This is a genomic window from Rufibacter sp. JT20002 (assembly GCF_056491185.1).
In genome coordinates, this window is record NZ_JBSZJY010000001.1 from 576,715 (window position 1) to 692,057 (window position 115,343).

At 51.1% G+C, this 115,343-nt stretch carries 84 protein-coding genes, 1 tRNA gene and 1 pseudogene (2 of these 86 only partly in view); 46 read left to right on the top strand and 40 right to left on the bottom strand.

What is annotated here, in order from left to right; genetic code table 11:
- The 13 genes from ACW9SV_RS02345 to ACW9SV_RS02405 all read left to right on the top strand — a co-directional run.
- Positions 1–214, top strand: partial view of an NAD-dependent epimerase/dehydratase family protein gene (locus ACW9SV_RS02345; RefSeq protein ID WP_479555129.1) — the 3' end only. It extends 905 nt beyond the left edge of the window; only the last 214 of its 1,119 coding nucleotides appear in the window; the start codon falls outside the window, past its left edge; it ends in the stop codon at positions 212–214.
- A gap of 46 nt (positions 215–260) precedes the next feature.
- Positions 261–2,318, top strand: coding sequence for an SDR family NAD(P)-dependent oxidoreductase (locus ACW9SV_RS02350; protein ID WP_479555130.1), 2,058 nt, complete (start codon positions 261–263; stop codon positions 2,316–2,318).
- 6 nt (positions 2,319–2,324) lie between these two features.
- Positions 2,325–3,329: an MDR/zinc-dependent alcohol dehydrogenase-like family protein gene (locus ACW9SV_RS02355; protein ID WP_479555131.1), complete on the top strand. Its 1,005-nt coding sequence runs from the start codon at positions 2,325–2,327 to the stop codon at positions 3,327–3,329.
- A 230-nt stretch (positions 3,330–3,559) separates the two neighbouring features.
- Positions 3,560–4,597 (top strand): Gfo/Idh/MocA family protein, encoded by a 1,038-nt coding sequence (locus ACW9SV_RS02360; RefSeq protein ID WP_479555132.1) that lies wholly within the window; start codon positions 3,560–3,562, stop codon positions 4,595–4,597.
- A complete protein-coding gene (locus ACW9SV_RS02365; protein ID WP_479555133.1) occupies positions 4,587–5,711 on the top strand; it encodes a glycosyltransferase family 4 protein in 1,125 nt (374 codons plus the stop codon). Before ACW9SV_RS02360 ends, ACW9SV_RS02365 begins: the two co-directional genes overlap by 11 nt.
- 240 nt (positions 5,712–5,951) lie before the next feature.
- Positions 5,952–7,091, top strand: a complete 1,140-nt coding sequence (locus tag ACW9SV_RS02370) for a CgeB family protein (protein ID WP_479555134.1) — start codon at positions 5,952–5,954, stop codon at positions 7,089–7,091.
- Positions 7,081–8,211, top strand: a complete 1,131-nt coding sequence (locus ACW9SV_RS02375; protein ID WP_479555135.1) for a CgeB family protein — start codon at positions 7,081–7,083, stop codon at positions 8,209–8,211. The genes ACW9SV_RS02370 and ACW9SV_RS02375 overlap by 11 nt, the downstream gene beginning before the upstream one ends.
- Positions 8,212–8,418: 207 nt before the next feature.
- On the top strand, positions 8,419–9,546 hold the full coding sequence (locus ACW9SV_RS02380; protein ID WP_479555136.1) for a CgeB family protein: 1,128 nt from the start codon (positions 8,419–8,421) through the stop codon (positions 9,544–9,546).
- 166 nt (positions 9,547–9,712) lie between these two features.
- The gene (locus tag ACW9SV_RS02385; protein WP_479555137.1) at positions 9,713–10,396 is read left to right on the top strand and encodes a dioxygenase family protein; all 684 of its coding nucleotides are present in this window, start codon (positions 9,713–9,715) and stop codon (positions 10,394–10,396) included.
- Positions 10,397–10,701: 305 nt separating this feature from the next.
- On the top strand, positions 10,702–11,625 hold the full coding sequence (locus tag ACW9SV_RS02390; protein ID WP_479555138.1) for a glycerophosphodiester phosphodiesterase family protein: 924 nt from the start codon (positions 10,702–10,704) through the stop codon (positions 11,623–11,625).
- Between the two features lie 124 nt (positions 11,626–11,749).
- Positions 11,750–13,405, top strand: a complete 1,656-nt coding sequence (locus ACW9SV_RS02395) for a carboxylesterase/lipase family protein (protein ID WP_479555139.1) — start codon at positions 11,750–11,752, stop codon at positions 13,403–13,405.
- 126 nt (positions 13,406–13,531) lie between these two features.
- Positions 13,532–14,410, top strand: coding sequence for a 3-keto-disaccharide hydrolase (locus tag ACW9SV_RS02400; RefSeq protein ID WP_479555140.1), 879 nt, complete (start codon positions 13,532–13,534; stop codon positions 14,408–14,410).
- 26 nt (positions 14,411–14,436) lie between these two features.
- Positions 14,437–14,706 (top strand): transposase, encoded by a 270-nt coding sequence (locus ACW9SV_RS02405; protein WP_479555141.1) that lies wholly within the window; start codon positions 14,437–14,439, stop codon positions 14,704–14,706.
- Positions 14,707–14,791: 85 nt separating this feature from the next.
- Here ACW9SV_RS02405 and ACW9SV_RS02410 read toward each other — a convergent pair whose 3' ends face one another.
- Positions 14,792–15,586 carry a polysaccharide deacetylase family protein gene (locus tag ACW9SV_RS02410; RefSeq protein WP_479555142.1) on the bottom strand — a complete coding sequence of 265 codons (795 nt, stop codon included), beginning with the start codon at positions 15,584–15,586 and terminating at the stop codon, positions 14,792–14,794.
- Positions 15,587–15,839: 253 nt separating this feature from the next.
- On the opposite strand from ACW9SV_RS02410, the gene ACW9SV_RS02415 reads away from it, so the two are divergent.
- From ACW9SV_RS02415 to ACW9SV_RS02430, 4 genes are all read left to right on the top strand, one after another.
- Positions 15,840–16,655: a TIGR04290 family methyltransferase gene (locus tag ACW9SV_RS02415; RefSeq protein ID WP_479555143.1), complete on the top strand. Its 816-nt coding sequence runs from the start codon at positions 15,840–15,842 to the stop codon at positions 16,653–16,655.
- 89 nt (positions 16,656–16,744) lie between these two features.
- Positions 16,745–17,302 (top strand): NUDIX hydrolase, encoded by a 558-nt coding sequence (locus tag ACW9SV_RS02420; protein ID WP_479555144.1) that lies wholly within the window; start codon positions 16,745–16,747, stop codon positions 17,300–17,302.
- Between the two features lie 174 nt (positions 17,303–17,476).
- Complete coding sequence (locus ACW9SV_RS02425) at positions 17,477–18,061, top strand: Pycsar system effector family protein (protein WP_479555145.1); 585 nt, start codon at positions 17,477–17,479, stop codon at positions 18,059–18,061.
- Positions 18,062–18,238: 177 nt separating this feature from the next.
- Positions 18,239–19,708 (top strand): glycoside hydrolase 5 family protein, encoded by a 1,470-nt coding sequence (locus tag ACW9SV_RS02430; RefSeq protein WP_479555146.1) that lies wholly within the window; start codon positions 18,239–18,241, stop codon positions 19,706–19,708.
- Positions 19,709–19,935: 227 nt separating this feature from the next.
- Here the strand turns inward: ACW9SV_RS02430 and ACW9SV_RS02435 are convergent, their stop codons facing one another.
- The 3 genes from ACW9SV_RS02435 to ACW9SV_RS02445 form a co-directional block, all read right to left on the bottom strand.
- On the bottom strand, positions 19,936–20,220 hold the full coding sequence (locus ACW9SV_RS02435) for a hypothetical protein (RefSeq protein ID WP_479555147.1): 285 nt from the start codon (positions 20,218–20,220) through the stop codon (positions 19,936–19,938).
- Between the two features lie 147 nt (positions 20,221–20,367).
- A complete protein-coding gene (locus tag ACW9SV_RS02440) occupies positions 20,368–21,693 on the bottom strand; it encodes an inositol-3-phosphate synthase (protein ID WP_479555148.1) in 1,326 nt (441 codons plus the stop codon).
- Between the two features lie 252 nt (positions 21,694–21,945).
- Positions 21,946–22,548 (bottom strand): histidine phosphatase family protein, encoded by a 603-nt coding sequence (locus ACW9SV_RS02445; protein ID WP_479555149.1) that lies wholly within the window; start codon positions 22,546–22,548, stop codon positions 21,946–21,948.
- A 317-nt stretch (positions 22,549–22,865) separates the two neighbouring features.
- Between ACW9SV_RS02445 and ACW9SV_RS02450 the strand changes: the two genes are divergently transcribed.
- Positions 22,866–23,978, top strand: a complete 1,113-nt coding sequence (locus ACW9SV_RS02450; protein ID WP_479555150.1) for a polysaccharide pyruvyl transferase family protein — start codon at positions 22,866–22,868, stop codon at positions 23,976–23,978.
- Positions 23,975–25,360, top strand: coding sequence for a Coenzyme F420 hydrogenase/dehydrogenase, beta subunit C-terminal domain (locus ACW9SV_RS02455; protein ID WP_479555151.1), 1,386 nt, complete (start codon positions 23,975–23,977; stop codon positions 25,358–25,360). The genes ACW9SV_RS02450 and ACW9SV_RS02455 overlap by 4 nt, the downstream gene beginning before the upstream one ends.
- A gap of 267 nt (positions 25,361–25,627) precedes the next feature.
- On the opposite strand, the gene ACW9SV_RS02460 is transcribed toward ACW9SV_RS02455, so the two are convergent.
- The 11 genes from ACW9SV_RS02460 to ACW9SV_RS02510 all read right to left on the bottom strand — a co-directional run bounded on the left by ACW9SV_RS02460 (position 25,628) and on the right by ACW9SV_RS02510 (position 39,991).
- On the bottom strand, positions 25,628–26,563 hold the full coding sequence (locus ACW9SV_RS02460) for a glycosyltransferase family 9 protein (RefSeq protein WP_479555152.1): 936 nt from the start codon (positions 26,561–26,563) through the stop codon (positions 25,628–25,630).
- 103 nt (positions 26,564–26,666) lie between these two features.
- Positions 26,667–27,551, bottom strand: a complete 885-nt coding sequence (locus ACW9SV_RS02465) for a glycosyl hydrolase (protein WP_479555153.1) — start codon at positions 27,549–27,551, stop codon at positions 26,667–26,669.
- A 238-nt stretch (positions 27,552–27,789) separates the two neighbouring features.
- Positions 27,790–28,587 (bottom strand): alpha/beta hydrolase, encoded by a 798-nt coding sequence (locus tag ACW9SV_RS02470; RefSeq protein WP_479555154.1) that lies wholly within the window; start codon positions 28,585–28,587, stop codon positions 27,790–27,792.
- A gap of 83 nt (positions 28,588–28,670) precedes the next feature.
- A complete protein-coding gene (locus tag ACW9SV_RS02475; protein ID WP_479555155.1) occupies positions 28,671–29,399 on the bottom strand; it encodes a carbon-nitrogen hydrolase family protein in 729 nt (242 codons plus the stop codon).
- Positions 29,400–30,066: 667 nt separating this feature from the next.
- Positions 30,067–30,867, bottom strand: a complete 801-nt coding sequence (locus ACW9SV_RS02480) for a hypothetical protein (protein WP_479555156.1) — start codon at positions 30,865–30,867, stop codon at positions 30,067–30,069.
- Between the two features lie 124 nt (positions 30,868–30,991).
- Positions 30,992–31,522, bottom strand: coding sequence for a gamma carbonic anhydrase family protein (locus ACW9SV_RS02485; protein ID WP_479555157.1), 531 nt, complete (start codon positions 31,520–31,522; stop codon positions 30,992–30,994).
- A gap of 60 nt (positions 31,523–31,582) precedes the next feature.
- Positions 31,583–33,928: a hypothetical protein gene (locus ACW9SV_RS02490; RefSeq protein WP_479555158.1), complete on the bottom strand. Its 2,346-nt coding sequence runs from the start codon at positions 33,926–33,928 to the stop codon at positions 31,583–31,585.
- Positions 33,929–33,952: 24 nt separating this feature from the next.
- Positions 33,953–35,035: a DUF4249 domain-containing protein gene (locus tag ACW9SV_RS02495; RefSeq protein WP_479555159.1), complete on the bottom strand. Its 1,083-nt coding sequence runs from the start codon at positions 35,033–35,035 to the stop codon at positions 33,953–33,955.
- 7 nt (positions 35,036–35,042) lie between these two features.
- Positions 35,043–37,745: a TonB-dependent receptor gene (locus ACW9SV_RS02500; protein WP_479555160.1), complete on the bottom strand. Its 2,703-nt coding sequence runs from the start codon at positions 37,743–37,745 to the stop codon at positions 35,043–35,045.
- Positions 37,746–38,119: 374 nt separating this feature from the next.
- Complete coding sequence (locus tag ACW9SV_RS02505; protein WP_479555161.1) at positions 38,120–39,100, bottom strand: radical SAM protein; 981 nt, start codon at positions 39,098–39,100, stop codon at positions 38,120–38,122.
- Positions 39,101–39,394: 294 nt separating this feature from the next.
- The gene (locus tag ACW9SV_RS02510; protein WP_479555162.1) at positions 39,395–39,991 is read right to left on the bottom strand and encodes an endonuclease III domain-containing protein; all 597 of its coding nucleotides are present in this window, start codon (positions 39,989–39,991) and stop codon (positions 39,395–39,397) included.
- 207 nt (positions 39,992–40,198) lie between these two features.
- On the opposite strand from ACW9SV_RS02510, the gene ACW9SV_RS02515 reads away from it, so the two are divergent.
- Both ACW9SV_RS02515 and ACW9SV_RS02520 read left to right on the top strand, forming a co-directional pair.
- The gene (locus ACW9SV_RS02515; protein WP_479555163.1) at positions 40,199–40,918 is read left to right on the top strand and encodes an MBL fold metallo-hydrolase; all 720 of its coding nucleotides are present in this window, start codon (positions 40,199–40,201) and stop codon (positions 40,916–40,918) included.
- Between the two features lie 112 nt (positions 40,919–41,030).
- Positions 41,031–41,669: a DUF2238 domain-containing protein gene (locus tag ACW9SV_RS02520; RefSeq protein WP_479555164.1), complete on the top strand. Its 639-nt coding sequence runs from the start codon at positions 41,031–41,033 to the stop codon at positions 41,667–41,669.
- Between the two features lie 80 nt (positions 41,670–41,749).
- Here the strand turns inward: ACW9SV_RS02520 and ACW9SV_RS02525 are convergent, their stop codons facing one another.
- The 3 genes from ACW9SV_RS02525 to accD all read right to left on the bottom strand — a co-directional run bounded on the left by ACW9SV_RS02525 (position 41,750) and on the right by accD (position 44,367).
- Entirely contained in the window at positions 41,750–42,409 is a 660-nt protein-coding gene (locus tag ACW9SV_RS02525; protein WP_479555165.1) for a hypothetical protein, read from the bottom strand.
- A gap of 148 nt (positions 42,410–42,557) precedes the next feature.
- Entirely contained in the window at positions 42,558–43,274 is a 717-nt protein-coding gene (locus ACW9SV_RS02530; RefSeq protein WP_479555166.1) for a YiaD family glycine zipper/OmpA-like lipoprotein, read from the bottom strand.
- A 196-nt stretch (positions 43,275–43,470) separates the two neighbouring features.
- Entirely contained in the window at positions 43,471–44,367 is an 897-nt protein-coding gene (accD, locus tag ACW9SV_RS02535) for an acetyl-CoA carboxylase, carboxyltransferase subunit beta (protein ID WP_479555167.1), read from the bottom strand.
- Positions 44,368–44,974: 607 nt separating this feature from the next.
- Here accD and ACW9SV_RS02540 point away from each other — a divergent pair.
- The 4 genes from ACW9SV_RS02540 to namA all read left to right on the top strand — a co-directional run bounded on the left by ACW9SV_RS02540 (position 44,975) and on the right by namA (position 48,933).
- Complete coding sequence (locus ACW9SV_RS02540; protein WP_479555168.1) at positions 44,975–45,685, top strand: OmpA/MotB family protein; 711 nt, start codon at positions 44,975–44,977, stop codon at positions 45,683–45,685.
- Between the two features lie 266 nt (positions 45,686–45,951).
- Positions 45,952–46,947, top strand: a complete 996-nt coding sequence (locus tag ACW9SV_RS02545; protein WP_479555169.1) for an OmpA family protein — start codon at positions 45,952–45,954, stop codon at positions 46,945–46,947.
- Between the two features lie 236 nt (positions 46,948–47,183).
- Positions 47,184–47,648, top strand: a complete 465-nt coding sequence (locus tag ACW9SV_RS02550) for a MaoC family dehydratase (RefSeq protein ID WP_479555170.1) — start codon at positions 47,184–47,186, stop codon at positions 47,646–47,648.
- 217 nt (positions 47,649–47,865) lie between these two features.
- On the top strand, positions 47,866–48,933 hold the full coding sequence (gene namA, locus ACW9SV_RS02555; protein ID WP_479555171.1) for an NADPH dehydrogenase NamA: 1,068 nt from the start codon (positions 47,866–47,868) through the stop codon (positions 48,931–48,933).
- 89 nt (positions 48,934–49,022) lie between these two features.
- Here the strand turns inward: namA and ACW9SV_RS02560 are convergent, their stop codons facing one another.
- The gene (locus tag ACW9SV_RS02560) at positions 49,023–51,914 is read right to left on the bottom strand and encodes a ligand-binding sensor domain-containing protein (RefSeq protein WP_479555172.1); all 2,892 of its coding nucleotides are present in this window, start codon (positions 51,912–51,914) and stop codon (positions 49,023–49,025) included.
- 254 nt (positions 51,915–52,168) lie between these two features.
- On the opposite strand from ACW9SV_RS02560, the gene ACW9SV_RS02565 reads away from it, so the two are divergent.
- The 5 genes from ACW9SV_RS02565 to bglX all read left to right on the top strand — a co-directional run bounded on the left by ACW9SV_RS02565 (position 52,169) and on the right by bglX (position 62,805).
- Positions 52,169–55,252 (top strand): SusC/RagA family TonB-linked outer membrane protein, encoded by a 3,084-nt coding sequence (locus tag ACW9SV_RS02565; protein ID WP_479555173.1) that lies wholly within the window; start codon positions 52,169–52,171, stop codon positions 55,250–55,252.
- A gap of 11 nt (positions 55,253–55,263) precedes the next feature.
- Positions 55,264–56,847 carry a RagB/SusD family nutrient uptake outer membrane protein gene (locus tag ACW9SV_RS02570; protein ID WP_479555174.1) on the top strand — a complete coding sequence of 528 codons (1,584 nt, stop codon included), beginning with the start codon at positions 55,264–55,266 and terminating at the stop codon, positions 56,845–56,847.
- 24 nt (positions 56,848–56,871) lie between these two features.
- Complete coding sequence (locus ACW9SV_RS02575) at positions 56,872–58,293, top strand: PKD domain-containing protein (RefSeq protein WP_479555175.1); 1,422 nt, start codon at positions 56,872–56,874, stop codon at positions 58,291–58,293.
- Between the two features lie 66 nt (positions 58,294–58,359).
- Positions 58,360–60,471, top strand: a complete 2,112-nt coding sequence (locus tag ACW9SV_RS02580) for a family 16 glycosylhydrolase (RefSeq protein ID WP_479555176.1) — start codon at positions 58,360–58,362, stop codon at positions 60,469–60,471.
- A 72-nt stretch (positions 60,472–60,543) separates the two neighbouring features.
- Positions 60,544–62,805: a beta-glucosidase BglX gene (gene bglX / locus ACW9SV_RS02585; protein ID WP_479555177.1), complete on the top strand. Its 2,262-nt coding sequence runs from the start codon at positions 60,544–60,546 to the stop codon at positions 62,803–62,805.
- Between the two features lie 96 nt (positions 62,806–62,901).
- On the opposite strand, the gene ACW9SV_RS02590 is transcribed toward bglX, so the two are convergent.
- The 3 genes from ACW9SV_RS02590 to ACW9SV_RS02600 all read right to left on the bottom strand — a co-directional run bounded on the left by ACW9SV_RS02590 (position 62,902) and on the right by ACW9SV_RS02600 (position 65,713).
- Complete coding sequence (locus ACW9SV_RS02590) at positions 62,902–63,333, bottom strand: nuclear transport factor 2 family protein (RefSeq protein ID WP_479555178.1); 432 nt, start codon at positions 63,331–63,333, stop codon at positions 62,902–62,904.
- A gap of 166 nt (positions 63,334–63,499) precedes the next feature.
- Positions 63,500–64,183, bottom strand: a complete 684-nt coding sequence (locus ACW9SV_RS02595; protein ID WP_479555179.1) for a hypothetical protein — start codon at positions 64,181–64,183, stop codon at positions 63,500–63,502.
- 390 nt (positions 64,184–64,573) lie between these two features.
- The gene (locus ACW9SV_RS02600) at positions 64,574–65,713 is read right to left on the bottom strand and encodes a cystathionine gamma-synthase (protein ID WP_479555180.1); all 1,140 of its coding nucleotides are present in this window, start codon (positions 65,711–65,713) and stop codon (positions 64,574–64,576) included.
- Positions 65,714–65,840: 127 nt separating this feature from the next.
- Between ACW9SV_RS02600 and ACW9SV_RS02605 the strand changes: the two genes are divergently transcribed.
- Together ACW9SV_RS02605 and ACW9SV_RS02610 are read left to right on the top strand one after the other, a co-directional pair.
- A complete protein-coding gene (locus ACW9SV_RS02605; RefSeq protein ID WP_479555181.1) occupies positions 65,841–66,536 on the top strand; it encodes a TVP38/TMEM64 family protein in 696 nt (231 codons plus the stop codon).
- A 77-nt stretch (positions 66,537–66,613) separates the two neighbouring features.
- Positions 66,614–66,687, top strand: a tRNA-Arg gene (locus ACW9SV_RS02610).
- Positions 66,688–67,340: 653 nt separating this feature from the next.
- Here ACW9SV_RS02610 and ACW9SV_RS02615 read toward each other — a convergent pair.
- Complete coding sequence (locus tag ACW9SV_RS02615) at positions 67,341–67,691, bottom strand: winged helix-turn-helix transcriptional regulator (RefSeq protein ID WP_479555182.1); 351 nt, start codon at positions 67,689–67,691, stop codon at positions 67,341–67,343.
- 206 nt (positions 67,692–67,897) lie between these two features.
- Between ACW9SV_RS02615 and ACW9SV_RS02620 the strand changes: the two genes are divergently transcribed.
- The 4 genes from ACW9SV_RS02620 to ACW9SV_RS02635 all read left to right on the top strand — a co-directional run bounded on the left by ACW9SV_RS02620 (position 67,898) and on the right by ACW9SV_RS02635 (position 72,708).
- Positions 67,898–69,043: an NtaA/DmoA family FMN-dependent monooxygenase gene (locus ACW9SV_RS02620; protein ID WP_479555183.1), complete on the top strand. Its 1,146-nt coding sequence runs from the start codon at positions 67,898–67,900 to the stop codon at positions 69,041–69,043.
- Positions 69,044–69,059: 16 nt separating this feature from the next.
- Complete coding sequence (locus tag ACW9SV_RS02625; protein ID WP_479555184.1) at positions 69,060–70,148, top strand: LLM class flavin-dependent oxidoreductase; 1,089 nt, start codon at positions 69,060–69,062, stop codon at positions 70,146–70,148.
- A gap of 75 nt (positions 70,149–70,223) precedes the next feature.
- Positions 70,224–71,549, top strand: a complete 1,326-nt coding sequence (locus ACW9SV_RS02630) for an NtaA/DmoA family FMN-dependent monooxygenase (protein ID WP_479555185.1) — start codon at positions 70,224–70,226, stop codon at positions 71,547–71,549.
- A 145-nt stretch (positions 71,550–71,694) separates the two neighbouring features.
- Entirely contained in the window at positions 71,695–72,708 is a 1,014-nt protein-coding gene (locus ACW9SV_RS02635; RefSeq protein ID WP_479555186.1) for an LLM class flavin-dependent oxidoreductase, read from the top strand.
- Positions 72,709–72,835: 127 nt separating this feature from the next.
- Here the strand turns inward: ACW9SV_RS02635 and ACW9SV_RS02640 are convergent, their stop codons facing one another.
- Positions 72,836–73,450: an NAD(P)-dependent alcohol dehydrogenase gene (locus ACW9SV_RS02640; RefSeq protein ID WP_479556505.1), complete on the bottom strand. Its 615-nt coding sequence runs from the start codon at positions 73,448–73,450 to the stop codon at positions 72,836–72,838.
- Between the two features lie 15 nt (positions 73,451–73,465).
- A pseudogene (locus ACW9SV_RS02645) lies at positions 73,466–73,903 on the bottom strand (alcohol dehydrogenase catalytic domain-containing protein); the annotation flags it as partial.
- 311 nt (positions 73,904–74,214) lie between these two features.
- Here ACW9SV_RS02645 and ACW9SV_RS02650 point away from each other — a divergent pair.
- The 9 genes from ACW9SV_RS02650 to ACW9SV_RS02690 all read left to right on the top strand — a co-directional run bounded on the left by ACW9SV_RS02650 (position 74,215) and on the right by ACW9SV_RS02690 (position 86,763).
- The gene (locus ACW9SV_RS02650; protein WP_479555187.1) at positions 74,215–75,111 is read left to right on the top strand and encodes a helix-turn-helix domain-containing protein; all 897 of its coding nucleotides are present in this window, start codon (positions 74,215–74,217) and stop codon (positions 75,109–75,111) included.
- Between the two features lie 603 nt (positions 75,112–75,714).
- Positions 75,715–77,196 (top strand): carbohydrate-binding protein, encoded by a 1,482-nt coding sequence (locus ACW9SV_RS02655; RefSeq protein ID WP_479555188.1) that lies wholly within the window; start codon positions 75,715–75,717, stop codon positions 77,194–77,196.
- A 139-nt stretch (positions 77,197–77,335) separates the two neighbouring features.
- On the top strand, positions 77,336–77,884 hold the full coding sequence (locus tag ACW9SV_RS02660; protein WP_479555189.1) for a Riean_0653 family protein: 549 nt from the start codon (positions 77,336–77,338) through the stop codon (positions 77,882–77,884).
- Positions 77,885–78,249: 365 nt separating this feature from the next.
- Positions 78,250–81,282 carry a choice-of-anchor I family protein gene (locus ACW9SV_RS02665; protein ID WP_479555190.1) on the top strand — a complete coding sequence of 1,011 codons (3,033 nt, stop codon included), beginning with the start codon at positions 78,250–78,252 and terminating at the stop codon, positions 81,280–81,282.
- 438 nt (positions 81,283–81,720) lie between these two features.
- Positions 81,721–82,584: a UDP-2,3-diacylglucosamine diphosphatase gene (locus tag ACW9SV_RS02670; protein WP_479555191.1), complete on the top strand. Its 864-nt coding sequence runs from the start codon at positions 81,721–81,723 to the stop codon at positions 82,582–82,584.
- Positions 82,581–83,654, top strand: coding sequence for a glycosyltransferase family protein (locus tag ACW9SV_RS02675; protein ID WP_479555192.1), 1,074 nt, complete (start codon positions 82,581–82,583; stop codon positions 83,652–83,654). The genes ACW9SV_RS02670 and ACW9SV_RS02675 overlap by 4 nt, the downstream gene beginning before the upstream one ends.
- A gap of 64 nt (positions 83,655–83,718) precedes the next feature.
- Entirely contained in the window at positions 83,719–85,095 is a 1,377-nt protein-coding gene (locus ACW9SV_RS02680) for a GH1 family beta-glucosidase (protein WP_479555193.1), read from the top strand.
- 511 nt (positions 85,096–85,606) lie between these two features.
- Positions 85,607–85,957 carry a DUF7677 family protein gene (locus ACW9SV_RS02685; protein WP_479555194.1) on the top strand — a complete coding sequence of 117 codons (351 nt, stop codon included), beginning with the start codon at positions 85,607–85,609 and terminating at the stop codon, positions 85,955–85,957.
- Between the two features lie 107 nt (positions 85,958–86,064).
- On the top strand, positions 86,065–86,763 hold the full coding sequence (locus tag ACW9SV_RS02690) for a hypothetical protein (RefSeq protein ID WP_479555195.1): 699 nt from the start codon (positions 86,065–86,067) through the stop codon (positions 86,761–86,763).
- Between the two features lie 175 nt (positions 86,764–86,938).
- Here the strand turns inward: ACW9SV_RS02690 and ACW9SV_RS02695 are convergent, their stop codons facing one another.
- From ACW9SV_RS02695 to ACW9SV_RS02765, 15 genes are all read right to left on the bottom strand, one after another.
- Positions 86,939–87,307 (bottom strand): hypothetical protein, encoded by a 369-nt coding sequence (locus tag ACW9SV_RS02695; RefSeq protein WP_479555196.1) that lies wholly within the window; start codon positions 87,305–87,307, stop codon positions 86,939–86,941.
- Positions 87,308–87,674: 367 nt separating this feature from the next.
- Positions 87,675–88,847, bottom strand: a complete 1,173-nt coding sequence (locus ACW9SV_RS02700) for a Gfo/Idh/MocA family protein (RefSeq protein WP_479555197.1) — start codon at positions 88,845–88,847, stop codon at positions 87,675–87,677.
- A gap of 327 nt (positions 88,848–89,174) precedes the next feature.
- On the bottom strand, positions 89,175–90,593 hold the full coding sequence (locus ACW9SV_RS02705; protein WP_479555198.1) for a glycoside hydrolase family 125 protein: 1,419 nt from the start codon (positions 90,591–90,593) through the stop codon (positions 89,175–89,177).
- Positions 90,594–90,648: 55 nt separating this feature from the next.
- Positions 90,649–91,683: a glycoside hydrolase family 43 protein gene (locus ACW9SV_RS02710; RefSeq protein WP_479555199.1), complete on the bottom strand. Its 1,035-nt coding sequence runs from the start codon at positions 91,681–91,683 to the stop codon at positions 90,649–90,651.
- Between the two features lie 123 nt (positions 91,684–91,806).
- Entirely contained in the window at positions 91,807–94,299 is a 2,493-nt protein-coding gene (locus tag ACW9SV_RS02715) for a glutaminase family protein (RefSeq protein ID WP_479555200.1), read from the bottom strand.
- A 115-nt stretch (positions 94,300–94,414) separates the two neighbouring features.
- On the bottom strand, positions 94,415–96,601 hold the full coding sequence (locus ACW9SV_RS02720) for a hypothetical protein (protein ID WP_479555201.1): 2,187 nt from the start codon (positions 96,599–96,601) through the stop codon (positions 94,415–94,417).
- Positions 96,602–96,637: 36 nt separating this feature from the next.
- On the bottom strand, positions 96,638–97,759 hold the full coding sequence (locus ACW9SV_RS02725) for a glycoside hydrolase family 76 protein (RefSeq protein ID WP_479555202.1): 1,122 nt from the start codon (positions 97,757–97,759) through the stop codon (positions 96,638–96,640).
- 74 nt (positions 97,760–97,833) lie between these two features.
- Positions 97,834–100,137: a GH92 family glycosyl hydrolase gene (locus ACW9SV_RS02730; RefSeq protein ID WP_479555203.1), complete on the bottom strand. Its 2,304-nt coding sequence runs from the start codon at positions 100,135–100,137 to the stop codon at positions 97,834–97,836.
- 161 nt (positions 100,138–100,298) lie between these two features.
- Complete coding sequence (locus ACW9SV_RS02735) at positions 100,299–101,039, bottom strand: basic secretory protein-like protein (RefSeq protein WP_479555204.1); 741 nt, start codon at positions 101,037–101,039, stop codon at positions 100,299–100,301.
- 51 nt (positions 101,040–101,090) lie between these two features.
- On the bottom strand, positions 101,091–101,999 hold the full coding sequence (locus tag ACW9SV_RS02740; RefSeq protein WP_479555205.1) for an ROK family protein: 909 nt from the start codon (positions 101,997–101,999) through the stop codon (positions 101,091–101,093).
- A gap of 182 nt (positions 102,000–102,181) precedes the next feature.
- The gene (locus tag ACW9SV_RS02745) at positions 102,182–104,494 is read right to left on the bottom strand and encodes a GH92 family glycosyl hydrolase (protein WP_479555206.1); all 2,313 of its coding nucleotides are present in this window, start codon (positions 104,492–104,494) and stop codon (positions 102,182–102,184) included.
- 165 nt (positions 104,495–104,659) lie between these two features.
- Positions 104,660–105,580, bottom strand: a complete 921-nt coding sequence (locus tag ACW9SV_RS02750; protein ID WP_479555207.1) for a PorP/SprF family type IX secretion system membrane protein — start codon at positions 105,578–105,580, stop codon at positions 104,660–104,662.
- A 14-nt stretch (positions 105,581–105,594) separates the two neighbouring features.
- Entirely contained in the window at positions 105,595–108,681 is a 3,087-nt protein-coding gene (locus ACW9SV_RS02755; RefSeq protein ID WP_479555208.1) for a T9SS type B sorting domain-containing protein, read from the bottom strand.
- Between the two features lie 110 nt (positions 108,682–108,791).
- Positions 108,792–110,615, bottom strand: coding sequence for a RagB/SusD family nutrient uptake outer membrane protein (locus tag ACW9SV_RS02760; RefSeq protein ID WP_479555209.1), 1,824 nt, complete (start codon positions 110,613–110,615; stop codon positions 108,792–108,794).
- Positions 110,616–110,626: 11 nt separating this feature from the next.
- On the bottom strand, positions 110,627–113,866 hold the full coding sequence (locus ACW9SV_RS02765; RefSeq protein ID WP_479555210.1) for a SusC/RagA family TonB-linked outer membrane protein: 3,240 nt from the start codon (positions 113,864–113,866) through the stop codon (positions 110,627–110,629).
- Positions 113,867–115,088: 1,222 nt separating this feature from the next.
- Between ACW9SV_RS02765 and ACW9SV_RS02770 the strand changes: the two genes are divergently transcribed.
- Positions 115,089–115,343 carry the start of a LacI family DNA-binding transcriptional regulator gene (locus tag ACW9SV_RS02770; protein ID WP_479555211.1) on the top strand. Its footprint extends 780 nt past the window's final position, so 255 of the gene's 1,035 nt are visible here — the first part of the coding sequence; it begins with the start codon at positions 115,089–115,091; its stop codon lies off the right edge, out of view.

A 115,343-nucleotide genomic window follows, 5' to 3' on the forward strand; every position in this document is an offset into this window, starting at 1 on the left:
ATTAACTCCCGAGATTACCGGCAAGTACCGCGTGGGCGACATCCGCCACTGCTACGCCGACATCAGCCTGGCCAAAGAGGTGCTGGGCTTTTATCCACAGGTAGAATTCAACAGCGGTTTAACGGAGCTAGCCGATTGGCTGGAAGGACAGATTGCGTACGACCGTGTCAATGAGGCGAGCGCCGAGTTAGCAGCCCGGGGCTTAACCGTGTAGGCCCTGCGTTTCTGACCTGTTTTCCTAAAAAGAAGCTTAAAACCGTATGACAAGAATCGCCGAAACACATCCTAAACATACTCCCTTGGCCGCCCTCACCATCGGCTTATTGCAATGGTTCCAGCCTGGTGAGCACGCCCGCGTAGAAACTGTTCTGGCGGAAGTAAAGGAGTTGGGCGTCACCGAACTGCGCACCGGCATCTCCTGGGCCGCTTATACCACCCAAGAAGGAAAGGCTTGGTACAACTGGCTTATCCCTACTTTAGCCAAACAAGTACAAGTACTGCCTTGCTTTAAAGACACCCCGGCTTCTTTGGCGGTGGCTCCTAAGACATCGGCTCCGCCGCAAGATCCTAACGCCTTTGCAGAGTTCCTGGACAGCGTGTTAACTGACCTAGGCACCCACTTTGAGTGGGTTGAACTCTGGAACGAGCCCAACAACAAAACCCACTACGATTACACCTTAGACCAGAACTGGAACACGTTTTCCCAGATGATAGCCGTAGCGGCCCAAGTGGCCAAGCAACACGGGAAGAAAACCGTGTTGGGCGGCATGAGCCCAATTGACCCCAACTGGCTGCAATTGATGTACAACCGTGGTGTGCTACAAAACATTGACGCCATAGGCATTCACGGGTTCCCCGATGTGTTTGACCACGATTGGGAAGGTTGGGATGCCAACATCCAGCGTGTGCGTGAGGTATTGAGCAACACAGGTTCCAAAGCTGAGATCTGGATTACCGAAGCTGGATTCTCCACCTGGCAGCACGACGAGTTCAAGCAGTTCCAGGAGTTCCGCAAGGTGTGCAAAGCCCCGGTAAACAAAGTGTTCTGGTCTAGCGTGCAGGATTTAGAATTAGATAGCGACAGCGCGTTTCACGCCGATGAGCGCAAATACCACTTTGGGCTGAAGAACGCCGATGGCTGTCCTAAACTGCTGTACCGCCTGTGGGCCGAGAACGGTTTGGATGGACTGGATAAGTTCAACTTCATCCGCCGTAAAGAAGATTTCTCTGACCAGGAGCGCTACTCGGTAGTAACCGGCGGGGCCGGATTTGTAGGCACCAACCTGGCCAAACGCCTGCTGGAACAAGGCAAGCGCGTCTTGATTTTCGATAACCTTTCCCGCACCGGCGTAGAGCGCAACCTGCAGTGGCTGCACCAGAACTACGGCGACAAGCTGGAAGTATATGTGGGCGACATCCGTGATTTACAGGCCGTGAAGCGCGTGATGAAGTACGCCAATGAAGTATATCATTTCGCGGCGCAAGTTGCGGTGACTACTTCCTTGACCGGTCCTATTCAGGACTTTGAAATCAACGCCCGTGGCGTGGTGAACGTGCTGGAAGCCATAAGAGCCCAGGATAACCCGCCGCCGTTGGTGTTCACGTCTACAAATAAAGTGTACGGTGGCCTGGAAGACCTTCGCTTCATCCCGAATGGCACGCGTTACAACCCGTCAGACAAGCACATCAAGGCCAACGGTATTTCCGAGGCGCGTCCACTGGACTTCCACAGCCCGTACGGCTGCTCTAAAGGTGCCGCAGACCAGTATGTGGTAGACTATGCCAGAACCTATGGCATCCCGGCGGTGGTGTTCAGAATGAGCTGCATCTACGGCCCGCACCAGTACGGCAACGAAGACCAGGGCTGGGTAGCGCACTTCGCTATCAGAGCCATTGAGAACAAGGCCATCAGCATTTACGGCGACGGCAAGCAAGTGCGCGACATCCTGTTTGTGGAAGACCTAGTAGATGCATTTTTGCTGGCGCAAGAGAACATGAAAGACCTTTCAGGGCAAGCCTTCAACATTGGCGGCGGCGTAAAAAATACCACCAGTCTGCTAGAACTGCTTGATTTGATTGGCAACTACCGCGGCAAGAAAGTGAACCTGAGCTTCGGAGATTGGCGCCCCGGCGACCAGCACTACTATGTGTCTGACATCCGCAAGTTCCACGAGGCCACCGGTTGGTACCCTAAAAACAGCGTGGCTGAAGGCGTGGCCAAACTCTACCAATGGCTGTGCGAGACCAGAGGCATTGAAGTCTCCTTGAAAGCGCCCGTCGCCCTAGAACAAGAAACCGATAACGTAGCAGTAGCATAACAGTACATGCAAACCGACCTATTCCAAGAAACCCTTCACACCGCCGCTGCCACCACCATGGCCTCGGCAGTGATTACCGCTCCTAAACAAGTAGAAATCCAGGAGGTAGCGCTGCCAGAACCAACCGCCACCCAAGTCCGCATCAAGCTGGAAGGCTGCGGCCTGTGTGCGTCTAACATTCCCGTGTGGGAAGGCCGTGAGTGGTTCTCCTACCCTATTCCGGGCGGTAATCCCGGCCACGAGGGCTGGGGCATCATTGACGCCGTAGGCGAAGAAGTGAAAGACCTGAACGTAGGCGACCGCGTAGCCGCCCTTTCCTATAATTCATACGCCGCCTATGACGTAGCTGAAGCCACCTCGGTGGTGAAGTTACCAGAGTCATTGGCCGGCAAACCGTTCCCGGGTGAGCCTCTGGGCTGCGCCATGAACATTTTCAAACGTTCTGATATCAAAGCCGGACAGACCGTCGCCATTCTAGGCATTGGGTTCTTGGGGGCTTTATTGGTACAATTAGCCAAAGAGGCGGGCGCCAGGGTTATTGCCATCTCCCAGCGTCCATTCTCTCTGGACATTGCCCAGCAGTGTGGTGCCGATGAAATCATCCCTATGGATGACCACTACGCCATCATTGAGCGCGTGAAAGAACTCACTGATGAAGTTTTCTGTGACCGCGTGATTGAGTGCACCGGTAAAGAATGGCCGCTGAACCTGGCCGGCGAATTGTGCAAAGAGCGCGGCCGCCTCATCATTGCCGGTTTCCATCAGGACGGCATGCGGCAGGTGAACATCCAGCTTTGGAATTGGCGCGGTCTGGACGTCATCAACGCCCACGAACGCGACCCGCAGATGTACTTAGACGGCATCAAGGAAGCGGTAGAAGCCGTGGAAAGCGGCCGCCTCAAGCCCGACATGCTCTACACACACACTTTCCCGCTGGAGCAAATGGACGAGGCGTTTGCCGCCTTGACCGACCGCCCAGAAGGATTCATGAAGGCGATTGTGACGATGTAGCAATTTGGATGAGCCCACGCATTCCGTCCCCCTTTGAAGGGGGTAGGGGGATGACAAGGCCGCTCAAATTCTCAACAAAAACAGAGCACGAGTAATCATCCCCCCTACCCCCTTCAAAGGGGGACGAACAGCACAAGACACAAATCCGTTTCCCACCTCTTTTTTCAAAAACAGGTGGGAAACCTTTTGCTTCTACAAAGAAGCTTAACCCAAACAGACCCTTTACTCTAATGACTGAAGATACTTTACTAGAACCTACTCCAGAAGCAACCGCTTCTACTTCAGACACTTTAAAACTCGGCTTTCTAGGCATTGGCTGGATTGGCCGTAACCGCATGGAAGCCATTGCCAATGCAGGCGTAGCCGAAGTAGCCGCCGTAGTAGACCCTGTGCCGCAAAACGTGGAGGAAGCCCACAAAACCGTTCCGGCCGCCAAAGTGGGAGAAAGCATCGAAGATTTATTAACAGATGAAATTGACGGCGTAGTCATCGCCACACCCAGCGCTTTCCACGCGGACCAATCCATTCAGGCCCTGGAGTGCGGGAAAGCCGTTTTCTGCCAGAAACCCTTGGGCCGTTTTGCGGAGGAAACCAGACGCGTGGTAGAAGCCGCCCGCAAAGCAAATACGCTACTGGGCGTGGACCTCTCCTACCGAAGTACCGTGACCATGCGCAAAGTCTATGACTTGGTGAAATCCGGCGATCTGGGCGACATCTACGGCGTGGAACTGGTGTTCCATAATGCTTATGGCCCAGACAAACCTTGGTTCTATGACCCCAAACTCTCCGGTGGCGGCTGCGTGATTGACTTGGGCGTGCACCTGGTGGATTTAGCGCTTTGGACGTTAGACTTCCCGCCTGTGGAAAGTGTGACCAGCAGCCTCTTCTCCAAAGGCAAACGCCTGACGTCTTCCTCAGATACTGTGGAAGATTACGCGACGGCCAGCATTCAATTAGCCACTGGTCCACACGTGCAGCTGACCTGCTCCTGGAACCTGCCTGCCGGGCAGGAAGCCATCATTAGTGCTACGTTCTACGGCACCAAGGGAGGCGCAGCCTTCAAAAACGTGAACGGTTCTTTCTATGATTTTGTGGCCGAGCGGTTCTGGGGCACCCAAACCGAGACCTTGGTTTCCCCTCCGGATGCTTGGGGCGGACGTGCCGGGGTGGAATGGGCGCAGCGTGTGGCCAACGGCGAGAAATTCAATGAAGAAGCCGAGCAGTTTGTGAAAGTAGCAGAAGTACTGGACAAAATTTATGGTAGATAAACCGCATCGGCGCGTACTCATGACCACTGATAGTGTGGGGGGGGTCTGGACCTACAGTCTGGAGCTCATCCGGGCGTTGGCGCCGTATAACGTGCACTTTTACTTGGCCACCATGGGCGCAGCTGTTACCCTGCAGCAACGGCAAGAACTGGCGGCGTTGACCAACGTGACAGTGTACGAAAGCGAATACCAACTGGAGTGGATGGACAATCCCTGGGCCGAGGTAGACCAAGCCGGTGAGTGGCTCCTGGAACTGAATGAACAGCTCAACCCAGACCTCATCCACCTGAACAACTTCTGCCACGGCCACCTGCCCTGGAACAAGCCCGTGCTCATGGTCATCCATTCCTGCGTGCAGACCTGGTGGCGCGCCATGAAAGGCGAGAATGCCCCTACCAACTGGAACACGTACTTTGAACGCGTGCGCGATGGCCTACACGCCGCTGATCTGGTAATCGCCCCTACCCAAGCCATGCTGGAGGAAGCCGAAGCCGTTTACGGCACCTTTTACCAAAAACAGGTCATAAACAACGGCCGCGATCCGCATGCCTTCCGCTTCGGACGCAAAGAGCCGTTTATCTTTAGCATGGGCCGCGTGTGGGACGAAGCCAAAAATATTGCCCTGCTCACCCAAGTTGCGGATAGTGTGGATTGGCCTATTTACATTGCCGGTGATGCCGTGCATCCGGCTACGGGAGACAGCAAGCTTTTCAAGAACGTGCATTTCCTGGGCAAACTCTCCCAGCGCGAAGTAGCCGATTGGCTTTCAAGAGCGTCGTTGTACGTGCTTCCCGCCAAGTACGAGCCGTTCGGGTTGTCCATTTTGGAAGCCGCTTTCTCGGGCTGTGCTCTCGTCTTAGGCAAAATCAACAGCCTCAAAGAAATTTGGGGCACCTCGGCAGAATACGTAGGTACCAACGACGTGGAAGGACTTACCACCATCATTCAAAAGTTCATTGACGATGAATTTCTGCGCAACATCATGGGCTGCCGGGCGGTGAAAAAAGCACAAGACTATACCACCACGCTCATGGCCCAGGAATACCTGCAAGCGTATGCCACTCTGCCCAACCGCGTGCAAGCCAAAGCACCTAATCAGGTGGAGACTTTGTGATTTTTACATGGTTCAAGTCTGTGACTTGGACCTAAAATGACCTGAAGTTTGCAACTTCAGTGAGGCGACAGCCTCAAGAACACACACAGCTGTTCAATAAAAATGCTGATAGGCATGAGGTATACGGCAGTTACAAACTGCCATCATTGTAGGTCCAAGTCACAGACTTGAACCATGGGAAAAAGAAAGAACAAATAAGTCTAGTATCTAACATCAAATTACTAGCATCTAAATACAACTATGAAACTAGTATTATTCTACCACTCCCTGCTCTCCGACTGGAACCACGGCAACGCCCACTTCCTGCGCGGCATTGTGCAGGAAGTCAAAAGCCGAGGCCATGACGTGCAGGTCTATGAACCTAAGGACGGCTGGAGCCTCAGCAATCTTATTTCGCAGTATGGCGAAGAGAAAATAGAAGAGCTCCACCAATACTATCCGGGCCTGGACACCAACTTCTACGAGCTGGACACCCTCAATTTAGACGAGGTGCTGGCCGGCGCTGACTTGGTGTTAATGCACGAATGGAACGACCATGACCTGGTGCGCTTAGTGGGTGAGCATAGAAGCAAAAACAACTATCGCCTGCTCTTCCATGACACGCACCACCGCGCCGTGACCGAGCGAGAGAGCATGGCCGCTTATGACCTCAGCCACTATGATGGGGTGCTGGCCTTCGGAAATGTCATCAAAGAACTGTACCTCAACGAGGGCTGGACGCAGAAAGCCTGGACCTGGCACGAAGCCGCCGATACCCGCATCTTCTATCCGCGTACTGCTGCGGAGAAGGAAGGCGACTTAGTCTGGATTGGCAACTGGGGCGACGAGGAACGTACCGCCGAGCTGCATGAATTCCTGCTGAACCCGGTAAAAGAACTCGGCCTGAAAGCTAAAGTGTACGGGGTGCGTTACCCAGACCACGCCATCAAATCGCTGGCCGAGGCCGGGATTGAATACGGGGAGTGGTTGCCTAACTACAAAGCTCCGGAGGTGTTTGCCAAGTACAAAGTGACCGTGCACGTGCCGCGCAGACCGTACGTAGAGGCGCTGCCGGGCATCCCAACCATTCGTCCGTTTGAGGCACTGGCCTGCGGCATTCCGTTGATTACCGCCCCTTGGGAAGATGCAGAAGGCCTGTTCACGCCGGGCGAAGATTTCTTGGTGGCCAAAAACGGCGAGGAAATGAAAAAACACCTGCAAAGCGTATTAAAAGACACTCGGCGCACCCAGGACATGGTCGCAGATGGCCTGCGCACTATCAACCGCAGACACTCCTGCTCGCACCGCGTGAACGAGCTGGAAGACATATGCGAAGAACTGGGCATCGCCCCAGAAAAAATTCATCCAACGTCTAAATCTCCTGTGACCCATGCAGAATAAAAAGCTCAACATCGCCTTCTTCGGTTCTAGTCTGGTTTCCGCGTACTGGAACGGTGCCGCCACCTATTACCGCGGCATCGTGCGGGCCCTGCATGACCGCGGCCACCAGGTCACTTTCTACGAGCCCGATGCTTACCAACGCCAGGAAAACCGTGACATTCCAGACCCCGAGTACGCCAAAGTAGTGGTGTACCCGGCCACCGAGGAAGCTGTGTACCAGATGCTGGAAAAGGCGGCCTCGGCCGATGTGGTGGTGAAAGCCAGCGGCGTAGGAGTGTTTGACGAACTCTTGGAAGCTGAGGTACTGAAACTGCAAAGCCAGAACTGCCTCGTGATTTTCTGGGACGTAGACGCACCAGCCACCTTGGACCGCGTGGAAAACGACCCCGCTGACCCGTTCAGAGCCCATGTTCCGCAATATGACTTGATTTTAACTTACGGCGGCGGTGACCCGGTTATTAATGCTTATGCAAAGTTAGGAGCCAGGAAATGTGTGCCTATCTATAACGCCTTAGACACTGCTACCCACTATCCGGTAGCACCCGAGGAGCGTTTCGCCTGTGATTTAGCTTTCCTGGGGAACCGCCTGCCCGACCGCGAAGCACGCGTAGAGCAGTTTTTCTTAGAAGTGGCTGCCAAATTACCAGAGCAGCAGTTCATCATTGGGGGTAGCGGCTGGGGCGACAAACCCATGAGCGCTAACGTGAACTACATCGGCCACGTGTACACCAAAGAGCACAACGCTTTCAACTGCACGCCCAAAGCCGTGTTGAACATCAGCCGCGAAAGCATGGCCCGTTACGGCTTCTCGCCCGCTACCCGCGTATTCGAAGCCGCCGGGGCCGGTTCCTGCATCATCACCGATTACTGGGAAGGCATTGACTTCTTCTTTGAGCCGGAAACAGAAATACTTGTTGCCAAAGACGGAGCCGAAGTGGCCGAGCAACTACAGAACCTGACCCCGGAACGTGCCAAAGCCATCGGCAAAGCCGCGTACAAAAAAGTACTGGCCCTGCACACCTACGGCCACCGCGCCGATGAACTGGAGCAGCTGCTTTTAACTACGCCGCGCACCGCCGCAGCCCCAACCTCGGCTGAAGCAAGTGCTGTCATTTCATAGCATTTCTGTTTCGGGGCTGCTTTGTTAGAAGTAGCCCCGAAACAGAATCTAGAAGAGCCGCTGGCGCGAGCTTGCAGCTCGTGTCCGCACGCATTGCTGAATTACTTCTTTCTATTCATATAAAGAGGACCGGGAATGCGTGCGGACACGAGCTGCAAGCTCGCGCCAGCGAAAAAGTCCTAATACCTGATACTTGTGTCTAAAAATATGAGTCAAAAATCCTTGAACATCGTCATCTTAGGCCTGTCTATTACATCCAGTTGGGGAAACGGGCACGCTACCACGTTTAGAGGCTTGGTTCGCGAGTTGCGTAACCGGTGCCACCACATCCTGTTCCTGGAGCGCGATGTGCCGTGGTATGCCTCTAACCGTGATTTACCTAATCCTGAATACTGCCAGACCGAGTTATACCAATCCTTGGAAGATTTGCAGACCCGCTTCACGGAGCAAGTGCGTGATGCCGATTTCGTGCTGGTGGGTTCGTACGTGCCCGAAGGTGTAGCCGTAGGTGAATGGGCCATCCAAACGGCGCAGGGCGTGACCGGCTTCTATGACATCGACACACCGGTGACCTTGGCTAAACTGGCTCGTGAAGACTACGAGTACCTGCACCCGCGTCTTATTCCGCAGTATGATATGTATCTTTCTTTCACTGGTGGCCCCACGTTGGAGAAACTGGAGAAGGAGTTTGGTTCGCCTATGGCCCGGCCGCTGTACTGCTCCTTTGACCCTGAACTGTACTTCCCCGAACCACAGGAAGAGAAAGTGTGGGATTTAGGCTACTTGGGTACTTACTCAGATGACCGTCAGCCACCGCTGGAGAAGCTCATGCTGGATGCCGCCCGTGAATGGCCGTTGGGCTCCTTTGTAGTAGCGGGTCCGCAATACCCGGAGACCATCCAGTGGCCGGAGAACTGTGAGTACATCCACCACTTACCGCCTGCTGAGCACCGCAAGTTCTACAACCAGCAGCGCTTCACCCAGAACATCACCCGCGCCGATATGATTAAGGCCGGTTACTCGCCCAGTGTGCGCCTCTTTGAAGCCGCCGCCTGCGGTACCCCCATCATCTCTGATTACTGGGATGGCTTGAATGAACTGTTTGAATTCGGGAAAGAAATTCTAGTTTCCTACTCCGCTGAAGACACCTTAGGCTATCTGAAAGACCTTCCTGAAGAAGAGCGTCTCGCCATCGGGGAACGTGCCCGCCAGAAAGTTCTGGCCCACCACACCGCCGCGCACCGGGCGCAGGAGTTGGAAAGCTACATTTTGGAAGTCCTGAGTTCTGAGTCCAGAGTCCTGAGTGAGGAAAAGGAAATAGAGTTAGGAAGTTAGTTCTGCTTCAACCTACGTGAATGTCATTTTCGGCCTGTTTTGAGAAAAGCAGGCCGAAATCGTTTAAACTCCTTCCTCCCTCGAGGGTCCCATTCACCTTACTAATGCCCCATGTTGCATTCGCTAGCTTCCCACCTCTAGAAACCTTTAAAGTGGATGGATTTGCATGCTCCTTTCACGTATAAAGGAGGGTCATGGAGATTACACGGTACATATGGGTTGGGGGCTTGTTTTTGCTTGCGCTAAGTTCTGCCTGCGGACCATCTCCTCGCAAACCCAGCAGGAAGCATCGGTAACTCAAACGCTTCTTCCTGATAGCTGTGACAACCCGGATGCCGCTATTGAGTGCTGTTTTCTGAACATGCCTCAAAAGCTCACGAGTACCATGACCATAGCCGGTCCAAAGGAACCAGGGGAACGCCTGGTGATTACCGGCCGAATTCTGAAAAGTGACGGTAAAACACCGCTTTCAAATGCCTTCGTTTACGCGTACCAGACAGACAATACCGGTCATTACTCTAAGAGAGGAAATGAAAAAGGGGTTCAGAAATGGCATGGTCACCTACATGGCTGGTGTAAAACAGACCAAAACGGGTCTTACGAAATCCACTCCATTCGGCCCGCGCGCTACCCAGACAATTCCATGCCTGCGCACATCCATGCCGCTATCAAACCAGATAATGGCGCCCCTTTCTATATCACTGATTTTGTCTTCCAAGACGATAGTTTGGTGAATGACAAATACCTGAGTTCTCTGTATACTAACCTAGGAGGTACAGGCATTGTGGCCGTTCAAAAGAATGCAAACAATACCTGGACGGGGAAAAGAGACATCCTCTTGCCTCAATAGGAATGTCCTGCATCATTACCCCTCGTCCATTCCATTTTCCGTTTCCAGAGCATACCCATAGTTCTATAGGAAGTACTCTTAACGTTTACAATAGGGGAAACGAAACACGGCAAGGCACCAGATGAAGGCAAACTCCTTGACACTTTTTGCGATTCACCGGAAGCTTCCTATCTTCATATAGAATAGGATTAGGTTGAAATACACCTTCCTTCTGTTTGCAAGCCTTGTAAAGAGCAGTAACGCCATCTTTGTTCATCCCCTAAGCTCAGACTATGTGTACTAACAATTCTCTTCCAAGACTTCTCTTGCTCATAACCTTTTTAGCTGGTATTCCTTGGATTCAATTGAAGGCGCAGACCAAAACCCTGCATGTTCTTAAGATCAATACCCCAAAGGAATTGTCTAGCTTCTTCCAGTTCAGCGAAAACAGCAGGCCTTTGATTAGCGGCCATCGGGGCGGTATGGAGAAAGGGTACCCTGAGAACTCTATTCAAACCATTGAACATACGCTACGCAGCACTCCGGCCTTTTTTGAGGTGGATCCACGCCTGACCAAAGACAGCATGATTGTGCTAATGCATGATGCAACTCTGGACCGCACCACCAACGGCAGCGGTAAAGTTTCTGATTTTACGCTGGAAGAGCTGAAGAAATTGAAATTGAAAGACAAAGAAGGAAACGTTACCGCTTTTGGTATCCCTTCCCTGGAAGAGGCCATCGCGTGGAGCAAAGGGAAAACCATCCTGAACCTGGACCGAAAAGACGTGCCGCCCGCCTTGATTGCAAAGCTACTGCGTGACCGCAAAGCCGAAGCTCATGTAATGCTTACCGTGCATAATGCCCAGCAGGCCAAATACCATTATGAGCAAAACAACAAGGTAATGTTCTCAGCGCACGTGCTCTCCAAAGAGGCGTTCCTGGAGTATGAGCAAGCAGGTATTCCCTGGTCACAAATGATAGCTTACATTGGCCCAACGTACAAGCCCGAGAACCAGGAACTGCTGAACTTGCTGCATGCCCGCGGCGTGATGTGCATGATTTCGGCGGCGCCCACGTATGACAAACTGCCAACCAAAGCAGAACGGCAGAATGCCTACCGAGCGATCATCACATCCGGGGCTGATATCATTGAATCAGACCTCCCCATTGAAGTGGCCGAAGCCGTTAAATCGTTGATTCCGGCCAAAAGTGAGAAAGCCAGATACTTTGGGACGAAGACATCGAAATAACTTCAAACAACTCCGTGATGCTTCTACTTCCGGAAAAAGAGTTTTAGTATTGAGCTTCCTTTTCCAAAACCCTTGTAAAACCAGCAATACCAATCTTCCAACGCGAAGCACATAAAACGACCATATGAACCATCGACTAAACAAACTTTTCCTCCTGCTTTTACTGGCGGTGCTAGTGGCACCCGCGGTAGGGGCGCAAACCAAAAGCAAAGCCCCTGGTGCAGCTACGGGCAATCAGGTAAAAACCGCGAACGGAACACTGGAAGGCACCCTAGAGAAAAGCGGCATCCGCTCGTTCAAGGGCGTGCCGTTTGCAGCGCCGCCGGTGGGCGATTTACGTTGGCGCGAGCCGCAACCGGTGAAAAGCTGGCAAGGCATCCGTAAGGCGACGCAGTTCGGGCCGAGGGCCATGCAGTTGCCGGTGTTCGGAGATATGAATTTCCGGAGTAACGGGGTGAGCGAAGATTGCTTATACCTGAACGTCTGGACACCTGCTAAAACTGGCAAAGAAAAGCTGCCGGTGCTGGTGTACTTCTACGGTGGAGGCTTTATTGCCGGCGATGGCTCTGAGCCGCGCTATGACGGCGAGAGCATGGCCCAAAAAGGTATGGTGGCTATCACGGTGAACTATCGGTTGGGCGTGTTTGGGTTCTTCGCGCATCCTGAGCTGAGCCAGGCCTCTCCGTACAAGGCTTCAGGCAACTACGGTTTCCTGGATCAGGCTGCCGCTTTGCGCTGGGTGAAGGAAAACATTGCGGCGTTTGGAGGCGACCCTAACCGGGTGACCATTGCCGGAGAATCGGCAGGTTCTATGTCGGTGAGTGCGCAGATGGCGTCTCCCCTTTCCAGGAACCTGATTGCCGGGGCCATTGGTGAAAGCGGGGCCCTGGTGAACTCGGGTTTTGATCCGGTCCCGTTAGCGGAGGGCGAGCAGAATGGCGTGAAATTCGCCACCAGCATTGGGGCCACCTCGCTGGCGGCTTTGCGAGCCATGGACGCCCAACAACTGTTGAACGAAGCCGGCAAACCGGGCGTGGGCCGATTTGTTCCTACCATTGACGGCTACTTCTTCCCGAAAACGCCGGCCGCTATCTTCGCCGCCGGTGAACAGGCCAAAGTGCCGCTGTTGGCTGGCTGGAACTCGCAGGAAATGGGCTATCAGGCCTTGCTGGGCCAAGACGCTCCTACCAAGGAAAACTTCACCAAAGCCGTGCAACGCCTGTTCGGAGAACGGGCTGAGGAGATCCTGAAGCAATACGCCGCCACTACCGACGAGGAAGTCATGCAAGCCGCCACCGATCTTGCCGGCGACCGGTTCATTGCCTATAGCACCTGGAAATGGATGGACCTGCACGGCAAAACTAGCGGCAAACCGGTGTACCGCTACCTGTACTCCCGCCCTCGGCCCGAGATGGTGCCGGAGATGGGCAATGCCACGCCGGGTTTGGCTGGTGGTGTTATCAAAGACAGCAACGCGCCTAAGGCACCACCGGCCCGCGGTGCCGTTCATTCCGCCGAGATTGAGTACGCCATGGGTAACCTGGCCACCAATAAAGTTTACGCCTGGAAGGCCGATGACTACAAAGTCTCCAAAACCATCCAGGAGTACTTCGCCAATTTCGTTAAAACCGGCAACCCCAATTGGGCGGGTTTACCCAAATGGCCAGTAGCTACTGGCAACACCCCGCAGTACCTGAACATTGACGTGAACACCCGCCTTGAGGCCGAGAAAAACCGCGGCCGTTACCTGCTTTTAGACCAGATCAGCTCTAAAAAATAATCAGGTTTCTTTAAGGCTCAGAAGCCATTTGCCAGACTTAAAGAGGTCATCAACCTTGGTCCGGCAAATGGCTTTTTTTCTTTGGGAATGATTTCCATAATTTACCCCGGAAACAACACCGCCCCTATGAAAACAAAAGCTACCCTTGGCTTTATCGCCTGCCTGCTCACCTGCCTCAGTTTGTCCTCGTTCTTCGTGAAAAAGGAATGGACACCCATGCTGGACAAGAACCTGTCTCAGTGGGAAACCTACCTGAGTTACCGGCATAAGTTGGGCTACAACGGAAAGGTACCGGTAGATGCCCAAGGGAAAGAAATTGCGCCCATCGGCTACAACCAGAAAGGCCAGACGGTGTTCACATACACCGAGGAGAAAGGCGAACCGATGCTGAAGGTAAGCGGCGAGGTGTACGGCTGCGTGTACACCAAACAGGAGTACGAGAACTACCACCTCAAACTGAAATATAAATGGGGCCAGAACAAGTTTGAGCCCCGGAAAGACCTGCTCAAAGACTCGGGCGTGCTGTACCACTCCATCGGGAAGTCAGGTGTAGACTATTGGCGCGCCTGGATGCTCTCCCAGGAATTCCAGATCATGGAAGGCCACACCGGCGATTACTGGAGCATTGCCAACTCGGCCATTGATATCCGGGCGTTTCTTCCTGAGGGCATGATGAACTCCGTGGCCGACGCCAAGCAGCCGTTCCTGAGCTTCGGCCGGGGCTCTGGCAGAGACGGCCTGTGCCTCCGCAGCGAAAACAAAGAAAGTAAGAACAATGAGTGGACAGAGATAGAACTGATCTGTTTTAAAGGCAAAAGCCTGCACATTGTGAACGGCCAGGTAGTGATGGTGCTGCAAAACTCCCGCTACGTTGAGAACGACAAAAGCATTCCGCTCACCAAAGGCAAAATCCAGATCCAGAGCGAAGCCGCCGAGGTGTACTATAAAGACATCCTGATCAAAGAACTGGACGAGCTGCCGAAACAGTATGCGGCGTATTTTTAAAGTTTAGTGGGGGCAATCCCTTGTGGTTGCCCTTTACGTGCAGGATAACAAATACGTACAAAGGGCAACCACAAGGGATTGCCCCTACAATTGGTACGATCATCAGTGCTTACAAATCCATCACCACCGTAGAGTACACGCGGGGAGTAAAAGAAAAGAGCTGGCCGGCTTTCAATAAGCGGCTATGGCAACGAAATTACTGGGAACACATCATCAGAGACGAAAAGGAATATCACACCATCACTGACTACATTCAAAACAATCCGGTGAACTGGGATACTGATAAGCTAAAATAGCAAACAGACAAATCCCCTGTGCTTTCAGCTTTTTTTCTCAAAAACAGCCTGAAAGTACAGGGGATTTTCATAAACAGAATCTGTGCTACTTCTTCGCAGAGGCAGTAGCTTTCATGTGTTTGGCGGCTTCCATGAACGTAGTGTTCCAGATGTCTTTTTCGTTTTGTTTCAGGAATTGCAGCAGTTTTCGGTGCGCATCCAGAGAAACGTTTAGAGAATGCTCCCCACCTACGCCGTGGAACAGGAACACGATCATGCTGTTGGTTTCCATGGCTTTCTTTACCATTTCAATCAGTTGTTCACCGGTCTGGCCGTTGATCATGAAAGAACCTACGTTGTAGAGGTCGGTGATAGGTTTGTTTTGCACGTAAACCCCTTGAACGCCGCGGGCGGCTACTAAATCTCCTTTGATCCCTTCAACGTAAGACACACCCCCAACTTGGGTATCACCGCAGGGATAGGCGAACGTGCGCTCTTTCTTTCCGTCCAAAGCTTCCAAAGCAGCGTTGGTCATTTTGATTTCATCCGTGATGCGGCGCACCGAATAGGTGGCCAGGTTGTAGTCGGCGGTGACGAAGCTGCGGCCAGGCTGGCTGCCGTCACAGGGGTGGAATAGGGTGTGGTTGGCGAGTTCGTGCTTGTTGGCGGCTACTTTTTTCCACTCGGGCAGACGCTTGGAGAACGGGGCAGCTGCGGCAGTGAGATAGAAGGTGCCTTTCAGCTTGAAGGAATCCAAAGCCGGTACTACTTTGTCCAGGTGCACATTCAGGGCATCATCATAGGTGAGGACCACAGCGCATTTTTTCTTGTTCCAGTCTTGCGCAAAGACGGAGGCGCTCACCAAACAGAGCAGTAAAGTCAAGGTCTTTTTAAAGGTCATTTTGTATTTCTAAAGGCTACAGAGGTTAAGACAAGTTTGCTTCAAGTTACGGCTTCTCCAGAAGAATTGGAGCATTTACCACCTGATTTTCAGAAAACAGCCTCAAAGCAAGTTTCCTTCCGGCCTACTAGAAAATCCGCTAACGAAAATGACTGTTTGCTTCTTGCAAATACTCCGCGGTATAAACATATAACTTTTACTATCCTGTTTTCCGTAAAAGCGGGTGAATTCACTTCTAACCCAAACACCCCCTATGGACCTAACACAGGAAATAGCGCAACTAGGCCCCTGGTTTCATAACCTGCACCTCCCCGATGGCACCCAAACTGCCCCCAATCATTCCTTAGGCGATTTCCCATCGTTCAAGTGGGAGCACATCAAAGAATACATTCCCCAGGATTTGAGTGGCTGGCGCGTACTAGACGTGGGCTGCAACGCAGGTTTCTACACCATGGAATTGGCCAAAAGAGGCGCATCGGTGCTGGGCATTGACGTGGACCCGCATTACCTGCGGCAGGCTGCCTGGGTAGCCGAGAAGTTTGGGCTAGACGACAAAGTGGAGTTTCGGCAGATGCAAGTCTACGACGTAGCGCACCTGCAGGAGAAATTTGACCTCATCTGGTACATGGGCGTAATGTATCATTTGCGTTACCCCTTGCTGTCATTGGACATCCTGTCGCAGAAAACCACTCGCATGATGGTGTTCCAGACCCTGACCATGCCGGGCGAGGAAGTGGCCGAAATCCCGAATGACATTGATTTCAACGAGCGCGAGGTGATGCTTGAAAAAGGCTACCCCAAGATGGCGTTCATAGAAAATAAACTGGCCGGTGATGTCACCAACTGGTGGGCGCCCAACCATGCCTGCATTGAAGCCATGCTGCGCTCCTGCGGCCTGAAAGTGACCAGCAAGCCAGACCATGAAATCTACGTCTGCGAGCCGGACCCCAACAACCAGAACAGTACCCATACCTGGAACAGCTCTGAACTGCTCTCGGCCACCGGACAGGCTTGGCAAGAGGCCGTGGGGGCCAAAGTAGAAGGTAAAAACCGCACCCTTACCCGCTAAGATCTGCTTAGAAATTGTGCTCGATTTTGGCTTCTTTTCAGGAAATGAGGCCAAAATCGAGCATCTTTGTTTTCAATTAGTTTAAAACCATGTCAACCCCGCGCCCCTGGCGATTGCTTCGCTCCCAAATTGCTTTCCAACACAAGTGGTACACCTTACGCCGCGATGAGGTAGAATTGCCCAACGGTCACGTTGTAGATGATTTCTTTGTCAGCGAACGCCCCGATGGTGCCTACGTCTTCCCGATCACCGAGCAGAACGAGGTCATCTTTGTGCGCCAATACAAACACGCGGCCCAGAAAATCTTCTTAGAACTGCCTGCCGGTTCGTTCTTCCCGGCTCAGGAAAAAGCCGAAGACGCCGCCACCCGCGAGTTGCTGGAAGAAACCGGCGCCGTCTTAACCCAGGAGTTGATCCCGATGGCAGTTTTGCACGACAATCCGGCTAAAGACACCAACCGGTTGCACCTGTTTCTGGCCCAGAATGTGCGCATTGAGCAGGCCCAGATTTTGGACGTAACAGAGGACATTGAGGTAGTGCGGGTGCCGCTTGACCAGGTCTTAGGCAAAGTGCTGAACGGCGAGATCTGCGTGTCTGGATCGGTGGCGTTGTGCTTTCTGGCATTGCGCCATATACAGATGCTTTAGGCCTTCAAAACCAAAAACAGAGTAAAAACGACCTTCAGAAAGAATTTATACCTAGACCTCAACCACAAGACCAAAACTAAGTATAGGGAATGTATCGGCAGAAGAACCTTTCAAGGGGACTTCTGCTGCATCTTTGGTACTCCAATCCCCATTATACTTAAAGACAGCAGCGCAATGGCTGAAGTGAACGAGGGCCTTCTCCCTGAAGAAAAGAAGAAGAAAGACAAACGTGACAAGTCATCCCGGGGCGTGGAAACCATGTTCCGGATCACGGCGGCCAACCAGATGCGGCTCAGTGACATGGCCGACAACAAGGCCCATATTCTGCTCACCATCAATTCCATCATCGTCTCCATCCTGCTTTCGGTGCTTTTCCGGAAACTGGACACTGAACCTGAGCTGATTGTGCCGGGCATCTTGTTTTTGCTTACTTCTTTAAGCACCATGGTACAGGCTATTCTGGTGACCATGCCCCGCATCAAAAAAGACAAACCTCTACCCACAAACGCCGGTCCAGACAAAGTCAACCTCATGTTTTTCGGGGATTTCCACAGCATGAGTTTGCTGCAATATGAAGAAGGCATCGCAGAGATGATGTCCAACCCCAAAACCTTGTATGGCAGCCTGATCAAAGACAATTACCACTTGGGCTTGGTGCTGCAGAAAAAGTACACCAGCCTGCGGTTTGCCTACATTTTCTTTATGGTGGGGTTCGTGATCTCGGTCCTTTCCTTTGTGGTGACCGAGCTGTTCTTCTAGGCACCAACTCATTTATTTTACAGTATTTGTTCCTCATCCCTGCCACTTTTCTTTTCGTTTAGGCTATTCGGGATTAAAGCTACTTTGCCCCTGAACAGCAAACTTTAAAACCACAAAACTGTCGGCAGGCAATTTTTTGTCTGTCAATGGTTCCACGATAATAGCAAGCACAGAAACATGCGCCAAGCCTCCCTCTTAAAACCAGCCCCTGCTTCTAAGCCTTCTCCCCTCCCCATTACCGATCAACTACCCTGGATACAGGTGGCCCCAGACGCCCCGTACTTCATTACCGAAGACGGCCAACCTTGGACACCTATTGGTCAGAACGATGCCATTTCCTGGCCTGAGTTGGAGGGCTTGTTCCGCCGGAAAGATCTGGCGGCCGTGGAAGAATACCTGGCCTATGTGGCAGCACACGGCGTTACCTGCCTGCGCTTGATGCTGGAGTACGCCCAAGTAAAGCACCGCTACTTTGAAAAACCAGCGGGCACGTTCAACCCCCGCATGGTTCAGCTGTGGGATGACTTGTTTGCCCTCTGCGCCAAGCACGGCCTGCGCATTTTGCTCACGCCCTATGATACCTTCTGGATGTGGATTAAGTGGAAACACCATCCCTACAACAAGCAACTGGGTGGCCCCTGTGCTGCCCGCGGACAATGGCTCCTGTGCCGAGATACCATGGAAGCCATTAAAGCCCGGCTCACGTTTGTGGTGGAACGCTGGGGCGGCAGCGGGGTGCTTTTCGCCTGGGACCTCTGGAACGAGATGCACCCCGCCCACATGGGCAACAGTTCCGCTGGATTCTCAGCAGCAGCTACGGAGTTAAGCGAGCACGTGCGTACTCTGGAAATGAGGCTCTACGGCCGTTCGCACCCGCAGACGGTGTCAATCTTCGGGCCCATCCTGCACACGCACCCTGACACCGCCGATACCATTTTCCGGCACCCACTGCTTGATTTCGCCAGCACCCACTTCTATGATGCCAAGACCATTGACTACCCCAAGAACACGGTAGACTCGGCCATCAAGGTAGGAGAACTGGTGCGCGAAGCCTTGGAACATGCCCCTGAGAACCGCCCATTCTTTGACTCTGAGCACGGCCCCATTCACCTGTTCAAAGACAAAAAGCATACATTGGCGCCCGAGTTTGACGATGAGTATTTCCGGCACATCCAGTGGGCGCACCTGGCCTCCGGCGCAGCGGGCGGCGGCATGCGTTGGCCCAACCGTCACCCGCACACCTTAACCCCGGGCATGCGGGTGGCCCAGAAAAACATGGTCGGCTTTTTGGAACTGATTAACTGGTCTACGTTTAAGCGGAAGAACCTAAACCAGGAGATCAAGATATCACAGCCTTCCTTCTCGGTTTTCGGCTGCGCTGATGGACAACAAGCAGTGGTATGGCTCCTTCGCAAAGACGCGCTTTACCAACGCAAGCGCCTGATGGACCCTAATGCTTCTCCCCTGACAATAGAGGTACAGGTACCCGGCATGCAGAATGGCCGCTACCAGATCACCACTTGGAACACTTTAGAAGGCGAAATGCGAGAGCAGTTTGAGGTGGAAGTGAAAGATGGCAGTTGCAACTTCACTGTACTAGAGGTACGCACTGATGTGGCGATTGCGGTTGTGAAGTTGCCTAAATGACGCTAGATAATCATCTGTCAAAAACCAAGTAAGCATTCCGTCCCCTATGAAGGGGGTAGGGGGATGATGACTTGTGTAGATTAAACATTGCTGAAAATTAGGTAGACAATTCCTTGTGGTTGCCCTAGCTCCGTACTGCAGCAAACGGTTCTTTAAACTGCCTTGTCATCCCCCTACCCCCTTCAAAGGGGGACGGAATGCGTGTCCAACACCTTTAGATAGGTGACTCATAAAAACGCCTTCACCAACTGCTCCCACTCCTCCTGTAAAGAGCTGTCAGGCCTTGTTTTTCCGGCACGTCTGTACCAGTAATTTGCGTTCCAGAGGTCGCCTTCTTTTCTGTGGAAGTAGGCGTGAATCCAGGCGGCGTTTTGGTCAGGGAGGTCTTGGATGAGTTCGTGTCCTTTTTCCCAGTTTCCGTGGGCATCATGCCACAAGGCCTGAAGGTAAACCGAGACTTCTGCTGGAGGGGTAGCGGCAGAAACGCTTTGTTGGAAGGCTGCAAAATCCATAAAAATTCTAAAAACAGGTTAATGGGATATTCAGCTGTTTTGGCAAGAAGCGCTTGATTGCTCCTAAAAGCAGACGTCCCTTGTTTCTAAGCCGAATGTAGAAAATCGACTTAAAAACAAGGGACGTTTTTTATGCAACTGGTACTGTTACATGGTCTCGATCAGATCCTGGTAGTAATCCATACCCAAATGCGTGATCAGGTCTTCGCCCATCATGTGACGCAGGGTGTTCTGCAGCTTAATTAACTGTTTGAAGATGTCGTGCTCTGGGTTGAGGCCCTCGGCGGTTTGCGGCGATTTGAAGTAGAATGACAGCCACTCCTGAATACCGGTCATTCCGGCTCTTTTTGCCAAATCGCCGAACAAGGCAAGATCCAATACCAGCGGGGCAGCTAAGATAGAGTCGCGGCACAGGAAGTTGATCTTGATCTGCATCTGGTAACCCAACCATCCGAAGATGTCAATATTGTCCCAGCTTTCTTTGTTGTCTCCGTGAGGCGGATAATAGTTGATGCGCACTTTATGGTAGATATCGCCATACAATTCTGGGTTCATCTCAGGCTGCAGAATGTCTTCCAGCACGCTCAGTTTAGAGACTTCTTTGGTCTTGAAGTTGTCTGGATCATCCAGCACCAGACCATCGCGGTTACCCAATATATTGGAAGAGAACCAGCCTTTCACGCCCAGGGCTCTGGCTTGCAGGCCAGGGGCCAGGATGGTTTTCATCAAGGTCTGCCCGGTCTTGAAATCTTTACCGCCAATTGGGGTTTCGGTTTGTCTGGCCAGCTCCAGCAGGGCCGGAATGTCACAGGTTAAGTTGGGAGCCCCGTTCATGAACGGCACGCCTAGTTTAATGGCCGCATACGCATAGATCATAGACGGCGCAATGGCCGGATCATTGGTGCGCAGACCTTCCTCAAAGGCGGCAAGGGTTTCATGCACCGCAGATTGCTCAATGTATTTCTCGGTGGAGCCGCACCACACCATTACCAGGCGGGCGCAGTCATTGGCTTCTTTGAAATTTTCAATGTCGTCCATCAAAGCCTTAGCCAAGTCCGCTTTGGTGGCAGCTTCTTTGATGTGGTCCCCGTCCAGGTTGGCGATGTACGCCTTGTCAAAGACCGCTTTCATGGGCTTGATGGCTTCCAGTTCGGCTTTCACGGCGTGCAGCATCATCGGCTCAATCACTTTGGCTTTCATGGCGGCTTCAAAAACGTTGTCTGAGTACACATCCCATCCGCCGAAGACAATGTCATTCAGATTGGCAAGCGGAACAAAGTCTTTGATTTTAGGGTGGCGGTTTTCGGTGCGTTTCCCTAACCGGATGTTGCCCATCTGGGTTAAGGAACCAACCGGCTGGGCCAGATCCTTTTTAACAGCTTCAACTCCGGCAATAAGTGTGGTGGCGACCGCGCCTAATCCAGGCATCAACAAACCTAATTTTCCTTCTGCTTTTTGTACGACATTATGCATGTAACACGAGTTTATGGGTGGGGAATAAAGAGTGTTTTTCTCAGTAATTAAATCCTAAGAAAGGTTTTAGTAAATAAATAGGTAAAGGGTAAGAACAAGGCTCCTTAAAGCAGCTTTAACCGTAAATAAAAGCCATTAGAACACCTTTGGTGTAGGGCTTCTTTTCAGAAAACGGTTGTAAAATCCGGGGTTTACAACCTTTTAAAAAGCTTCTACTCACCTCAGGTAAACCGCATTACTCCTTTTTTGCGCTTAAGGTTGTAATTCGCCGGTATCATTTATTAGAAGAATCCGAGCAGTTTCTTCGTAAACTTCAATTATGCTCACGCTGGCCGGGCTGATCTCCAGGCGCTGAAACATGTCCAGCGGAATGCCGGCGTAGTAAGCCACAGCAGCTTTAATCAAATCTGAATGGCTCACCACGGCCACGGTTTCGTGCGGATGTTTCGCGCACAGTTTCTGTAAACCGGCCATAAAACGGGCCTGCGCCTCCAGCATCATCTCGCCGCCGGGAATGCGGGTAACGCTTCTGAAGACGTTAAAGCGCTGGAATTCTGTGTTGCCGCTAAGTTCTTCAAAGGCTAGGTTCGTCCAGTCGCCGAAGTGTAACTCCAGGAAAGCCTCGTCGGTGATGGTCTGGAGCCCTTGCGCCTGGGCGATGTAGCCGGCGGTTTGCGTGGTTCGCTCCAGCGGGCTGCTGTAGATAGCCGAGATAGGCAGATGAGAAAGCCTTTGGACCAGTTGCCGGGCTTGGGCTTCGCCTTCCTCGTTTAGATAGACACCCGGCGTACGGCCAGAAAGACGCTTGCCCACGGAGTTGGTGGTAGCGTGGCGGATCAGTAGAAGTTTGGTCATTAATCTGAAATTGTAGACACAGGTGTTTTCTGCCTGTTTTTAGCAAAGTAGCATTAAAATAGAGAAAGCCGTGTCTTTAAACGGCTCAGGGGCAAAACCGTTCTGCTGTTCTGGTTTCTGCCACGTAAGCAGCCTGTGTTTGGGCCTTACCGGTTATCTTGCTAGAAAATAACAGCGAAGGATGATTTTAGAGGATCTATGTATAACCTAAACCAAATATCAGCCGTTCGCATGAATCAGCAGGATACCTGCCCTCAGCTTTATCCCCTCTTCTGGCTACATCTTTAGCAGAAGCACAACCCAAACTCAGAAAAGCATTGGAGAATACGACAAACAAACCTGTTTTAAAGATTGGAGTTCTAACCTTTCACCGCTGTATCAATTATGGAAGCTACTGGCAGGCGCGTTGCCTGGCCGAAGGGCTCCAGTCGCGTGGCCATGAGGTCGTGATCCTGGATCACGACTCACGCCGGGTGAACCTGGTGGAATGGAAATGCGCGTTTCAACCGGTATTGCCAACGCCTGTTCCGGCCTCAGACCGTCCGCTGTACCGCACCAAAATCCGGAAGTTTTTTGACGTGTTTGACACCTTGCCGCTTTCGCCCCGTTTTCAGCTGGACACCCCCGAGGAGATGGAAGAATACGATGTGGTAGTAGTGGGCAGCGATGAAGTATGGAACATGTCGCACCCGTGGTACGGCCGTTGCCCCATCTTTTACGGCGATGGTGTGAAAGCGCAGCACCTCATTTCGTACGCGGCCAGCTTCGGGAATTATGATGCCTCCTGGGGTCTTGAGCAAGACTGGGCCGAGAAACTCCGGAACAACTTTGACGCTATCTCGGTGCGTGATGCCAACTCGCAGACCATCATCCAGAACGCCCTCGGCTTTGAGCCCGAAATGGTGCTGGACCCTTGCCTGCAGTTCCCTATCACGCCTGATGAAAGAGACCATGAAATCCTGAATAGACGGTACGTAGCCGTGTACGGCCATAACTTCACCGAGTCCTTCGCCCGCGAAATCCGGCAGTACGCTGATAGCCAAAACCTGCCGCTCATCAGCTTCGGGTACCGCAACGACTGGGCCGACGAACAATGGATCACCACCGATCCGCATGACTTTGCGCATTTCATGGCCAAAGCCGAGGCGGTGGCCACGAACTTCTTCCACGGCTGCGTGTTCGCCTTGCGCAACGCCAAGCCGTTTGTGTGTGAGTCCTCACCGTACCGCAGGCACAAACTGCAGGGCCTGATGACCAAAATTGGCGGTGAGAAACATCTGCTTCCGGAAGGCACGCCTTCCACCGTTTACAGAACGCTGTTAAGTGAGCCCTTGAACCCTAGTATCCTGCAGAAGATTGACCAACTGCGCCAGACCTCTAACGCGTACCTAGACCGAGCCTTGGTGTTCTCTCAAGTGCAAGCTGTATGAAAGAATTGGTAAGCCCCCGAGATATTGTAAGGTCTGGGTTGTGCATTGGCTGCGGCAGCTGCGTGGCCCAGGCCAACCGACCAGACACCCGCATGGACTTTGACGGGTACGGACAGCTGAAGCCGCAGGGAGACCCGCAGTGGTTCAAAACCAAATCGGAAAGCTTTTCCAGAACCTGCCCCTTCTCACCCAAAGCTAAAAACGAAGACTATTTAGCCGCGAACCTCTATCCTACCGCCCCGGTGGTGGATGCCGCGTTGGGAAGGTTCCAAACCGCTTACGTAGGTCACGTGGCCGAAGAGGATTTCCGGATGCAGGGCAGCTCCGGCGGCATGGTGACCTGGGTAGCCACCGAACTGATGCGCCAGGGCTTGATTGACGGTGTGGCCCACGTTATTGCCACAAAAGACCCGCAAGCAGACGGCCGATTTTTCAAGTACCGCATCGCGCGTACCGAGGCTGAGATCAGAGAGGGTGCCAAGTCACGGTACTACCCTATTGAGCTGTCAGAAGTGCTCTCATTGGTGAAAGAAGTGCCGGGCCGCTATGCCGTAGTGGGGATTCCGTGCTTTATCAAGGCGGTACAACTGCTGCGCGAAGAAGACCCTATCATCCGGGAACGCATTCAATACACTCTCGGGCTTTTCTGCGGGCACATGAAGAGCGCCCGCTTTGTGGAAAGTTTTGCCTGGCAGCTGAACGTGCCGGTAGACCAGGTAGACAAGGTAGATTACCGCCAAAAAGACCCTAACCGCCCCGCCAACTGGTACACCGCCAAACTTACCTTGAAAGACGGCCAAATTGTGAACCGTGACTGGTGGCACCTCGCTGATGGGGATTGGGGCGCCGGTTTCTACATGAATTCCGCCTGCAACTACTGCGATGACGTAGTGGCCGAGACATCGGATATCTCCTTCGGCGATGCTTGGGTAGAGCCGTATTCCTCTGATGGGCGCGGCACCAACGTGGTAGTGGTCCGTTCGCCTTTGGTGGACCAACTGGTGGCCAATGCCATTCAGGAAGGCAGGCTGCAATTAGAGACTGTAGACGCCAAGTTTATAGAGCAGACACAGGCCGCCGGTTTCCGGCAACGTCGCGAAGGGCTGGCTTATCGCCTGACCTGGAGCCGCAGCGGCGTCACTCCTTGCAAACGCGTTGCACCAGATGACAAAACCCCTACCCGCCAACGCAAACTCATCTACCGGATGCGCTATCATATCTCGGCGGGTAGCCACAAGATGGCTAAACTCGCGCACCAGTTGAATGTGCCTAAACTGTACATCAACTGGGCCCGCATAGCGCTCGCCTCTTACCATGGGTTTGCCTACCATCAAGGCAATTTCAAGGAGATAAAGAATAGGTATAAACAACTGAAAGGATAAAAAAAGCGGAGAGGTGCCTCTCCGCTTTTTTGTTGGTCTTTTTTGAAAATGATTTTAAAACATAGGATGCTCTCCTATCAAGGCGAGCATCCTATGTTTTACTAGATGCTTTTCTTCTCCCCTTTTGTCATCTTGGAAAGATCTGTGGGCGAAAAGTAGTGGCGCTTTTATAGAGACATTCTAGTTCGCTCACAAGGTCTTTTCAGGATGACAGGAGTAGGTGTTGGTATTTAAAGAAGCATTGTATTACCAAAAATCCTACAAAAGTTACTTTGCTACTTGTGCCTCTTCTTTGAGCTTCTCCAACTCACCCACTACTCGGGTGATTACGCCAGCCCAATCATCGGCTACTTCCTGCCTGAAGAGACGTGCAGTGGGGTACCAGGGGCTGTCTTCTCTATCATCCATCCAGCGCCAGTCGGCGTGGTAGTGAAGTAGGGTCCAGACGGGTACGTTGAGGGCACCGGCCAGGTGCACGGGCATTGAATCGACAGAAATCAACAGGTCCAAACCTTTGATGACGCGGGCATAGTCATACAAGCTGAACTCGCCGGGGTGAATCCCGAAGCCTTCCTGCCAACCGGCGTCTGTAGCATTCTCCTGCAGAATGAAGAGGTTGATACCCTGTACCTCGGCTAAAGGAGCCAGGAAGTGAAACGGAATAGACCGGTGCGGATTCCAGTCTCCGGGTTTCCAGACTAAGCCTACGTTTAATTTATCTTTATCACCGGCAAGTGGCTTTGGTTCTACCTGCAGGTAAGGAATCTGAGACGGGATAGTGTCTACCGTGGTTCTAAAGATGTGGGGTAACTCCATGACCTCCACGTCCACATCATACTCCACCTCTGGGGTACCGTCATGCAGTGGTAGCAGCCGGTCTATGGTGGGAATAGTTTCCAGCAGCGGAATCAAAGGAGCTTGCGCCCATACAATCACTTCCTTGGCAATGGCTTTGATCAAAGGTGCGAACCGGATAAACTGGATGGTATCTCCCAAGCCGTGGTAGCAGCGCACCAACACCCGTTTGCCTTGCAGCGAGGAACCGTCCCACACGTATTGAAAGTGCCTCGGCCAATGCCAGCACGGTTTTCCGGCCCGTTCCTTTAAAACGGCATCGCTGTGCTTCCAGGCGCCTTCAAACGTGCCACGGCGCATGTTCAGCATCCAAACATCTTGGGTTTCTTCCTGCGTATCCTGACTCATAAAGTATTAGGTGGAATGTTAGAAAGAAGCATCTCTGTTTAGGCCTTGTTTTAAGGAAAACGGGCGCTAAACAGGGATGCTTTAGAGAAATGCACTATATGGACTAGGCGTATCTACGCATCATGAGGGCGCAGAAATCGGCGAACTCTTCTACATTTTGGGGCGGGCTGGTGTGATGCGGCTGAATACCTTTGGACTCTGGAGTAAAGCAGAAGGTGGCGGTCACGTCAAACTCATCCAGTTTTTTCATGACGTGGTCAAACCATCTCTCCGCATCCGGACGGAGCCAATCGGCCCAACTTAAGCCGGTACGTAGTTTCTTCACCCCTAAGTCTCTAAGGTGCTGCACGGCGGCATCCAGGCGGTGGTCTTCAAAGTGGAACCACTGGCAGATACCCATTTCGGGGGTGTAATCTGAGAAGTACTTGTGCGAGAGTTTAGGAGTACCGTCTTCGCGCAGCAAACCCATGTGGAAGTGGCGGTAGTACGATGAACCTTCGGCCTCGCGGTGACGCGTGGTGGCTTCCCAGGCTTGCGGCAAATCATAGAGGCTGTACCAGAAAATGCGGTCCACGCGGCCCATGAGCAACTCGGCGGTTTTCTGAAGCCCGAACTCCTGCACTTCCTCGGCCCCGAAGGACGAAATACCCACCTCGGTCACCCACACGGGCAGGTTGGTAACAGCTTCAATCTCGGCGATTTTGTTTGGCCACTCGTGGATGCTCCAAAGGTTCCAGTCCAGCGGGAAACCGTGTACGGCTACTGCATCCAGGTTTTCAAGTGTGCCGTGGCGCTCTAAGGTTTGGATGAAATGGGGGTCAATGGGGGAAATACCGCCTAAAACGCGGGTGATTTCTGGTTTCTCGGCTTTCACGGCCTGGGCGCCTAGCTTCACCATCTCGGAGAAAATCTTCCATTCGGGATCAATCTCGTAGGCCCAGTGCGATTTGTTGTTTGGTTCGTTCCAGAATTTAACTGCTTCTATCATAGTTTATTTCTTAGCATCTGTGTTGGCCGGATGAACGGCACATGTTTGGCGCGGTCTTTTGGGAAAAGCGGCTATAAACGCCTTGCCCACTCAACGGTGTACTGCCGGTGCAGGCACCAGCATCAACATTCCTGGGTTGAGTCATTGCCTACTACGCACCCTGCCGGGCACCGTTACAAAACATTAAAAAATTACAATATTCTTTCCGCCTAAAATAATCGGGAACCTGCCCCATTTACTATTGCAAGACCCTTCGCAACTCGGCCAGGTACGCCGGATTGCTGCTCATTCCGTTGTGCCCCTGTCCGTCTAGCGTGATGAGGAGGTCTGCTGGCTTGAACAGTTCCCGCAGTTTGAGCGAAGAGCCATAGTAGATGATTTCATCCACTTCCCCGTGAAACAGCACCACTGGCATGGTGCATTTCTGGATGAACTTGTTTGTCTCAAACTTGTACTTCAGCACCACCGTTGGGATGAACGGAAAGTAATGCCCCATGAGGTCTGTTAAACTGTAGTAAGGGGCTTGCAGAATTAAAAGGCGAGGCTTGTTTTCGGCGGCAATCTTTGTAGCGGGCCCGGTGCCTATGGAATATCCCAGCACCACAATCCTATTTTCGGCGTACCGGGTTTTCAGGTGATGATAGGCCGTCTGGATATCCTGGTAGAACTGTTTCTGGCTTCTGATTTTGCCTTCGCTTTTCCCGTAGCCTCGGTAATCGAGCATGAAAACATCATAATCCAGGGCGGTGTAGATGGACGCTACCTCTCCCCAGGAGTTGAGCGAGCCCGCGTTGCCGTGCAGGTAAAAAATCACGCCTTTAGGGTTTTCGGCCTTAAAAAGCAGGGCGTGCAACCGCACGTTGTCTTCCGTTTTAATGCCGATTTCTTCAAAAGGCTGGTAAAACCTGAACCTGAAATCCTTATCTAGTCTCTCCGGAAAGAAGATGAGTTTCTCCTGCAAGAAATACAGCAGCACGCAGATACCAGCATACAACAAAAGGGCAAACTTGATGACAGAAATGAGGATCCCTTTCATGGCAGTTGGTTTTCGGTAAAGCTTTCCTTCCTTGAGGGTGATGACCTAGAGTACGGCAGGAAGTTTAAAACGTAACCAAATCTCTACCGGACTCTTTGGGTAAGTTCCTGCGTTTCTGTGTCTAGGATGAGAATACTTTCTTCTGCTTCGTTCAATTGTCCCAACAAGTCGCCTTTGTTGGGACAAACGGAGGTTCTACCGGCACATTCCTGCCCATCTGCCGGCCCCACGGCATTTGCCATGAGAACAGTCATGGAATGATGCCTGGCAATATAAGCTAACCGTTGGCAAGCCTGTTCTATCCCTTTCGCAAACTTGGCAACGCTGGCCAGGTAGATTTTTGCCCCGCTGGCAGCTGCCTGCTCCGCGTGGGCCGGCACAGATATCTCATAGCAAATGGCCAGAGCTATGTGGTTACTATCACCAAGGGAAGCAGTTGTGTTTTGCCCCGAAACAAAGAAGGGTTCCTCGTCTGCGTGAAGGTACTTCTTAGAGTAGATTTGCCGCTCCTGGCCAGGCCGAAACAGTACCATACTAATGCAGGTGCCCGCCTGGCTTTTGGTAGGTACCCCAACCCCGATGGTGATTTGCCGACTATCGCTGATTTCCTGCAACACGGCAAATCTACTATCCCCGGGGTCTGTCGCAAGGTCTTTTGCCAGGGTGGGCTCGTAGCCGGTTAAGGAAAGCTCGGGGAAAACAATGAGGCTTGCCCCACCGTCTGCCGCCAGGTTGATGAGCTTCTGGTGTTCTTCTACGTTACGGGAAATATTACCAGTGAAAGGTCTTGCCTGAGCCACACAAATCTTCATTGGTTTTGCTGGTTTAGTGTGCCTTGAAATATTACGGGTAACCCGTTTGAAGAGTCAACCTTAAAGCAAAACGGTAACACCTTTAACCGTGGCATTCATTTTAGGTGCAGCTTCTTAGAAAATGCTCTACTCCCCCAAAAACTTTGTCCAAGATAAGAAACCAAGTAAGTGACCATTAAGCAGATTATCAGCTGCATTATGGTTGCAATACCCCAATTCTCAAAGTATTTAGCATGATTTATCATCAAGTAGGTAAAGTAATTTGACAATGCTACACTTACGAATAACAGGCCTCCATTTTTGAAGGTGTACCTTATCAGATCATGCTGAGGAGCGCGTAGAAATAAACTCATTAGAATGAGTGCAAGAACCAATAGCTCAGCTAGAATTTTCAATACCCTTAGGTCTGGCAGGAACTTCAAGAAAAGTCCGTGGGCAAAAATTTGGATGAGACAAAGGACAAGATAGAACCCGAAGCTTTTTAGCTTTTCTTTCATATTTTGATGTTTGCTAAGAACATCGTTTAAACAGGTGTTACAGAATAGCAAAGGTTATCAATCCCATTAGCAGGTGTCATCTATTGTATATTAAGCCCAACGGCTAGGCTAAACGGCGGCAGAGGCCGTCTGCCGAGGCTGGCGTTTAGCTCTTGTTATGTGTAGTTGTTTTATGCTAGTTCAATTTTTAATTTCTCAAAATATTTTATGTGTTTCTCGATTTTAGCTTGGTCTTTGGTTGAAAGTAAGAAGGATTTCTTCCGTCCTGTAATCATAGTATCCCAAACAGTTTTGTTGTCAGCTCCAACAATATTGCATTCATTTGTTGCTTGAAACATTTTGCTTTTTGTATTCTTCAGTCTTGTCGCTAACCAAGCATATTCTTTTGTTTCAAATTGATTTGAAATGTCGAGAGTCTCCAAATTTACCAAGTGCCCTAAAGGTTGTAATGTGTCATCAGCTACTTTAAGATTTGTCAGACATAAATACTTGAGGTTGATAAGATTCGATAATGGTCTAAGCGTTTTTACCTTTAATGGTTTACCATGTCCGCCACTAAGTGTTAAACTGGCAATTTGAGTAGCTAATGAAAGCTGTTCTATTTCTTCTAATTTGGAAAAGTCAGTAATTTCAAATGTCCTCAGATTGATATTCTTACTGATGTCCCAAAGTGATGTTGCTTTTGTATTCCAATTTAAGATAATCGTTTCAGGCTTTTCTTGCGATTCTAGAATTGTCAAGTCTTTTGCTAATACCTGATAAAGATTTAAATATTTCAAACTTACTAATGGAAGTATCTTTCTGAGTTCTTTGTCGTTTGCCCCAATTAGCCACAAATTTTCTATTGATAATTCTTTAAGTCTATCCAGGTTTTTGGCAGTGACAGACATATGCAATGACTTTTCACTTCTATCAAAGTCATTTAAGTCAGTAATAAACTTCTGCGGTTTCTCTGGTAAATATTTTGTCATTATCATCAATTACAATTACACATAACGGCTAGTGCAAAAGGAACAACTCCGGTTATTAGCTCAATATCTGGATCTTTCAATTCCGTATTTGGTTACAGCCTATTATTCGAAAACCAAGCCCAAATTAGGAATTATCACTGGCTCCTTCTTGAAACCAGCTGGCGTACAACACATAGTTATCGGCGGTTTGGGCCATGCCCGAGATCTGCTCTGGAGTTAGGGCTTTTACTTTTTTAGCGGGAACCCCGGCGTAGATGAAACCGCTCTCGCAAATGGTTTTCTCCAGCACTACTGCCCCGGCTGCCACAATACAGTGCTCCTGCACCACGGCGTTGTCCATGACAATAGCCCCCATGCCAATGAGCACATTGTCTTCTATGGTGCAGCCGTGCACAAGCGCGTTGTGCCCTATGCTCACGTTATTACCAATGATGGTGGCGGTTTTTAGATATGTGCAGTGAATGACGGCCCCGTCCTGAATGTTGGTTTTATTCCCGATGCGGATCAGGTTAACATCGCCGCGAACTACGGCATTAAACCAAACGGTGCATTGGTCGCCCAGTACCACATCGCCGGCAATGGTAGCATTAGGGGCTACAAAGCATTCTTTTCCAAGGACCGGATGCACTCCTTTTACCGGTAAAATATAAGCCATAAAGTTTGCGTAACTTGAAGTAAGAGTTGTCTGTGTTCCTTCAAGAATAAGCAAAATTCTCTACAATGCCGCTGCCACTTGAAAAGTGTGTTCCTGCCGACCCATTAACCCCTGGGTACCTACGCCCACTGTTTCAATAGTGAAACTGCCTACATCATCTGAGGTATAGAATGTAACGGTGGTTTGCCCTTTGGCATCGGTCTTCAACGTGGGAGCCCAAAACACCAGAGACCGAAAATCAGGCACACGTTCCTGCCCGGTAAGTTCATAGGTTGGGGCTTTGAAAGGCAAGGCTCTGGCGAAGCCGTTCCAGGTGAATGTACGTTCATCTTTGAAGGCATCGGGGTGCAGGTTGGGGTTCACGGTGGTAATAGAAATCACGCCATTACGGGCCGGCAGACCAATTCTTTTCAGGCGGGCATCGGAGTAATACAAGCCTATTTTCTGCACCTCTGAGGCCGGCAGGTTCAAGACCCAGTGGTTGTTCAGAGTAGGATAGCCGTTGATCAGGTACAGAGGATGCTCCTTAAAACTGGCATTAAAGTCAAGGGAATAGATCCTGGGCTCCCTCCCGGTCTTGGTGGTCACTAGGTTGGTGATGGGCAACACCTCCTTGATGACCTCTTCCACGTTCTTGAACGCTACGTATTTGGCAAGATCAAAGGACCTGTCTGGGGCACCGATGGAAGTGGGATCGAGAGGTTTGGGCAAAGCCGATGCTAGGGCATCCGATGGCCGAAGCCCAGGGAAAAACCCGCGGAGTTGTTTTAAGACGGCAGCCTGCCGGAGGTACGCTTTCTCCTGCTGGGTGAGCACCAAGGGAGTCTTGAACCTGGATACCTGCCCCAAAGAAGCCTCCTGCCATTGGATGCGGGCTCCCTCAGCGCGTTTCCCTAGAGATAGCACATCGTACACCAGTCTGCTATTTGACGTTAACTCAGGGTTGTTCAAGATAAAACTGCCATCTGACTGGGCGTTAACCAAAACGGGGCCGGCTTCCTCATCGCCAAAAAACAACAAAGTCGCGGCGGCGAGGGGTTTACTGGTGGCATCCAGGACCACGCCGCGCTTCACCAAAGCAGCAGTGGTATCTGCCGGTGTGCCTGCGGCCGCTTCAGGTTGCTTCCAAGCGTCTAATTGAACCGGTTGCGTGCGCATTTCCCAGTCCAAAGCTAACGCCTGGGCTTGGGACGATAAGTCTGATACGTTCTGGATAGTCCTCTGCGCACTTTGCCTAACGGCCAAAGCTAAGTTTGCCTCTACCGGAGAACCTGCTGCATCGGTGGTTGTGAGGGTAAGCGTCACTTTCTCGCGGCGGCCGTACCGTTGCCGGTCTGTTTTCACGTGCAGGCGCAAAGGATCAAGGGCAGAGACGTAAATCCACCGTTGAGCCTCTACCTGTCCGTTGGCTTTTACCAGTACCACCTGCGCTTTGCCGGGAGGCAGATTTCTTTTGGAAAACCTTACCTCCTGACTTGTGGAGGCTCGCAGATTTACTTTTGCCGTTTGCAGGGTATTATCAGAAGAGATCAAGCCAACCAGTATCTCTTCCTCCGCAGAAGCACCTTGGTCACCGGTTGGGCTTGCCTGCACTTTCACGTGGATCAGGGAATCTGAACAGGCATCTACCTGCATCCCGATCCCCGAGGCGAGTACCGGCGGAAGCGCCAGCCGGGAACTTTGCCCCGCCGAGTCAGCCACTGTGACCTGGTAATTTCCCCCTGCCTGCGGAGTGAAAGGGAAAAGCGCCTTTCCTGCAGGATCAGTTTTGAAACTAGAAACTACCTTGCCCGAGGCATCTACTATCTTGCCATTGGCCCCGCCCTTGGGGGAGGCAACCTGAACCGCCAGTAAACCGGTTACTCCCGCCACCAACTTGCCGCCTTCGGGGTAGGCCTGCAACAGGCTTCGGGTTTCCTTCAGGGTTTTGTCTTCTGTCATTTCCGGCGAAACCGGGCCTAAAATGCGCAGAGCCGTGCCGGTGCTTTTATAGCCTGTTTTCTGCATAGATGGGGTAAACGCTACCAGCTCGTAGTGCCCCCGGGGAAGGGAATCCGACAAAGGGATAGCGCCTGTGGCTACGCCGTCTTTTACCATAAACTGCAGTTTGGTGCTTAGTTCTGGTTTAGGGCCCCTAAACTCCACCTGCAGCACCTTGCTTTCCAGAGCAGGTTTAAGGGTGTTTCCTTCCACGACAAAAGCCGCAAACCTGATGGTATCGCCGCTGGCATAAAAAGGCTGGGAAAACTGCACCAACACCCTTTCTACAGGAATGCCCTGCTGCCAGTTCTGCCACTTGCTTACCCATTGCTCCCAGTTTTGCTTTACTTCGGGCCGGAAGGCCACCAGCGGAAGCACCATCAGAAAAAAGGCCGCCTTGGTTACGCTTACTAAAACACGCTTCATGTAGATATAGCTTAAGATAAGGCCTTACCAAAAGGCTGGCCGCAGGTTGGTGCTGTTTTGAATTACCCGGCAATCATCATCAAAATCAAAAGGCACCAGCGAAGCAGGCACATCCTCTCTCCTTAAATTGAAGATCTTTCTGGAAATGGCCGAGGCGCCAAAATAACCGATCACCTGCTCCTCGGGGTCGTTTACATTGTACAGGTTGCCTTTGGCATTGGCAGGAGGCGGATCTAACACTGATCCCGTTTTAGAGGTCTGCAAGGAAATCACCCGCCAATAATCATAGGCGGCCTCAGTCAAGGAATACTGACGCACCTCTAGCCGGTACCTAAAATTCATGGTCTGAGGCGTAACCGGAATACTGGCTACCTGCTGATCCCGCACCGTGTTTCCGTTGAAAAGCCTATCCTCAGAAACTTGCACGGCACTGATGGAATCCTTCACCCAACAGATGGTGCAGCAGGCTTTAGGTCGGCTCACCACCAAGCCGGTTCTGAGGTCCCGCTCTTTGTACTCCCAGGGCTGGGTAGACACCTCGTAGACCCCGGTCCAGTCCCAACGGTAAAAATTGCGTTCCTGCGCAGGGTCGTTTATCTCCACCGACACCCTGAACCGATTGTCTGGCAGTTCCTGGTTGTCTTTGTCCAGTTTGGTTCTGGCCTCGTAATCGGCTTTGATGTTCTGGATGGGGGGTACCGCTGGCAACACCTCGGCGTTTGACCGGTACTCCCGCCCGTCTCTCAGTTTCACTGTCAGCGTGTAGGTGCTCCCTACCCTGCCTTGGATGGCCCCTTGCCCATACATATTGGTGCGGTAAATTCCGTTTTGGAACTGGGTTAACTGCTCCATATTGCCTTTCTCATCCCGGATGATTACCTCGGCATCCCTTACTGCGGGGTCTATGTTCAGTAGGTCGCCCCCGTAAGGAGCGCTCATGTTGATTCTCACGTAATATGGGCCCGGATCAGTAGTGATCAATCCGTTGATGGTCATGCGTTTCTCGTTGGTGGGCATCTTCAGTTCCACAGATTCCACGCATCCGGTCAGCAGAAAGACGAAAACGAGAAAGCACCAGCTCCAGGAGGATAGGTTTGTCTTGTACATAGGGGGCTTAAAACTTAAAGTCATAGGTAAGGGAAGGAAGCGGCACCCCAATCACCGACAGTTTGTAGGCTTTGGGTGGGGAGAATCTTTCATGCCTATAAAACACCGAGAAGGCGTTTCGGCGGCCGTACACGTTGTTTACAGACAGATTCCAGCGGCCTTCCCACTTCTTGTTTTTCTTGTGGTTGGTCTCAATAGTCAGGGAAAGGTCCAGGCGATGGTAATCTGGGATGCGGGCCTGGTTTCTGTCTCCGTAGATAGGCACCACCATGCCTTCGTTTAGGTAATGGCCTATAGGCGCCGTGGTAGGTCGGCCGGTGCTGTACGTAAAATTTGAGGTGAGCGCCACCCTGCGGTTCATTTGCCAGGCCGTCACCAGATTGAAGGTATGTGGCTTGTCATGGTTGCTGGAATAGAACTCGCCCCGGTTGATTTGCTCCTCTGGGTTGTCTGAAGCCACCTGAATCAAGGACCGGGCATAGGTGTAACTGGTCCAACCGGTGAAGTTGCCGCTCTTTTTAGAAAGCAGGACCTCGGCCCCGTAAGACTTGCCTCTGCCTGCCAGTAAATCTGCCTCCAGCGTGGGGTTCAGCCACAATTCGGCGCCCTCCTTATAATCAAGTTGGTTCTGACTTTTCTTGTAATATCCTTCCACTGAGAACTCCCATGCGTTATCGGCGGAGTTTCTGAAATAACCCAACGACCACTGGTCGCCCAACTGCGGTTTGAGGTACCGGTTGCTGCTCTGCCAGAAGTCAATTGGAGAGATTCCCACCGTGCTGGAGATCAGGTGCAGGTATTGGCGCATGCGCTGGTAACCGGCTTTCAAGGAGCTCCCCTCGGTAAGGCTGAACTTCAGGGATACTCTCGGCTCCAAGCCGCTATAGCGGGCAATAGTCTCTCCGGAAGCAAAGTACAGCGTGTCTTGGATGGTGCGCCTTCTCATGGGTTCACCAGGGGCGTAGGTATAGACCTCGCCGGGACCCAGGTTCCAGAAGGAGGAATACCGCAATCCTACCATGGCTGTCCACCTGGGGCTGATGGTGTATTCATCGCTGATGTACACCGCACCTTCCAGTGATTGCTGATACGGCAAGGCAGCTCCGTTTACCGATGATTCTGCGGAAACGGGGCTTAAAACACCCGGCTTGAGTTCATATCTTTTTCCCTGCACCCCTACCAAGAACTGATGTTTCCCGGACACGTACGCGAGCTCAGATTTTACCTCGGCAGACCAGATGCCGTTTTCAAACGTGGCCGCCCGGGAGGCCAGTTCGTCTTTGGCCTGGAACGTGTATTGGCTCAGCACTGCACTTAGGGTACCTACCAGCTTGTCATTGAAAGAGTGGGTGTGCTTCAAGGAGGCTCCTATATTTTTCCAGGCGTACAAACTGTCTTGCGTGAAGCCGAAGGCATCGCTGCTGAAGTAAGCACCCAGGGCCAGTTTGTCTTTGTTACTGAACGTATGGTTGATTTGCCCGGTGATGTCATAGAAAGAGGCCCGGCTGCGCCGCAATTGTTCGTCTTTCAATTGTTTCAAAAACCAATTCAGATACGAAGCACGGCCCGCCAGCAGAAAACTGGTTTTTTCAGAACCCAGTGGACCTTCCAGTACCAGGCGGCTGGTCACCGGGCCAATGCCACCTTTACCTGTCAGTTTGGTGGCATTGCCTTCTTTCTGTTTTACCTCCAACACCGAAGAAAGCCGCCCCCCATATTGCGCCGGCACCCCGCCCCGGTACAAGGTCACGTTCTGCACCGCGTCTGGGTTAAAGACCGAGAAAAAACCGAACAGGTGGGAAGGATTGTACACCGGCACCTCGCCCATGAGCACCAGATTCTGATCGGTGCTTCCGCCACGCACGTTAAAACCACCGGAGCCCTCCCCTACTGAGCTTACCCCCGGCAGCAGCATGATGGTTTTCACCACATCCACCTCTCCCATGAAGGTAGGCATTTTGCGCACCACCTGCATGTCCAGCTTGTTCACGCCCATGTCCACGCTGTTCACGTTCTGGTCGGTGAGCCGGTCTGAGTTGATCTGTACCTCACGCAACTGCACCGCTGACTCATGTAGATTGAGGTCTAAGGTTCCATTGGCATACAGGCCCACAATCCGTTCCTCGGGCAGCAAGCCCAACACTTTATAGGAAACCAAGTGCTCACCCACCGGCAAACTCAACGAATAAGCGCCATTGGCATCAGTCATAACGTTGACCTTCAAGGCCTCTACTGACACCGTGGCCCCGGCCAACTTCTGGCCATTTTTTGCATGGGTGAGGGTACCCCGCAAGGAAACTTTAGGTGCCCTGGAGGCATTCTGCGGACTTCCAATCTCCACCCTGTTCAAGGGCCTTCCTTGGCTGTCTTTGGTGGCCAATACGGGTTGCATAGAACCGGCTGGCTTGATAATGATGGCGTACGGGTGATAGGAAACAGCTTCTAATGTTGTGCCTTCCAAGGCCTTTTGCAGCACCTCCCTGATGGGTTTTCGCTCAAAGGTGGCAGTCACCTTGATGTCCGTGAGCCACTGGGCCTGGTAATAGAACCTGACAGGAGTTTTGGCCTCTATATCGGTTAGGATGCTCTGCAGGGTTGCCTGTTCATAGGTACCCGTGAACAGCGTATCGGGGCTGGTCTGAGCGGCGGCAGGAAATGAAAAGAAGCAGAGGCAGTGAAGTAGCAGAACAAATACGGGGGAGAAGCGCATGTAAGGCTTTGTTATATAGTGTTCCAAAGTATAGGTTATCGTCTTATTGAGCAATAAAATGTTTGTATATTATTATAATCTCACCAGTTCCTATACTCCAGCCCAACAACTCCCCTTTCTTCTGATCTTTTAAACCAGACCTGTTTGTTTTAGGCATTCTTTTCAATTTCTGCCCCAAAAGGGCACAAAGGATCTGGCAAGGTTAGACCACGCTTTTATTCTTGACAAAGAAACTCTGGCCAACCCCTATGTCCGCTTCCTTACTGCAAATTAGTAAGTTGAGAATCCTACTTAATGTAAGGCAGATAAACAGGAATCTATTCTGCCTTAAAAACAAAATAAGCGTTGGATAAAAAAAGAAGCTTGAAAACAACCTAAGAAAGCATGCGTTTCCAGGTGCCTTTGCGGAGGTTGTACTTAAGGGTACTGGGTAGGGCTTTCCACCAGTAACTATTCATTTCCACGGCGAAACTAGGCTGCATGTAGCAGTTGATAGTGCAACCCTCGCAGGCAGGCAGACGACCTTCCAGGGCAATGAGCTGCTTTACTTCTTTAGACTTGTAGAGTTCGTACAGATTTCCGTTTACCGGAAACTTCTGGGTTCCAAGGTGGTAGCAGGGCAGCACCAACTCGTTTTCGGGGGAGATCACCAGGGTAGTACTGGCGGCTTTGCAGACCGGTTTGTCTATGTGGTTGCCGCCGTCTTTACGAAGCTGCACGAATGCCTCGTTCAAGTACACCCATTTCTGTTTGCTGAACTTGACCAGATAATCCAGTTCTTCTGCCGAAAGCTGTTCTCCAGTTTCTACCTGGTTGTACTCAAAGGCGGGGTTAAGGAGCAGCATCAGTTTGTTAGGCAAGCAGATTTCCTGGTACACCCGTTCAATCTGGGCAAGGTTGTGCTTGAAAACGGTGAACAGGATATCGGGGCGCTCGCCCAGGCTTAAGGCAATCTTGATGGACTCCAGCACGAAGTCAAAGCAAGCTACTCCCCGTCCAGTATCGTGCTCAGTTTTATCAGCCGAGTCCAGGGAAAAGTGCAGCATGTCTACCTTGCCTTTGAGGCGCTCGGCCCATTTGGGGTACAGCAGGCCGTTGGTGGTAAGGGTGGTAATAAACCCCATGTCCTGGGCTACCTCCAAAAACTGGTCTATCTGCCGGTGCAGCAAGGGCTCGCCGCCGGTAAAATCTACCACGTTCACGCCCAACTTGCGCAAATCGCGGAGGTTTTGCTTTACATCCTCCAACTGAATGTACGGCGAAGGCTTCTCCCAGATGTCGCAGAACGAGCATTTGGCATTGCAGCGGTACGTCACGTAATAATTGGCCAGTACAGGATGATGGATTAAGCGCATTCTCTGGTTAAATGGATACTTGGCACCTGCAAGGTACGCATTGCTTACGGATTTAAACTATCACCAGTCCGTTTAGGGACAGGAAGGGCAGATACCAAAGGGCAAACTAAAACCAAGAACGATTGTTTTACACAGCTTTTGAAAGACCACAGACTGAAGAGAGCAGCACTGCAATTTCGTTTTTTGCTTCCTCTTAAGAAATGGTCCTGAAACGAGAAAGGAAGAGAATAAGCGAAATCAGCACACCCTTTTTCCGGCTTCATTTCAGAAAGATAGGGGAAAAATGGAAAGTGCTTATCCAAGGCCTTTGAGGCGCACTTCATGGTAGTAGTTGCAGAGGTCCTGCAAGACACAGACCTCGCATTTGGGATGGCTCCAGGTACAGATCTTCTGGCCGTGCTTGAGCATGTGCCGGTGCAGGTTGTACAAGACCAACGCATCTTTAGGCAGCATATCCAGCAAAATCTGATGGGCTTTGTCATGCGTCACCTTGGCCCCGATAAGCCCCACCCGCTGACTGATGCGGTGCACGTGCGTGTCTACCGGAAAAACAGGCTTATGAAAGTTAAACAAGAGAACCAAGGTAGCGGTTTTCAATCCAACGCCGGGCAAGGCCATCAGCCAAGCCATGGCTTCGGGCACGTCCAGTTCCTGCAGAAAGTTTATCGAAAAATCTGGGTGCTCTCCTTGGATGATGCGCAGTGCTTTCTGGATATTCACCGCCTTGGCTCCCGGGAACTCAGCGGGGGCCAGAGCTTCGGTCAGTTCCTCCACGGGCGCGGCCATTACCTGCTCCCAACTGGGAAATTTCTCGAGCATCTGGAAGTAAGCTTTCTCTTCGTTGGCGTGCGTGGTACGGTGCGAGAGCATGGTGGAAATGAGCTCTCGCATGGGGTCGCGGCGCGGATGTCCAGAAAGATGACCAAAAACTTCATTTAGTCGTATATGAACTTGCCATATCTTTTCTGAGGGAGAAAGTTGCTGATATGCTTCAGCCATAGCCATGTATTTTCCCCTCTAAACGAGCCCCCGATGGTAAAGTTTGCGTGAAAAACCCTTCAATTGTAGTACAAAGGATGGCCTTAGATTTAAACAACTATGAAATTTACCTTTTTAGGGACAGGCGGAGCTTTTGACGTGGCATACGGCAACTCGGCTGCATTAGTGGAATTCAAGGGGCACACGCTCCTGTTGGACTGCGGTTTCACCGTTTATCCCACCCTCAGGCAGCATCAGCTCACCCGGGGCATAGAATTTATTCTGCTTACGCACCTGCACAATGACCACACCGGCAGCCTTGCCAATATCTTACTACATTGCCATTATTTTAATCCAAATTGTCGCCCCACCATCTTGTACCCAGATGATGATTTCAGAGACGAAGTCTATGAGTTTTTGAGGCTTCAGATCCAGAAACCCGAGAAATACGTTGATTTCACACCTCTTTCAGAGTTGCCTGGCATCACCGCGGTTGACACGTACGGGCAGCATGCTGAGAAATTACAGACATACGCCTACGTCTTTGAAGAAAACGGGGAAAGGATAGTATTTTCAGGTGACTTAGGTCAACCCGAACCGCTTTTTGCCTATTTACGCGGAATGCCTCCCAAAGCCACCACGGTGTTCCATGACGTTACTTTCTCTGAGGAGAACACGGCCCATACCTACTACAAAAGGCTGATTCCCATGTCTAAGGACTACGACATCTTCGGCTACCACTGTGACCCCACTCAGAGCCCAGAAGACAATCCATTCAAGTTAGTAGCTCACCAGCCTCACTTAATGCTTTCAAAACCTTTACAGGAGGCAGTAAGTTAATAAAAGCGTTTACTTTATCATTCCTTTACAAGGTACAGACAGGTTGCCGTAACACCCATGGGTGAAGTAAGCTGCTTTTGTTCCTTGGTTCGCCTACTAGACCGACCGCTGCATGACCTTCTCCTTCGCGACAGATCAGGAACATACTCATTTCAAAAAAAGCCCGCTTCTCATTGCCTATGTGCTCCTTTTTGGGCTGTTCTGGGCCTACACCGGATTCACCACTTCTGATTCAAAGAACTGGTGGCTGGAAAACACGCTCACGTTCACGGCCATCATCTTCTTGGTGGCATTTTACAAGTACTTCCGGTTTTCTGACTTTAGCTACACCTGCATCTTCCTGTACCTGATGCTGCACGTGTATGGGGCCCAGCACACCTACGCCGAGAACCCTTTGGGCTTCTGGGTGAAGGAGCAACTGAACTTGGAACGCAACCATTATGACCGATTGGTGCATTTTGGCTTTGGGTTCTTTTTGGCGTACCCCATGCAGGAAGTGTTCAGGCGGGCCACCCACATGCGTTCTTCGTTCACTTATCTCCTGCCCATTGAGTTAACCGTAAGTATGGGCGCCTTGTACGAGTTGCTGGAATGGGTGGTGGCCGATATCTTCTTCCCTACGCAGGGCATGACCTACCTGGGCACCCAAGGCGATATCTGGGATGCCCAGAAAGACATTGCCGTAGCCTTTGTGGGAGCCCTTATCACCATGTCAGCCGTTTCCCTCTCCCGAAAAAAACAGCGCCCCTGATCCGCTTTTCACCTGTTCTATGAAAAACACCTGAAAAGCGGGTCAGGGGCGCTGCAAAAGTCACCTTCTTACAAAAGTGATTAGTCGTATTTTACCTTAATGTCGTCTCCTTCAATCTTCACCTTCCCGCGCGGGGTTTCAATCTTAGTTTCCTCGGCAGAGATCTTGATTTTGGTGTCTCCGGCTACGTATTTCACCTCTTTAGAAGCCCTTCGGTAATAGTGTTGCCGCCGTAGCCAGTAGTTCTTTAATTGCGGCAGATCTAATTGGTTTGACCGGCGGGCATCCTGCGCCAAAGACCGTTGCAGCTGGCTTCTGGTAGGTCTTACGTATTTCTTTGGCTTGGCCGAAGCTTTACGGGCAGAAGTGCCGGAAGCTGAGGTAGAGGCTGCTGCTGTGGAAGTAGCCGCGGCATTGTTTCCCTCAGAGCTAGAGGCTGCTGGTGTTTGCGTGCCGGCAGAGCTAGTGGCTCCCGTTCCGGTGCCGCTTCTTGAATCGGGGCTTGAAACCCCTTCTGCTTCTGTGTCTGCGTAAGTTTCTGTATCTGCGTACTCCCCTGCCCCAGTGTCAGTCTCTGATAAGACCGTGTCAATCTCCAAGGTATCCGGGGTTAGGACCAAGGTATCTTCCACCGACGTTTTAGGCAAATCAGCCACCGCTTCTTTCTCTTTCACCCGTTCACATGCCCCCAACACGGACAGCAACATCACTAGAAAGAGCATATTCTTTATTTTTCCCATGCTTTTCGCTCCTTTGTTTTCCTCCCCTAAACGCGGAAATCAGCCTGAGGTTAACAAACGCACTTTTCACAAGGCACTTACCAACCTTTGGGCAAAAAGAAAGGCTAACCATTTAGGTTAGCCTTTCTTTTTAAAGTATGCTGGTTACTTATTTGATCTCACCACGCTCAGCGGCTTTCTTCAACTCTTCGCTGGCGAAAATCGCAACTTCCACGCGGCGGTTCTGCTGACGGCCTGCGGCAGTGGTGTTATCTGCTACTGGCTGTGAAGAACCGTAACCACGGGTCTGTAAACGGCTACGCTCCACGCCCAAAGAAGCGGCGTAATCTGCTACAGACTGGGCTCTGCGCTCAGAAAGTGGTTGGTTGATGGCATCGGTACCAGTGTTGTCAGCGTGTCCTTCAATTAACACGTTGGTACCTGGGTATTTTTTCAAGGTTTCTGCCAGCTTCTGGATATCGGCTCTGGAAGAGGATTGTAACTCGGCAGAGTTGGTAGCGAACAGAAGGCCTGCATCAAAGGTTACTTTGATACCTTCGCCTACGCGTTCTACCTCGGCGTTCTTCATTTCACGCTCCAGTTCTTCCGCTTGTTTGTCCATGCGCCGGCCAATTACGGCACCAGTGGCACCCCCTACCGCAGCCCCAATGATGGCTCCACGGGCAGTGTTACCAGTAGCTTTTCCAATGATACCCCCTAAAACAGCACCTCCACCAGCGCCAAGAAGACCGCCTTTAGTGGTTTTGTTCATGCCTTTTTTCTGGGTAGTAGTATCAGTAGTACTGGCCGTTTGACTTGATTTGCAGGAAGAGAAAAGTAAGCTTCCTACTAACATGGCAGTGAATGTTCCTTTCAAAATTTTCATAGTTCTCGGTTTTTTTGGTTGTAAACGTAGCTTAAAGTTGGTTAGTATCGGAGTACATACTCATTTCAAAACAAAATGTTCTGGTGACGTTCCCCTTTGCTAATCCTGTGCAATAATAATCGTGCCAGAAGAAAAATAAAAAGACCCACCTCTATTTTAAGGCAGGTCTAATTTATCTCTAAGTGCCCAAATGGGCCTATTTCACTGTTGCTGCTTTATTTGCGGCTTCCACCGGCGTTGCTATTTCTTCTGGCTTCAAGAGGGTAAGCAGGTCAGAAATGCGGGTTTTAAGCTCCTTGCGGTGTACAATAAAATCAAGGAAGCCGTGCTCCAAGACAAATTCTGCGCTCTGGAATCCTTTAGGCAAATCTTTCCCGATGGTTTCTTTGATAACCCGAGGACCGGCAAACCCAATGAGGGCACCCGGCTCAGAGATGTTGAAATCACCCAGCATGGCGAAAGAGGCAGTCACTCCTCCGGTAGTTGGGTCTGTGAGCAGGGAAATGTACGGCACCTTCTCCTCAGAAAGCAAGGCTAGCTTCGCAGAAGTTTTGGCCATCTGCATGAGCGAGTAACCAGCTTCCATCATACGCGCCCCGCCAGACTTAGAGATCATCAGGAACGGAATCTTATGCACGCGGCTGTAATCAATGGCCCGGGCTATTTTCTCACCTACCACTGACCCCATGGACCCACCGATGAAGTTGAAGTCCATACAGGCAATCACCAGGTCTAACCCATTGATGGTACCATGGGCGGTACGTACGGCGTCTTTCAGGTTGGTTTTGCGCTGGGTGGCCTTGATTCTGTCTGGGTACGGTTTGGTATCCACAAAATTCAAGGGGTCTGAAGAGGTCAGATTCTCGTCCAGTTCCTGGAACTCGTTTTCATCAAACAATACCTCAAAGTACTCCTGCGAGTTAATACGATCATGAAAATCGCATTTGGCACAGGTATACAGTTGTGTCCGGTGCTCAGCAGTACTGATAACGGTCTTACACTCGGGGCACTTATGCCACAGACCGTCAGGGGTTTCTTTTTTCTGCTCCGTTGGGGTGACGATCCCTTTTTCTACTCTTTTAAACCAAGCCATATGATGCTCTAAAGGTTTTTTATCAACAATGAAGCCTCCAGTGGGGAAACCGCAAGCAGTTACAAATTCACGTGCAAAGATAAAAAAGAAAAGGTAGCTCCCTAGTTTACCTTACAAATCAGGATTTCTCTTGCCAGAGGGGTTGTACCGAAATTCCTATCTATTTGTTTCTGAGATGCCTTACAGAACGCACCTACTTCCAGAAAATCATTCCTGCTACAAGAGGAAGGTGCTCTTTTACGGCCCTTTTTGCCAAAAGGTCTGGAAAACAACCCATGACCTGCAAAACAGAATCAGGGTTTTGCTTCTGAAGGAAGCGAAACCGTTTTCAGGGGAGCCAACAGATTCCTTTAAGCCTGGAGTTGTATTTTGTCTTTTCAGCGGGTACTAGGGCCACCTCTCTACCGGAGCAAAATCAGTCGCGTTTTTCTCCTTAGCACAAACATCACTCGCTCAATACTTTATAACGAGCGAAAAGTAAATTAGAATACTTTAGGCAATTATTATTTATTTGCGTCCGTTTCAAAGCCAAGGTTTCTGGCGGAAGCTACCTGCCTGCAAGCCCTCCTATTTTGTCACCAAAACCTGTTACTATAACTTAACACCTATGAAGAAAACACGTTTCGCCTCATCCGCCGCCGCCTTGATCTTAGGAGTAGCTGTACTTGGTTCCTGTGTCTCATCTAAGAAATACAAAGAACTGGAAGCGAGCAAAAATGCGCTGGAACAAGAGAAAACTGCTGCTCAGCGCAGCCTGGAACAAGCCAACGCCGATCTGCGTGACCGTGATGCCAAACTGGCCCAGTACCAACAGCAAATTGCCCAGAAAGAAAGAATCCTGAATGAACTGAGAGAATCTGTGAACGAGGCGCTGGCTGGTTTCAAGGAGCAAGGCTTGACCGTAGCCATCCGGGACGGAAAGGTATATGTGACCATGCCAGAGAAACTCCTGTTCGCCTCCGGAAGCACCAAAGTAAACCCTAACGGTCAATCGGCGTTGGGCAAACTGGCGTCTGCCATCAGATCACAACGCGACACCGAGATCTTGATTGAAGGCCATACCGATGACGTGGCCGTGGCCGCCGACAACGTGACCTACAAAGACAACTGGGACCTGAGCGTCCTGCGTGCCACCGAGATCACCCGCTTATTGGTGAACAACGGGGTTCCGCCGCAGATGGTAGTACCGGCCGGCCGCGGACAGTACACGCCGGTAGCCATGACCCGCACCCCAGAGGCCCGTCAAAGCAACCGCCGCACCGAGATCATTCTGGCGCCTAACTTCGAGAAAATCCTGAAGCTGATCCAGACAAATTAACCTTCATCAGGCAGATGCCTTTTGTCAGGAAACAGCATTAATCAAAGAAGCCGGGCGTAAGGTCCGGCTTCTTCTGTTTTAAGGCTTCTTTTGCTTTTTTCTGTTAAAAACGGGTAAAAGGGTTTTGGGCAACTGCCGGTGCTGCTTATCTTTGGGTACCTGCTGGCTAACCGCCGCTACAAACGTAACATCTTTGCACCGGCCTGTCTGGTACAAATCCACTACAACCCTGCCATTTGCATTTTTAACATTTACATATCCCTGTCATGTTTCACCAATCCTTGCTCCGGTATGCCGGGGTGGCCCTTTTGAGTACCTTTTTCTTAGGTTCCTGCACCACTACCAAGAAGTACAACTCCCTTTTAGCCCAAAAAGTAAAACTGGAGCGCGACAAAGCCGATACCCAAAGCGCGCTTTCTAAATCTAAAAAAGAGAACGTAGAGCTGTCTAAACAGGTGGCCGACCTAACCGAGTACCGCTCGCAGTTGGCGGCAGATACTGCCTTGCTGGGCGGTGCCCTTCGGAAAACCCAGTCCATGTACGCCGACCTGAGTTCTACTTATGACAAGCTCATCAAAAACCATGACCGCCTCATGGCCAACAGCGCGCTGGAGTCTTCTAAGCTTTCAAAAGACCTTTCGCGCCGCGATGAGGAGCTAAATAAACTAAACGAAACCCTGAGCAAGAACCGCTCACAGCTGGACCAGTTAAGCAAAGACCTCAAAACCCGCGAAGAACGCCTGAATGAACTGGAGCGTATCCTCGCCGAAAAAGACAAGGCGGTAAACGCCCTGCGCACCAAAGTAAGCAACGCCCTCCTGGGCTTCAACAGCAAAGACCTGTCGGTGAATGTCCGGAACGGGAAAGTGTACGTGTCTTTGTCTGAGCAACTGTTGTTTAAATCTGGCTCCACCAAAGTGGATGTAAAAGGACAGGATGCCTTGCGCAAGCTGGCCACCGCTCTCAAAGACCAACAGGATGTTAACGTAGTGGTAGAAGGCCACACCGATGACGTACCGGTATCACGTGGAACCGCCGGCATGCAGGACAACTGGGACCTAAGCGTACTGCGCGCCACCGAGATCACCCGCATTCTCACCAACGCTGGGCTCGCCGGTACCAAGATCACGCCTTCTGGCCGTGCCGAAAACGTGCCGTTGGATGTAGCCAAAACCGCCGATGCCCGCCAGAAAAACCGCCGTACCGAGATCATCCTCACGCCTAAACTGGATGAACTTTTCCAGATTCTGGAGGCAAACTAGTTTAAACCTTTATTGAGAAAACACCGGTAAAAAGCACCCAGCTATTTCCCGGTCATTTTCTGCAAATCGCCCCTACCTCACCAGCTCAGGCAGTTGGAAGTCTAGGGGCGATTTGCTTTACAGGAGGATGCCACCAGGTTTTGGGGGCTCTTTTACATCTACATAAAAGAGAGTACCTTTAACCCTTCATCCCCGCAACGGTATAGGTTCTACCCTTTAAGATAAGAGACTAATTCATGAGCAAGATTACCATCCGCAGTTTCGAAGACTTGCAGCAGTATGAGGGAACTGAGATTGGCGTGTCTGAGTACCACACCATCACCCAGGAGCAGATCAACCTTTTCGCCGATGCTACTTTAGACCACCAATGGATTCACCTGGATGCGGAGCGGGCTAAAACAGAATCGCCTTTCAAGAGCACCATCGCCCACGGCTACCTAACGGTTTCGCTACTGCCCTATCTTTGGGGTCAGATTATCTCCATTGAGAACCTGAAAATGCAGGTAAACTATGAAATTGAAAGCCTCCGGTTCAACCAGGCCGTGGTTGTTGACAGTGCCCTGCGCCTGCGGGTAAAACTTCTGACGGCCGTAAACCTGAGAGGCGTGATCAAAGCGCGTCTGGAGGTGACCATGGAAATAGAGAACAGCAAAAAACCCGCTTTCACCGGCATTATCACGTTCCTCTACCATTTCAATTAATCTGGGTACGGCAAACCTACCCTCCCTACACTAGAAATTTCTCAAAGGGCGCTTAGAAACCTAAGTGCCCTTTTCTTTTTGCCCCGCTTTAGAGCAGTTTTCTTGAAAATACGCCCTAAACCCTAGGGTTAAACTTTGCGCTTGCTTTCGTTAGGCCATCTAAGCAAACCCTTCCGCAGCAGAAGAAGTATGAAGAACTTTGGCTAAGCACATTCTTATGAGTTCTCTCTTCACTCCCCTACAGATTAAAAGCATTGAATTAAAAAACCGCATTGTGGTTTCACCCATGTGCCAGTACTCCAGCCAGGATGGGTTTGCGAACGACTGGCATTTGGTGCACCTGGGAAGCCGAGCCGTAGGTGGCGCGGGTTTGATTATTCTGGAGGCTACTGGAGTTTCGCCGGAGGCTCGCATCACGCCCCATGACCTGGGCATCTGGAAAGACGAACACCTGCCCAACCTCAAGCGAATTGTCTCCTTTCTGGAGGCGAACGGCTCAATAGCAGGCATTCAGTTGGCGCACGCGGGCCGTAAAGCCAGCCATCGCTCTCCCTGGGAAGGCGGCAAAGCCCTGCACCCCGGCGAGGAAGGTGCCTGGACAACCGTTGCTCCTAGTGCCATCCCTTTTCAGGAAGGCGGCATCACGCCCATAGAGCTTGACAAGGCCGGAATCCAGAAAGTGATTGCAGATTTCAAATCGGCCGCCGCCCGGGCTTTGGAGGCTGGCTTCAAAGTAGTGGAGATACACGGGGCCCACGGCTATCTGCTGCACCAGTTCTTTTCGCCGTTAAGCAACCACCGCACTGATGATTACGGCGGCTCGTTTGAAAACCGCACTAGGCTGCTGCTAGAAGTAGTGGACAGCGTACAAGAGGTCTGGCCGCCAGAGTACCCGCTGTTTGTGCGCATCTCCGCCACCGACTGGACCGAGGACGGCTGGAACGAGAAGGACTCCGTGGTTCTGGCCCGCCTGTTGAAAGAAAAGGGCGTGGACTTGATTGACACCTCTACCGGCGGCAACGTACCCAAAGTGCGCATCCCGGTTGGGCCAGGCTACCAAGTACAGTTTGCCGAGAAAATCAAGAAAGAAGCTGGCATTATGACGGGCGCCGTAGGCATGATTACCTCACCCCAGCAAGCCGAAGACATCATTTCCAGCGGGCAGGCCGATGTGGTCTTGTTGGCGCGCGAGCTGCTGCGTGATCCTTATTTCCCGTTGCGGGCTGCTAAAAAGTTGGGGGTAGACCTGGAGTGGCCGGTGCAATACCAACGGGCCAGAGATTAACTTCAAAACAAAACCGGCCTGTGCCTTTTAAGCTTGTTTTCCAGAAAGGAAGCTTAATAACGCAGGCCGGTTTCTTTATAAGAAGATGCCTAAAACTTGAGCATGAAATCGGTCAGGTTCTCGCTGCGGTCCAGAGACAGACGCTTTCTTAGGCGGTAACGGCTAATCTCCACCCCTCGTACCGAGATGTTCAGCAATTGCGCAATGTCTTTGGTAGTTAGATTCAGGCGAAGGTAGGTGCTGAGTTTAATTTCCTGTGGGGTAAGATTAGGGAACTGGTCCTGCAAGCGGTGGATGAAATCACCGTGAACGTGGTTGAAGTGCAGCTCAAATTGCTTCCAGTCCACATCGCTGGTGAGGTTCTGGTCAATGCTCCGGATAATCTTCTTCAGTTCTTCCTGCGAAGCCGTGCGTCCGCCGTTTTTCAGGATTTCCTGCAACTCTAGCTTCACATTGCTCAGCAACTCGTTTTTGTTGATCAGGTGAATGGTGGAATAGGTCAGTTCACGGTTTTTGTGGTCCAACTCGGCCTGGAACTTCTCATTTCGCAGGCGGTCTATCTCCTGTTCACTCTGGTTGGTGATGTGCCTGATCTCAATCTCCTTCTGCCCCAGTTTGCGCTCTTTGTCTAGCAAGATGCGGCGTTTCTCGTTCTTGAACCGCTTGTCTACCTGATAGAAGGCGGCCCCTAACAGAAGCATCCCCAAAATAGTGTACACCACATACGCCCAGGTACTGCGGTAAAAAGGCGGCGCCACCACAAACTCAAAGCTCTTGGCCTCACTGACAATGCCATAGATGTTGCGGGCCCTCACCTGGAAAACATAGGTCCCCTCGGGTAGATTGGTGTATTCTTTCTCCGTTTTAGTCGTCCAGCCAGACCAGCCGGCATCAAAATTCTTCAAATAGTACTGGAACTGCGTTTTCTCGGGCTTTTCGTAAAAAGAGGCAGCATACGCAAACCGCAGCGAGTTAAAGTCATACGGCAGCTCGGTATCAGAGGCGTTGTCTAGCAGCCGGCCCGAAAGTAAAAGGGAATCAGCTTCATTGGAAGTGGTGTACACCCGGGCTAACCGGGTATGGAACGGGGCCATCCGTTTGCTTTTAGCCGCGTTGTAATGGATGAACCCTTCCTTGGCCCCAAACAGCACGTTATTGATATCCATCACCTGGATAAAGCTGAGGTCATCGTTCAGCTGTTCGCGCAGGTTTTGGAACAGGCGGTCTTCCATGGTGGGCTTCCCGAACTTGTCAAAGGAGATTTTACCCACGCGCTGATTAGAAATGAAATAGATATTGCCCTGTACGTCTTCCTCCATTTCAATGACATGCTCGGTGGCGCCAAAAAGCTTAGAATACTGCTGGTCCAGCACAAACCGGTCTTTGGCCTTGTCAAACCGGTAGATCCCATACAGCGCCGGGAAAATCAGCTCGTTTCGGATTTTCTCCATGTTCACCAACTGGTCAGAGGGCAGGCCGTTCTTGGAGTTGTAAAACCTGACCGAGGTGATTTTCTCAGTGTTTTGGTCAAAAGCGATCCTAAACAGCCCCTTGTACCCGTGGGCCATCCAGAGTTCGCCGTCTTTGTCAAACTCCAGCACCCGCGAGGACTCCTCAAGTCCCGGCAAGTTTTTCAGGAAACTGACGCCCTCAGGTGTGGCGGAGAGCAGACTGATGCCTTTGTAAGAACCCATTAGCACCTTGCCGGGCTGGTTGGGCAGCGGCACGAAGTCCCAGGCCCCGGCCCCTGGGGTAAGCACTGTCGCCTGCCCCTCTTTGATGATAAAAGGCCCGTTATGGTGCCCCATCAATACATGGCTAGCCAATTGGTTCAAATGATATACCTGCCCAATGCTGTTGGGGACCAAGGAAAAACTCTTCTTCTGGGAAGAAAGCTCAGACACAAACAACCCGCTGTTGGTGCCTAGAAATAAGGAATTCCCTTTCCGCAGCGCCGCATACCCGGTACCAGACAAGCCCATCGTCCCGTCTAGACGGCTGAAGGGCGAACTCAGTTCTACCATGGAAATGCCGTTGTTCATGCCCAGCCAAAGGTTGTCCTGCGTGTCTTGGTACACTGAGTGGATGGTATTGTCCAGGAGTCCTTCCTTCAGGGTAGTGTTCAGCAGCATACGGCCCTGGTTGTCCATGACAATCAAGCCCTTGTTCTGGGTAGCGAGGGCAAAGTTCCCGTCTTTTAACAGCAGCGCCTGGTTCACGAGAAGCCCGGCCAAGTCTGGCGCCACCTGGAAAGGGGTCACTCCTAGCCCGTCATACAGATATGCGCCTTCTTTGATAGTGAAGATGATGAGCCGGTTTTTATCATAAGGCAGAATAGAAGCAATCTGTTTTTCGGCGAAAAAGCTGCAACCAGGCAATAACCGCAGCCTGTTGTTTTCCAGAACCGAAAGCCCCCGTCCCCATACCAGCGAGTAAATCTCCTTGTTCACCTGGAAAGAGAATTCCAGCGGTGTGCCGGGCGTAATCACCTGAACTTTTTGGCCAGGCACATAGGAGAAAATGTTCTTGAAGGTGAAGAAATAGATACGACCCTCCTGCTCATAGATGCGCCATACTTCATCAAAGTTCCGGTACTTTTGTGGCAAGCTATCTGCCAGGGAAAAGTACTTGAGAATGCCCTGCTGGTCTGGCTTGAAGTACCCAAAGTCTGCCTGGGTACCCACGTACACTCGTTCATCATTGCCCACGTGCACCGACCTGACCTTGGTCCCGTTCTTAGGCGAGTACAGGGTCCAGGTGGCGCCGTCAAACTCCAGCAACCCAAAGTTATTGGCAATGTAAAGCATCTCTCTGTCATCCTGCACAATGCCCCAACTCTGAATACCTCCTTTGAACTCCTCGGGCTTATAATTGCGGATGATAGGGTTGCCAAAGAAGTAGTGCTGTGCCTGTACTGTAGGGGTAACCAGCACCACCAAACAGAGCAGAATCCATCTGACCAAACCTTCTCTACCTAGCATATCAAATGCGACATTAGTATATTAGACTTTAAATGTAGTGATGTAATTGCGAAAAGTTAATTTTAAGGAATAATTTCTTAAAAAAACAGCACAGCACTAGCAAAAACGCCCTTTCTACCCACCTGATGTAGTTCTGATGTAGTGGTCTACCTACCTCTGATGTAGTATTGATGTACCCTGAAGCTAGGAGTTACCCTCCCTACTCAACTACTTTTATCTCGGCTTAACAGCACAACCCATAACTAATCCTACACATGAAGAAAAAGCTACTTGTAGTTCTGCTATTCCACCTCTGCGGAATAGCATTTGCCCAGACCTCCATCACTGGGCGCGTCACTTCGGCCCGGGGCGGGGAACCGCTTCCAGGCGTAAGTGTGGTAGTGAAAGGCACTACTGCCGGGGCGTCCACAGACGTGGAGGGCAGGTTCCAGATTCAGGCACCAGCCGCCGGCACCACCCTTGTTTTCTCTTACATCGGTTTCCTATCTAAAGAAGAACCTATCAATGGCAGAACTACCGTTAACGTTGCCCTTCAAGAAGACCAGCGAGCGCTGGAAGAAGTAGTGGTAGTGGGGTATGGCACCCAGCTTAGGAGAGAAGTTTCCACAGCCATTTCCTCTGTGACTTCTGAAGAAATCACCCAAACCCCGGTAACCCGTATTGAGCAGGCCCTGCAAGGACGGGTGGCAGGTGTGCAGGTGACCAACGTTTCTGGTCAACCCGGCGATGCCCCTACGGTACGCATCCGTGGTATAGGCTCAACCGGCAACTCTAACCCTATCTATATAGTGGATGGTTTTCCGGTGGGTGGCATTGATTACCTGAACCCGGGCGACATTGAGTCAATTGACGTGTTGAAAGATGCGGCCTCGGCAGCCATCTATGGAGCCAGAGGCGGTAACGGGGTAGTGATCATCACCACCAAGCAAGGAAGAAGAGACGGTACTATGAATGTCTCTTATGACGGCTACGTAGGGGTGCAGAATCCTTGGCGCAGATTAGAATTACTGAATGCCCGTGAGTACGCTACCTTGATGAACGAAGGTGCGGCAAACGCAGGCATGGCTCCTCCTTTCGCAGACCCGAGCCAATTCACCGGAGGCACCGACTGGCAAGACGCCATCTTTGAGAAAAACGCTCCTATCCAAAACCACCAGATCACCGTAACCGGCGGTACTGAAAAGTCGGCTTACTCAGCGGCTCTCTCCTACTTTGACCAGGATGGTATTGTTGGAGGTGACAAATCTAACTTCCAACGCTACACCGCCCGGGTGAACGCCGACAACCAAGTGAAAAGCTGGTTGAAGTTTGGCACCAACCTGTCGTACACGCACTTGAAAAGAAGAGCCTTTGACCCTAACCAGGAGTTTGGCGGTATCTTGAACAACGCCCTGAACATGGATCCGTTAACCCCGGTTTACGAGACAGATCCTGAAAAACTGGCCCAATCTACCTACACGCTTAACCCGGTGGTGAGAGACAATGACGGCCGCATCTTCGCTATCTCCCCCTATGTGTCACAAGAAGTAGTGAACCCCTTGGCCCGTCTTCAGGTTATGAACGGTCTTACCAACGTAGACAAGTTTGTAGGAAACATCTACGGCGAAGTGAAACTGCTGGAAGGTCTTACTTTCCGCTCTACCCTGGGCATTGACCTGGCTTATGTAGTTACCACCAATTACAACCCGGTTTACTTCCTGAATGCCGCCCAGCAAAACGGAACAGCCTTGGTGTCAAGAGGCACAGACCGGTACTACACCTGGCAATCAGAAAACTACTTCAACTACAACAAAACTTTTGGCGACCATAGCTTGGGCTTAACAGCGGGTACTTCGGCCATTAGATCCAGAAGCGAAGGCCTATATGGCTCTAACACTGGCTTGGTGACCTCTGACCCTAACATGGCTTATCTGAACCTAGCTGTTGGAGCCGGTACGGCCATTGCCACCGGTGGAGCCAGCGAAGGCGCCATCTTGTCTTTCTTTGGTAGAGCAAACTATAGCTACAAGAGCAGATACTTGTTCACGGCTACTGTGCGTAGAGACGGTTCTTCCAGATTTGGCCGCAACAATCAGTTTGCCACCTTCCCTTCTTTCTCTGCCGGTTGGGTTCTGTCTGATGAGCCTTTCTTCCCGCAAGGAGGCCTGATCAGCTTAGCTAAAATCAGAGGTTCTTGGGGACAAAACGGAAATGAGCAAATTGGGGGAGCGTACCCTTGGGCTGCCCAGATCGGCGTAGGCAGAGGCTACACTTTCTTCAGAGCAGATGGTTCTAAAGGCTATACCAGTGGTGCTGCCGCCATTGACGCCCCTAACCCAGAACTGAAGTGGGAAACCTCTGAGCAAACCGATTTAGGGATTGACCTGGCTTTCTTCAACAACGCCCTTTCTGTTACCGCTGATTACTACATTAAAACCACCAAAGGTCTATTGGTAAGACCACCCATCTTGGCCAGCACCGGATACAATGCTCCGTTCGTAAACGGTGGATCTGTAAGAAACTCAGGATTTGAATTCGCGGTCACCTACCAAGGCGATATCAGCGACTTTGGCTATAACATCGGATTGAACGGAAGCTTCAACAAAAATGAGGTAACCCAAATCAACAACGCAGAAGGGATCTTAACCGGTGCCAACTTCATTACCTACGGATTAGCGTCACAAAGCAAAGTAGGCATGCCTATCGGGTATTTCTACGGCTACAAAACCGCTGGTATCTTCCAGAACCAGGCCGAGGTAGAAGCTCAGACATTGCAGCCTAACGCCATGCCGGGTGATGTTCGCTTCGTGGACCTGAACAATGACGGCTCTTTGAATGGCTCTGACCGCACCATGATCGGGAACCCAACGCCTAAAACTGTATTAGGCCTGAACCTGGGCTTTGACTTCAAAGGCTTTGACATGAGCGCCTTCTTCAACAGCGCTTTCGGTCATCAGATCTTCAACGGTACCCGTCGTTATGACATCGTGCGGGCCAACCAGCAATCCAGATTCCTGAACCGCTGGACTGGCGAAGGCAGCACCAACGAGTATCCAAGATTCACCTGGAACGACACCAACGGAAACTACACCAGAGTATCTGACCTGTATGTGGAAGACGGAGATTATGTACGCCTGAAAACCTTACAGTTGGGCTACAGCTTACCAGCCGGTGTTCTGTCCAAAATCCGGATGCAGAAATTACGCATCTATGTATCTGCCGACAACCTGCTTACCCTTACTGATTACTCAGGATTTGATCCAGAGATTGGGGCCAGAGGCAGCTTAGACATAGGATTTGACCGCGGGGTGTATCCGCAGTCTAAAACGTTCAGACTTGGAGTTAACGCCACTTTCTAAAGATTTCACACATGAAAAATATAGTTAAAAAGACTTCCACGCTTTTACTTCTAGGACTCCTGGTGGGGGCTTCTACCAGTTGTGATGATTTTCTGGACCTAAACCCTAAGGATACCAGAACCGAGGAAAACTTCTACAGAACCCAGGCAGATGCCACAGAAGCGTTGATAGGCGTGTATGATGTGTTGCAATGGAACACCGTAGCCGGTTTCCACCCAACCCCTATGATCGCCGATATCCTGTCTGATGACACCTACTCTGCCGGTCAGCCCAGCTCAGAGCCCAACCTCTTGCAGATGGACCGTCACCAGATCCTGACCACCAACGGGGAGGTATATGGCCTTTGGCGGAAACACTACATTGGTATTTCCAGAGCCAATACTCTTCTGAGCCGCATTGAGGGCATTGATGCATCAGATGAATTCAAAAGAAGAACCATTGCCGAGGCTAAGTTCCTGAGAGCCCACTTCTACCTAGACCTGGTTCGTCTGTTTGAAAACGTTCCGTTGATTTTAACGCCACAGTCGCCAAGCGAGTACAACCAGCCACAGGCAACACCTAAGGCGGTATTTGATCAGATTGCCTTAGACTTGACTGAGGCCATGCCAGATCTGCCGGCGTCCAACTTACGTGCCAGCATGGGCCGTGCCACCAGATGGGCGGCAAAGGCCTTGTTAGCCAAAGCGTACCTGTTCCACAAAGGCGTGTACAACCAGGAGTTACAAGCTGGCAGCACCGCTATCACTGCTCCGGTAGCCTTGCAGCACCTGAACGACATCATCACTTCCAGTGGACATGATCTCCTTCCTAACTACGCGGCCAATTTCACCAGAGCCAATGAGTTCAGCATTGAGTCTGTGTGGGAAATCTCTTACTCAGACGAGAACCCTTGGTGGGACTGGGGCTATGTACAAGGCGGCGAAGGCAATACGCAGCCACAACAGCAAGGCCCGCGTATCAAGAACACCGCCGTTGAAAACTACCTCGCGGGCTGGAGCACCAGCACACCTACCCAGGAACTGTACGATGCCTTTGAAGCCAATGATCCTCGCCGCGATGCTACCATCCTGGCAGAAACAGAACTGGTAGGCGGAAAAGAAAACCTGAACATCGGGTACCAGCACACCGGCTACTTCAGTCAGAAGTATACTACCGCAAAGGAATATGCGCCTTCGGCTGGTCAGTTGGAGTTGAACTGGGGAAATAACTACCGGGCCATCCGTTTCTCAGATGTGCTGTTGATGGCTTCTGAGCTAATGGTAATGACTGGTACTGGCGACGCGCAGGCACCGTTGACCCGCGTGAGAGCCAGAGTGGGCCTAAGTCCGGTTCCAGCCACCCTAGACAACATTTTCCGGGAGCGCCGGGTAGAATTGGCCTTGGAGGGTCACCGCTACTGGGATCTGCTGCGCCGCGGAACCGCTGTTGCCGCTAGTGCCATCACGGTTAACAAAACCACCTTGCCAGAGAACTACGAAGGTGTTACCAGTGATTTCAACATTCAGTTCAATGCTGCCAGAAGAGGCTTCCTGCCGGTACCGCAAAGTGAGATAGACCTTTCCGCGGGAGTACTCAGACCAAATGCAGGGTATTAATTTTCATCTTAACTAATCATGAACATGAAGAAGTATATCTCCTATATCACACTCCTGTTTCTGGCCTCTTTTGTGTGGACAGGCTGCGAACTGGAGGATCCCGAGCTAGGGACTCCCCCTACCGCAGAACAGGTAACCTTTACCCAAACTCCTGATGCCGCCAATCCTAACATTATTAATTTCAGAAGCACTGCTCCTGGGTTCAAAGCTATCTGGGATTTTGGGAATGGCACCACGGGCGAAGGCACTGACGTAACGGCTTCTTATCCGTTGGCCGGGACTTACACGGTGAAGTTGACCATCTACACCAGCGGTGGTTCTTCCACCAACACCCAAACGGTGAACATCGCCCGCACCAATCCTGCCATGCTGAACCGCGAGGACTACAACTTCCTGACCGGCGGAGCAAACCAGTTAGAAGGCAAGACCTGGGTCATTGACAAGGCTGCTGGCGGACACCTGGGTATTGGTCCTATGACAGGCACCACTCCGGAATGGTACCAGGCTGCTCCTAATGAAAAAGCCTCTGAAGGGTATTATGACGATGAGATGACGTTTAAATTAGGCAACACCTTGTCTTATACCTATGCTAACAACGGCACCACCTTTACAAATGGCGCCAATGCGGCCGGTATTGGGGGTACAACCAGCGCCGATGACTACACCGTCAACTATGTGCCCCCAACCAACCTTGCCTGGAGCATCACAGAAGAAGGCAGCAAAAAATACCTGACCATCTCCAACGGTGGGTTCATTGGGTACTACACCGGCGTTTCCAAGTACGAGATTCTGTCTCTCACCGAGAATGAGATGTACCTGCGAAGCGGCAGTGCGGCCAACGCAGAACATGCCTGGTACCAGAAACTGATTCGCAAGGGTTACACCGTACCTAAGCCGCCAAAGGAGTATAAAGCCGTGAACATCAGCGACAATTTCGATGATCCGGGCAACTTCACTTGGCGCCTGGAGAACATCCTCTTTAACGAAAGCTTTGACAACCCCGCGCAGGTAGCCTCTAACCCGTCTGCCAAAGTGGGTCGGTACACCCGTCAAGCAGGTCAGGCCAATGAATTCGGAAACGCTTACATTCAGTTCACGCACAACCTGGACCTTACCCAGCGCAACGTCTTCAAGGTGAAAGTATTTGTACCTTCTTACAACGACTACACCACCATGGGCGGAGCCGAAGACTGGTCAGCGGTAAAAACCCTTCAAAAACAACTTTCCGTGAAACTGCTGAATTCAGAACTGGGAGGCAATGCTTGGCAAACCCAGGCCGAAATCATTCAGCAGGTAACCCAAACTGACCAATGGGTGGAGTTGACTTTCGACTTTAAAGCGCATGCCGGCAGAAAGGACTTCGACAAGATTGTGGTCCAGTTTGGCGGTGAGGCTCACTTCAATCCGGGCATTTTCTACCTAGACGATTTCCGTCTGATGCCTTAATGTTTCATGAGGAATTAGGCCCAAGGCAATCTGTTTTGGGCCTATTTTCTTTGAATCTCCTTTAAAATGCAGAAACTACATTATCTGGCACTTATCCTCTGCCTGGCCCTTGGGTTACCGGCAGTGGCCCAGACCACTACGTTCAATGAGTTGGTCTGGAGCGATGAATTTGAGGGCGAAGGCGCTCCAAACCCGACCTGGTGGGGCTATGACCTGGGCAACGGCGACAACGGCTGGGGCAATCGCGAATTACAGTCTTACACCAATCAACTGGCCAACGTACGCCAATCAGGCGGAAATCTGGTGATAGAAGCCATCAAACAGAATGGCAACTGGACCTCGGCCCGGGTGAAAACACAGGGCAAGTTTCGTTTCACCTATGGCCGGATAGAATTCAGAGCCAAACTGGCTGGTGGCGTGGGCACCTGGCCCGCCCTGTGGATGCTGGGCGAAAGCGTTTCTACCAAAGGCTGGCCTGCCTGCGGCGAGATTGACGTGATGGAGTACATTGACCGGAAACCCGGCGTGGTGCAGTGCGCCTTGCACACCCCCTCCAGTTTCGGGAATACCCAGAACGTGGGGCTCACTCCGGTACCAGACGCCACCACAGCTTTTCACACGTATGCCGCAGAATGGACTGAAAACGACATCAAGTTCTACGTGGACAACACCCTCTACTACACCTACGCCCCGGCCGTGAAAGATGCCAGAACCTGGCCTTTCACCGAAGACCAGTTCATCATCATGAACATCGCCGTAGGCGGGAACATGGGCAGCGAACCAACCTTGGAAACCAATGGCCTGAAAAACGGTATCGCCGCTAACCTGACCAACACCCGCATGGAAGTAGATTATGTACGCGTGTACCAGCAGTTCAGAGACCTGTCCTTAACTGGCCCGGCCATAGTAAGGCCATCGGCCCAGAACCTGACCTTCAAAACCAACCGGCTGGCCAACGCCACCTACACCTGGACTCTGCCAAGCGGGGCTACCATTGTCAGTGGGAACAACTCTCCTGAGGTGGTGGTCAACTGGGGTAACCGGTCTGGGCAGGTGCGGGTGCAGGTACAGCACAACGGACAGACCTACACCAAAACCATGGCGGTGAAAACCAAAATGGTCCCTAGCGGCACGTCCTTCCTGATTGAAGGATTTTCGCCCTTCCCGGCTCCCCAACTCACCCCTTCTGGGGGCACGTTTGAACTGAGCCAGGCACCCGATGCGCTTAGAATAAACTACCAGGTGAGCACGCCTGCCAACTTACCCAATGTGGTGTATGAACTGGAAAGCCCGGTAGACATGACGGGGTATCCGGTGCTGGCCGCTGCGGTCAAAACCTTCAACAAAAGCAGAACCGTTTCTATGCGGTTAGACCTCATAGATGCCGCCGGTAAGGTTACCGGCGGCAATCAGGTGTTCAGCCTAGCTCCCTTGATTGACGATGGCGAATATTACACCTACTACTTCAATTATCAGTCTCTGTTTGGAACCGGCTCTGGCCAGGTAAACCAGGAAGAGATAAACAAGATCAGGCTACTGGTTAACTATGGATTTTTAGGAAGCCCCGGAAAGGATTCTGTCTGGGTTGACCATCTCAGCGTACTGCCCTCTATCCCTACCCTACCCAACCGGGCATCTCACGCCACCGCAGCCATGGTGGCTTCCGGCGTTAAGTTAGACTGGCAAGACAATTCAAGTAATGAGCAAGGCTTCAAGGTGTACCGGTCAGGTCACAGCCACGGCGAATACGCAGAAATTGCGTCTTTGGGAGCCAACACCAGAACCTTCACCGATGCGACCGGCACCCGCACCTCCTTCTACAAAGTCCGGAGTTACCATACTGGCGGAGAGGCAGTCTTTTCCAACATCGCCACCGTGGCGGGAATCATCAGCGGATCGCAGGACGAGGTGCTGGCGCAACAAGTGCTGGTGTACCCTAACCCGGCATCAGGCAAATTCCAACTTCTGTTTCCTACTCAATTAAAGGTAACATCCGTCAAACTCTTCAATGCCACCAGTCAGGAAGTACCCGTGTTGGTTTCTTTTCACCAGGGCAGAAAGTCCGCTGCTGAAGTGCAACCAACCACTGCCTTACCAGACGGACTTTACTTTTGCCGGGTAGAAACAGAAAATGCCTCTTTTACCAAGCGCATCCTCTTACAGAACCATCTTCTTTAATCATTCATACCTCCTTCCCCCAACAGGGAGCACCGATTCATTACCCTCTTTTACCAATTTAAAACCAAACCCATGAAAAGGTTTACCACCTCCATTCTAGTACTCAGTCTTACCTTTTTCACCTTTACGTCTTCTACCCACGCGCAGAAGAAAGAGCCGGTTGAGAAGCGTATTGAAGACCTTTTAGCCAAAATGACCTTAGAAGAGAAAGTAGGTCAGCTTAATTTTGTGGTAGGCGAGTCGTTCAACACCGGTCCCACCATGCGGACCACTGAGTCTTCCAAGTTTAACGAAGCGATCAAAAAAGGTGCTATCACCGGTATCTTCAACATCCATGGCGCTGAGTATATTGGCCAATTACAGAAAGTAGCTGTAAAAGAGTCACGACTAGGCATTCCGTTGCTGATTGGCGCCGATATCATCCACGGGTTTAAAACCATTTTCCCGATTCCGCTAGGCGAATCTGCCAGCTGGGATCTAGCGGCTATTGAGAATGGGTCAAGAGTAGCGGCCATTGAATCAACCGCTGGCGGCATCAACCTCACTTTCGCCCCCATGGTAGACATCACCCGCGACTCGCGTTGGGGCCGCACTGCTGAGGGCGCCGGCGAAGACACGTATTTGGGTTCTTTGATTGCCGCTGCCCGCGTGAAAGGTTTCCAGGGCAAAGACCTGGCTGACCCGCGCACCATGGCTGCTTGCGTGAAGCACTTTGTGGCCTACGGAGCCGCTGAGGCAGGCCGGGATTACAACACCACCGATGTGTCTGAGTACCTTCTGCGTGATGTGTACCTTCCTCCGTTCAAAGCCGCTTTGGACGCTGGTTCAGCTACATTGATGTCATCGTTCAATGAACTGAACGGGGTACCAGCTACTGGCAACATGTTCACCATGCAGCAAATCCTGCGCAAAGAGTGGGGCTTCAAAGGCGCTGTCATCTCTGACTGGCAGAACATCACCGAGATGGTGAACCACGGTTACTCCAAAGACCATGCGCAAGCCGCCCAACAGGCTTTACTGGCCGGTACCGATGTAGACATGATGGGCGAAGCCTACCTGCGCTTCATCCCCGAGATGGTGAAAACCGGCAAACTAGACCAGAAAGTACTGGATGAATCGGTGCGCCGGGTGCTGTGGCTTAAGTTTACACTAGGGCTTTTTGACAAACCGTACCAATACTCAGACACCAAGCGCGAGAAAAAGGAAATCCGCTCCAAAGAGAACCTGGCCGCCGCTTTTGACATGGCCCGTAAATCCATCGTACTCCTGAAAAACCAAGGCAACGTGCTGCCGCTTACCGCCAACGCGAAAAGAATTGCCGTCATCGGGCCACTAGGCAACAACAAAGCCGACATGAACGGCACCTGGTCTTTCTTCGGGGAGGAGCAACACGCCGTGACTTTCCTGGAAGGCATCAAGAAATACGCCAAAGGCGCCGAGGTAACCTATGCCCAAGGCTGTGACCTGTATACAAATTCCACCTCCATGTTTGCCGAAGCAGTGGCCGCTGCCCAGAAAGCAGATGTGGTGATCATGGCCATTGGCGAAAGTGCCGTGATGAACGGCGAAGGCGCCTCCCGCGCTGATATTGGCTTACCCGGTGTGCAGCTTGACTTGGTGAAAGAAATCCATAAAACCGGCAAGCCGATAGTTGCCCTGGTGAGCAGCGGCCGTGCCTTGGAGTTGACCTGGCTGGACCAGAACATCCCTGCCATTCTTGCCACCTGGTCTTTGGGATCAGAAGCCGGAAATGCCGTTGCCAGCGTGCTGTACGGAGAGTACAACCCTGCCGGAAAGCTGCCTCTCTCCTTCCCCAGAGCTGTGGGCCAGATGCCGCTTTACTACAACCACAAGAGCACCGGCCGCATGTACGAAGGCAACCACACTGAGCCCGGCAGCGAGCGCGTGTACCGTTCCCGCTACCGTGATGTGCCGAACACACCACTGTATCCGTTTGGCTTCGGTTTAAGCTACACTACTTTCAGCTACGGCACGCCTCGTCTGAACAAGAGCAGCATCTCGGGCAACGAGACCTTGACCGTAACAGTAGACGTGACCAACACGGGCAAAGTAGCCGGTGAGGAAGTGGTGCAGCTGTACATCAGAGACCTGGTGGGCAGCACCGCCCGCCCCGTGAAACAATTGAAGAAGTTCCAAAAGCTTTCCTTTGCCCCCGGCGAGAAGAAAACCGTAACCTTCACCCTGAACACAGAAGATCTTTCCTTCTGGCGCCAAGACATGACTTTCGGGGCTGAGCCTGGCGACTTCAAAGTGATGGTAGGCGGAAACTCCCGCGACGTACAGGAACTGCCTTTCACCCTGACTTCGCTTTAAGGAAGACGTTTTACCGCTCCTTTTTTGAAACAAGACCAAAAACGCCCGCTTTGCAGCGGGCGTTTTTATTGATGAAGAGTTCTTGATTCCTTAAGGTTATAGCTTATAAGATTGTCGGGCCACAAGTTTCCAGTTACCACCCTGCTTTTGCCACACCTGCATTACACCCAACTTTACGCTACCCGGCTTCCCACTGTCATTGGTTTCGCCAGAAAGTTGATGCCGCACAATGGCTGTTTTGCCGCTAACCAAGATGTTCTGACCAGACAGATCCATGGTCACGAAATCTGAAGCACCGCTCACCACAGATTCTACAAAAGCCTTTTTGTCTTCAACTTTCCCGTTAGAGTGGCCGTAACTCAAGGTCTCAGAAACGATCGTCTCTAGCGCTTGCCGCTCACCCGCAATCATCGCTTTTCTCCACTGCTCCACAGCCGCGGCTACCTGTTGATCGGTTCTGGATTGGGCCGAGGCAGTGAAAACCCCAGCCAACAGGCAAATAAGCGAAAGCATAACAAGGTTCTTCATGACAGAAACGGTTTGGAAAGACAGTTCACGTCTAAAGCTACTGAATTCCTAGATTGCTTATACCGATATCGGTCACAAAACAGGCTTACTTAGCCAGTTGGCAACCCGCTTTACTCCTGTTTTGACTAAATCATGTTAAAAACAAGAAGGCGGAGTATAGTAGTCTTTAGAAGGTAAAGGGCGGTTTGTCTTGGGTTTTCCAGATGGTCTGGGCCAGGTCGTTCAAAGCCAGGCGCGCATTTCTGAAACCCTCGGCCAATAAGCCGTAAACTTGAGCTAGCTCCAATTGGTAGGCCAGCTTATGGTGAGCGGCGGTCCGGAAACTAGTACGTCCCACTTCTTCATAAAAGGAGAAATCTGGGGCCCCGCGCTGCTGACGGCGCTCAATCCAAGCCCGGAACATACCCGATAGAAAAAGGGCGTAATTCCCGATGTGCACCCGTATCAGAAAGGCTTCGGCCGCTGAGGCGGTAGCGAGGGCTTCTAGCATCTCTACAATGTAATGGAATTGATGGGGCAGTTTCTCGTGGGGGGAGTGCATGTGCTGCACCGTAGAAAAACGCCAGAGCAAGGCGCCCATGTAATCTGCCAGATCCCGGTCTTCTATCCCCTGCCGGCGCAAGGCGGTACGGGCCAGCACATAGAAATATAACTGCGGAGAAACGGTGACCTGCCCTTTCCTAGACAACAAGGCTTTGGCCAAATCCTCGTTGTCCAGCATTTCATCGCGGCACTCGGGGTCGCTTAACAACTCCACTAAACTCACCTGACTTCCCTTGCGGGATAACACCCGCGCCACAAACTCAAAATCGGTCGCCGTAAACTGGGCCCGGCAATTCGCTAATACCATGGGTCTCGCTCCTTTCCATTGGGTAAGTAACATGATTAAGATTGAATTCTAAGAAGCCCACGAGCCGCCTCAGAATTCACTTCTAAAAACGCAGTAGTATTTTAGAAAGTTATTGCCCACAGGCGAAATATGTTTTATCTGCCGTTTAACGCTTCTTTTCTGAAATTAGGCTTTAAACCGGCTTTCTCTATTTTGGGATAATTTTCCGCTCAACCCTAAACTGTAGAAGCAATCCCTTTTGATTGCCCTTTGCTGTATTACCGTAAGTAGGGGCAACCACAAGGAATTGCCCCTACCTTTTTGTTTCAGGGCTTCTTTCTTGAAAACACGTCTGAAACAAAAAGCCCTGCCGGGATATTTCGGCAGGGCTTTCATCATAAGTTTCCCTGTCTAGCCTATGGCCTGCTCCAGGTCAGCAATAAGATCTTCCACGTCTTCAATGCCCACGCTCAAGCGGATGAGCGAGTCAGACAGACCGCCTTTGAGGCGCTCTACCTGTGGGATGCTGGCGTGCGTCATGGTAGCCGGGTGTCCGCAGAGGGATTCCACGCCGCCTAAAGACTCCGCCAAGGCAAAATAATGCAGTTTCTCCAGTACCTGAATGGCATCCTCAATCCGGTCTTCTTTTAACTCAAACGAGATCATCCCCCCAAAATCGCGCATCTGCTCCCGGGCAATCTGGTGGTTCGGGTGGTTTTCAAAGCCAGGCCAGAACACCTTGCCTACTTTAGGGTGCTGGCGCAGGTACTCGGCCACGGCTTTTCCGTTCTCGCAATGACGTTGCATGCGAACGTGCAGGGTTTTCAAGCCCCGCAGCACTAGGAAGCAGTCTTGCGGACCAGGGGTACCCCCGCAGGCATTCTGAAGAAACGCAAGGCGTTCGGCAAGATCATCGTCCTGCACCACAATGGCGCCCATCACCACGTCTGAGTGACCGGCCATGTACTTGGTTAGGGAGTGCATGACAATATCGGCACCCAAATCCAGCGGGGTTTGCAGGTACGGCGTGGAGAAGGTGTTATCCACCACCAGCAGCAGGTTACGTCTTTTGCAGATCTCGGCAGCACCTTTGATGTCAATGATGTTGAGCAACGGGTTGGTAGGCGTTTCCACCCACACCATCTTGGTTTTCTCGGTTACATATTGCTCTATGGTGCTGATCTCGGCCATAGACACGAACTGGAACTTGATGCCATACTCCTGGAACACCTTGGTGAAGATGCGATACGTGCCGCCGTACAGGTCATTGGTGGCAATCACTTCATCGCCGGGCTTCAGCATTTTGATGATGCAATCGGTCGCTGCCATGCCCGAGGCAAAGCACAAACCATGCTTTCCGTTTTCCAGCGCCGCGATGGCGCTTTGCAGGGCGCTACGGGTGGGGTTGTGGGTACGGGAATATTCATAGCCGTTGTGGTCGCCGGGTGAGCGCTGCACGTAGGTAGAGGTTTGGTAAATGGGCGTCATAATGGCGCCGGTGGTAGGATCTGGCGATACGCCAGCGTGTATGGTCTTGGTTCCGAATTTCATAGAGTCTTATACGGTGGTATGGGTGCAAGTTAGAGAAATTGCCTTCAAGTTTCCAAGCAAGCCCCTGGGGCAGCCCCGGGGGCGTTTTACCCGTACTTTCCTAAAAATACCCGATATTCGGACGCTTATGTGGAAGAAACTCCTGAAACAAAATACTGGTACGCTTCTTTATTCTCTTTTACTGGTGGTCATTCCGGTTGTTGCCAGCTCAGGCCTGGCGCTCTGGCTCTACCATAACCAGGAGCTGCTCCAGTCACTTTCTCCCCTGCAGCTGGTTCTCTATTTTCTGGTGGTTTCGCTCTTCATGGCCTTTGCCATTACCCCCACCACCTTTGTGGCCCTGGCCACTGGTTTTCTTTTCGGCTGGAGTGCTTTTATAGGAGTGGTGATTTCGTACGGGGTTGCCGCTCTGATTGGCTACGCGGTTGCCCGCCTCATTGACCATGGAAAGATGACGGCTTTCCTGCACCAGTTCCCAAAAGCCGAAGGGGTGATGGATGAACTGCGGGAGCACAGCTGGAGTCTGATTATTCTGACCCGTATCTCCCCTGTCCTGCCTTTTGCGTTCATGACCTTTGTGTTGTCGTTGGTACAAGTACCCCGAGGGCGGTTTCTACTGGCCAGTATGGCCGGCATGTTGCCACGCACGTTGTTTTTCTTTTGGGTGGGCACCCAAGCGCAGGACCTGCTAGCACTCTTGAAAGACCCTAATGCCGGCACCATGGGTAAGCTTTTGCTGGGGGCTTTGGTGGTGATTTCCCTAGGAGGGCTCTATTTCCTGCTCAACCGCGCCATTAAAAAAGCCTTACACAGAAGCAGATAGCATTTTTTTAAAGTTTTTTTCACCTTAGTACTTGCGCGACACTGTAAAAGCACCTACCTTTGCATCACTAAATAACTGGTCACGTAGCTCAACTGGATAGAGCATCTGACTACGAATCAGAAGGTTTGGGGTTCGACTCCCTACGCGACCACACAGTTATTTTAAACAGCCTGTAAGACAATGTTTTACAGGCTGTTTTCTTTTAATACGTACATATACGTACAACTTTTGCTTCTCTGCTGCATTTTATCCCTTAAGAAGCTATGTCTTAGGGTGCGTAATTTTCTGCGCACCTTCCCTTAATACGCAGCATAGGGCTATGCCCCGGCAGCTTGTATTTGCTAGGTGGGGGTATAGTTTCACGATTGAAACGCTTAGGGTCAGACCGGGTGGGTCCGTATTGACCGGGTTGCTTCTTTGGGCGAGTTCAATATTGCAAGAAGTGCGCCCCCTCGAGAGCGTTATTTGTAGCACCACTTTCCGGTAAACGTGAATGGCCACTCTCTTTGATAGTCTCCCAACCCACCAACTCGTCGAAATCACTTTGTGTCACTTCTATGAAGTACTTCCATTCTGACATATGCTAGAAGTGAAGTAAGCACCAGAACCTGCGCAGACAAGGTATTTAGGCAATAGTTGAAGCAAGAATTATTTTGAAGTGAAATACTTGGTCAATTACCTAAGTGGTGCTCACTTACCCAGAAACCAGCCTAATAACCTGCCAGGTTGCAGTATCTCACGCATACCTTTCCATACACACATCCTACAGATACGATTCGAGAGTTGGCTATCTAAGCTATTAGATTATGCCTTGCTGAAAATCCTCTTGCGGTGGTTCAGCCCCCAATCTTTTAAGGCATAGATGATAGGGCTTAATGTGTCCGCGTAGGCTTCCAGCCTATAGGTGATCTTTATCGGGTAATCCTCTATGATAACTCTCTTGATTAGTTGGTGCTGCTCAAGTTCTTTCAGTTCCTTGGCCAAAACCTTGGGGGTGATACCAGGGATACTCTCTTGGATATCAGTGAAACGCTCGTTGCCAGCCCCTAAGGAGATGATGATGGAGAGCTTCCATTTGCCGTTGATCACGTCCAGCGCATCCCGCACCGGCAATACCGTGCTGAGGCAATCACTGCATGCTTTCTTTACTGCCATTTGTCTGTTTGCAAAGTATTCCGCTTTCCTTTAGGAAAGTACTATACAAAGGAAAGTAAACTTCGGTAATTTTGCAACAGGTTATCAAGCTGATGCCCAACTCTTCAAAGGGGACCAAACCTGGACAATCAGAAAAGATCTGATTGTCTTACCCACCCATAGTGAAGTACCTGCATGGGTGGAAATAGCCATTGCCAATTACTAAAATGGAGAATAAGAAAAAATTAAAGCTGGCCGCCATCATTGAGGGCCCGGGATGGAACTTTGTAGGCTGGCAGCATCCCGATATTCCGGCCGACTCTAGTGAGAATATCGATTTCTACATACAGCAGGCAAAGCTGGCCGAAGCGGCAAAGTTTGATACGCTCTTTTTGATTGATGTGAGCCATGTGGGCCCTGGCAATATTCCGCATTACCTGAGTATGTTCGAGGGGGTTTCTGTCATGTCGGCCCTTAGCATGCACACGAAGAAGATAGGGCTTTCGGCCACTGTCTCTACTTCCTACGCCGATCCTTACAGCGTTGCCCGGCAGATCCTGTCGTTGGATAAAATAAGCAAAGGCCGTGCGTCTTTGAATGCCATTACCTCAAACCCAGGCGGGATGGTCAATTTCAGCCGTGGTCACTTAGGCAAGAAGGACCAATACCCCATGCAGAAAGAGTTCTTGGAGATATTGCTGGGACTGTGGGATACCTATGAGGACGACGCCTTTATTCGGGATAAGAAGAGTGGCGTCTACCTGAATCACCGTAAAATGCATACCATTGATTACAGGGGGAAATATTTCTCGGTGGATGGGCCCTTGAATATCAGCCGTTCCGTGCAGGGCCGGCCGGTGCTCTACACGGCAGGCATGTCAGCTACCTTATTTGACCACGCCACCAGCTATACAGACGGAGTATTCACCCATGGCAATACGTTGCAGGAGATGGTAGGAATGGCGGACGACGTAAGGCGCAGGTTGGTTGAAAAGGATAGAAAGCCGGAGGATTTCATTGTGGCCGTCTCACAGAACCCAATCGTGGGCAGGACAGAAGAGGAAGCTTTTAATAAATACCTGGAACTGCTGCGGTTCACTCCCCAAAACAGTCTTCCCCGTCCCCAATTTATGGGCTCCGCCGAGAAAATCGCGGATCTGGTGCAGCAATGGCATGCACAGGGGGCCATGGATATGCTGATACTCCGCCAGGACCATCCCCATGGCCTGAAGGACTTTGTAGAGCTGGTAGTGCCTATTCTGCAGGAACGCGGCATCTTCCGGACGGAGTATGAAGCTGATACATTAAGGGGAAATCTGGAGTTGCCCAAGCCAGGTTTCAGAGAAATTTACTCAGCAGGCTGCAAGATTTAAAAAGAAGGATTATCGAATGAATAATATAAAGAAGGAGAACAAGCACATGATCTTGGGCGTGGTCCTGGGGAACAACTTTGGTAATAACCCCACCACCTGGCGGATGCCGCACGTGGACCCCGGATCCTACACGAACATCGATGCCACGGTGGAGCAGGTACGGACAGCGGAACGAGGCGGGATACAGTTCGTCTTCCTGCCCGACCGTCTCTACATGCACGGAAACCTGGCCACGTCAGCGCCTGTGTTCAACATGGACCCGATCATCACCCTTTCGGCGGTGGCCCAGGCGACCGAACGGATCGGACTGATCGGCACGGCGTCCACCTCCTTCACCGAGCCCTACCTGCTGGCCCGTCAGCTCAAGGCACTGGATGTCATCAGCAGGGGCCGGGCCGGATGGAACGCCGTGCCGAGCTACGAACCCGAGGCCTTCGCGAACTTCGGCAAGACCCTGCCGCCCCGGGAGAAAAAGTACGAGCGTCTCCATGAAGTGGTGCAGATCGTGCAGGCGCTCTGGGGAAGCTGGGGGTACGAGGCGGGCCAGCCCGACCAAGCCGGGATGTTCGCCAACCCGGCCCATATCCGACCGGTCAACCTGCAAGGAAAGCACGTCGGAGCACGCGGGCCCCTTCCCGTCCCACCTTCCGAGCAGGGCCAGCCGGTCATTGTCATGCCCGCCAGCAGCGGCTACGGCCTGCAAGCGGCCGGCATGTACGCCAACCTCGTCATCGGAATGCCATCCTACATAGAACAAAACCGAGCCATACGCCACACCGTGCGGGAGGCAGCAGCACAGGCCGGCCGGGACCCCGAGGAAATCAAGTACGTTGTATTTGCCCCCTTCACCGGCTTCACTCCCGAGCAGGCCGCCGACTACCTCCAGGAATGGTTTGAAGCCGGGGCAGCTGACGGATTCGTGATGAACTTTGACGACTTCCATACCGAGATTGCAGATTTCGTCGATCGCGTAGTCCCGATTCTTCGCGAACGCGGCCTCTTCCACGACGGCTACGAGGGAAAGACCCTCCGCGATCACTTGGGACTGCCACCGCAGTACGGGCTCGACCCCCGCATCGCTACCAGCTCGACTGAAACTACCTGACAGACAAAAAATCAGCCACGGTATGGTTAAGGAAGTTTACCGCTTCCCTTACCTACCAGACAAACCGTTATTTATATGGATAAAAAAATGCTTATCGGTCTTTCCTATGGAGGTGGCTACGGGTCACAGCAGGCAGCCTGGCGTATGCCGGGAGTAGACCCCAAAAGTTATACGGATTTTGACGTGATGGTAAAACACGCGCAGGCGGCTGAACGCGGCAAATTACACTTTATCTTTTTGCCTGACGGGTTCGGCAGATTAGAAGATATTGAGAACGTGCCCCCGGTACTGACCCTTGACGTAATGCTTACCCTGGGGGCTATCGCCCGGGAGACAAAACATATAGGCTTACTCGCCACAGGTTCTACCACTTTCAACGAGCCCTACAACCTGGCAAGGCAATTCAAGGCCCTGGATGTGATGAGCCACGGCCGGGCGGGTTGGAACGCCGTTACATCAAGCACGAATGATGCAGCCGCAAATTATGGGGTGACAATACCATCAAGCGAGGAACGCTATGGTCGTGCCCACGAGGCGGTCCAATTGGTTCAGGCACTTTGGGGCAGCTGGGGAAGAGACGCTTGGGTGCACAACCAAGAAACCGGTGAGTTCACGAAAAAGGGTCAGGTTCTTCCCATTAACCTGCAAGGCAAGTATGTCGGCTCCCGCGGACCACTGTACACCCCGCCATCGGAGCAGGGCCAGCCGATCATCGTTCACGCCGGGGGAAGTCCCAATGCCCACGAATTGGCAGGTCGTTTTGCCAATGTGGTCATTGGGGCGGTATTTACCATCGAGGATGCCATCGCCCAGCGCAATGCATTCAGGGCGGCGGCAAAACGGCACGGGCGTGACCCTGACGAGATCAAATTCTTTGCGGGTGTCATGACCACGATTGCCAAAGACAGACGTACCGCCCTGGACCGTATAATCCAGATGAAGGAGAGAGAGTTTCCGCAAAGGGTTGCGTACCTGCAAAGTATGTTGGGTATACGACTAGACATCAATCAACTAGACAAACCGCTCACCAAAGAACAGCTTAGTGCTGCCCGCCCATCCCCTTACGATCCCCGGTCGACCAATGCACTTAAAATCGCAAAAGAAGGCTGGAGCCTGCGGGACATCATTGCGCACGGGGTAATTGATTACCATCCGTCCATCGTTGGTCCGGGCGTGGAGGCAGCCGATCACATGCAAGCTTGGTTTGAGGCAGGAGCTGCGGATGGGTTCTGGATTTTACCCGATGTCTACGATGATGGAATTGACGCCTTTGTGAATGAAGTGGTCCCAATTCTGCAGGAGCGTGGTTTGTTCCACCGGGAGTATGAAGGGAAAACCTTGCGGAAGAACCTGGGGGTGCCGGATCAGTATGGCATTGACCCCCGTATTTTTAAAAACTAAAAGCCTCACCTGAATCGGATAGGACCAATATAAAGCAAAATGGTTTTTACTATTGATTACCAGCTCCAAAGGTCCGCGCGCGATTGTTTTTGCGGCATTTAAAAGAAGAGCCAGGTGACAATTGCTTAAGAGTTAATAAAACAACATGGAAAATAATAAAACAGCCTACTCCATTTTAGAGCTAGCCATCGTCTCCCAAGGGAACACCATCAAGCAGACCCTGAACGATTCATTAGCACTGGCGAAAGAGGCGGAGGCAAATAACTATAAGCGCATCTGGTTTGCCGAGCACCACAACTCAGACAGCATCGCCAGCAGCGCCACTTCCCTGCTCATCGGGTACGTGGCCGAAAACACCACTTCCATCAGGGTCGGCTCGGGGGGCATCATGCTGCCCAACCACTCCCCTTTGATTGTGGCGGAGCAGTTTGGCACCCTGGCCCATCTGTACCCGGGCCGCATCGATCTGGGCCTTGGCAGAGCACCCGGCACTGACCAGGCGACAGCCCAGGCCATACGGTCGGATTTCATGCAGCTGGCGCAACGGTTTCCCCAGGAGGTGGCCAGAATCCAACAGTACTTCTCCCTGGAAAACAACAAGGCAACTGTCAGGGCCAGTGTGGCGGAAGGCACAGGCGTGCCGCTCTACATTCTGGGGTCTAGCACGGACAGCGCCCACTTGGCGGCAAAGAAGGGACTGCCTTACGCATTTGCCAGCCACTTCGCCTCCACTCACCTGCTACCGGCTTTGGAGATCTACCGCCGGGAGTTCCAGCCATCTGAATCCTTAGAACGGCCCTATACCATGGCAGGGGTAAATGTCTATATCGCAGACACCGACGAGGAGGCCGAAAGGCTATTCACCAGCCTGATCAGGATGTTTGTGGGTGTGTTCACAGGTGCCAAGGATCCACTGCATCCGCCTACAGAATATACCGAGGACCTGAGGGAGATGTTCCAGCATCCTTCCCTGCACCAGATGCTGAAGTATTCCTTTGTCGGCAGCAAGGAGACGGTGAAAAAACAGGTGGAAGCGTTTCTCGGCCAAACCCAGGTAAACGAGCTTATAGCCGTATCCACCATGTACAGCCATGAATCCCGCATAAAATCCGCAAGGCTGTTTGCAGAGATTATGGCAGAGTTAAATGAAGGAAGATAAAAAGAGGAGAAAATTACATTTTTGAATAAAATTGGGCGTGACCTTCCTGGCCACGCCCAATCCCCTAGATACCCTGACCTAACTTAAGCACTTGTACTATATGAGGCTTAAGCAAGCTAAATGATTACTAAATGGTGCTACCTTTCAAGGACGCCATGTCAATGACGAAGCGGTATTTCACCTCACCTTTCAGCATGCGTTCATAGGCTTCGTTAATGTTTTGAATGTCAATCATCTCAATATCCGCGGTAATGTTATGCTCGGCACAGAAGTCGAGCATTTCCTGTGTCTCGGCAATACCTCCGATAGAAGAACCTGCAAAGCTTTTTCGGCCCGCAATGACGCTGAATGCCGAGATCGGGAGCGGCTGCGCCGGTGCCCCGACCAATGACAGTGAGCCATCTACCCGAAGCAAGGATAGGTACGCGTTTACATCATGCTCAGCGGAGACCGCATCCAGAATGAAATGCAGCTTGCCCCGGTAAGCTGCCATCTGCTCAGGGTCTTTCGACAGCACTACCTCATCTGCGCCTAAACGCTTTGCTTCGGCAAATTTGCTTTCGGATGTGGTGAACGCGACTACCCGGGCTCCCATTGCTTTGGCAATCTTAATACCCATGTGCCCCAGGCCGCCAATACCCACGATGCCCACTTTCTTGCCAGGCCCCACGTTCCAATGACGGAGCGGAGAGTAGGTGGAAATACCCGCGCAAAGAAGAGGCGCGGTGGCGGCAAGGTCCATATTTTCCGGTATGCGCAGTACATATTTCTCGTCGACTACGATACTCTCTGCATAACCACCGAACGTTGGATTGCCAGGCAAATATTTATCTTCCGAGTTATAGGTAAAAGTCGCACCCGGCACGCAATACTGTTCTAGACCCTCATGGCAGTATTCGCACTCCCGGCAGGAGTCCACCATACATCCCACGCCCACCAGATCACCGACCTTGAACTTGCCTACGTGGCCTCCCACGCTCTTCACTTTGCCTACTATTTCATGGCCCGGCACGCAAGGGTACATGGATGGTCCCCATTCGCTCCGTGCAAGGATAAGGTCAGAATGACAGACCCCGCAGTAAAGTATCTCGATCTCCACATCATGGGCCGTCGGTTTTCTCCGCTGTATATTCAACAGGTTCAAGGGTGCATCCGCCGCCTCGGCGCCAAATGCTTTGATGTTTTTCACTTCCATAGTAACAATTTGATTTGATGAATTCTAAAGACCTTAGGCCCTGCCCAGCAGTTTATAACGGCGCCTTTCCCCTACCCTTCTCTGGATTGGTTAGCAGTAGATGTTAAACCAGGTAAAAACAACTCAGCGGTACCGGTCACGGCTCCTAACCACTTTTAGTGATGCAAATTTCGGAAGGGGCGTGTGCACTGGGTTTATACAGGAAACGGATTTATTTACCAGTTTTACTGATTCCGCCCTCACCGCTGAGGACACACCATGTTGTTCACTAGATTTGTGGGATAATCATCTGGGGTATACTACTATAGGCCATGGACCAATTGCAGAGATTCGACACTGTCAGGCAATTCAACGACTCAGTCGGCGCGGAGACGCTAAATCCCCTGGTAAGCGTTGTCAAGTTCAACGAGGCGCCCATGGTAGTCAACATGAGGGCGTATTTCGGGGTGTATGCCGTTTTCATGAAGGACATAAAGTGCGGAAACCTTACCTACGGCTGCCAGCCTTACGACCATGAGGATGGGACGCTGGTCTTCGTCTCCCCAGGCCAGGTGTATGGCTCGGACAGCGGGGGGGTGGCGATCATACCAAGCGGCTACGCCCTGGTCTTTCACCCAGACCTGATAAAGGGAACGTCCCTTGGAAGGGCCATCAAAGACTACAGCTTCTTTTCCTACGAAGTGAACGAGGCGCTTCACCTCTCAAAAAAGGAAAGAAAGACAATCGTGGGCAGTCTGGAGAAGATAACCGAGGAGATAGAGCAGAACATAGACAAGCACAGCAAGACGCTGATCGTCTCCAACATCGAACTGCTCCTCAACTACTGCATACGGTTCTATGACCGGCAGTTCATCACCAGGACGAATGCCAACAAGGACATATTGGTGCGGTTTGAGAACCTGTTAGAGGATTACTTCAGATCCGACAAAGCCCAAACAATGGGCCTGCCCAGCGTGGCCTATTGCGCGGACCGGCTGCACCTGTCCCCTAACTACTTCGGGGACCTCATCAAGAAGGAAACCGGGACCACGGCGCTGGATTATATCCAGTCCAAGGTGATCGATGAGGCTAAATCACGGGTTTTTGACAGTACAAAGACAATTAATGAGGTGGCCAATGAGCTCGGATTCAAGTACCAACAGCATTTCACCAGGCTGTTCAAGCAGAAAACGGGGCTTACCCCTAATGAGTATAGGCACCTGAATTGACAGTTCTATTCAGCCTTGATTAATCTAATCATTGCCTTCCTTGGCAGATAGCCTTAAGGAACCAAGAAGCTTTCGTGAAACTAATCTTATTTACACGAAGGAGTTTTGTCCATAATAGCTGTTATGTTAATAAAATACAAGCCACTAGCTTATATACCCGTTAAAAGCCTGACTCAGTAAACTACCTGGATAACATACCTTAGTTAATTCTGAGTGAGGGAAGACACCGATTGGTCAACGGCTCACAAGCTATGAATGAACAAAAGAAAAAGGAACCCGGTTTTCCTAAAGCTGGCCATAGGTGTGATTTGTCTTGGAAGAAGTTAGGCGTAAACGAGTTAACCTCAATAAATTAAACATTTTTATTGCAAATAGGGCAATTATTTGTACTTTTATTATACAAGACACTAATTCTTCCATCTAAACCCCTAAGAACATGGGCGTATCTCCGGCCATTCTGGGGAACGGGGGTGCTTTAGGTTAGGAAGCATTACTCAGGGAATAGGGAAAGCTCCTTACCGTCAGAGAAGAATAGAATAAAGTTTCAGGCTGTTCCTAGAAACGTTTATTTTCACCACCAAGCGGCTCATCCTCATGGGAACTATGGCAAAACTCAAGTCACTTCTTGCGTTAAGCATCTTGGCCCTGGGCATTCATCCGTTCGCCGCCAAGGCGCAGCAGAGGCCCTACTTCGATGCTCCACTTGAACTTCCGGGCCGAGTGGAAGGCGAGAACTTTGACCGCGGCGGCAAAAATGTCGCTTACTTCGACACGACCCCCGGAAACCGCGACCAGGCCTATCGCAAGAGCGAGGACGTGGACATCGCCCGTAACGTCCACACCACGGGCCATCACATCAGCGCCATCCGGAAGGGCGAGTGGCTGGAATACACGGTCAACGTCGCGGCCGCCGGCGATTATGATTTCACGGCATCCGTCGCGACCACCGCTTCCGGCAAGAGCTTCCAGATGCACATTGACGGCGTCAACCGGATGGGGAATATCAAGGTCCCCAACCGGGGAAGCTACCAAAGCTACTCCCTCACTTCCGTCAAGCGCGTGAAACTGAGCGCGGGCCGGCACCTGCTTCGGTTCCAGACCAAGTCTGAATATTTTGATGTCGATTTCTTCGAATTCAAAAAAGTAAGCAATGATCCTCCTCCGCCGCCGCCACCGCCGCCAAACGGCAAAGTGAACCTGATCCTGGACCTGGATATCTTCAACGACTCTGACGATGCGGGGGCCCTGGCCGTTCTGCACAGCCTGATCCGGTCCGGCGAGGTCAATGTGCTCGCGATGATGGTCACGGTGTCTTACCCGTATAGCGCCCCAGCCACCGATGCGATCAATACCTATTTTGGACTCCCGAATATCCCGATCGGGATTCTGAGGGATAATACCCTTCTCCCGACAGGCGGCTGGTACAGCCAGATTTCCGCCAACTACCCCCACGATCTCGTTAATGCACCCAACGCGACAACCCTCTATCAGCAAATCTTGTCCCGACAGCCGGATAACAGTGTCGTGATTGCGACCATCGGTCCGCTCCGCAACCTAGACAACCTGATGGCTTCCTCTGGAGGCATGGATCTGGTCCGGCGGAAAGTGAAGAGGCTGGTCGCCGCAGGAGGATGGATTTACGAAGACGGCTCTTCCGGAACTTCCTTTAACTACAAACTGTCCGCCTCCAGCACCCAACGGGTCATCAACCATTGGCCGGGAGAGGCTTGGTTTGTGCCTAACCAGGTGGGTGACAAGGTCAAGACGGGAAATCGCCTCCTGGCCACCAAATCCAACTCCAATCCCGTGCGCAAGGCGTATGAAATCGCCAAAAGTCGATACCACGGCCCCGATTTTCGGCCGAGTTGGGACCAAATGGGCGTGCTGGTCGCGGTGCGGGGCCTCTGGGGCGGGAGGCTGACGTCCGAAACCAATGGACAGCTGAGATCAGACCCGGGCGGTAACGTGTCCTGGAAATATCCTTCCTTCCACTACCCTGACAAAAATCACCACTGGATCAAGCTGAACATGAGCCCGTCGAGGATGAGCGTCCTCGTCGAGGACATGATGATGATCGATCCGTGAGGTGGGGAGCTAAAAGAGAGCTCGACCGGAAAGTAATGCGCGGACAAGTGGCTGGACGCAATTCTATGCTCTTCAGGAAGGTTTCATGGGGCAACCAGCCCACATCCATCTGCAGGATTTGGATCCTAACTCCCTTTATATGAAAGGTATATACCGAATACTCCTGCTCTCCCTGCTGCTGTTCTCCACCGTTTCCTGCGACGACAACGACGGCCTGCCAGACCCAACCCAGAACGGGGCTGGAATAATGGCTGCCAAGGTAAACGGACAGGTGTGGCAGAGCAGTTCCTGCCTGACCTGCATTGGAGGCGGAACCGGCTTGGAGGCACATTACGAAAACATGTCCTTCATCATCAGGGGAGAGCAGCCCGGTAAGAAGAAATCAGTGCTGGAACTGATTGTGCAGGGGGTAAACGGCCCAGGGAACTACGCGCTGGGAGAATTCACGCCCGGTGGTAACCGTTTTGAGGAGTTAGGCAGTTTCGGGAGGTACACCGACTTGGCAGTAAGGGGAACTTCCAAAAGTTTCCTGACCTCCGCCACTAATCCAGGAGCCCTCACCGTCACCAAGCATGACACCCTGAACAAGGTCATCTCCGGCATCTTCTCTTTCCGTGCGCCCCTGGAAGGCAGCGCCACCGAGTATGTGGAAGTGACCGCCGGCCGCTTCGATGTGAAATACCAGTGAATCTGAACACTCACGTCCTACACCTACGACCTACCCCACCCAACACACCGGTTTATTCCCCCAGGGCTGTTTGGATTTGCAGAAATGCTTGTCGCGTTTGTTGAATGTCCCCTTCTCATTTTTTAGCTCCCGCAGACAATTGTCTACATCCCCGTCAAACTCACATGAGTAGGGCGAAATGTAAAGGGACTATGAAAAGGATACTTTTCGGCCTGAAGCAGCTTCCTTTCTTTTGCAAGTGGTTTCTTCATACCTATATATTTGGCTAACCACTATTTTACTTATTGATAATCAATAGGCAACATTCCCATAATGTGCACAGGGTACCTTGGTTGCATCTAACCTTTCACCTTTACCACATATCTATGGGAAGAAAATTACTGATTATCATGGCGCTGTTAGCGCTGCTGATCCAGATAGCCTCCGCGCAGACCCAGTTCCAGGCAGGCGACATCGTGATTGTAGGATACCGCATGAACGCCACCAATGCCGGAGATGAGATCGCCCTCCTGCCGCTGGTGAATATCCTGCCGGGCACCACCCTCCACTTGACAGATGCCAAGTTCACCTCCAATGCTCAACCCCAGTGCGCAGGAGGACTTACCTGGACGGCCCCCACGTCTGGAGTGGCAGCAGGAACCATCATCAAGATTCAGAATGATGTGCCCAGCGTTAGCCTAGGAACATTAGCTGGCTCTGGCTTCGGACTGAGTTCCAGCGGAGACCAGGTTTTGATCTACACCGGCACCGCGGAAGCCCCCAGCTACATCACTGCCCTTAGCTCTAACAACTGGGTTACCGCTAATACAAGCTGCAGTGGCAGCAATTCCTTACGGCCCTCCACACTAACAGACGGCACCACCTCCATTAACCTGAGCACTGCTCCTGGTAACACAGGGGGGAACACGGTTAATGCCTATTATAACGGTTCTCAGACCGGCACTGCGGCGCAGATACGCCAGGCAGTTCTCAACCCTGCCAATTGGGTGGGGATAGGTTCAGGAACCGCCGCCCAAGCTTGGCCTAACTGGGCTTTCCCAGGTCCACCCGCCGTTTCAGGGGCCACCACTGTTAGTAACACTTCGCTACAGCTTACTTTTAACCGAGAGCTGGAGCAAGCGTCTGCTATTAACCTAGCCAATTACACGGGCATTGCAGGACTGCAGCAGGCCGTTCTGAGCGAAGACAAAAAGAAGGTCACCTTAACGTTTACTACCCCGTTTACCTCGGGCGCTCCTTACTCCTTAGTGGTGAACGGCGTCAAGGATTTAGAGCAAAGATCGATGTTCAGTGCCTACACCTTCAATTTCACTTATTCCACAAGTATTGCCTGGAAGGAGCGGTTTATGACCGTGTCTGAGAATGGAGGCCCGCTCAGGGTAGACTTAACCTTGGTGAACCCTTCGGATGCCACCGTGCAAGTGGTGGTGAAACCAACCCCGTTTAGCACGGCTTCCGCAGCTGATTTCACCTATGCCACCCAGACCATCACCTTTACCGGCAACAGTGCGGCCACCCAGACCGTCACTATTCCCATAACAGATGACGCACTAGCCGAGCAGGACGAGTATGTGGTCCTGAACCTGGAAAGCCCCAGTGGTGTCAGCATCTCTGGCAACCCGTTTATCACCCTGTACATCAAAGACAATGACCGTCAGGCGCCGCAGCCTAGCCGGGAGATCCAGTTGGGGCACGTGGCAAGTTTCACCCCTAATACCGCCGAGGGTAGTACCACCGAGATCGTGGTGCATGACCGGGCCTCACAGCGACTATTCATGACCAGTGCGGTGCAAGGCCGTCTGGATATCGCTGATTTCTCAAACCCCGCTGACATCCGTCTGATAAAGTCCATCGATATGAACCCGTATGGGGGCATCACCAGCGTTGCGGTGAAAAATGGAGTAGTGGCCGTGGCTTCCCCCAACGCCAACGAGCAACTCAACGGCTCCGTGGTTTTATTTGATACCGATGGAAACTTCAGGAAGCAGGTAACGGTGGGGGCGCTGCCCGATATGATCACCTTTTCCCCTGACGGCTCTAAAATCTTGACGGCAAATGAAGGGCAGCCCAACGACGCGTATACGGTGGACCCCGAAGGCTCCATCAGCATCATTGATATCTCCGGTGGTGTGGCCGCAGTAGAACAATCCAAAGTGACAACGCTGCTCTTTGATGCTTTCAACAGCCAGGAAGCCCAGCTGCTGGCCTCTGGCGTGCGCAAGACGAAAACTTCCAGCACCCTATCCCAAGACTTTGAACCCGAGTATGTCACCGTCGCCCCTGATTCCCGCAGGGCATGGGTCACCCTTCAGGAAAACAACGCCATTGCCGAAGTGAACCTGGAGAACAACACCATTACCGCCATATGGCCATTGGGCACCAAAAACATGGGAGTCATGGGGAACGGCTTCGATGCCTCTGACAATAACAACCAAGTGCTGCTAGCCAACTGGCCAATCAAGTCTTTTTATATTCCTGACGCTGTGGCGAACTACACCGTGGGTACCACCACCTACCTGGTCACTGCCAACGAGGGAGACGAGAAAGAATACGCCGGCTTGAACGAGCGCACCACCGTAGGGGCAGCTAATCTGGACCCAACAGCTTTCCCCAACGCGGCGGTCTTGAAAGAAAGCCACAACCTGGGCCGACTGCGCATCTCTAACCTGCAGGGCGACACCGACGGTGACGGAGACTTTGATGAGCTTTACATGTTGGGTTCACGGTCTTTCTCTATCTGGAATGCCGCCACAAAAGCGTTGGTATATGACAGTGGTGACGCTTTTGAGCTGTTTACTTCAAAAGACCCTGCAATCTCTCCGCTCTTCAACGCCGACAACGAAGGCAATGGCTTCAAGACCCGTAGCCGCGCGAAAGGCCCCGAGCCGGAAGGAGTAGCCGTAGCTTCCATTGAAGGCAAGACGTATGCCTTTGTGGCGCTGGAGCGGGTAGGTGGCCTGATGGTGTATAACATCACTGACCCTGCTAACCCGCAATTTGTAGACTACCAAAACAACCGCAGTCTCACCACCTTTGCCGGAGACCACGGACCGGAGGGAGTATTCTTCGTAGACCGCGGCGAAAGCCCCGATGGCAGGTTCTACGTTCTGGTGGCTAACGAACTAAGCGGTTCCGTGTCGGTGTACAAAATCCAGAATACCCTTACGGCCCTGGAGCCAGAAGCTGGTTCTAAAGAAGAGTTAAATCTTTATCCAAACCCTACCAATGGGTCTAAAGTCCACCTCAGCAAAAAAGCTAATGTAGAAGTGCTGGACGGGCTCGGACGTAAGATCTACGCGGGCACCGGGGTGCAAACCCTTGATGTCTCCGGCTACGCCAAAGGCCTTTACTTTGTGAAGACAGAAAAAGGAGAAGTTCGTCGTTTGATTATCAAGTAAGAGGAACACTCCTTCGCATCAACACCACAAGAACAGAAGCCTGCTTCTGTTCTTGTGGTGTTTTTTGTTTTTGGTTTTTTGCAGGCTGATCAAAACTCCGGTTCCTTTTGAGCGGGGCCGTTTCCAGGATGCTCTTCCCTGAGACGCCACTTTAGTGTGCGATTTCACAAAACGGCAATAGTACCTTAACGATATGGAAATAAGTGGAAGGTATATTTACCATGTGGTTGTACTATAACTTTTAAGTTTAGAATCCACCCACATACTCCTCAGAGCGTTGATTGAATATGAATCTGGCATACTTTCCCAACTCGTTTCATTATTGGACATGAGAAAGATAAAAGACTTTATACAGAATACCCTCATCGTTTTCCTAGTACATCGGATGCATTCTTTTGACTCGCCGTTCAAGCGTCACTAACATTTAACGTATCGCCTATGAAGCGCGTCAAGTCCCCCAGAAAAAGGAAAGTAGAAGTGGTGGTTATTTCAGACGTGCACCTAGGCACCTATGGGTGCCATGCCAAGGAATTATTGGCATACCTCAAGAGTATAAAACCGAAAAAAGTCATCCTCAACGGGGATATCATAGACATCTGGCAGTTCAGCAAAAGTTACTGGCCCACGGCCCACATGCAGGTAATTAAGCACCTGACCGGCCTAATTTCCAAAGGCGTAGAGGTCACCTATGTCACGGGCAACCACGACGAGATGCTGCGCAAGTTCGTTAAATTTCGGTTGTCTTCTTTTTCCATCCAGAATAAGGTGGTCTTGGAGCTGGATGGCCAGAAGGTATGGATTTTCCATGGCGATGTCTTCGATGTGACCATGCAGCATGCCAAGTGGCTGGCCCGCCTGGGCGCTCATGGCTATGACCTGCTCATCCTCCTCAACCGGCTGGTAAACTTTCTCTGCCATAAGCTCCACCGGGAGAAAGTATACTTTTCAAAAGGCATCAAGAACCGGGTAAAAAGTGCCGTCAAGTTCATCAATGACTTTGAAACGATTTGCGCCGACCTGGCCATTGAAAACCAATTTCAGTATGTAGCCTGCGGGCACATCCATCAACCAGAGATCAAGGAAATTATCACCCCTAAGGGAGCAGTCACCTACCTGAACTCAGGCGATTGGGTCGAAAACCTTACTTCTCTGGAATACTATAATGGGCAATGGCACCTATATAAATATCAAGATGAGGTAACAGAGCTCAATCATCTTGCCGAGGAACCAACGGTAAGCTCTCTTGATAGCAGTGCCATCTTCCTGGACCTGATGTCAGAATTCAATCTCAAACGTGCATGAAAGTACTCTATGCTATACAAGGCACCGGCAACGGCCACCTGAGCCGGGCCCTGGAAATTGCCCCCATCTTACAGAAAAAATGCCAGTTGGACATCTTGTTAAGCGGGTGCCAGGCAGACCTGACGTTACCTTTTGAAGTGAAGTACCGTTTCCACGGCCTAAGTTTCATCTTCGGCAAAAAAGGAGGCGTCGACTTTGTGGAGACCTTTTCCCAACTAGAAACCCGGGCTTTTTATGACCAGGCACGCCAGCTTCCGGTAGAGGACTATGACTTAATCATCAGTGACTTTGAGCCCATTTCCGCCTGGGCCTGCTCGTTCAAGAAAAAGCCCTGCGTAGCATTAAGCCACCAGGCAGCAGTTATTGATCCCACCGCTCCACATCCTAAGAAAGAAGACCGGTTGGGCAAACTGATCCTACAGTACTATGCCCCGGCCACCGCGCATTATGGTTTTCACTTCCAGCGCTTCTCACCCGACACGTTCACCCCAGTCATTCGGGCGCAGGTGCGGGAACTAGAACCTACAAACCAAGGGCACTACACGGTCTACCTTCCGGCGTACGCCGATGAACTGCTTTTGAAGAAGCTATCCAAATTCGGAGAGGTCAAGTGGGAAGTCTTTTCTAAGCACAACCGCCTGCCCATCCGGCAAGGCAACATTGAGATCAAACCGATTGACAACGAGTTATTCATCAAGAGCATGGCTTCTAGCGCCGGAGTGCTCTGCGGGGCTGGGTTTGAGACACCCGCCGAGGCGCTTTACCTTGGCAAGAAGCTGTTGGTGGTGCCCATGAAAAGACAATATGAACAACACTGCAACGCGGCCGCTTTGGCCAGCATGGGAGTGCCGATGGTGAAGAACTTGAAGCCAAAGAACCTGCCTAAGATTGCTGAATGGCTCCAGGAAGGGCACGTCATTCCGGTGGACTACCCAGATGAAACCGAGCAGATACTTGAGATGATTTTGGCGGGCGATTACCAAACCAAAGCAGAAAAGCCGAAAAAGGGCTCCTTTCGGCAAAAGTGGCACGAAGCCATCATGCCTTCCCTCAGGGCGTTCTTTGTTTAATATATAGTTTGAAGGCAGCATTGCTCCTCACTCAGGTGCAACGCTGTTCAGGGGCCAAAACGGCATGATGGAGCACGAACTAGCGGCAACGCAGCACACACACGATTTACGTAGAGAGTCATTTGGAAAAGAGTTTGCATGGGGCGTTTCTACCGCCGCCTACCAAATAGAGGGCGCCCATGATGCCGACGGGAAAGGCCCTTCCATCTGGGACGAGTTCACCAATACTAGGAAAAAGATCCTCCGGGGAAACCACGCTAACCACACCTGCGATTTCTATAACCGGTACCCCGCTGATCTGGACCTGATGAAGGCCATGCAAATCCCTAATTTCCGCTTCTCCTTTTCCTGGCCCAGAATCTTGCCGGAGGGGATTGGCTCCGTTAACCAGAAAGGATTGGATTACTATGACCGGCTCATTGACAATTGCCTTGTCCGGGGCATTGAGCCTTGGGTCACGCTCTACCACTGGGATTTGCCTGCGGCCCTGGAAAGAAAAGGCGGTTGGGCCAACCGGGATATCGTGGGTTGGTTCACAGAGTACGTGCAACTTTGCGCCTCCAGGTATGGGGATAGGGTTCGCCATTGGATGATCTTGAACGAACCTATGGCTTTTGTGGGCGCCGGTTATTTCCTGGGCATTCACGCTCCTGGCCGCCGCAGTATCAACGGCTTCTTGGCCGCCACCCACCACGCCACCCTTTGCCAGGCAGAAGGCGGTCGGATTTTGAAAGGAATTTTGCCGCATGCCGAGGTAGGCACCACCTTTTCTTGCTCCCACATAGAACCCTTTCGCGATCTACTCCGCGACCACAAAGCCGCCCAGCGGGTAGATGCCTTGTTGAACCGCTTGTTTCTGGAACCAGCCTTGGGCCTGGGCTATCCCTTCGCTAACATCCCCTACTTGCGACGGATAGAAAAATACTTCGCTCAGGATGATGAGGCACTTCTTCCTTTTGATTTCGATTTTATAGGCCTGCAGAACTACACCCGCGAAATGGTTAGGTTCTCATTTTTCACACCTTTTCTGCAAGCCAGGCTTGTACCGGCCTCAAAGCGCGGGGTGGAACGCACCGTAATGGATTGGGAGGTGTACCCAGAATCCATTTATCACATGCTGCAAAGGTTCAACGGGTATGCCGGAGTCCGGAAAATCATCATTACGGAGAACGGCTCTGCGTTCCCCGATACAGTTACCAACGGGCAAGTACACGACCCCCAACGGGTAGCGTACCTGAATAACTATTTAATGCAGGTGCTCCGCGCCAGGCAAGAGGGAATAAAAGTGGAGGGATACTTCGTCTGGACGTTTACCGACAATTTTGAATGGGCAGAAGGATACCACCCGCGTTTCGGTCTGGTGTACGTGGACTTCCAAACCCAGGAACGCATCATTAAATCTTCGGGCCAATGGTACAGCCGCTTTCTCATGAATGCCTGAGTTGCTTACAGGTTAGAAGGGAGTTTGAAAGAATAGTAAGGGAAACAATGCTAGTTCTGGCATTAAAGCTTCGTTTTTCTCTCCGTTTACGAGCTCTTCTCCTCCAGTATTACCATTCAGTTAAGGTTCTGATTAGGGGATTATCCAGAATGTAGGATTCCTACCTTTGGGATGTTTGTTTGCAAGGAAATCATAAAAGCGGCGGCCCTGTGGCTGCCGTCTTTATTTATCAAGGCTAATTTTTCAAGTATTTTATGAGAGTTTGACGATTGAGCTGCCTTCAAACTGCGAGGGGATGGTTTTAGTTTACTACTTAACATTAAGGAAGCACCAATTATTTTTTTGTATGGAGTACTTTATAAGTGGGAGGAAGTAGAACTAAGAATAGGTTTTAACATTAGGTGTCCCGAATATAGTAGATTCAGGAGTCCAGTTACAGTTAACTAATAGAGCTAGTAAGCTTAGGTTATCCGTTTAGCAACTAGTTGTGTGTCATCAAATATGATAATTCATGTTTTCTAAAAAACCTGCTAGAACATTTGAACTCTCAAATGATTTTAAAAGTGCTTTAAGACACTTTGCATATTATTATACGAATGGAACATTGCCTTATGTAATTGGGGACGAGACAATCCTTAAGAATATTAACTATCGTGATGACTTGAAGGAAGAAGCTAGTTTAGTGGAACAAGCATATGCCATTTTTGCGAATACTATCCAAATGGACGAAAATGGAAAAGTCTTAAATAAGACCCACGCTATGAAACGAGCGGCTCAATGGATAAGGTTTGTATGCCGAACCGAAGGAGATGATTTTCAAGTAGTACCTGAATTTGAAGACTGGGAGGTTGAGCTATTTTAAGATAAATAATTATACCGACACACAACAACACCTAAACGTCAGTCTCGGCCGACTGCCTAGCTCGCCGTTTAACCTAGTAAGTTACCTGTGATTAAAACAATGAAACAATGTGGCCTTTAGACGATATTACAGTTTATTACTACGGTTCCATAATCAAGGACACCCCTGCTGATTGGGAGTTTCGAAAAACGGTCAACTTTGTTTCAGACTATTATCACAACTCTTTACAGGGCTATAAGCCTCCTAAAACAGGAAGAATCTGCATCGCGGTAAACCAAGGTAAACTGCCGCAGGGGCCTTTATCCTTTGGGTCTATCCGCAAGCTCTTCACTTCAATGGATGAAGAATTATACCTTCGCCTAAGTAAAGTTGAGCAGTACCGATATCTGCTTGAGTTAATTCATAAAACTGTTTTGGGGGCCGCAGAGACCTTAGGCTGGGACAAGTCTGCTTTTGAATCTGCATACGCAACAGTTCTTGACTCTGACTTCGTGTTTGAGAAGCACTATAAAGAGAAGAAATCAAGAAACAGGAAAAGCACAGGGGTTGCTGTTTTGGCAAAGACGGAGGATAGGGCTATCCTAAGAGTTAAGATAACCACAGGGGACTTCGCAAGTGAAGCAGTGCTGTTCGATAAGAGAAATTGGTACTGGGGAGACAGCTCGTATGGAATTGCAGAGAAGTGTAAGTGGATTGATGAAGGATGCTTCGGTTATGAATCCAAGCCAACTAATGAACATGTCTATTATTCAATCAAGGAGGGTAAAGTGCAAACTAACATGGCCTTTGAAGATTCTGTCTTCTGAAAAAGTAACCACAAGCAACAAAGTATAGCAGTTATTCTTCGGCTCACGCTTCGTCCATCTGCTATACAAGTACGTTAGAAAACAAAAAATAAGCCTTATTCATACTGCATCCGGTAACTCGTAAGCGGTATGAACAAGGCCTATTTTATATATCTTTTTGCGAACTCTAGTTCCTTTAGAACCTGTCTGAGGTATTGGCTTTTCCTACTGATTCAAAGTGCGTCGCCTGTTTGATGGTTTTTCCTTTCCCCTCGGCGTCTTCATAGGAACGCTCTTCTACTTCCACAGAGAGAGTCTTGCCCTTTAGTTCCTTTGTGTCTACCTCGGTTTTGTCTATCCCCAAGGCCTTCAAAAAGGAGGCTAGAATAGGCTGCCCTGGCTCGCTTAGGTAAAAGCGCTGGTTCACGAAACCGTCTTCGTTCTCCAAGCGACAGTTGATGAACGGAATTTCCTTGTTCTCGCTCTTTCCTTCTTCTACTTCCGTTACAGTTACTGTGTGCCGACCTTCCGACAAAAATGGCTTTTCTTCTATCTTCAGTTTCATAAGCTTTACTTTCTTTTGCTAATTATATACGCATATTCTTACTCCTAGTTTTTATAAATACCTAAATTCTTTCATTTTGCTAATTATTTTATCATTCACATCTTCCTTTCTTGACTCTTCAGCTTAAGATGACCATTGCTTGGCTTGTTGTATGGTTTGGCCAAACCCTTTAAAAAAAGGTTTAACTAGATACAAGAAGCAGGGGCTTTTGATCAAAGAACAGGGTGATGCTTCTCTTCCAAAGTTTTTGCCTTAGACTACACTGGGCGGTTTCAATTCTTTCTGACACAAACAGAAAAGCCCTCGGTAGAAATCTACCCAAGGGCTTTTCGCATGCTTTTCTGAATTTAGCCTTAAACTGAGGATCTTAGGAAATAGTAACTCGTTTTCCGCCGGAACGGGCAGACTCATAGATGGCCATCAGAATTTTTACGTCACGAAATCCCATCTCACCGGGCACGATGGAGGGTTTGTTGTTTCTAAAGCTTTCTGCTTGGCCATCCATTTGGTTAGCCTGTTCAAAGATGTTGGGGTAATCCATTTTCCCCTGGCTGGTTTCCCCTTTTTTGCCTTCATAGCCAAAAGCAGGCCCTAAACGCCACCAACCCTTTTCTGCTTTGCCTTCCAGAAAATCTTCCCGCTGAGCATAGCTGCTGTTACATTCTGCCACTACCCCATTCTCAAACTCCATGCGCCAACTAATAGATTGCTCTACCTCTTTGAACAGTTCAGGCCGGGTCACCTCCCCAAATTTGGCAGTTACGGCAACGGGTGCTTTCCCCATGGTATAACAAGCCCCCTGTACGCAGTAAATCCCCATGTCCATCAAAGGTCCTCCGCCAGACCGTTCCCTGTCTACCCGCCAGCTGTTGGAGCTTCCCCCACCCATGTCAAAGCCGTTGTGCGCCCTAATGCTCTGCACCTTCCCGAAGACCTGTTTCTGGCCTAATTCCATCACTCTTTGATGAAAGGGATCATAGTGCAACCGGTAACCAATGGCCAGCTGCACATTGTTTTCCCGACAAGCCTCCAGCATGCGTTGGGCATCTTCTACCGAGGTAGCCATGGGCTTTTCGCAGATCACATGCTTCTTGGCTTTGGCGGCCCGTATGGTGAACTCGGCGTGCATGGCGTTGGGCAAGACCACGTACACAATGTCAATGTCTTTGTTATTGGCAATCTGGTCAAAGTTCTGGTAGTTGTAGATGTTCTTGTCGGGGATGTTGTACTTGGCTTTCCAGGCCTCAGCTTTGGAAGGAGTACCGGTCACGATTCCGGCCAGATAACAGTTCTTGGTTTCCTGCAGCGCCGGGGCAAGCTGGTGGGTGCTGTATCCGCCCAGTCCTACCAAAGCAATTCCCAGTTTTCGGGTTTGATTTTCTGTGGCTTCAGTTTGCTTTTCCACGGGCGCCGTGCCCCCGGATTTATCAGAACAGAAGGAAAACAGCGGTAAGCCTATGACCGAGGAGCCGATGGTGAACGTGAGTCCTTTCAGGAACGTGCGACGGTCGTTATTTAGGGAAGCGTCATCTTTTCTCATGCGCAGAACGTGATTGTCTTACAACTTAAGGTAAATTTCTAGATATCAGGAGCATCTGTTTAACAGAGCAGGATAATTTTCTTAGTCCATGATACGCACGATTTTCTTTTTTGTGTTTTGAATCTCTTTGATTAAGCAAACCCCTACTCTACCTGAAAGTAGAAACGCCTTTCCAAGTCTTGGCTTGAAAAGGCGTTTCAGGTATGTTTTTGGAAAACTTACTGAGAAACAGGTTTCCCCTATTTTCTGGACAAGAGGCTTGGTGGCGTGTGCACCGGCTGAGTATCTTTTTAGATGTATTTGGTAGCCATACTTCTTGTTTGTTTTCTAAGCCAACAGCCTAGGGTTTTCCTGATACGTTTTCCAGAGGAACTCCCCGAAGAGCGTGTTGGCCCAGGCAAACCAGGAGCGGGTGAAGTTCTTGGGGTCGTTCTTGTGGAAAGACTCGTGCATGAAACCGGTTCCGCCGTGGGTGCTTTTCAGGGATTCAATGCAGGATTTTACCTCTTGGGCATTGGTAGAGGTGAGGCCGCGCATGGTGATAGCCATGGGCCAGATCATATCCTGCCCCACGTGCGGACCGCCAATCCCTTCGGCGGCACTGCCTTTGAAGAAGAACGGGTTGTTCTCAGACAAGATGTATTTGCGGGTATTTTGGTAAACCGGGTCAGAAACGGGCAAGGCGCCCAGGTACGGCAAAGACAGCAAACTGGGCACGTTGGCATCGTCCATGAAATAATAATTCCCGAAACCGTCTACCTCAAAGGCATAGATTCTGCCGTGCTGCGGATGGTCTACCACCGCGTGGGTCTGCAACGCTTTCTCTACCTCAGCCGCCATGGCCAACAGCGTATCTGCGGTATTCTTGTCTTTAGCGATGGCGTTCATCATTTCGGCGGCCTGCCGTAAACTCACTACCGCGAAGAAGTTGGATGGCACCAGGAAAGAGTAGATAGTAGCATCATCGCTGGGCCGGAACGCGGAGCAGATTAAGCCCACGGGCTTCACCGGGAAACCGTAGCCACCCATGGGCAAAGTATCAGTAGGGGCATGCGTGACGCGCTGGAATTTGTAAGGTCCCAAGTTCTCTTTGCGCTGCTGCTCTTTGAAGGTCTGGTGGATGGTTTTGATGGCCTGCTGCCACTGCACGTCAAATGGTTTGGTGTCTCCGGTTTCCTTCCAATAATGGTAAGCCAGCCTAATGGGGTAACACAAGGAATCAATCTCCCACTTGCGTTCGTGCACGCCAGGTTGCATTTTTGTCAGGTCCGTCTTCCACTCCCCTACCTTGTTTTCGTCGCCGTAGAACGCGTTGGCATACGGGTCCTTTAAGACATAAGAAGTCTGCCGATTGATCACCCCTGCTACCAACTGTCTTAGCGGTTCATCTTTCTTTAGAAATTGGAGGTAAGGCCATACCTGCGCCGAGCTGTCGCGCATCCACATGGCGTCAATGTCACCGGTGATGACGTAGGTATCGGGTTTGCCGTTGACGTTTTTATGGGTAACGGTAGTATCTAACGTGCTGGGAAAACAGTTCTCAAACAGCCAGCCCAGTTCTTTGTCCTTCACATTCTTCCGGAACTCCTTGATGGCTGCCTCCACCGATTTACTCTGGAAATTACGCTTGGTCGCCGGCACCCGCACCACCGGAAAATCAGCGGTAGAGGCAAATAAAGACATAGGTGCGATAACGGCGCCGGCGCTTAAAAAGGCTGAGCTTTGAATAAAGGTTCTCCTGTTCATGTAGGTTGGTTTTTTGAATATCTTGGTAAAAAGCTTTTTCCTGAGTAAGACTAGCTTATTTGATATTCTGCTTCGCTACGCCTTCCTGCGTGATTTTCACCGGCTGGATAAAGCCTTTCTCGTCAAAGGTCATGCGGTCAATGCAGGTCACGCGGTGGTCCCTACCTGTATCGCCCAGGGGTCTTCGGTGATAGACAATGTACCAGTCATCGGACTTGGGATCATGCATGACCGAGTGGTGCCCGGCGCCGGTGGCCACCTGCGGGTCCTGCGCCAGAATGGTGCTGATGCGCTTGAACGGGCCCATGGGTGAATCGGCGATGGCGTAGGCCACCCGGTAATCGGGGCCTCCCCAGCCGCCTTCTGACCACATGAAGTAATACTTGCCGTTTTTCTCAAACATGAACGGACCTTCCACATAGCCTTCCGGGGTGATTTCCTTAAAGGTTGTTCCGTCTTCAAAGGGCGTAAAGCCGGTAAAATCGTCTTTCAGCTTGGCAATGTTGCAGTGCCGCCAGCCGCCGTAGATCATGTAGTATTGGCCGTCTTTGTCTTTGAACACAAACTGGTCAATGGGCTGCGCGCCGTTATGGAATTTGTCTATCAGCGGTTTTCCCAGGTAATCTTTGAAGGGGCCTTCTGGCTTATCAGCAACCGCCACACCAATACCCCCAATTTCATTATCGCTCTGGATATCATTGGCCCCGAAGAACAGGAAGTACTTTCCCTTCTTCTCCACAATGGCCGGCGCCCAGATGGCTTTATGAGCCCATTTCACCGCGGTGGTGTCCAAGATGCGGGGGTGTTTGGTCCAGTTCACCAGATCTGGCGAGGAGAAGGCATCAAAGAACACCTGCTTTTCATAAAGCGCCGAAAAGGTGGGATAGATCCAGTACTTCTTCCCGAAGATGGCACCCTCCGGATCGGCGTACCAGCCGGGGAAAACCGGATTGCCGGCGGTGGTTTTCTCAACGGCTTTGGTTGCTTTCTTTGGAGCCGTTTTGGCTACGTTTTGGGAAAAGGCAGGCAAAACCGCACCAGACAGAAGGCCGCCGAGAATCAACGTTTTAAGGGATGTTTGAAGAGACATAAAGGCAGTTAAAATTTGGAAAGGCTGCCTTCAGGAAAACTGAAGGCAGCCCGGATGAGGAAACAAAGGCCCTACAAAATAGACAAAGTATCGGTCTGTTTCGCAGAGTGGCCCTGTTGATTTTTATTTGGTGTTGGCGCTTTGCAGCGGCTGTTTGTTTAGCTTGTCTTCCAGCACTTTCATGAAATACCCCCCCACCACCGAACGGGCCCGGAAATTAGGCACCTCGGCGTTGGTGGTCTCGTGCCAGTCACTGATTGGAATCCTGTAGGAAGTCTCGTTAGCGTATTTCCAGACCGGGGCTACAATGGCTTTGAAGTCGGTCGGGTTGTCTGACAGGGTGGCGGTCCAGATAATCCAGTCAGACTTGGTGTAGGTTTTGCGGCTATCCAGCGGGAGTCCGTAAGGCCCCTGTTTGGTAAGGTAAAACTTCACCTCGGTTTCACGCACGCTTTTAGGGAAGATGTTCAAATCCAGGATATCGTCCCAGGCCAGGTTATACTTCTGGCTCCAGGTACCCTTGTTCTCGAAAGCCAGGGTGTAGTGGTTTCCGTCCTCGGCCAGTTTCATCCACTTTTGGGCCATCTCTTTGGCATCGGTGGTGTACTGTTTGGCCACATCGGGTTTGCCCAGCATTTGGGCCAGCATGCCGTAGGAAGCTAGGGCCTCAATGGCTTTCACCGACAAGTTCGCGTTGCGGGCAAGGTGACCGGCAAAGTCATCGGTAGAGAGCTGGTTCTCCGGATCAAAGCCGCTTTTCTTCAGGAATTCGGCCCAGATGGTGAGGGTTTCCCAGTGCTTGCGGGCGTACTCGGCGTTACCTTCCGCCTTCGCGATGGCAGCCGTCAGGATAAGCATGTTACCGGCTTCCTCCACCGGCATGTCCTCACCGTAGGTCTGGCCGTTGGCGATGGGGTATGTGCCCAGGTCATGCGCCGGGAAAGGCTTTTTCCACTGGCCGCTTTCGCTGTAGTAGAAGATGCCGTTTAGCATGCCTTTTAGCAAATCTGGGTTATAAACGAGAAACAGCGGCGCGGACGGGTAGGTCACATCCACGGTGTTGATAGAACCGTTGCTGAAGTTCTCCTTGGACAGAAACAGAATTTCGCCCTGCGGGCTTTTTACCAAAATATGGGCAGCGATGGCTTGGCGATAGGCCAGTTCGCACAGATCCGCATATTCTTTTCCGCCGGCTTTCTGGGCGTCCTGGTACAGCTGCTTGTCAAAGGTCTCGCACTGCTTGATGATCTTGGCGTAATCAGTGGAGGCTTGGGCCAGTTCTTTCTCAATGGTGGCGGCTTCATTTTCTTTCCACCAGGGGCGTAGGTTCTGCTTGAAATACTGGATGGCGTATACCTCATCATACCCCAGCATAAATACCTGTTCTTTGGCTTGGGTACCCACTTGGCCCAAGGGCACAATGGTGCTTAGCATTAGGCTTCGGCCCTGCTCCGTGTTCTGCACCGCCGGAGTTGTGGCGGATAGAAATGGCGCCACCGCTTTCCCCACTGAGGTCACGTACTGGTTGGCTTTGGCCGTGGCCGGAACCGCGACGTACAGGTATCCCCAGTCAATGCGCACATCATCGCCTTTCTTCTGCAGCATGGGCTGGGCAGTGGTGCCGGCTTTGAGGATGGATAGCTTCTCGGCGGTATACTCCTGGGCTTTCACTTCCTGGTCTTGTGTATTCACCGCAATGTCTGAGGAAGCACCCAGGTACAGTTGCACGTTGTGGGCCACCTTGTCATTGGACTTCACTTTCATGGACACGTAAGACACCGGCCGGGCCAGCACGTCCAGGTTGTTCATGAGCAGCGGCGAGGTGAAGGTGGCGGTCACGTCCACTTTGCCGCAGGTGAATTGATAGATGGTTTGGGTGGCGTTCAGTTGCACGCTTTTCTGCACGGCCGGTAGTACCTTGGCGTATTCTTTGGAGGTTTCCTCGCGCACGATACCCGCATCTAGCCAGCGGCCGCCGGCAGTGTTGGCTACGTGGATGGCCAGCACGTTGCCTTCTTTCTTCAGCTTTTTGGCTACCTCAGGCTTGATGGGAATGTACTCGTACTTATGCACCCAGCCTACGTGGCGGTATATCTCCTCGCCGTTCAGGTAGACTTCCACATTGTCGTCGTGGTTCAGTTTCAGGAACAGGTTTCCGGCATCGGCCTCAGAAAAAGAGAAGGTTCTTCGTACCCAGAGGTTGCTGCTTTCCCAGGGGGTTTTGGCCTGGGTTTTATCATCCCCGAAAGGCGCTGCCCCGGTTTTCCAGGCAGACGCGTTGAACTGCGCCGATTGCCAGCCCGCGCCAGGATCATTTTCTGTGTAGGTGAAAGAATAAGGTTTCTCGTCTGCCGCCGCAAGCACTGGCGCGTACACTTTGGCCTCCTGGCCCAGGAACCGGTACACGGCCCCGTCTACCTTCACCATGCCAATGAGGGGCATCTCCTGGCCGGTCCAGTGTTTCGTGGCCGATTTTGACAAATCCTCACCAAAAGACCAGATACTGAAATACGGGTTATGCGTGACTAACGGGTAAGCAGGCGCCCGGAGATCCTGCGCCGTGAGCACTAATTGGGGCAACCATACCAGAAATAAAAACAGACTTATTCTTTTCATACAAATGGGGAAGAAAGGTTTGTTAGCTTATAAAGATGAATTTCAAAACAGTGGAGAGGCTATAATAAAGTTAAGGTTTTCTGCATCTTACACAAGGAAAGCAAAGGGATGACCATCACCAATTCACCTGCACTCTGATGCCTCGGCTGTCATTCTCAAACTGCACCAAATAAGTGTTGGTCTCTTTGTGCCAGGCGGTCTGCACATCTGTGAGTTTCTGGCCTCCGGCAGCGGTTAAGGTGATGGTCTTGGGTTCAGCGGGCAACACCATTCGCATGGCGTTTCTGGTATTGGAGGGGCTTTTGGTCAGGAAAGAATATGCTGTTTTGCTTTTCTTCTCTTCGTACACCCGAGAGGCGGCACACAGCACCGCTGGTTCTTTTTTGCTTTTCAGGCGAGTCAGGTTATAGAGGTAGGCTTGTTGGCCCGGCTTCACTATTTTCTCCGGCAACACCGGTAACGCAGGGTCAAACAAATCCACTACCGGACCGGGTATTCTCAAGGGAGCCTCGCCCACACTTTCGTCTAGAACCGCGGCAATGTCATAAGGTCCTCGTTGCAGAAGGAAGTGGTTTTTCGTAGTGACCTTTCCTGCTTTGGCATCCGTTTCGTAGGCGTTTTTCACTAAAGAGATGAAATCCGTATCCTGCTTTGTTTGGAGCACCAATTCTTTGGGATCCCGGCGCAGGAGGTACACCTTGCCTTTGCCCACCACATAGCTTTGCTTCCCTGAAGTCTCCGTGATACCCAGCTGCTCCAAGAGATGTTCTGAAGGAGCCTTGTAGGTTTTGCCTCCCGTATTCCACCACTCTTTTACCGTCTGAAAAGGGTCTTGGTCCCGTCCCACGTACACCAGCACGCCACCATTTTTGACCCATTTTGCTAAAACCTCGTGAGAAACAGGTGACATCGGTTTCATGTTGGCGTAACTCATGATGAGCACTTTGGTGTTCTTCAGGGTTTGGTCCAGGCCCAGGTTTTCCATGTGCACCGTGCCTACTGGAATACCCTGTTTCAGGAGGGGCATCACCATGCCGTAGAAATTGGAAAGCTGCGGATCTTCGTAGCCTTTGTGCGTGGGGAACCGCTGGAACATCATGGAATTGGCCAGCAGGATGTCAATGCCTTTGGTGCCGTTCACTTGGTTAGAAGACAAGGGCATGTCGTTGAGCGAGTTTACCATCACCTGCATCTGGGTGGCGTAGGTTCTGGGAATAGGCTGAGTCTCATTGCTGTTTTCCATCTTGAACTTACCCAGGTAGATGCGTTTGGGCCAGGGCATCACCTCGTAGGAAGCCACCGTGGGGTACAGCAGCTGCGCCGTGAACGTGGCTTCGTAGTTTCGTTTGTAGTCGTCCCAGGTTTGGCGGCGGTCTTCAATGGGATCGGTGAGGAAGAACATCTTGCGGCCGGTGGGCGCCGTCATGGACACCATGGAGCCGTACTCTAGGAAAGCATTCTCAAACACCCGCTCTTTCAACACGCCGTTAAAGTGGATGGGCTCCCGGGAGGTGCCCGTCCAGACCTGTGCGATGTAGCCGTCCATCCCCTCCAGGTTCGCCAAGCTCGCCTCCGGACTCACGATGGCCCAGGAGGAATAATTGATGAGTGAGTGCGTGGGCACGTAGCATTTGACCGTGACGCCTTTGCTCTGGCTGTAGGACCGCACATAGGCGAACACCTCTTTCAGGGCATTGAAGTAGAGCTGGTATTTCAGTTTGGAGGAAAGGTAAGTCGCCTCGGGAGATTCGTCCTGGGCCATCCAGGGGAAGCCGTACTGTTTTTCCCATTCTTTTTTAAAAGAAGGCCCATAACCAGCGCGGGCCCAGAACTCCGGTTCCTCCAGGTGCACAGCAGTCACGCCCGCATCAATGGCCCTTTTCACCAGTTCCTTCATGTAGGTGAGGTACGTGGCCGAGGGAACCACGTAAGGCACGTCTTTGCCGTGCCAGATGGTTTCGCCGTTCTTCATGACCTGCCCGTCTTCCCAGTGGGTTTTGCCGTCGTACTTGCCCGTGAAGTAATCCTGGTACTCGCCCCAAGCGATGCCGGTCATGAAGTGCACTTTATAACCTTTGTCACGCCAGCTTTTCACGCGGCCCTCAAAGTCTCCGCCTGCATCGTTGATGCCGTACACAATTGCCACATCAGAGCGCACATCGTAGTCGGCTGCCCAGGCATCGGCTATCTGGAAAGCAGTTTTCTCGCCATCGGGCTTGGGAGCTTTTAGCTGGGCATGACTCGTCAAGCCCAACAGCAGGGCACCACTTAAAAGGAAGGCGACTCTTGATTTCAGGACCATGGGGGTTACGGTTGAAAGCGTTTAAATAAACTCAAGCTATTCCTTGGGAGGGCACACCTGCATCATGCCCACCACGCTGCTGGCCTCATAGGACTGGATAGTGCCAGTTGGGCAAGCTACCCGGTAGTCCCTGAAAGTGAGATCTCGCGTCTTGTCCCGATTTTTCCAGGCCAGCGTGATGTTGTCCTGAATCCAGGACAGGTACTGGGGCTGGTTCGCGTCTTTAATAAGCATCATAATGTAGCGCCCGAAGATGGCTTTCAACACACCCTGCTCGTTCCAGTCTCCCTCGGCGGGCAGAATACCGTTGGCGTCGCTCATCTTCTGCTTGGTGTAATCAGCTGCTAGTTTGGCGTCATTCAAGTAAGACTCGGTGCCGGTGGCTTTGTAGAGCATCACGGCTGCCCCGATGCAGGTACCCTGGTTGTAGGTGTAATCGCTCCAGCCCACGTTGCCCTGAACCACGTGAATGTTATCGGCCACCCGCCCGTTGTTGAACAGGTTGGCTCTGGACCACGCGTAGATGGTTTTGGCTTTGTCCAGGTACTGGGCATCTTTGGTAATGTTAAACAGCTCCATGGCCGCAATGACTGTGGGATAGTTGATGCAAGCGTTCTTGCCGTCTTTCGCGAAATTCCAGAACATGCCGCCGTTCACCGGGTCATAGGATTTGCTCCAGACGTGCTGAAATCCTTCTTTTGATTTTTCTAAGTACACTTGGTTTCCGGTGATCTGGTGCGCCCGAGCCAGGGAGATGATCCACCACATCATGTCATCATAGATAAACCACTCGCGGGTGTTGTTCCAGTTATAGCCATCGTACCGTTGGAATCCGCCTTGGTAGATGTCATTGACCAGCTTCAATTGGTTGGCGTCTTTGGTGCGGTTATAGGCATCCATCGCGATGTCCCAGTAGACAGCCTGCGTCCATATGGCGCCTAAGCCCGTCTTAGCTGAGGTACTGTAATACAGTTTTGCCTCTGGATTGTAAAAATGGGTGTTAAACGCAGTGTAGGCGATATTCACATCGGCGGCAGTGAAGGAAGCCATTTCCACAGGAGGTTTGGTGGGGGTTACCTCCTCCTCTTCCTTCTCGCTGCCGCAACCAAGCAGCAGCAGCAGCAACGCTGACAAAGAGAAATACTTTAGCTTATTCATCTTCTAAGAGTTAATCGTCTGAAAAATGGCAGATTTGTCTGCCTTCCCACCTGCTCCCGGGGTGACCCCAAGGCTTACTTCTTCCCTAGTTCTATCGCTTGTCCACTGTCGGCCGCCGATAAAGAGAAAGGTTTGTTCTCTTCTTTGACACCCCGATTCAAGGCTGGTTTATCGCCCATCACGAAGCTCAAAGTTCCGCCCGCCACAATGTCTGCGTGCCGGATATAGTTGTGGTCGTAGGGTTTTCCGTTGAGCGTAGCGGACTGGATGTACACGTTCTGCTTGCTGTTATTCTTGGCTTCCACGGTAAACTTCTTGCCGTTCTCCAGCGTGATGGTGGCTTTCTGAAACACCGGGCTCCCGATGACATACTGGTCGGTGCCGGGGCACACGCTGTAGATGCCCAGGGCGCTTAGCACATACCAGGAAGACGTCTGGCCTTGGTCTTCATCACCCGGGTAGCCGTTCTCAGTGGAATTGTACAGGCGGTCCATGACCATGCGCACTTTATCCTGCGATTTCCAGGGCTCGCCGCCGTAGTTGTAGAGGTACGGCATGTGCTGGATGGGCTGGTTGCCGTGCGCGTATTGGCCCATGTTGGCCATCACCATCTCGGTCATCTCGTGAATCATGCGGCCGTAGGAACCTACTTTCACGGTGTTGGGCACGCTGAACACCGAATCTAGTTTGGCCGTGAACCGCTTCTCGCCGCCCATCAGTTTAATCAGACCTTGGATGTCCTGGAACACTGACCACTGCCAGTGCCAGGCGTTGCCCTCGGTGAACGGTCCGCCCCACTCTACCGGATCGAAATTGGGCAGCCATTCGCCGTTTTCTTTGCGGCCGCGCATGAAACCGGTGCTGGGGTCATACACGTTTTTGTAGTTGTACATATTTCGGGCGAAAAGCTGCTCATAGAAGGAGTTACCCGTGAGTTTGGCCAGTTGGTAGCCGCAGAAATCATCGTAGGCGTATTCCAAAGTTTTCGCGGTGGCCTCGCCGTGCCGCGGCATAGAAACATAACCTAGTGTGTAGTAGTCTTTCCAGCCTTCACGTCCGTTGGCCGGCCCCCAGGGGCCTTTGTTTGTGGCTTCGTGGTAATAAGCATCTAAGGCGCGTTTGGGGTCAAAGGTGCGGATGTTTTTCACCCAGGCATCGGTGAGCAGCGAAATGGCATGGTTCCCGATCATGCTGCCCGCCTCGCCGGGAAACGACCACGACGGCAACCACCCGCACTGATCCTTGGCATCCAGCAGGGCCACCATGTAGCGCCCGTGCATGGTAGGGTGCAGGATAGAGTTCAACGGAAACTGCGCCCGGAAGGTGTCCCAAAAACCGGTATCGGTGTACATGTAACCTTCGTGCACTTTGCCGTCATATGGGCTGAAGTAGTACGGCTTACCGTCTTTGTCGTATTCAAAAAACTGGCGTGAAAACAGACTGGCCCGGAAGAAGCAGGAGTAAAACGTGGCTTTCTCCTCCTCGGTGCCGCCCTCTACCAATACACGGCTCAGGTGCTTGTTCCAAACTGCCTCGGCAGCAGCTTTGGTGTCTTCCAGTTTCTTGTGCTTGCCCAACTCTCTGCTCAAGGTAAGTTCGGCCTGCTCTGGGCTGATGTACGAAGAGGCTACTTTCGCCTGTACTTTTTCCCCGTCTTTGAACTGCACGTATGCCCCGATGCCCTGCCCCTCGCCGGACAAATTACCCACCGAGATCTTGCCTTCTTTGTTTTCCCAGGTTCCTTGGCTGATGAACGGTTTGTCAAAAACGATCACAAAATAGCTTTTGAAGTTGTCCTTCAGGCCCCGGCCGTTGTGCACATAGCCAATGATCTTGCGCTCTTTGGGGATGATTTTCACCATACTCGCGCCGGTGTAGCCATCCAGGACGATGTAGGAGCCTTGGGTACGCGGGAACGAGAAACGGGCGTGTACCCCGCGCTCCGAAGGAGACATCTCGGTGGTGATGTTGTTGTCCAGCTTTACCTTGTAATAGTGCGGTTTGGCCACCTCATTGGCGTGGCTAAACTTGGTGGCCCGCTTGTCTTCATGCACCTCCAGTTTCCCGATGACCGGCATTAAGGAGAATACCGCATAGTCATTGGACCAGGAACTGCATTGGTGCGCCTGCTGAAATCCTCTGATGGTGTTTTTAGTGTATTGGTACTTCCAGCCGTCGCCGTTCTGCCCGGTTTGGGGTGTCCAAGTGTGCATGGCAAACGGTAGTGCCGTGGTGGGGTAGGTATTTCCTCGAGTCAGGTCAAACGAAGAGTTGGTTCCCTGCAAGGTATTCACATACTGCACCAGGCTGGGAGTACCGGCGTAGAGCGAGGCGCTGCATAGCCAAAGAAAGAGAAAGTAGAGAGGTCTTAGTTTCATCTGTGTCTGGGGTAAAACAAATTGAAAGCGTAAGCGAAATCAGAAAAGCTAATCTAAAAAGGCACAACAACTTACTAAATCGTTTTAGCATAAAGCCATTTACCCAGACAAGAAGTAAGATTTGTCTGCTTCCCTATGCTCATATATCAAACTGATAATTATTACAAGGCAGGGTTCAGGGCGTATTGCTGCCACAGCTCATCCACCGTTTTACCCGTCAATTTCACCCATAGTTCAGGTGTATAGGTTTTCTTGCGTAGAGCGGCATCTAAGCTTTCCACGATTTTGGGGTTCTTGTTCTTTTCTAACCAGGCCAGAAAACGGCCGGTGATGCGGTAGCTGTTGGTGTAGTGGTGCTCTGGTTTGAAAGGGGTCAGAGACCAGCCGCCGCCGGCGTTGTCTACCCCGAATTTGTAGCGCACATAATCGGTGATGCCTTCGGTGAGCCATCCTGGGCCGGCGTCATAAGGATAAGCCTGCACCAAATGGAATACCTCATGGGTGACCACATCGATATCATTAGGATTCTGCAGCATCCATAGCGGACTGTACCGAATAATTCCGTCACTGGCTGCCGCTACTCCTTGGTAGGCGGGGTCAATGATGAAGGTGACTTTTTTGGTGGTGTTGGGGTTGAAACGGGCCGCTTCTTTCGGGTATACTTTAAAGAAGGCATCAATCATCCGCTTTTTGGTCTCCTCACCCTGCTGCGCAAAGGCTTGATCCCGGTTGTAGAAGAGGAGCGTGTACGGACCTTTGGTGATGGAATCTTTGCTTATGTAATTCCCGATGTAGGTCCAATCGTCTATGCGGTCTTTGTTCTTTTCCTGGTTTGGCCCCTGGGCACAGGCACCGGTAATGGAGCCAAGAACAAGCATAGAACCTATTAGAAATCGTTTCATATAAATTAGGGATATTTCGTGTAAGATGTTGCTGCCAAAAACAGTCTAAACTTATTTTCTTAAGGTACTCGTGGCTTCCTCTTTCTCCAGCAGACTGGCTTTCCAGGAACTGGCCGCCCCAATCAAAGCCGACTCCTCCCCCAACTCGGCTACCCGTATTGGAATGGATAAGGCATGGTTTAGAAGATGCTGCTCCAGCTCCCCAGAGAACAGATGATAGGCTTTGGAGATGTTGCCCCCGATCACCACCATCACGGCACCCAAGGGTTTCACGGTCGTTCTGATGAACTCGGCCAGATTTTTCCCAAACTCATCAAAGACTGTTTGCACGGTTAGGTTCTGCGGGGCAAGGTCGGCTAGTTCTCTCACCCCCTTTACTTCTTGGCCAGTGAGTTCCCTGAACCGGTTCACGAACCAACGGGTGGAGAGATAGTCCTCGGCGATGCCCTCCTTGAAAGGCGAATTCCACAGGTCGGCGTCTTCTACCTTGCCGTGGTGGCACCAGGCCGAGCCCAGACCGGTGCCTAACGTCAGGCCCAGTACTTGTTCTACGCCCTGGGCGGCGCCGCAGAAGACCTCGCCTAACAGGAAGCACTCGGCATCGTTCAAAAACCGGATGTCGTCTGCCTGCATGGAGAGCTTCTCTGCCAATAATTCCTTTACATTGAGCTTGTAGAGGATGTCGTATTTGTTCTGGTCCTTGATGAGGGAAACGCCGTTGGGGTAATCAAACGGGCCCGGCATGGCGATGCCGATCTTTCCCGACGAAGTACCGTCAAAGCTCTGGGCTTTTTGGATAACCTCGCACCAGTTGCCGATGATCTCGTTCACCGAGCCCTGGGTATTTATTTCACTTCTCACATAACTCCCAGATACAAGAGCGCTCGTTTCCATATCGACAAGGGCTGCGGAAATGTGGGAGCCCCCCACGTCAATGCCAACTACTGTTGCATGTTTCATAAAACTGCTTTTTTGACCTGTCTGAAGACATGACTCGGTTATAAGTAAACCCACTCACGTTCTTTCCAAGGCTTGTTCCTTCTGCTATATTTTGGTCTACCTGAGCTACTCTCCCCTGATGAAAGCGGAAGTTTAGCTCCGCTCATCAGGGAAAATGCTTCTTATCTATCTCTTACTTCAACTTATTTCGCGTTTTGGGTAACATATTGAGGCTTGGAGAACGAGTAAGGGAACGCGCTTTCCTCGGTTCCGCGCTTGGTATTGGGCTTGTCAGCCATATCGAAGCGCAGCTTGGCACCTTTCATCAGCTCGAAGTGGCCTACCCAGTTCTTCTCGTGCTTCTTGCCGTTGAGTTTCAGGTCCTGCACGTACAAGTTTCCTTTGCTGTTGTTGGGGGCTTCAATCTCTACTTTCTTGCCGTTTTCCAGTTCTAAGGTCATTTTGGGGAAGAGTGGGGCGCCTAGAACGTACTGGTCGGTGCCGGGGCATACCGGGTAGAAGCCCATGGCGCTGAACACGTACCAGGCCGAGGTCTGGCCGTTATCCTCGTCGCCGCAGTAGCCGTCCGGGGTTGGTTTGTACATGCGGTTCATGGTCTCGCGGGCCCAATACTGCGTCTTCCAGGGCTCTCCGGCGAAATTGTAGAGGTACGTCATGTGCTGGATAGGCTGGTTGCCGTGCGCATACTGACCCATGTTAGCGATCTGCATTTCCCGGATCTCGTGGATCACGCCGCCGTAGTAAGAGTCGTCAAATACCGGAGGCAAGGTGAACACAGAGTCCAGCTTCTTCACGAAGTTCTGCTTGCCGCCCATCAGGTCAATCAACCCTTGCACGTCATGGAACACGCTCCAGGAATAGTGCCAGCTGTTACCCTCGGTGAAGGCATCGCCCCACTTGAAGGGGTTAAAAGGCGCCTGGAACTTGCCGTCCTTATTCTTGCCGCGCATCAAGCCAGTGGCTGGGTCATAGAGATTGCGGTAGTTCTGGCTGCGCTTGGCGTACAGGTCAATCTCAGCCTGCGGTCTTTTCAGGGCTTTGGCTAATTGGTAAATGGCGAAATCGTCATACGCGTACTCCAGGGTGCGGGCAGCGTTCTCGTTGATGTTCACATCGTATGGCACATACCCCAGCTTGTTGTAGTAGTCCACGCCTTTTCGACCGATGGCGGTGATAGGGCCTTCGTTGTTGGCCCCGTGCACCAAAGCCTCGTACAGCTTCTCAATGTCATAGCCGCGTAAGCCTTTCATGTAGGCATCTGCTACTACCGAGGCTGAATTGTTCCCGATCATGATGTCAGAGTAACCTGGGCTAGACCACTCGGGCAACCAACCACCCTCTTTGTAATCGTTGATCAGGCCTTCCTGCATCTCTTTGTTGATGGCAGGGTACATAAGGTTCAGGAAAGGATACAAGGCCCGGAATGTGTCCCAAAAACCGGTACCAGCGAAGCGGTAGCCGTCGTGTACCTTGCCGGTGTACGGACTGTAGTGCACCACCTTGTTAGCAGCGTTCACCTCGTACATTTTGTGGGGGAAGAATAGCGTGCGGTAGAGGCAGGAATAGAAGGTGCGTTGCTGCTCCTCGGTGCCGCCCTCCACTTTGATGCGGCCTAGCGTATTTTCCCAACGGTCACGGGCTTTGGCCATGGTAGCGTCAAAATTGTCTTGGGCCAGCTCGCGGCTTAGGTTCAGCTCGGCTTGCTCCTGGCTGATGAAGGAAGAAGCGACTTTCAGGTTCACTTTTTCGCCTTTGCTGGTTTTAAAGCCGATCACCGCGCCCGAATGGTTGGAGGTCAGCTCCAGGGAATCTCGGCTGGTGAGTTTATTTCCCCGGAAAGTACGCGCCAGTACAATGGGTTTGTCAACGTAGATCACAAAGTGGTTCTTGAACTCTTTCAATGGGCCGCGGGCGTACTTGGTAGTGTACCCCACAATCTTCCGCTCTTTAGGCAGCACCTTCACGTAAGAACCTTTGTCCAGGGCATCAATCACGATAAACGAGCTATCTGACTTAGGATAAGTGAACCGGAACTGGGCAGCGCGCTCGGTGGGGGTAAGTTCGGCGGTTACGTCATGGTCGGCTAGGTAAACGCCGTAGTAGTAAGGCTTGGCCGTCTCAGACTTGTGGGAGTACCAGCTGGCCCGCCCGTCCTGATCGAACTTCATCTTGCCCGTCACCGGCATGATCACGAACTGACCGTAGTCGTTCATCCAAGGCGAGGGCTGGTGCGTCTGCTTGAAGCCCCTGATTTTGTCAGCGGCGTAGGTGTAGGCCCAGCCGTTGCCCATGGTTCCCGTCTGCGGGGTCCAGAGGTTCATACCCCAGGGCACAGCCACGGCCGGATAGGTGTTCCCGTTGGAGAGTTCCGGTTTGGAGTCGGTGCCCATTAGGGGGTTCACCAGATCCACGGGAGATACGTCTGCTTTCTTAGAAACCTGCGCGGAAGAGAAGAACGGTACGCTTGCTAGAATCCAAATGAAGAGTTTTTTCATTAATCAGGAGCTTTTGATGTGGCCTAATGGCTTGATTTGTTGATTTGTAGAAAACTATTTCTAATTATAGAAATCATATCAGTCAGGTACCGAGGAAGATTCTGCGTTTAGAGACAGTTTTCTACAAACCCATGCTAAAACGTTTTAAGTGGTAAGATAGTAGTTTTATTGCACATTCCAGAGAGATGCTCTCAGTCCTAGTTCAAAACTTCCCTTTACACCGGTAAGGCTGTTCAACGCTGAGGAGCCGGTGGTGTACATTCCGGTAAGGGCCAGTCTTCTTTTCACATCCGCGCCAAACCCAAAGGTCACGTTCTTGGAACTGTGGTACATGCCAAACACATTGAACTGGTTATCTACAAAGGTCAGGTTGGCCCCGGCATCAATCAGGTCATCAAACCCCTTTACCCCGCGGTACACCACTTTAGGTTCTACCCCTACACTGGAACCCAGCGCAAGCTTGTAGCTGGCGGCGGCAAAGTAAGTGGACCGGTTCACGGTATTGCTCTCGTTCAGGCTCTTGTCCAGAAAAGCCCTGATATTGGGAAAAGAGCCCTGAATCGTGAGTTTGGAATCGGTGTAGGCTACACCAACTTCGCCCTCCACATACGGTCCCTGGTCATTGAACCGGGCCACAGTTTGGTCATCCACATCCCCTACCATTTCGTCCATGTCAATCTGCTCGTTCACCACGCCCGCAGACAATCCGAAATGTAACTGGCGGGTACTCTGGTTCAGCGGGAGGTGGTACGAGTACGTAGCCATGGCTCTGGATCTTTTCAGCAAGCCTTCTCGGCTCTGCCCCAGATTCACCCCCAGGCCGACTTTGTTGCTAAGGCCGTACTCAGCGGTGATGGCTTCCGTGGTGGGAGCATCAGAGATGCTCCCCCACTGGTTGCGGTAGTGGAGGTTTACCCTAAGCCCTCCGTTTACCCCAGCCATGGCCGGATTAGCCAGGTACTGATTTTGAAAATAGATCGCTCTCAACGGATTGATCTGGGCGGCACTCTCCTGCACCAGCGCCACGCAGCAGAAGAGAAGCAGAAAGAGAGGCAGCCCTTTTTTTAGGTTATATAGCTTTTTCATATGGCTTTCTATTTTTAATCACGGATAATGGTAAGGGCTCCTTTTGCGGGAGGTATTCCTGAACCTAAGTCAATCACATAATAATACACGCCTTGGGCTAATGGAGAGCCCTGGTATGTCCCGTTCCAGTCGTTTGCGTAGTTCTCTTTCTCATACACCACTCTGCCGGCAGTGTCAAACACTTTCAGTTTGCTGCCTGGGTAAGTATTGATGTTCCAGATCACCCACACATCGTTTTTACCATCATTGTTGGGGGTCAGGATGTTGTTGGCCTGCAAGGCTACGCCACCTTCTACCTGCACCGTGAACTCCGCTTCTTTGGTACAACCCTCGGCGGTGCTGGCAGTCACTTTATAGACATATCCCTGGGTTGGTTTGATTAACAACTTATTGCTGTTCTGCCCACTAATGATGCCCGGCCCGTTGGCCCAGGTATAGGTGTAGCCTTCTTCCCCGGTTACGGTCAATTGGATAGTCTCCCCTCTTGGCACTTTGCCGTTGCGGTCAGCGGCCACGCTCATGTTCAGTTCATAAGAAGTGATTTTGAAAGTAGTGGAGAAGGTGTCAGTTCCGTTGTTCAGGGTACCACCATCGTCTTTCACGGTCACAGTTACGATAGCTTCACCAGGCTGGCCTTCCACCAACTTGTAGGTAAGGGTTGCTTTCCCGTTTTCAACCGTACTTACAGATAAGTCACTGAAGAGCGCACTTCTGTTGGAAGAAACCGAAAGGCTAAGTTGTTGTCCTGGCTCAGAAGCTAAACCTTCCAGTGGAATGGTGTAGGCGTCTACCACGTTACAGCTATTCTGGTCAGCTATGGCTGCAATGGTAGGAGCCTGGTTTGAGCCTTGGGTGATGGTTTCGGCCACTGTAGTATAAGGAGCACTGATGCCGGAGGATTGGCTGTAGTCATTGATAGGCCTAACTCTGTAATAGTAGCGGGTAGCTAATCTAAGTCCTTCGTCTGTGAAAGTGGTAACATTTGCAGCAAGGGTTTGTACAGGTAGAAAGGAGGTTCCGTTGGTAGACCGTTCAATTTGAAATCCGGTTTCGTTTTCTGCCCGATCGGTCCAATCTAACTTCACCTGGGTTTCTGAGAGGGTAGTTGCTACCAGATTTTCTGCTGGCAACGGCAACCTTTCATCATACAAAGTGGTGCCGCTTACGATAGATGAAAAGATAGAATTACCTGACGCACCCATTGCCTTTACCCGATACTGATAAGTAGCCAGTACTCCCAGATTTGTATCGGTATAAGAAGTAGCGCCAGCCTCAACCGAATTCAACCTAGAAAAGGTTACTCCGTCTGTTGAGCGCCAGATCTCATACCCTGTTTCATTAGAGGCCACATCGTTCCAGTTGAGGGTAAGCGTGCTTTCCGTAGCGTTAGAAATCCTTACATCACCCGGGACAGCAGGGGCGTTCTGCGGAATTCCCCAAATTTGCCATTCAGAGATTTGTATGGCATCCCCAGATCCATTGTTCGCCGTGATATCTAACTTGTAATATTTAAATGCCCTATCATTGGTGAAGGAAAAGGACTTCTCTAAACGACGACCAGCAAAAACCTGGTTTATGCGGGTATCAAGAATGGTCCAATCTGTTCCGTTAGTAGATCCTTGGAACGTCCAGTCTTTGGCATCCCTTTCAGGAGCGTCATCACCTGAAACAAGGGTATATTTGGTTACAACATCTGTGGCGGTAGTAGATTCATATTGCAACCACAAGGATACCGGCCTTGGTATACCACCGGCCAAAAACTTGGTTTGAAAATTATTGTCAATCAGTTTAGGAGAGTTTTCGGCTGAATTGCCTGTATTTTCTTTTGAAACAGTAAGCCGTCCTCCATTATTGGTTAAATCAGCCGTAGCACCACTATAATTCAGTGTTCTGGTGACATTTACGACAGAATAGCCTGAAGTCTTCCCGGCCCCAATGGTCCTGACGCGGTAGTAATACTTGGTGTTTTGCGCTAACCCTTTGTCATAATAAAAGTTTGTGTTAGCGGCTACCGTAGCTACTTTATTGAAGGTGGTGCCATCTAAAGAGCGTTCCACTTCAAACCCGGTTTCGCTTGCACTGTAATCAGTCCAGGACAGGTAAACTTCATCACCTGCGTTAGCAAATGCACTCAACCCAGAAGGTGCCACAAAACCCTCTCCTTCAAAGAGCCGCCACTCTGCCAACTGGAAAGTTCCTCCGTCTTTGATGGCACTTATATTTAAGCGATAGTAGGCATAAGCAGTGCTATTTGCCATTGAATACACCTTGGTTTGAAAGCGTTCGGTGAACATTTCTCCGGTGCGGGTATCTAACACCGTCCAGTCTGTTCCGTTTTGTGAGCCTTCCAGTTTCCAGTCCTTTGGATCTCGGTTGGGGTCATCATTAGCGGAAACGAGCGTATAGGTACCCACTGCTGTAGGTGTTGTCAGTTGCAAACGCAACCACTGCTCACCTGGCCAGTGTGACAAGAACTTTGAACCGGGATTGTTGTCAATTACTTTAGGTGATCCCTCTCCGGCGGCCTGCCCTCCATCGTTTTCTCTTAGAACTGTTAAAACACCACCTTTGGCCGTAACATCAGGATTTTTAACGCCTTCAAAAAGCCGCCATTCTGCTAATTGGAAAGTATTGTTTGCCTTGATGGCACTAATATTCAACCGATAATAGCGGTAGGCAGTTGAATTTGTGATGTTGTACGTTTTTGTCATGAACCGCTCTGGAAACATCTCTCCGGTGCGTACGTCCAACTCAACCCAGGTTGATCCGTTGTTAGAACCTTCCAGTTTCCAGTCTTTGGGGTCCCGGTTGGGATCATCGTCTGCGGAAACTAGCGTATAGGTCCCTACTACTGCTGGTTCGTTGAGCTGAAACTGCAGCCACTGCATGTTTTCAAAATGGGACAAAAACTTGGAACCAGAATCATTGTCAATCACCTTAGGAGAACCTTCCCTCTCATTGCGACCTGCATCATTCTCCCGGAACACAGTAAGGACGCCTCCTTTGGCCGTGAGATCATCCTGTGCTGTGGCTTCATTGATGACGCTGAAGAAAAACAGCGCACCAAGGGCCACCTTCACAAATTGTAATATTTGTTTCATATATGGTTTTTTAAGGATATATGGAAAATCTAAATATTCTTTTAGAATCCCTGTGGGTTGATGAAGAGCTAAGTTCAGGCAGGGCGGCCCTCCCTAAACTTAGCTTAAGATTACCAGCCTGTGTTTTGTACCAGTAGTTGGTTGATGTTCATCTCACTCTGGGGAATTGGCCACAGGTAATGCCGTTTGGTGAACACTCTGGTTTCAAAAGGCACTTTGTTGTAGAAGTTGTTGATGTCTGGCGCAGAAATGTCCAAAGCATAGGTAGGCCCATTGAAGGCGGTCTCCGCGATTTTCCATCTTCTGGCGTCAAAATACCGCACGTTCTCAAAGGCAAGTTCTACTCTACGCTCTTTCCAGATGGCTTCTCTTACCGCAGCCTGGCCAGTTGGGGCTTCTAACTCCGCTGAACCATATTCTGGGATTCCGGCCCGGTTTCTGATAAGGTTCACATAAGTAAGAATGTCTGGGTGGCCAGGGCTATACTCATTCAGGGCCTCAGCATAGTTTAGGTAAATCTCAGCCAGGCGCATCATCACATAAGATCTGCCTCCGTTGCGCCAGTCGCCGGTACTCATGTTCTTTCTTACAATGTAACCGGTAGGTGTGTAGTCATTCCCAGCGCCGGAGTTTTTGCCCGAGTTGCCGCTAAACCAGGTTCTGGTGACAATGTTGCCAGTGTTTCTATTTAGCCATAAGCTGTTGTCATAGGTAATACCCACATAGAACCGGGGCTCTCTGTTTACCCATTGGTTATAGACTTGTCTGGCCTCTGTGTCATTTGGCGCCCTGAAGTTGGTGAACCCGGTTGCCAGGTACCCTGACTTTGGATCATCAATAGATCTTCCGTTTGCCGTGAAGTAGGCATCTACAATGTGCTGGGTTGCGCCTAAACCGCCACTTCCTTTCGCTTCGGCTTGTGACCCGGCGTGGAAAGGCGTCATTTCATATTGTCTTGGGTTGATACCCGCGTCTACTCTGGCAAAGATGACTTCTTTGTTCCATTCATCAAGAAATACATCTCGGGTGGAAAGGTATGGGTCAAACTGACCTTGGGCGTTATTCTTCCGGTACAAATCATACGTGCCCGGTACGTATTCATCAATAAAGGCTTTGGCAGCATCAGCGGCTAATTTCCATTTATTGACATCATACTGCTGACTGATTAACTGCTTGCCATCTTTATTTACCAGTGAAGCGTAATCAGAATTGCCATTGAACAGAGGGCTTGCCGCATACAGTAACACCTGCGCTCTGATGGCTTGCACATATGACTTGGTCATGCGGCCATAATTCTGTTCTGTCGCTACTGCCGGGAGGTCTGCCGCTGCCGCGTTGAGTTCCGCCAAAACATAAGCCACACACTCATCATAAGTATTTCTTGGCTTCTTCAACTCGTCAGCAGGTGCGTCTACCGGAATGGACTCGTTCCCTACCAGCACTACCGGCCCGTATAACCGCATCAGATAGTAGTAATACAATCCTCTTAGCGCTCTGGCTTCGGCTTTGTACCGCTTTACCAAGGCACCATCTGCGCCACAGTCAGTGCACTGGTCCACGTTTTCAATGAACACGTTTGCTCTTCTGATGCCCCGGTAGAAATTAGACCAGATAGAATTGACAAAGCCGGCGGAAGGGTCCCAAGCGCCAATATTCACGGAATTACTCCCCACAAAGCCCCACACGTATTCTGCCTCGTCAGAAGCTGCGAGCCAAGGCCCCACATTCCCGTCTCCGCCCAAGCCTCTTTGGCTTGCATCGTCCGGAATCTGGGAGTACACATTGGCTAGATATTGCTCTACCGTATTTCTGTTCTTGAAGGTAGCCTCCAGCGTTAAACGGTCATCTGGTACCTGATCCAGGAAATCGTCGTTGCAAGCGAAGTTCAGGCTTGTAAGCAAGCCTACAAGTATGATTGATTTTATCTTCTTCATTTTTCAGGAAATTAGAATTGGAGATTGAAGCCTAAAGAATAGACGGAGATGTTAGGATATCTTGCCCCGTTTCTGGTAAGCAACTCAGGGTCCCACAATTTGAAGTTGCTGAAGGTGAGCAGGTTCACGCCTCTTAAATACACCCGGGCGTTTCCTATCCCAACCTTGCTTGAAATAGCGTTTGGAATGGTGTACCCAATTTCAGCCGTCTTCAAGCGGAGGAAATCAATTTCTTTCAACCACCAGCTGCTGTACTGGTTGTTGTTGCTGCTTCCGTTGGCTCCAGAACCGTAGGACATTCTTGGGTAAAATGCGTTCGGGTTAGGGTTCTCTTCCGTCCAGCGGTCTAAGGCTATCTCATACAGGTTTTCTCCGCCACCATCTCCGCTGAAAGCTCTAATACTGCGGCCTTCCAGAACAATGTCAGCCTCTGCCTGCCCCTGGAAGAAGAAACTAACGTCTAATCCTTTGTATCCCAGGCTTGTTCCGAAACCGTAAGTTAGGGCAGGCACATCCCCTTGACCAATCTCAGAGATGTCATTGGCATCAATGCGGCCGTCTCCGTTTAAATCTTTGTATCTGATGTCACCGGGCTGAATTCTACCAAACTGGACAGGAAATTGGTCGCTGTCATCAGGGGTAATGAACCCGTCTTTGTTTACGTCATCCTCCAGGCTGTAAAGACCTTCTGCGGTGTATCCCCAGTTTGCCAACAAAGGAGTTCCTCTTCTTTCTAACCAAGGATAAAGCTGAGGTGCCTGGTCGTTCTCTATGATCTTATTTCTGTTGTAAGAGAAGGTACCTCTAAAGCCCATTGAGAAATCACCTATGTTTTTATCGTACGTGATGGTACCGTCAAACCCCTTGTTTTCTACAATACCTAAGTTGCCCGAAGGGATAGAGGTAAGGCCAACATAAGCGGGTACGTCTCCCCTAGTCACAAAAGCTCCTTCTCTGCGGTCTTTGAAGACGTCAAAGATGATTCCTAAGCTGCTGTTGAAAGCATTGATCTCAATACCTATGTCTTGCTTACGGGCCTCCACCCACGTAACAGCCACACCATACGTTTGCTCCAATATACCACCAATACCTTCTCTGTTTCTACCAAAGGTGTACCCTCTGATATTATCGTCAGTAACGTTTCCTAAGAAGGCGAATCTACCGGCACCAGAGTCAGAGCCTACTTTTCCGTCAGTGTATCTTAGTTTTAAGAAGTTGATGGTGTTAGCCAAGGGTTCAAAGAACCGCTCATTGGAAACAACCCAACCTAAACCAAACGCCGGGAAGAAGCCGTATCTGTTTGCCGGGTCAAAGTTTTCAGAACCATTGTATCCGATATTGACCTCAGCAAAGTACCTGTCATTGTAAGAGTAGGTAGCACGGGCGGCAATTCCTTCGGTTCTGAAAGGGATAGATTCTGTAAAGTTGCCTGCGAAAGCATTTGAATAATCTGACCGGTTGCCCAAGATCAATCCGCTTACCCGGTGTTTATCAAAAGCCCTATCGTAATTCAAGGCACCCTCCATGTAGAATCTTCTGTTTCCGCCGTTTTCGCGGCCATAAGACAAGAAGTTCTGCCCAGAGAAAGTAGGAGCATCGCCTAAGTTCAAGGTTCCATCTGGGTTCCTAGGGTTATTGGGGTCTACAATCCAGGTATCTTCCCGCTTGCTTCTTCTGATGTAGTGTTGGTTGAAAGCATCAAAAGCGAACATGGCGGTTGCAGACAGACCTGGCGTAAGAGCTTCTAGACTTTGGGTTACTCTTAAGTTAGAGAAGAGCTGGTTCTTGTTTTCGTTTTGATATCCTCTAAGTGCAGCGTCTGCATAAGGATTTCTTGACCCTCCGTTTGATGTTCTACCTGGGACTAATCCACCTGGATACATCACTGGGTATTCTATAGGACTGATTTCCAGAGCCGAACTGTAGATAGTAGCGGCGTTTTCAGCCGGATAATTTCCTGTAGCAATGTACCCCTGGATACCAAGGTCTACCTTGGTGGACTTTGTCAGGTCCAGCGTCACGTTAGAGGTGACATTATAGCGGGTGAACCGGGTAGTGGCGTTATATTGAGCAATAGCATCTGTATTGAAAAGGCCCGTCTCATCATAATACCCCAAAGACACATAGTACCTTGCCTGCGGAGAGCCGCCGCTCACATTTAAGTTAGCATTCCGATTCTTGCCGTATTTTTCAAAAACCTCATCTAACCAGTTCACATCTGGATACACAAAAGGATCTTCGCCGCTAGCGGTTTTATCAATCACCTCCTGGCTGTACTTAGGAGTAGGGATATTTCCGCCGGGTTCGCGTCTGGTATAGATGGCCTCGTTGGTGAGGTTCATGTAATCTACGCCGCCTATGAGTTTAGGGACTTTGGTGAATTGGGTGATGCCTTGGTTGTAGTCAAACGTAACCCGCGGTTTCCCCTCCTCTCCTCTTTTGGTCATAATCAGGATTACCCCGTTAGCGCCTCTTACTCCGTACACTGCCGTAGCGGAAGCGTCTTTCAGGATGGTAAAGGATTCCACATCTTGTGGGTCAATGTTGTTCATAGAACGCTCTACCCCGTCTACCAAAACCAATGGCGCACTGGAACCACTTAAAGACGCGATACCCCTGATCCAGATGTCTGCTCCATCATAACCTGGCTGGCCGGAACGCTGCACACCCGTTACCCCGGCTACCCGACCTGCCAGCATCGTACTGATGTTCGCAACCGGCTGGTCTAACTCCTTCACCGAAACCGAAGCTTGGGCACCCACATTGCTAATTTTACGCTGGGTACCATAGGCCACTACCACTACCTCATCCACCTTGGTTTGGTCCTCGTCCAACACAATGTTAATAGATGATTTTCCGCCGATGGCAACCTCTTTAGATAGGTAACCAATGTACGACACCACCAGTGTCCCACTCTCATTGGGGGCATTGATCGTGTAATTCCCGTTTACATCAGTGGTGGCTCCGATGGCGGTGCCTTTCACGCTCACAGAAGCGCCAATTAAGGGCGCCCCGGTTTTATCGGTCACCTTCCCTTTAACTTGAAAATCATATCTCGCCTGTGACTGAGTAGCCTGTCTGGCTTTGGAAACGCGGCCAGGAAACTTTTTAGACGCCTTTTCTCCACCAGCTAGGGAGGGCACCGCACTAGTTACAAAGCAGAATCCGGCCAGAACCAACTTGAGCCAAAGCCCTCGATTCTTTTGGGTGTAACTACTGAGTAGGAATTTAAGTGGTAAATCTCGTTTCATATGGTTCCTTTTATATTAGAGTATGGCTTAAATTTCATAGAGGGTGATTACGACTGGTAGGCATATGGCTTAAGTACTAATATCAGCGCAGATGCGGTATGATTTCTTCTACTATTGACCTTCAAGAAACCCGTTTTATATTTAGTTAATAAAACGTTTTAGCATGTATATAAAAACACTTGTCTGTTGACTTGATAAAAGCATTGTTGAACATGTTACAAGATTTTATTTGACAAAGCATATCCTTTCAACTTCTTAAAAGTCAATTCTAGATACACTTTACTACTGGGCTAAGGAGCAACCTATCTTTATCTACAAGCAAAGAAGCCAACCTGTGGCGCCCCTCTCCTATTTTGGAATCATGCGAGCATTGATAGCTGCATCTTTTTTTGCCCAAAACAGGCATTAATACCTTTATTTCTCAGCTAAAACTAACTAAATCGTTTTAGCAAGTTTCTATTAAAAGAAGCGTTAAGCGTAAGAGGTATTAAAATTTGATACTGGAAAGCTGTACTTATTATGAAAACGCAGAGAAATTTCTGCCGGTAAAGAATGAAGGAAAGCCAAGGAGAAGCCAACAAAAACTTGTTTGAATCCTTAACTTTCAAAGGCAACAAGATCAAATTCCTTCAATGTGGAACACTCTTACTTGTATGCCTTTGTTTTATTGCCAGGAAGAAGATGGCGAATTTCGCAATTACATCCGTTTTTGTTCTTCTTTCATTAACAATATGCTAAAAGAACAAACATTATTTTTAAAAAGCAAGAAGGCCTCCAAAAAATATTTTTCTTCCTCAACTTCCTAGTTCCTCTACTCCAAAGTTCTAAAAACATTGTTCCTGCTACAAAGGGGCTTCCCGCTCTAAACTGCCAAGCTTAATTTCTATACCACAGTTCTGCTACTTTTTATGTCTTTTATAAAAACAAGGCTGAAAATACAACTCTCTTTTTTAGAGCTCTACATCAATTCAATAAGTCTTTGCTAGTAAATCGGTTTATCTGCCGGGTAGTATCCTTCTCTTTTTTGCTTAATTTCACTCGGCAGAAGCAGGCATCGCACTGCTTCTGGTGTTGATTAGATTTGGCATCTCCCCCTGCCCTGTGCAAGATCACACTTGGTTGGAATCATCAAGGTTGTATTCCGCCATCAACGCGTGCTTTCCTGTTAGCGCCATCCGCACCTAACAGGAAGAAGCAATTTGCCAATAATTTTAAGAAAAGGATGAAAAAACGGTTATCCATCAGAGACATTGCCCAGCAGTTAAATATCTCCATTACCACGGTCTCTTTCATCCTGAACGGCAAAGCCAAAGAGAAGCGAATCAGCGAGCATGTCACCGAGCGGGTCTTGAAACTGGTAGAGGAACTGGACTACAAGCCCAACCAGATTGCCCGAAGCCTAAGGACCGGGAAATCAAAGATCATCTGCCTGATGGTGGAGGATATCTCTAATGATTTCTTTTCCAGTGTTGCCCGG

Coding starts and splice junctions, on each gene's coding strand:
- ACW9SV_RS02350 (WP_479555130.1), top strand. CDS start 261: ATGACAAGAATCGCCGAAACACATCCTAAACATACTCCCTTGGCCGCC.
- ACW9SV_RS02355 (WP_479555131.1), top strand. CDS start 2,325: ATGCAAACCGACCTATTCCAAGAAACCCTTCACACCGCCGCTGCCACC.
- ACW9SV_RS02360 (WP_479555132.1), top strand. CDS start 3,560: ATGACTGAAGATACTTTACTAGAACCTACTCCAGAAGCAACCGCTTCT.
- ACW9SV_RS02365 (WP_479555133.1), top strand. CDS start 4,587: ATGGTAGATAAACCGCATCGGCGCGTACTCATGACCACTGATAGTGTG.
- ACW9SV_RS02370 (WP_479555134.1), top strand. CDS start 5,952: ATGAAACTAGTATTATTCTACCACTCCCTGCTCTCCGACTGGAACCAC.
- ACW9SV_RS02375 (WP_479555135.1), top strand. CDS start 7,081: ATGCAGAATAAAAAGCTCAACATCGCCTTCTTCGGTTCTAGTCTGGTT.
- ACW9SV_RS02380 (WP_479555136.1), top strand. CDS start 8,419: ATGAGTCAAAAATCCTTGAACATCGTCATCTTAGGCCTGTCTATTACA.
- ACW9SV_RS02385 (WP_479555137.1), top strand. CDS start 9,713: ATGCTCCTTTCACGTATAAAGGAGGGTCATGGAGATTACACGGTACAT.
- ACW9SV_RS02395 (WP_479555139.1), top strand. CDS start 11,750: ATGAACCATCGACTAAACAAACTTTTCCTCCTGCTTTTACTGGCGGTG.
- ACW9SV_RS02400 (WP_479555140.1), top strand. CDS start 13,532: ATGAAAACAAAAGCTACCCTTGGCTTTATCGCCTGCCTGCTCACCTGC.
- ACW9SV_RS02410 (WP_479555142.1), bottom strand. CDS start 15,586: ATGACCTTTAAAAAGACCTTGACTTTACTGCTCTGTTTGGTGAGCGCC.
- ACW9SV_RS02415 (WP_479555143.1), top strand. CDS start 15,840: ATGGACCTAACACAGGAAATAGCGCAACTAGGCCCCTGGTTTCATAAC.
- ACW9SV_RS02420 (WP_479555144.1), top strand. CDS start 16,745: ATGTCAACCCCGCGCCCCTGGCGATTGCTTCGCTCCCAAATTGCTTTC.
- ACW9SV_RS02425 (WP_479555145.1), top strand. CDS start 17,477: ATGGCTGAAGTGAACGAGGGCCTTCTCCCTGAAGAAAAGAAGAAGAAA.
- ACW9SV_RS02430 (WP_479555146.1), top strand. CDS start 18,239: ATGCGCCAAGCCTCCCTCTTAAAACCAGCCCCTGCTTCTAAGCCTTCT.
- ACW9SV_RS02435 (WP_479555147.1), bottom strand. CDS start 20,220: ATGGATTTTGCAGCCTTCCAACAAAGCGTTTCTGCCGCTACCCCTCCA.
- ACW9SV_RS02440 (WP_479555148.1), bottom strand. CDS start 21,693: ATGCATAATGTCGTACAAAAAGCAGAAGGAAAATTAGGTTTGTTGATG.
- ACW9SV_RS02445 (WP_479555149.1), bottom strand. CDS start 22,548: ATGACCAAACTTCTACTGATCCGCCACGCTACCACCAACTCCGTGGGC.
- ACW9SV_RS02455 (WP_479555151.1), top strand. CDS start 23,975: ATGAAAGAATTGGTAAGCCCCCGAGATATTGTAAGGTCTGGGTTGTGC.
- ACW9SV_RS02460 (WP_479555152.1), bottom strand. CDS start 26,563: ATGAGTCAGGATACGCAGGAAGAAACCCAAGATGTTTGGATGCTGAAC.
- ACW9SV_RS02465 (WP_479555153.1), bottom strand. CDS start 27,551: ATGATAGAAGCAGTTAAATTCTGGAACGAACCAAACAACAAATCGCAC.
- ACW9SV_RS02470 (WP_479555154.1), bottom strand. CDS start 28,587: ATGAAAGGGATCCTCATTTCTGTCATCAAGTTTGCCCTTTTGTTGTAT.
- ACW9SV_RS02475 (WP_479555155.1), bottom strand. CDS start 29,399: ATGAAGATTTGTGTGGCTCAGGCAAGACCTTTCACTGGTAATATTTCC.
- ACW9SV_RS02480 (WP_479555156.1), bottom strand. CDS start 30,867: ATGACAAAATATTTACCAGAGAAACCGCAGAAGTTTATTACTGACTTA.
- ACW9SV_RS02485 (WP_479555157.1), bottom strand. CDS start 31,522: ATGGCTTATATTTTACCGGTAAAAGGAGTGCATCCGGTCCTTGGAAAA.
- ACW9SV_RS02490 (WP_479555158.1), bottom strand. CDS start 33,928: ATGAAGCGTGTTTTAGTAAGCGTAACCAAGGCGGCCTTTTTTCTGATG.
- ACW9SV_RS02495 (WP_479555159.1), bottom strand. CDS start 35,035: ATGTACAAGACAAACCTATCCTCCTGGAGCTGGTGCTTTCTCGTTTTC.
- ACW9SV_RS02500 (WP_479555160.1), bottom strand. CDS start 37,745: ATGCGCTTCTCCCCCGTATTTGTTCTGCTACTTCACTGCCTCTGCTTC.
- ACW9SV_RS02505 (WP_479555161.1), bottom strand. CDS start 39,100: ATGCGCTTAATCCATCATCCTGTACTGGCCAATTATTACGTGACGTAC.
- ACW9SV_RS02510 (WP_479555162.1), bottom strand. CDS start 39,991: ATGCGAGAGCTCATTTCCACCATGCTCTCGCACCGTACCACGCACGCC.
- ACW9SV_RS02515 (WP_479555163.1), top strand. CDS start 40,199: ATGAAATTTACCTTTTTAGGGACAGGCGGAGCTTTTGACGTGGCATAC.
- ACW9SV_RS02520 (WP_479555164.1), top strand. CDS start 41,031: ATGACCTTCTCCTTCGCGACAGATCAGGAACATACTCATTTCAAAAAA.
- ACW9SV_RS02525 (WP_479555165.1), bottom strand. CDS start 42,409: ATGGGAAAAATAAAGAATATGCTCTTTCTAGTGATGTTGCTGTCCGTG.
- ACW9SV_RS02530 (WP_479555166.1), bottom strand. CDS start 43,274: ATGAAAATTTTGAAAGGAACATTCACTGCCATGTTAGTAGGAAGCTTA.
- accD (WP_479555167.1), bottom strand. CDS start 44,367: ATGGCTTGGTTTAAAAGAGTAGAAAAAGGGATCGTCACCCCAACGGAG.
- ACW9SV_RS02540 (WP_479555168.1), top strand. CDS start 44,975: ATGAAGAAAACACGTTTCGCCTCATCCGCCGCCGCCTTGATCTTAGGA.
- ACW9SV_RS02545 (WP_479555169.1), top strand. CDS start 45,952: ATGTTTCACCAATCCTTGCTCCGGTATGCCGGGGTGGCCCTTTTGAGT.
- ACW9SV_RS02550 (WP_479555170.1), top strand. CDS start 47,184: ATGAGCAAGATTACCATCCGCAGTTTCGAAGACTTGCAGCAGTATGAG.
- namA (WP_479555171.1), top strand. CDS start 47,866: ATGAGTTCTCTCTTCACTCCCCTACAGATTAAAAGCATTGAATTAAAA.
- ACW9SV_RS02560 (WP_479555172.1), bottom strand. CDS start 51,914: ATGCTAGGTAGAGAAGGTTTGGTCAGATGGATTCTGCTCTGTTTGGTG.
- ACW9SV_RS02565 (WP_479555173.1), top strand. CDS start 52,169: ATGAAGAAAAAGCTACTTGTAGTTCTGCTATTCCACCTCTGCGGAATA.
- ACW9SV_RS02570 (WP_479555174.1), top strand. CDS start 55,264: ATGAAAAATATAGTTAAAAAGACTTCCACGCTTTTACTTCTAGGACTC.
- ACW9SV_RS02575 (WP_479555175.1), top strand. CDS start 56,872: ATGAAGAAGTATATCTCCTATATCACACTCCTGTTTCTGGCCTCTTTT.
- ACW9SV_RS02580 (WP_479555176.1), top strand. CDS start 58,360: ATGCAGAAACTACATTATCTGGCACTTATCCTCTGCCTGGCCCTTGGG.
- bglX (WP_479555177.1), top strand. CDS start 60,544: ATGAAAAGGTTTACCACCTCCATTCTAGTACTCAGTCTTACCTTTTTC.
- ACW9SV_RS02590 (WP_479555178.1), bottom strand. CDS start 63,333: ATGAAGAACCTTGTTATGCTTTCGCTTATTTGCCTGTTGGCTGGGGTT.
- ACW9SV_RS02595 (WP_479555179.1), bottom strand. CDS start 64,183: ATGGTATTAGCGAATTGCCGGGCCCAGTTTACGGCGACCGATTTTGAG.
- ACW9SV_RS02600 (WP_479555180.1), bottom strand. CDS start 65,713: ATGAAATTCGGAACCAAGACCATACACGCTGGCGTATCGCCAGATCCT.
- ACW9SV_RS02605 (WP_479555181.1), top strand. CDS start 65,841: ATGTGGAAGAAACTCCTGAAACAAAATACTGGTACGCTTCTTTATTCT.
- ACW9SV_RS02615 (WP_479555182.1), bottom strand. CDS start 67,691: ATGGCAGTAAAGAAAGCATGCAGTGATTGCCTCAGCACGGTATTGCCG.
- ACW9SV_RS02620 (WP_479555183.1), top strand. CDS start 67,898: ATGGAGAATAAGAAAAAATTAAAGCTGGCCGCCATCATTGAGGGCCCG.
- ACW9SV_RS02625 (WP_479555184.1), top strand. CDS start 69,060: ATGAATAATATAAAGAAGGAGAACAAGCACATGATCTTGGGCGTGGTC.
- ACW9SV_RS02630 (WP_479555185.1), top strand. CDS start 70,224: ATGGATAAAAAAATGCTTATCGGTCTTTCCTATGGAGGTGGCTACGGG.
- ACW9SV_RS02635 (WP_479555186.1), top strand. CDS start 71,695: ATGGAAAATAATAAAACAGCCTACTCCATTTTAGAGCTAGCCATCGTC.
- ACW9SV_RS02640 (WP_479556505.1), bottom strand. CDS start 73,450: ATGGACCTTGCCGCCACCGCGCCTCTTCTTTGCGCGGGTATTTCCACC.
- ACW9SV_RS02650 (WP_479555187.1), top strand. CDS start 74,215: ATGGACCAATTGCAGAGATTCGACACTGTCAGGCAATTCAACGACTCA.
- ACW9SV_RS02655 (WP_479555188.1), top strand. CDS start 75,715: ATGGCAAAACTCAAGTCACTTCTTGCGTTAAGCATCTTGGCCCTGGGC.
- ACW9SV_RS02660 (WP_479555189.1), top strand. CDS start 77,336: ATGAAAGGTATATACCGAATACTCCTGCTCTCCCTGCTGCTGTTCTCC.
- ACW9SV_RS02665 (WP_479555190.1), top strand. CDS start 78,250: ATGGGAAGAAAATTACTGATTATCATGGCGCTGTTAGCGCTGCTGATC.
- ACW9SV_RS02670 (WP_479555191.1), top strand. CDS start 81,721: ATGAAGCGCGTCAAGTCCCCCAGAAAAAGGAAAGTAGAAGTGGTGGTT.
- ACW9SV_RS02675 (WP_479555192.1), top strand. CDS start 82,581: ATGAAAGTACTCTATGCTATACAAGGCACCGGCAACGGCCACCTGAGC.
- ACW9SV_RS02680 (WP_479555193.1), top strand. CDS start 83,719: ATGATGGAGCACGAACTAGCGGCAACGCAGCACACACACGATTTACGT.
- ACW9SV_RS02685 (WP_479555194.1), top strand. CDS start 85,607: ATGTTTTCTAAAAAACCTGCTAGAACATTTGAACTCTCAAATGATTTT.
- ACW9SV_RS02690 (WP_479555195.1), top strand. CDS start 86,065: ATGTGGCCTTTAGACGATATTACAGTTTATTACTACGGTTCCATAATC.
- ACW9SV_RS02695 (WP_479555196.1), bottom strand. CDS start 87,307: ATGAAACTGAAGATAGAAGAAAAGCCATTTTTGTCGGAAGGTCGGCAC.
- ACW9SV_RS02700 (WP_479555197.1), bottom strand. CDS start 88,847: ATGAGAAAAGATGACGCTTCCCTAAATAACGACCGTCGCACGTTCCTG.
- ACW9SV_RS02705 (WP_479555198.1), bottom strand. CDS start 90,593: ATGAACAGGAGAACCTTTATTCAAAGCTCAGCCTTTTTAAGCGCCGGC.
- ACW9SV_RS02710 (WP_479555199.1), bottom strand. CDS start 91,683: ATGTCTCTTCAAACATCCCTTAAAACGTTGATTCTCGGCGGCCTTCTG.
- ACW9SV_RS02715 (WP_479555200.1), bottom strand. CDS start 94,299: ATGAAAAGAATAAGTCTGTTTTTATTTCTGGTATGGTTGCCCCAATTA.
- ACW9SV_RS02720 (WP_479555201.1), bottom strand. CDS start 96,601: ATGGTCCTGAAATCAAGAGTCGCCTTCCTTTTAAGTGGTGCCCTGCTG.
- ACW9SV_RS02725 (WP_479555202.1), bottom strand. CDS start 97,759: ATGAATAAGCTAAAGTATTTCTCTTTGTCAGCGTTGCTGCTGCTGCTG.
- ACW9SV_RS02730 (WP_479555203.1), bottom strand. CDS start 100,137: ATGAAACTAAGACCTCTCTACTTTCTCTTTCTTTGGCTATGCAGCGCC.
- ACW9SV_RS02735 (WP_479555204.1), bottom strand. CDS start 101,039: ATGAAACGATTTCTAATAGGTTCTATGCTTGTTCTTGGCTCCATTACC.
- ACW9SV_RS02740 (WP_479555205.1), bottom strand. CDS start 101,999: ATGAAACATGCAACAGTAGTTGGCATTGACGTGGGGGGCTCCCACATT.
- ACW9SV_RS02745 (WP_479555206.1), bottom strand. CDS start 104,494: ATGAAAAAACTCTTCATTTGGATTCTAGCAAGCGTACCGTTCTTCTCT.
- ACW9SV_RS02750 (WP_479555207.1), bottom strand. CDS start 105,580: ATGAAAAAGCTATATAACCTAAAAAAAGGGCTGCCTCTCTTTCTGCTT.
- ACW9SV_RS02755 (WP_479555208.1), bottom strand. CDS start 108,681: ATGAAACAAATATTACAATTTGTGAAGGTGGCCCTTGGTGCGCTGTTT.
- ACW9SV_RS02760 (WP_479555209.1), bottom strand. CDS start 110,615: ATGAAGAAGATAAAATCAATCATACTTGTAGGCTTGCTTACAAGCCTG.
- ACW9SV_RS02765 (WP_479555210.1), bottom strand. CDS start 113,866: ATGAAACGAGATTTACCACTTAAATTCCTACTCAGTAGTTACACCCAA.